Genomic DNA, 115,343 nt, shown 5'->3' on the forward strand with positions numbered 1-115,343 from the left:
CACAAAGTATCAGGTAAATATCAATTACTCGCCACACTAACGTATTTAAAAATAAATTGATATGGCTAGAAAAGTATATTACAGCAAACCTTTAAAATATTTTTGGCATCATCTTTATGGAACTCAAAAAAAACTTACTCCGAGTTTTACAGATGATCAGATATTTGCACTACTTCGTCAAAACATTTTAGCAGCTCCAATTAGAAGCTTCGAAACTCCCGAGTCGAGAGGTTTGATAATATCTGGATTGGAATTATGGAGAGAAGACTCGAGAGGAGAATTATTACATATTTTCTTTTTGGATAAACAATTACGAGAGTTCCTCGAAAATACTCCGTTATCAGATTTAGAAGGGATTAAAAAATTCTTATATGAAAATGGTCAAAGCAATGATGTTATTCATTTGTATTCAAATGAACAAAGCAAGCATGTGGTTTATAGATTTGCACTACATTTACCCTATGAATCGGAAGGATATGCCTTTTCTTTAAACATCGAGAATGATGGTAGTGTCGAGCTGTTCTTTTCACTAGGCGAGAATGGAGGCCGTATGTCGGATAAATTTTACGCAGAAACAAACAAGAAAGTTGATGAAATTTCGATAACCATTTTAAAAATGTTTCGGCTTGCAATTAATACAATTGCCTATATGAATTGCTTCCCAGATTGCGTTACTGATGGAGTACCAAAGAATTTACTTGAAAGAAGTGAAGATAAGTTGGCAAAAAATTTTACATTCCAATTATCTGAAAAGATTAGAGATAGCGAAAATTTACAACTGTCAAAAATACCACATTTTAGGAAAGGGCATTTTAGATTACTCCAGTCAGATTATTTTACTAATAAAAAAGGACAAATCGTTTTTGTAGCTGAGACAATGGTTAAAGGAAAGGCAAAAACAGTAACTATGACAACAGAAACTGATCAATTTAGAAGCAATATTACCCAAAACTAAATCCTTTATAGATAAACGTATTTTTCAACTTCGGATAAATATTAAATCCAAATAATTCCCATTTTTGCTTTTTAAAATTTCACAATAATGATTACAAAAATACAACCAGCAGACTACCCTCGTTTAATTGAAATATGGGAAAGCGCTGTATTGAACACACACGATTTCCTGAAAGAAGAAGATTTTTTATACTACAAAGAGCATATTCCTATGTATTTTGAGCACGTTGAGTTATTAGGATATGAAGAAAACGGAATTTTAGTTGGATTTATGGGAGTTGCCGAAGAAAATCTTGAAATGTTATTTATTCACAATGACTTTCGAAGCAAAGGAGTTGGGAAAAAGCTGATTTTACACGGAATCGAACATTTAAACGTAACCAAAGTAGACGTAAACGAACAAAACACACAAGCAGCCGATTTCTATAAGTATATAGGGTTTCAGGTTTTAGAACGAACAGAACTTGACGGACAAGGAAAAGCCTATCCAATCTTAAAAATGGGATTATAACCTTGCAACGAACATAAACTAAAAAAGCTCCAAAGTCATACGATTTTGGAGCTTTTTAATTGCTGCATAATGCAGATTCAGACTAATATTTTTCATAAAACTCCCAGTCGTCTATCAGCTTCATAACTAAAACATAATTATCTCTATAATAATCATCTACTGCTTTTGGATCTTTAGAATCATTTGCCTCAATCATATAATTACCATAATCCATATAAAAACCATTAGGGTTATTAAATTTGAAACTTATTTTTCTAACCTCTAAGCTGTTATTTTGCGAACAGGCTTTTGAATTGTATAAATTGCCTTTATAAATTCGGAAACAAGAACCTTCTCCCATCGTATTATTAAAGTTTCGTTTTTGATCGTACTCCAAATTATTCCCGCTTTTATCCAATAGTTCGTTTAAAGCTTTAAGATTTTTTGGCTCTTTTTGTATCGCATGCAGGATTAAAACATTAAAATCAGGAAACGAAATCAATACTGTATCTTTAATTACAAGACTGCCTATTTTTTCTTCAGACGGAAAACCTTCTCTTTTTAGCAAATCAATCAATTTATCGGTTACCTTTTCTGTAGTTTCATATAAAACCTTTTGGCTTTTTCGGTTTTCCAGTCCATAGTCAGCCTGATCTTCATTAAGCAGATTATCTAATTCTTTTTTTAAGGGTAGATTCCACTTTGCTTTTGCTGCTTTAGAAATTGAGTCATATTTAACACTAAAGTTTTTCCATTCTACATTTTTTCGCAGACCGTTAAAAATCTTAGCATTAAAATATGGGAGATCAATGCCTTTATAAGCCAATTTTTCACTCCACGAAAAAGCTGCTTTTAAATCTCTTGATAAAACAGCACAGCGTACAGCGTTATGAATATCCCTTGCAAAAAGAACCGGATATTTTTGAGCTAAAATATTGTATTCATCTTTTGCCTTAGCAAACTGTCTGCCCAAGATATAATTTTCGGCACTTTTGGTATAAGTGTAATACGTAATTTCTTTTTTTTCTGCTTCTTCTTTTTTAATATCGGCTATTAATTTATTCGATGTAATTAACGGAACACAATCGTAGTTTTCTCTTTTTATTATTCTATTGCGGTTATTCTTTTCAGAATCATATATCATTGCGCCTATATCAAATATTTCAGAATAACTTGAACCAAAGGCAAGCAGCGTGTTTCGGCTGACTTTACCGCTTATTTTAAATGGCTGCTTATCTGCCATTAAAGTTTTAGAATAAGCGTATTTTTTAAAATAAAATGCAGGAAATGTATCTAGTGCAGTAAACTCATTTGTTTCTTTGTTGTTGAGTTTTACATCTACAGAATCTTTATTTACAATTCTTCCCAAATAACAAATTCTCGATGCATCTGTCTTTTCGCCTAAAAAGATCTCTACATATTTTTTCTCTTTTTTAGTTTTAATAAAAGTATTGCTTCCCCAATCCGCATTTCCACTCACAAAACCCTCAATGTCAATATTATTGTTTTCTGAATTATAAGTACATTTCGTAATTTCAACTTTTAAAAAACACATCGATAGGTTTTCTATAAAATGAAAATTCCTATACGTTTTGCTTCGAAAAGTTACTCCATAATTAATGATTCCTTTATATTTTCTGGCATCTACAAAGCAAGAAGCTGCAATAGAATCTTTTGAAAGACTAAACCAATTGCTTTGATTTTTATCCCAAAAACTATATACTTCATTGAATACCTTGTTTTTATCAAAATCAGTTTGATTATAAGTATTCTTCGATTGCTTCTGCGCGAAAGAGATAGTGATAAAAAGAATATGGATTAAAACAATAAGAAACCTTTTGTAGACTTTTTGCAAAATGATAATTTTAAGTGGTTATAAGATCAATATTAAATCAAAAAAACAGAACATCCAATTAAAAAAGTAAACTTCTGTAATTCTTAAAAAATAAATCTCAATTTACGGGAAACCACATTTTTAGTATTCATTTTTAATGTAATATTGTAAATTTTTACTTGTATATTTAACACAAATTAACTGCAATTTTAATCAGGATTAAGATGGAAATAAAAATAGGCAAAAGACATAAGATACTGGGAGTTTTTTCTCTTATATCGGTTTTATTTTTAATAATTTTTATAACACTAAAATGCTTTGATTTTTCAGGATTACAATTAGAAGAAAAATGGCTTTTTGTTTCAGGAATCCCTATTATTATAGGACTTTTTTTGGGAGGATACATAAAAACCTTTAAAGGTTTAGGCCTTGAAATAGAAGCGTCATTAAATAAAGAGCTGCCAGATAATTTGATTTTATCAATTACCCAAAACACAATTGTAGATACACAAAAAATAGAGAAAAAAGCCATAAATGATCTTGAAAGGTTAACTAAGCAAGAACTGGAAAATATTTCTCGTATTCGCTTTATTTACAATCGTAAGGGCTACGAACCATATGTTGTTGGTGAATATTTCCGACATTTAAAAAAACTAAAATATGTCGAAATAATTGATGCACAATATAAATTTCAGTTTTTAATTCCAATTCATAAATTTAAGAGTAACAATAATATACTGCCAATTGTAATAGAGGATTTTATTGCCCAAATTAATAAAGCAACTCTTAATTCAAGTTTTCCCGGAGCTATCACTTCGTTCGTGAATAAAAGTGAGAGTGTACTGGATGCTTATCGTAAACTAATGAGTGACACACAAAAAATAGAAACTGAAGAAGATACATACCTTCCTGTATTAGATTCAGATCATCGTTTAATTGGTATGTTATCTAAAAATAAAGTCGAAGAATACATCAGTAAAGAAGTACTCAATAATTACGAGAAAAACGGAAGCTAACAGTTGTTTTGTAACAAATTCAAAAACTCCAAAATCAAATGATTTTGGAGTTTTTTTTATGCCTGATTTTCACCTATCAATCATCTTTCATATTGAATTCTATTGTAAATCAATATTTAACATATTTTATTCCATTTTCTTTGTTTTAAGGCTTTATTACTAAATCTAAAATGGTTGCATCTTATAATTTGCAACAATTTTGCAGCTAAAATAGTATGAAGCTGCTTTTTAAATTTCATAGTTTTGATTCTTTCAAAAATTCTCCTCCTTATAAAAGAATATTTTTCAATATCAGCCTCACATTGCCTTATCTGATTTTTAAAGTGATTGAAACATTTTAAAGACATTCCGTTTTCATCAGAAAATCAGACCAATATCATTGAGTTTAATAATTTATCCCGATAACTATGAAAACAAACAAAGTACTCAACAAACCCAACATTGTTAAAGCTTTTGCTTTACTCTGTTTTTTATTTGTAACCGTATTTGGATATTCTCAAAAGAATCCAAATATTATTATTCTGCTTTCAGATGACACCGGATGGGGCGATTTAGGTCCTTATGGAGGAGGGGAAGGCCGCGGAGCAGCAACTCCAAATTTTGACCGAATGGCCAAAGAAGGTATTCAATTCTGGTCTTTTTATGGTCAGCCTAGCTGTACACCGGGAAGAGCTGCCTTAATAACAGGTAGAATACCTAATAGAAGCGGAATGACAACCGTAGCATTTCCTGGAGATGGAGGCGGTTTGCCAAAAGCCGAATGGACATTGGCTTCATTGTTAAAACGTAAAAACTACAACACCTTTTTTGCTGGAAAATGGCACCTTGGCGAAGAAGATTATTCTATGCCAATTGCACAAGGGTTTGATGTAATGAAAAATGTAACGTTATATCACTTAAATGCTTATACATACGCTGATCCATTATGGAATCAGGATATGCCTGCTGATATTAGAGCAACATGGGCAAAAGGAACAAAAGGGGCACTTGATGGCGAGGCAGGAAAACCATATAGAGAAGTTAGAAAAATAGATGGAAAAGTAATTCCGTTTATCGATCAATATACTGAAGAAGAATCTCTTAAATGGCTGAAAGAAAATGCTAAAAAAGACAAGCCGTTTTTTATGGAAATCTCTTTTGCAAAAAACCATCAGCCCAATCTGCCGCATCCTGATTTTGAAGGCAAATCTGCTGGTCAAAATAAATACGCTGATTGTATTGTAGAGTTAGATACAAGAGTAGGACGCATTATGGACGAGGTTCGCAAATTGGGAATTGCAGAAAATACCTTAATTATTTACACTGTAGATAATGGTACCTGGCAGGATGTTTACCCAGATTGCGGTTATACTCCGTTTAGAGGAACAAAAGGAACCGTTCGCGAAGGAGGAAGCCGTATTCCAACTTTGGCTTGGTGGCCTGGAAAAATTAAACCGGGAACTCAAAACCATGATATTTTAGGTACACTTGACTTTATGGCTACATTTGCTGCTTTAACAGGTCAGGAATTACCAACTGTAGACAGAGAAGGAAAACCAACTATTTTTGACAGCTACGACATGTCGCCTGTTTTATTTGGAACCGGAAAATCTAAAAGAAATATGTGGTTTTTCTTTACCGAAGACGAGCTAACACCGGGCGCAATTAGAGTTGGTAAATTTAAAGCTGTCTTTAATTTAAGAGGAGATGGCGGTATGGCAACTGGAGGTTTAGCTGTTGATGCCAATTTAGGATGGAAAGGTGCTAAAAGCTACGTAGCCTTGGCTCCGCAGATATTCGATTTATGGGCAGATCCGCAAGAACGATACGATTTGTTTATGAACAACTTTACCGAAAAGACGTGGTTCCTGCCAACGATTCAAAACATAATTGGTGATTTCGTTAAATCGTATGAAAAATATCCGCCGCATACTGTACAAAGTAACTTGTACCCTGGACCAACAACTATTTCTGACTTTTTAATGTTTAAAAATGTTCAGGAAAAATTAAAAGTTCTTAGCTCTGAAAAAAGAAGCGGAGGCGGTTGATTTTAAATAATTTCAACTTAGAAAATAGTTTATAGTTTTCTAAAATTCATAAAAAAAGCTCCTTAATTTCTTAAGGAGCTTTTTTGTATATTTAATTCTCTATGTTTTTTTCCCCATTTTTCAAGTTCTTCGATTATGGTTTTTAGTTCATATCCAATTTCCGTTAGTTCGTATTCCACTCTTGGCGGTACTTCGGCATATACCTTTCGGATGATGATTTTGTTTTCTTCCAATTTCCGGAGTTGCAGCGTAAGCATTCTTTCTGTTATAGTGGGCATGCATTTTTTTAATTCTCCAAAACGCAGCTTTCCATTAATTAAATAGCAGCAAATAGCCAATGACCATTGACCGCCCATAATATTCGATGCATAAACCTCTAAACATTCATTAGACAAGGCTTGTTTATTAGCAAAATTAGTCGAAGTTTCCTTTATTTTAGACATTACTTACCTTTTTTATAGTACCATACAATTAGCTGCTAACCTACAAAATTTATGCATTCAAATTATCTTTGCACTCTAATAATATAAATTTTTATAGAAGATGAAAACATTAGTAGTTGTAATACATGCCAACATTGAAGAGTCTGTAATTAATAAAAGATGGATTGAAGAACTTAATAAATATCCTGAAAATTTTACAATTCATAATTTACATCAATTATATCCAGATGAAAAAATTGACGTTCTGGCAGAACAAAAATTACTGGAAGAACATGATAAAATCGTTTTTCAGTTTCCTTTTTATTGGTTTAACTCGCCTCCTTTATATAAAAAATGGCTTGATCAGGTTTTAACCTACGGCTGGGCTTACGGAAGCAAAAGCAATTACAAAATGTCAGGAAAGAAGATCGCATTGGCCATTTCAGTCGGAATTGATGAAGAGGATTATACAGCGACGGGGAAATACAAATATACACTTGAAGAATTAACCAGACCTTTTGAAGTTACTTTTAACTACATAAAATCAGATTATCAACCTCTCTTTGCCTATTACGGAATAGAACAAGATTCTTCTGTTGAATGGATCGAGAAAAGTATAACGCCGTATTTAAGCTTTTTAAATTCTCTGTAATAATTATTTTTAGGTAAAACTTAAAATAGTATCTGGAACAAGTTCAAAATTAAATCATTAACTTAGTTTCAATCAATTTTTAAAACTAAAGTTTATGAAAACTAGAATGATATGGGCCAACTTGGTTACGCATGATTTGCAGCGAACAATTCAATTTTATACTGCTTTAGGTTTCAAACAAAACGGAAAAGAAACCGAAGAATTAGTCAGTATTTCTTTTGCAGAAAATAATTTCATCATTAATTTTTTCGTCCCAAAAAGATTCGAATGGGCGCTAAAAGGCGAAATAATAGATACTAAATCTGAAAACGAAATCATCTTTTCGTTATCTGCAGACAGCAGGGAAGAAGTAGACCAATGGCTTGAAAAAGTAAAAGCTGCCGGCGGTACTGTTTTTTCTGAACCAGAAAATTTTGAAGCAGGCTATACCTTTGGATTTTCTGATCCTGACGGGCATAAATTCAATTTTTTATATTGGCCGGGAATGTAATTCTGCGTAATCAATAAAAGCTAAAACCTCCAACTTCTTTGATTTTGGAGGTTTTAGCTTTTATTTGTTTTGTACTATTTTTCTATAATTTTAATAACGTTTTATAACTATAAAAAACGTACATTTATATTATAATTAACTGAATTACAATTTCTTTACAAAATGCAATCTATTTTTTCTAATCAATAATAACCAATTTAATTATGAAAAATATTTTTTTACTCACAGGATTGATTACACTTCTTGCCTTTGGTTTTGTAAATGCTCAGGAGAATTCTTCTTCTTCAAATTGGCCAGATAGAACCGTTTTACCTATCGAACCGTATCAAAAAGTAGGCAAAGTGGCTCCAACAATTAAAGGTTCTGACCCCATTGAATGGCCAAAAGAAATCAGCGCTCCGGAAGGTGCTCCTAATGTTTTACTGATTATGATTGATGATGTTGGTTTTGGCGCCTCTTCTACTTTTGGAGGTCCTATTCCAACCCCAAATTTTGATGCACTTGCTAAAAATGGATTAAAATACAATCGTTTCCATACCACAGCCGTTTGTTCGCCTTCAAGAGCTGCTTTAATTACAGGCCGAAACCACCATACTGCCGCTACAGGTATTATTATGGAATTTTCAACTCCTTATCCTGGATACAACAGTTTAGTACCGCGAAGTGTGGCTACGATTGGAAAAATACTGACTGATAACGGCTACGGAACTTCATGGTTTGGTAAAAATCATAATGTTCCAGACTGGCAGTCGACTCCTGCGGGGCCTTTTAATTTATGGCCAACGGGACTTGGATTTGAATATTTCTATGGTTTTCTTGGTGCCGATGCCCATCAATTTAGACCTGCTTTATTTGAAGGAACTAAACCCGTTGATCCTTATTTTAAAAATGAGAAAGTAGATAACGATTATATTTTAGACCGAGATTTGGCGGACCATGCCATTCACTGGATTCAGACTCAAAAAAATGTATCTCCAAACAAACCTTTCTTTGCGTATTATACACCCGGAACCGCACACGCCCCACATCAGGCGCCTAAAGAATGGATTGCAAAGTTTAAAGGAAAGTTTGATATGGGATTCGATAAACAACGTATTGCAACATACGAAAATCAAAAAAAGTTAGGAATAATTCCACCAGACGCCCTTTTAGCCCCAACGCCTCCGGAATATCAAAAATGGGATAAACTTTCGCCGGGAATGCAAAAAGTAGCCGCACGAGAAATGGAAGTGTATGCCGGAATGCTGGCATATTGCGATAATCAAATTGGAAGAATAATTCAGACAATTAAAGATTTAGGTGAATTAGATAATACCATGATTATTTTTATTATGGGAGATAACGGTGCCAGTGCCGAAGATCCTACAGGACAAGGACTAACGAGCGAAATTGGAATCATGGTAAATGGAGAAGTTGACAGCGAAGAATTTATGCTGAAACATCTGGATGATTTTGGCGGTCCGTGGATGGCAGAACATTATTCTCAAAGCTGGGCTCATGCTATGAATACTCCTTTTCAATGGGATAAAAAAATTGCTTCTCATTTAGGCGGAAGCCGTACCGGAATGGTAATTTCATGGCCGGCAAAAATCAAACAAGTAGGACAAACCCGCAGCCAGTTTGCTCACATAACTGATATTGTACCTACAATTTTGGAAGCAGCCAATATTCCGCAGCCTAAAAAAGTAGATGGTTTTGAGCAGACTCCAATAGCAGGAAAAAGCTTGGTTTATTCTTTTGATAATGCAAATGCGCCGGAAACACATAAAACACAGTATTTTGAAGTTATTGCCAACAGAGCTTTTTATAAAGATGGCTGGATGGCAAGTACAACGCCAAGAAACCTTCCGTGGCAGGGACACCCAATACCATCAGAAGATCCTGTAAAAGATTATAAATGGGAATTGTACGATCTCACAAAAGATTATAGCCAGACCAATGATATTGCAGCAAAAAATCCCGAAAAACTAAAAGAAATGCAAACTGCTTTTATGGAAGAAGCCGAAAAATATAAAGTATTTCCATTTGATGACCGCTATATTGACCGCGTAAATCCTGAAAATCGTCCTAATTTAAACAAAGGACGAACCAAATTTGTTTTCCATCAGGGAGGTTCACGTATTACAGAAGGAATGGCACCTAATATGAAAAACACCTCTTTTACGATAACGGCAGAAGTCGAAGTAAAAGCAGGTCAGGAAGGAATGATTATTACACAAGGTGGTTATTTTGCAGGTTTGGCCTTGATGCTGCAAAAAGGAAAACCAACCTTTGCTTATGCTTTTTCTCATTATCCTAACCATAAATGGAGCATACAATCGCCAACGGCTTTAACGGCAGGTAAACACACTATCGTAGTAAAATTTGATTATGCGGGCGGAGGAGTAGGAAAGGCTGCCAAAGCTACATTGCTTGTTGATGGCAAACAAGCCGCAACCGGTGATATTCCTAAAACGGTTCCAAGCAGATTTTCTGCCGATGAAACTCTGGATGTCGGTGAAGATTTTGGAACTCCTGTAAATCGAACTTATGACGCTCCTTTTACTTTCCAAGGCAAAATTGATAAAGTTACAGTTGATTTAAAATCTTAATTCTTAACAAAAAGCTCCATTATTTCTAATGGAGCTTTTTGTATTTATAATAATGCTGTTCAATTTTATATTAGTAAACAGGTTCCCAAAGCTCAATTTTATTGCCTTCGGTATCCATGATGTGTACAAACTTTCCGTAGCTGTACGTTTCAATATCGTCCAGAATTGTCACGCCGTTTTCTTTTAGTTTTTCTAAAAGGCCTTCAATGTTCTGAACACGGTAATTAATCATGAACTCTTTTTTGGATGGAGAAAAATATTCATCCCCTTTCTTAAAAGGACACCATTGTGTTGATTCTATCTGTTCCGGTTTATCAATATTTCTGGATTCAAAACTTGACGAACCCCAATCGTTGATTTCTAATCCTAAATTTCTGGCATACCAATCTTTCGTTTCCTTCGGATTTTCTAGGAAAAAGAAAACACCTCCAATTCCCGTAACTTTTGGAGTAGTGGTATCGGGTTGATTTTTAGATTCTTCCATGATTTTAGTTTTTAAATTATAAGGTTATAATAGTTCCATTTCTGTTACTAAGTTAAAACTATTTTCATCATAAATTAAAAATTTTCAATCAACAAAGCTTAGAAAAGAAAAATCAGTTTTAAACATTGCGGTTTCATTTTTCTGAGTTTCAAATTGAGCCTCTTTTGCATACACAAACATTTTATTTTCATAATCTTCGATTGCTGCTTCAATGGTTTCAAAATCTCCGTTTATAAGATTTTCAGATAAAATCAAAGCGTCCAGTAATCCAATATTGGCTCCTTGGCCGGCAAACGGAGGCATTAAATGCGCCGCATCGCCAATGAGTGTAATAGGTAAGGGACGACTGCTTTTCCACGGCTGATCGAGCGGAATTTTCTTTGTTGGCAATCCTGCAAAAAAGGAAGTCGCACGGAATAACTGCTGGTAAACTTCGCCCCAATCCGAGAGTTTTTCTGAAAGAAATGCGGCAACACTTTCTGTATTTTTAAAATCTAATTCGATTTTTTCCGGCATTTTAAACATTACATTATAACTTAAAGCATGGTTGTTTTTTGGGTTCGCAACCAATAAGTTACCATTTTCTGCTGTCATTAAAATATTCCCATCGCAAAGCTGATAAAAATCAGGACATTTAATCTCAGGTTCCAAAACTTCTCCCTGAATGATATAGGTTCCAGTAAGTTCAACTTCGGCATTGGTAATATATTTTCTCACTTTAGTCATACCGCCATTGGCTCCAATAACAACATCAGCAGTCTCGGTTTTGTTATCTTTAAAATGCAAAATCCATTTCCCGTTTTGCTGTTCGAGTTGAGTTAATTTACTGTCCCAAATAACAGTGTTGTCTTTTAAACTATTGATTAATAAGGTTCTTAAATCGTTTCGGTTTATTTCGGGATTATCAAATTGTTCTTCTGAAGTAATCTGTTTTGTAACCACAACATTTCCCTGTTTGTCTGCAACCGTTCTTCCCATCGGAATCGCCATTTTATAATAGGTTTCCAGTAATCCTGCTTTTTGCATGGCATCTTGTCCGGAACCTTTATGCAAATCTAACGTACCGCCCCAAATTCTCGCTTTGGAGTCTTTGTCCCTTTCGTAAACGGTTATATCAACTCCGTTTTGCTGTAGTAATCTTGCCATAGTTAAACCAACTGGGCCTGCGCCAATAATGGCTATTTTTTTATTCTGTAGTAACATAATTTGTCTTATTTAATTAGGTTACAAAATTGAAAAAGAAGCGTTGGATGAAATAGTAAAAATCAGCCGTTTTTTGAATTTGATTTTTTAATTGCCACGATATCCATAAAGCGATTATCGGTGTTTTTGCTTAATTCTTTTGGGGTTACGCCAGAATATTTCTTGATTTCTTTAATGAAATGATTCTGGTCTGTGAAGTTTTGTTCCGGGAAAAGATTGCCTTCACTTATCGCTGCAAACGAAGATCCGAAACGAAGAATATTGCAATACGCTTTAAGCGAAATCCCAAATTGTTGATTAAAGTAACGATTGATCTGACGGCTGCTCCAAAACACATTTTCAGAAAGTTCCTTTACAGTAATAGATCCTTTAGAAGCATAAATCAGTTCAAAAAGTTTCTTTTTTCGGTTGTCCATTTCATCTATTAAAATACCTTTTATGATTTGGGTTACTTTGCTGCAAAAATTCTCAAAAGTATTTAAATCGCTTTCTTCAAACTGCCATATTTTATCTGAAATATTTTTTTCTCCATTTAAAACATCTTTAACCGAATCGCCAAATAAATATTCTACAGCAAGCAATTTAAAACCTACTGAAAACATTTTGGCATCGGCAGGAATACTAATCTGACTCGGAACCGTATCTAAACCTCTAATCGATATTTCCCAATGATCTGCGTGCATATTTACCACAGCAAAATCGACCATTCCGTTAGGCAAAATAGTCGACGGAATGTCTTTTCCGGTATTGTTTTCGAGCATCCAAAAGCTGTGCACAAAATGCGAAATCGAAGAATCCGGTAAAGCGGATTGAATATTTAAGTTCATTTTGAATAATAGATTAACCGTTGGATTAATTTAACACATAGTCCCGATGCATCGGGATTGAAGATTTAGAAAAGGCGTTTCACTAAATTAAATGCACATAGTTTATCTATGTGTGGAAACTTGTTTCTTTTGCTATCTTTTTTAGACATAAAAATCTATGTCTCTATGTGTTAAAGTATATTTTTTTTATTTCTGCTAACAGAGTAAGTAATGCAAATTTAATTAAAACTATAATGCTGAATACTTCTTGGGTTTTAAACCAATATGCTGTTCAAAAACCCTCGAAAAATGACTGAGATTTGTAAATCCTAATTGATACCCAACTTCTGAAACTGATAAATGATTTTCTTTTAATAATCGGGCTGCTTCCTGCATTCGCATAAACTGATAATATTCAAAGACACCTTTACCAAAGGTCTGTTTGAATAATTTACGCAGTTTGGGTTCGCTCATCCCGGCTTCTTTGGCCAATGAAGCAATATCCGGCGCTTTGTCTAAATTAGCCTGCAGGTGATATTTAATGGCATAAATCGCTTTAATATCTTTAATATGAATACCGCTTGCAGGCGTCTCTTCGCGTTGCAGCAGCAAAGCAAAAATGTGACACAAGAGTTCTTCGCATTTGAGTTTATTGTAATGGTTTTCTAAGCTCTCAGGAACAGATTGGTACAATATTTCACTCGCAGTTGTAATCATGGCGGGCGAAATGCCCACTTCAAAAGCAAAATTTTCTTTTGCTTCCAGAACCGTAGTCACTATAGGATGTTTTAATTCGCTAAATCGTTCCTGCAGATATTCTCTGGAAGCAGCGATAGTTATGCTTCTAAAAAATGTATTCTGAGGCATCGCCATTACCGAAGATACGGATTGCATACCAATAAAAACATTGGCCTGCTCAGGCAATAACTGCTTTTGGTGCTGTATAGTAGAATCAAAAATACCGCTGAGAAAAAAAATCACATTCTCTTGTCCTTCAGCAAATTCGTTTTTACGTTCCAGAACAATTTCTTCTTTAAGATAATAATTCCGAATCATCATTCTGAGGTCATTTCCCCAATTAAATCCGGTCATAAAGCCTTCTCCCAGTTTTTCGGGAATATCGATAAAACGTCCCCGAACCGAAGCGCCAATAGCATCTGCAAACTTGTGGAGAATTCCAGAACCATCTTTATCTACAACTTCAATTTTCATTTAGGACTATTTTAATATCAAAAATGGATATTTTATCTCTAAAGATACGGATAATTTTGTAATGAAAATTTAAACAAAATAAAAAAGACAGTTATGTTATTAGATAATAAAAAAGTAGCCATTATTGGCGGAGGTCCAGGCGGTTTAACTCTTGCCAGATTATTACAGGAAAAAGGAGTAGATGTAAAAGTGTATGAAAGAGATGAAAACCAAGAAGTTCGCCAACAGGGATCTACGCTTGATTTACATGAAGATACAGGTTTAAAGGCCATGATTACAGCAGGATTGCTGGATGAGTTTAAAAAATTCTATCGTCCAGGAGCCGATAAAATGCGAATTGCGAACAAAAACATGGAGATTGTATACGATGATCATGAAAACAGAGTAGAGGAAAATTTTGGGCACGAACATTTTCGTCCGGAGATTGATCGCGGTCCGTTACGTGATCTATTGATTGCTTCTCTTAAAAAGGAAAATATCGTTTGGAATTCTAAATTTACCGAAATGAAACCGTCAGGAAATGGCTGGGAAATATCTTTTGAAAACGGAACCACCGCTTATGCTGATTTTGTAATTGCGTCAGACGGTGCAAATTCACGTATTAGAAAATATCTTACCAACATTCAGCCTGTATTTTCTGGTGTAACGGCTATAGAATTTAATGTTTATAACGCCGAAAAGAATGCTCCAAATTTGTGGAATCTTGTCAACGACGGGAAACTTTTTGCTCTGGAAGAAGGAAAAACATTCTTTTGCAGCTCTAAAGCCGATGGAACGCTTACGATTTTAATTGGAATAAAAACCGAAAAGAACTGGCTTGAAAATTCAGGAATTGATTTTAAAAATAAAAAATCAGTTGAAGCGTGGTTTAAAAGTGAATTTGCTACGTGGAATGAGGATTGGCAGGAAATTTTAAAAACGGATGAACTTTCTATTATTCCACGCCCAATGTATCATTTCCCGATAGATCAATATTGGAAACCACTTTCAAACCTTACCATGATTGGCGATGCTGCACATCGTATTCCGCCTTACGCAGGAGAAGGGGCAAATCAGGCCTTGGCAGATGCTTTAGATTTTTACGAAACTTTTTGTTTTGGCTCATTTGAAAATACAGAAGATGCCGTAGCAGCTTATGAAAACAAAATGCGAATTCGTATGGAGGAAATAACAAAAGACACTCTAATGATGACGGATGCGATGCATACTGATACTAATTTACAGTTTCTAACAGATTTCTTTAGCAAAGCGATTTCTTAAGTAGTCAGTCTCAGTATTCAGTCTCAGTATTCAGTCTCAGTATTCAGTCTCAGTATTCAGTCTCAGTGTTTAGTTTCAGTGTTTAGTCGCAGTTGGCAGCATTAAAACTGAATACTGTGACTGCGACTGAATACTAAAAAACGGAACACTGCGACTGAGACTGCGACTGTAAACTAAATACTTAATCTCCTCTCAGCTGGTCTGTAATACCAAGATAATACGGTTAAAACTAATAATAAAGTTGGACCAAAATATTCTACGCCAGAATCTCCACTTGCAAAATGAGAAAAAATAGCACCGCTCATAGCAAAAAAGAAACCGGCATAAGTCCATTCTTTCAGCAAAGGAAATTTCGGAATTAAAATGGCGATTACACCTAGGATTTTCCAAACTCCAAGAATGGTTAAAAAATAAAGTGGATAACCTAAATGCGCCATCATTATGGCTTCTTCTTTTACTTTTAATAATTGAACAATTCCGGTTGCAGTCATTCCTAATGCCAGCCAAAGCGTAGCAATCCAATAAATAATTTTGTTTCTTTTACTCATGATGATTTATTTTAGTTGGTTTACGATTTCTTCTAAGCGATTGTGCGCCATATTAATTCCTTGGGCAAAAGGCAGTTTTAACTGCTGATCTCTAAGTTCTACCGATTTATAAATGATTTGAATAGTCAATTTACTGGTATTATCAGTTAGTTTTTCGAAGTTTAAAAACTCTAATTGCGGGGCAAAGTTTGTGTTTTCCATTTCAAAAGTTCTCGTAATTCTTTCATTCGGAACAAAATCATGTACTACGCCATTGGCTCTAAATACTACGTTTCCGTGAGGATCAGTAGTTTCAAACTGCCAGCCGCCGTGTTGTTTGTTTTCTAATTTAAGCACTTTTGTTCCCATCCATTGTTCTACAATTTCAGGTTCGGCGTAAGCCTTAAAAAGTAAATCCAGCGGAAGATCAAATTCTCTTGTAATCAGGATTTCCTGCTGGCCGTTTTCGGCACTAATTTTTGTTTTCTTTTCCATAACTCAGTCATTTTTGGGTTTATAGTTTTTCATGATATCTTCTAATTTATTGAAACGATCGTCCCACATTTTGCGAAAAGGTTCAATAAAATCAGCAACTTCTTTAATTTTCTTAGCATTAATATGGTAATAGATTTCTCTGCCATTTTGCTGCTGTTCCAATAATTCACATTCCGTTAATATCTTAATGTGTTTTGAAATGGTTTGTCTTGATGACTCAAAGTTCTCGGCTATAGTACCTGGTGTCATAGCCTGTATTGCCACTAAGCTTAAAATCGCTCTGCGGGTTGGGTCGGCAATTGCCTGAAAAACATCTCTACGTATTTCCATTGTGCAGTTATTTGACTGCGAATATAATGCAGTTATTTGACTGCGCAATATTTTTTTTGAATTATTTTTATTTTAAATTGAAAATTGCAGTAAAATAAGGGACTGCGATAAGCAGAAAATGAAGGTTAAAATTATTTGAAAATAGTATTTCAATAAAATTCTCTATTAAAATCAAGTTTTTGAATAAAATATGAACCGAGCCTACGGCTCTCAATCCTTAAGGTGATTAACATAAACCGGATTAATCCCGATAACTATCGGGAGGCTTACAATATTGATCGAACCTACGGTTCTATTTTTCGTAAAGAATAATTCCGTAGGAATAATATATTGCATCAACGGATTTTAATCCGGCATTACAATATTGATCAATCCTACGGTTTTATTTTTCGCAAAGAATAATTCCGTAGGAATGTCATAAATATTGTAGCAACGGATTAAAATCCGTTGATGATTTTATACGTGCGAACAAAAAGTTCCGTAGGAACGAAACATATCAATTTCGCTCCATTTTATTCTAAATTTTTATAATTTTAATATTATATTCAAAATAAAAGAGACAAACATGAAAAACGATCGAGTATATAAAATCCTTTTTTCAAGCGTATATCCATTATACATTCAGAAAGCAGAAAAAAAAGGAAGAACTGCAGCAGAAGTAGATACGGTTATTCTGTGGCTGACGGGTTATGATGAAAAGCAATTTAGAGATCAGATTGAAAAGAAGGCTGACCTGGAAACTTTTTTTGCTGAAGCTCCAAATTTAAATCCAAATGCTTCCAAAATTACGGGAATGATCTGCGGATACAGAATAGAAGAAATTGAAGATCCGCTTATGCGAAAAATACGTTATATGGACAAACTGGTTGATGAATTGGCTAAAGGAAAAAAAATGGAAAAGATATTACGCGAATAAAAACAAACCCTCTAAAGAATTTCTGTTAGAGGGTTTTTAAATTTATATTTAATCTAATCCGGCAAATTTAAACGACGGTGTCTGCTTGAAATTCATCGATGATTCGCCTGAATAATTTTCATTATTGGCCAGACTTAGTTTCTTAATTTTTCCTTTTTCACTAAAATCAAGTTTACTGAATTCTACCCAAACCACATTTGGATTAAGTACATTATCAAAATAATAAACTAGATTTTTATGATCTGCAACAGTTCTCCATCTGGTAGAGGATATATTAGGTTCCGTTTCTGAAGAAATTCCAAGCGGTACAGAACAATTTCTAATTACGCCAAAAACACTCGCAAGCGCTGCTCTAATATCATCCGTTTTAGGAATGGCATCGATATAATAGGAAGCTCTTACAAATCGATCAGCGGCGCGATTAGTTCCGGGCAGCATAATTGTTCCCGGAATTCCTTTCCAATAGGCATTAATGGCCAACTGTTCTTCAAAAATAGGGGAGTTGGTCATCGCAACATATTTCCTGTCGTGATGAATAACTAAGTTTCCGTTTATATATTCAAAGATTGCATTATCTCCAGATGCATCAGAAATTGATAAGTGTACTGTTGCAAAAATATTTGTACCAGGGATATGAGAAGAAGTTATGACAAAATCTTTCTTTTCTAATGCCGTTACAGCTTCAGAAACCGTCGAAAAATTATCCAAAACATATTGCAGCCATAACGAAACGGCAAGCCCTTTTGTTTTTCCGTTTTTTTCAAATGGAGGATAGGTAGATTCTACCAGCCAAAGCAAATTACCTGCTAAACCTTTTTCATTCATTCCGTCAGATGAGGCAATATCCCAAGAGCTGGTGATAACGCTTCCGTATTTGGATTTCCATTTAATTGAACTGCTTCCAACTTCTCCAAATCGTTCAATTCCTCTGGGGAAAAGCCACAAATTAGCCGGAATTTCACCTTTCCAGTCCATTGAGCGGGCCGTTAAAATAGTTCCGTTTAAACCTTCATAAACGATTCTGGTACATGAAAAAGTTTTTTCAGTAAACATCAATATACTTATCAAAGCAAATAGTGCGGTTAATCTCTTTTTAAAGTTCATAGTTTTTAAATTAAAAATTGATTCTTATTCATTTAAATAATATTTACTAGAATTAAATTCTAGAAACTGCTAAGGAAATTACAGTTAAAAAAAGCCACTTGATTAAGTGGCTTTTAAATATTTTCAGGTTATATTTTTTTGAGTTTAAGCTTCATTTCTTTCGTGTCTAAAATAAGTTCATCACTTGTAATAGTACTTTCGCATGGGTATGGTGTACCAACTTCATCTTTAATTACTAAACTTTTTCCACCTTTAGTCAATGCATAAGTACCGTTTGTGATCTCGCTCATTAAAAACCCGGTAACATGTCCGTCTTCTGTAAATGTCAGGGTTCCGTCACTTAAAATTACGGCTTTTAAAGAATCTGAGAGAGGCATTTTAGCTTCTACTGAAGTAACTTTCCAAGAGTTTACCAATTTATTTCTACCCTTAGCGCATGAAATCAATAATACTGCAGCCATTGCAATTCCGAAGATAAATAATTTAGATTTTTTCATGATTTTGTGATTAAAAATTAGATAGGAAAAGTTACAAAAAAAAGTATTACTCCTAACATTTTATTAACACAAAAATGAATTAAAACATCTGATTTCTAATATTTTATTAAATTTATGGCTCCAGAAGTTTTATTCCGAGAAATTAATTAAGAGTCAAAGCTCCCAGAATTTCTTCGTACATAAAAGGCCCGCCTGGATATTTTGCGGTATAATCCAGATTCATCCAGACCTGGCCGCGTTCATCGATATGATAATGCAGTTTTTTACCATAGCTTTCTTTTTGAAAAAGTACATTTTTAATGAGATAATTTACTTTTTCAAGATCAATTGAGGAACCAATTAGTATTTCCGGATAGATATGACCTTTGGTATGAATTAAACGCGGTGTACCGCCAATAGAACGAATTGCTGCTGCCATTAATATAGAATGATCGTCGCAGTCTCCTGAGAAATATTCTAATGATTCGCTGGCAGTTGCAATATAATCGCCGTCTTTTGGGTCGTTTACATAATTCCAGCGTCCGTTAATTTCTTTAAAAACTGCAAAACATTGTATAATAGTTCGATAGTCAGAATAGCCTTTTATGCCTTTAAAATGTTTTGATGTTGCCATAATAGCAAAATTTCGCACTTTTGGGTTTTGATATTCTATGGCGTTTAAAATTTTTGATCTATTAGGAAACGGAAGCAGTTTTGCCACAATTATATCCTGCGGATACGGGTTATCAGACATGGTATAAATCATCGAATTATAATCTTCGGAAATCTCACTGAAACCATAATTTCCAATAACCGATCCGTAAAATAAAATCAGTAAATATACCGCGACACATAAAATAATAATGGTTCGCAGGTACATTAACATAAAGAAAATAGCAGCAAAAACAAAAATGAAAATAAAAACACGATCGAGATTGAATGCCCACTCTAAATCGATAAGGTTTTGATGCAGGATGATAAATATCGGGATGGTAATAAAAAGACTCAACACAGAGATAATAATCCTATCCCAAGGCGATTTCACCTGTAATTTGGATTTTAACTGCGGAAGGTCAATTTTGGGAAAATTTATCATAAGAATCAAAAGCAGTTTTTACAGCGCTTTTACCGTTTCAACAAAAGTACTTTTTTTATCAATAATTCCGAGATCAAATAATTGATTTTGAATTTTGATAAATGCTTTTTCAGTTAAACTTTTTTGTGACCATTGTGTCAGTTTAAGCCACTCCTGGATATCTTCAGCTTTTTGATTAAATAACTCGGCCAAAGTCTTGTCAATATCAGGAATCTGCGCAAAATCATGCGTTGTTTTATTGATGATTTCCAATACTTTTTCGACCACTTTTGGATTCTTTTTCAAGAACTCATCGCGAACTGTTATAACAAAAGACGGCCATGGAGTAGGGCAGTCGCCAACACGGCGGAAAATTCCCTGATCTACAAGCGGTTTAGTCATAAAACGTTCCCACATAAAATAATCTGCCGTTCCTTTTGTTAACGCTTCAACAGCGCCATCAATGGTATTTATAATTTCAAACTGCAGGTTGTCGCTGTTCCAGCCTTGTTCATTTGCATTTACATACGCCATTAGCTGCGAACCGGAACCAATTCTAGAAATAGCGGCTTTTTTGTTTTCTAAATCTTTAATAGTCTGAAAATCTGATTTTGCTGCCACGTGAATCCCCCAAATTAAAGGAGACTGTACATAAATCTGAACAATTTTACTTGGATTTCCTGCTACAATATCTTTTACAATTCCTTCGGTTAAAATTACCGCAATATCAGTTTCGCCGTCGCGCAGCATCTGACACATTTTTCCGGTACCTTCGGGAACATTTTTCCATTGTAAATCAATATTTTCCGCTTCAAATTCGCCATTTTCAATGCATAGATGCCATGGCAAATTGAAGTGTTCGGGAACACCTACAATTTTTACAGTTTTCATTCTAGTTGAGTTTAAGTTAAGTTTGGTATGCGTATTCTTAAGTTTGTTTTTTTTAGTTTTTCAATAAATCTGCCCTGTGTTTGTCCGAAAGGCAAGGCTCTGCGTATTCGATCACTTCTTTAGATTCGTATTCGCTGAGAATGCTTCTTACCAATGAATAATCCACGTCTCTTAATACTTCTACTGCAAACAACGTTTCATTTAAACCTTCTGATAAACAGTTTATTGCTTTTAGTTTTTCTCTGATAATTTCCTTATCAAATTCTTTTTCTAAAATGATGACCTGAATAATCGAATTTCCAAAACTTTCGATCGTTTTTCTATAAACGAGACGTTTTTCATCTTCATCATACTCTGCAAAGAAAATATCGTCGGTGGCAATTAGTGGCCCAAAAAATGGGATATTATCTAATTTAAAAAGTCCTTTTTCTAAATCTATGATTTCTGCCCACATTGTTTCTACAACGGTATCTTCTAACAGATCACTATAATATTTAAATAATATTTTTTTATGTGTTTCCTGCATTATTCTATTTCGTTTATTTTGGCTTTTAAAGATGTTTTCAAATTGACTAATTATCTAATTAATTACCAGCCAATTTATTAAGCGTATAAGTAATTAATTCATCAACAGCTTTATACGGATCTTCACTAAAAGTTCCCGAAGCACGGTTGGCAATAATAGCATTTAAAGATAAGGCATTATGTCCTAAAAGCGAAGAAAGCCCATAAATTGCGGCAGTTTCCATTTCTAAATTGGTAATTCGGCTGCCATTATAAGTAAAGTTATCCATTTTACTGTTTAATCCTTCGTCTTGAATATTTAAACGTAAAACACGTCCCTGCGGACCGTAAAACCCTCCGGCTGTTGCAGTTATTCCTTTAAAAATTTTATCAGATTCGATGATTTTTTCCAGTTTCTCTGAACACGGAATTACGTAAGGTCTCCCTTTTCTGCTATCCCAATTCGTGTGATCTATAAAAGCATCTTCCAATGCAGGATTTGAAACTTCATCAATTAAATAGGAGCGGAGCATATTATCTAATCCAAGTCCGAATTTTGACATTACAAAGCTGTCTACAGGAATATCAGCCTGCAAAGATCCCGAAGTTCCAATTCTGATGATATTTAAAGAAGTTAATTTTTCTTTTGGCTTACGCGTTTTTAGATCGATGTTTACCAGCGCATCTAATTCGTTTACTACAATATCAATATTATCAGGACCAATTCCGGTTGACATTACAGAGATTCTTTTGCCTTTGTAAATTCCAGTTTGGGTTTTAAATTCTCTTTTTTGAGTAGAAAATTCTATAGTATCAAAAAACTGAGTGATTTTTTCTACTCTATTCTGGTCTCCAACAAAAATAATATCGTTGGCAATATGTTCTGGAAGTAAGTTTAAGTGATAAACGCTTCCGTCTGGATTAAGTATTAATTCTGAGTTTTGTATCATTTTTTTTTTAAGGTTCTAAGTGACTGAGTGGCTAAGGTTCTGAGGTTTTTTGTAGAGGCGTACAGGAGTGCGTCTTTTTTTGGCCACAGATCTAACGGATTGAACTGATTGTCACAGATTTTTATTTTAAGGTTCTAAGTGGCAAAGTTACAAAGGCATAAAGGTTTTATGTAGAGGCGTACAACAATGCGTCTTTTTTATGCCCACAGCTTTGCGATCTTTGCGTTTTTAATAAAGCTTCCAAATTATGATTCTTAGCGTACTCTGCGGTTAAATAGGTGTAATCTTTAAAGCAATCTAAATTCTAAAATCAGAAATCTAAAATCAGAAATCTAAAATCATTACCCACCTACACGTTTTGTTTTAAATCCTTTTTCTTTTAGGATGGCCATGATTTTGTCGCGATAATCGCCTTGAATAATGATCGAATCATCTTTAAAAGTACCGCCAACGCTTAATTTTGTTTTAATTTCTTTGGCCAGTAATTTAAAGTCTTCATCGCTTCCTTCGTAACCTTCGATTATTGTGGTGGCTTTTCCTTTTCGTTTTTCGAATTTGCAAATCATCGGTTCTTTCTGAATATAAAGAACATGATCCTGCTCCTGAACTTCTTCTGGTTCGTTTGATTCTACGTGATCAGGAAATAAGTTTTTTAATTGATCTTTAAAGTCCATAGTGTTTTTATGCTAATAAAAATTCCAACTATAAAAGTATTTAAAAATTAAATTCCAAACTCCAATAAAGCTTGGAATTTGGAATTTTAATTGTGGAATTTATTTAAGTTTTATTTTTTAATTAAACCTAACTCTACCAAACGTTCGTGTAAAAACTCTCCAGCTGAAATATCTTCAAATTTCTTAGGATTTTCGTCGTCTATACATTTTTCAAGACAATCTAAGCGCATATCGCTTACAGGGTGCATGAAAAACGGAACAGAATAACGAGAAGTTCCCCATAATTCTCTTGGTGGATTTACCACTTGGTGAATCGTTGATTTTAGTTTATTATTAGTATGTCTTGACAACATATCTCCAACATTAATAACCAATTCGTCATCTGCTGCGATAGCGTCAATCCATTCTCCGTCATGGTTTTGAACCTGAAGTCCTTTACCTTGAGCTCCCATTAACAACGTAATCAGGTTAATGTCACCGTGCGCCGCTGCACGAATTGCATTTTCCGGTTCAGAAGTAATTGGTGGATAATGAATTGGTCTTAAAATTGAGTTTCCTTCTTTTGCATATTCATCAAAATAAAACTCATCTAAACCAAGGTGTAAAGCCAAAGCTCTTAAAACATAAATTCCTGTTTTTTCAAGCATTTGATAAGCATCTTTACCCACTTCATTAAAACGAGGTAATTCTTTAACTTCTACGTTTTCAGGATATTCTGAAGCCCATTTAGAATCCTTGTCAACATACTGGCCAAAATGCCAGAATTCCTTTAAATCACCTTCTTTACGTCCTTTAGCATGTTCTTTTCCAAAAGAAACATAACCTCTTTGTCCGCCAATTCCGGGAATTTCATAATTATGCTTAGTTTCTACTGGCAAGGCGAAAAATTTTCTAATTTCACCATACAGTTCGTCTACCAATTTGTCATCTAAGAAATGACCTTTTAGGGCTACGAAGCCAATGTTTTCAAATGCACTGCCGATTTCATTTACAAATTTTTGTTTACGTTTCGGGTCGTCCGAAAGGAAATCACGTAAGTCTACACTAGGAATGTTTTGCATACTTTACATTTTTATTTAAGAAAAAAGGTATTAAACCTTTCCATAACAAAGGTAAATAATATTTTATATTTGAATTTTAAATCTTTTAATAAAATTGAAAAAATACAACTAAAACAATCGAAATTGTTTGATTTTTTTATCTTTGATACAAACTAAACTATCTAACTCAATGATCTTTTACAGACAAAACCTTACAGATGAAAAATTACTAGATTTATATAAAAAAATCCTGAAACCTCGTTTGATCGAAGAAAAAATGCTCATTTTGATTCGACAGGGAAAAGTTTCAAAATGGTTTTCCGGAATTGGACAGGAAGCTATTGCTGTGGGAGTTACAGCTGTTTTAGACGACTCTGAATATGTATTGCCAATGCACCGAAATCTGGGTGTTTTTACGACCCGAAATATTCCGCTCCACCGACTTTTTTCGCAATGGCAGGGAAAAGCAAACGGTTTTACTAAAGGCCGTGACAGAAGTTTTCACTTTGGAACTCAGGAATACAATATTATTGGGATGATTTCGCATTTGGGTCCGCAGCTTGGAATTGCTGACGGAATTGCCTTAGCCAATAAACTACAGAACAATAAAAAAATTACAGCCGTTTTTACCGGAGAAGGAGCAACCAGCGAGGGCGATTTTCACGAAGCCTTAAACATTGCTGCGGTTTGGAAACTTCCGGTTATGTTTGTGATTGAGAACAATGGCTACGGACTTTCTACGCCAACAAATGAGCAGTATTTATGCGAAAATTTAGCCGATAAAGGAATTGGTTACGGCATGGAAAGCTGGATTATTGATGGAAATAATATCTTGGAAGTTTACAACAAATTATCGCAGTTGAAACAAGAAATGATCAAAAACCCGCATCCGGTTTTATTAGAATTTAAAACGTTTAGAATGCGAGGTCACGAAGAGGCGAGCGGCACCAAATATGTGCCACAGGAATTAATGGACGAATGGCAGGCAAAAGATCCGGTTGCAAATTATAGAAAATATCTAACTGAAATTGGAGTTCTGACGGCTGAACTTGACGAGCAGCTTCATACTGAAATTAAGCAGGAAATTGACGAGAATTGGGCTATGGCAAATGCCGAACCTGAAATAGAACCAACTTACAGCGGAGAATTAGATGACGTTTATAAAGACTTTGAATATGAAGAATATACTCATGGAGAAGAAGTAAAAAATATTCGTTTTATAGATGCTATCCGAAATGGTTTAGAACAATCGATGTGGCGCAATAAAAACTTAGTCATTATGGGGCAGGACATTGCTGAATATGGCGGAGCTTTTAAAATTACAGAAGGATTTGTTGATGCTTTTGGGAAAGAACGAGTGCGCAATACGCCAATTTGCGAAAGCGCCGTAGTTTCGGCTGCAATGGGATTATCGATTAACAATTACAAAGCAATTGTAGAAATGCAGTTTGCTGATTTTGTTTCGACTGGTTTTAACCCAATTGTAAATTTATTAGCAAAATCACATTATCGCTGGGGCGAAAAAGCCGATGTAGTAGTTCGTATGCCTTGTGGCGGCGGAACGCAGGCAGGGCCGTTTCATTCGCAGACAAACGAAGCCTGGTTTACTAAAACTCCAGGTTTAAAAGTAGTTTATCCGGCATTTCCGTATGACGCAAAAGGTTTATTGAATACAGCGATTAACGATCCAAATCCGGTTTTGTTTTTTGAACATAAACAATTATACCGAAGCGTTTACCAAGATGTTCCAACAGATTATTATACCATTCCGTTTGGAAAAGCAGCATTGCTAAAAGAAGGAACCGCTGTTACAATCATCGCTTTTGGAGCTCCGGTTCACTGGGCTTTAGAAACTTTAGAAAAACATCCAGAAATCCAAGCTGATTTAATCGACTTAAGAACCCTGCAGCCACTTGATACCGAAACTATTTTTGCTTCGGTAAAAAAGACAGGAAAAGCAATTATTTACCAAGAAGATACCTTGTTTGGCGGTATTGCAAGCGATATTTCGGCTTTAATTATGGAAGAATGTTTCCAATATTTAGATGCTCCTGTAAAACGCGTGGCAAGTTTAGATTCGCCAATTCCGTTTACGAAAGCACTTGAAGATCAATTTTTGCCAAAAGATCGTTTTGAAGAAGTTTTGCTTGAGCTGCTAAGTTATTAAGGCACTGAGATACTAAGATACTGAGGTTCTATGGCACTAAGAAAATGACTAAGCAAAAAAAACTTAGCATCTTAGTGCCTTAGAACCTTAGCGACTTTAAACAACAACCACTAGTCTTTTCCCATCCGGAACTTCGGCGTTCCACATTTTTTCAATATCGATTAAATTGACTTTTTCGATATTTACTTGTAGTTTGTTTTGAGAAGCCAAAAGAAACATTTCAGGAAGAATTTCTGAAAACAATAATTTCACTTCTTCTTTCGTCCAGCTTCCTAAACCAGATCCGGATAATTGAAGATCAACGCTTCGCAGAATTTGAGCTGATAATTGAATAATATCGCCCGACATAGAACCTACAGAAACGTATCTCGTTTTGGGTGTGAAATTTCCGTTTCCTTTTAAAACAGAAAGAATAAGCTCTGCCGAATGTCCCCATAAATAATCCAAAACAATATCGATGGGTGTATTTTGATGGATTTCTTTAAGTTTTGAAACGAAACTTTCATCATCCTGTTTTAAAGAAACAATTTCATCGGCGCCTAATTCTAAAAGACTTTCAAGCGTTTTTTCGTTTCTTCCGGTTACGATTATTTTCTTTGCACCATAATGTTTCGCAATCTGAATGGCCATTTGACCTGTAAAACCAGTTGCCCCATTAATTAAAACCGTTTCTCCGGGTTTTATTCCGGCTCTAAAACGAAGTGCCATCGCAGAACCTGCAACCGCATTTGGCATTGCCGCTGCCGTTGCATCATCGATTCCATCAGGCAATACAACCAATCGGTTTTTCTCAACTAAAGCTTTTTCTGCGATTGTTCCCGAAATTCCTCGGGCATAGACTTTTGTTCCGTTTTCAAGTAAACCAATTCCGTCGCTTCCAATTACAGTTCCGTTTTGATTCTCGTTTTCAGAAGAATAATGTTGGCCGCTTGCAATTCCTTTGTCTAAGTTGGTAATCGCAACGGCTGTAACCGAAATTAAAACTTCGTTTTCATTTGCTGCGATTGGTTCTGGAAATTCTGCGTATTTTGGCAATTCGCCTTTTGTATAAACTACTGCTGCTTTCATAATTATTAAATTTTATGAAGCAAAATTAGACAGCCGTTTAAGGGCAGACGATAACATTTGTTATCAAATGAAACAAAAGCAATTATTAAGTTCTTATTTTTTTTTACCATATAAGTTATATAAGAAATTATGAGCCAAACTTAAATTAACTTATATAACTTACAAGGTGAATTTTAATCATTTTTGTGTGCTAATTTACTTTTGATTCGGCTTAAATGAACTGTGCTTACACCAAGATAAGAAGCAATATAATGCTGCGGAACACGCTGTACAATTTGAGGTTTTTCTTCAATTAAACTAAGATAACGCTGAGCAGGGGAGTCTTTTATGAAAGAAAAAAAGTGTTTCATATAATCGAATGTTCTTTGAAAAAGCATATCGATTAATTTGTCCCGAAGCTCTGGAATTTCTTTAATTTCTTCTATAATTATATCCAGATCTTTTTTATGAATCCACCATAAAACAGAAGGTTCAATTGTTTCGACCACAACCGGACTTGGAAACTTTTTCATGAAACTTTCGATAGAAGCCACGCTTTGATTTTCAAAAAAGAATTGAGAAGTCAAATCTTTTCCGTTATTATTAAACCAAACCCTGATACAGCCTTTTTCGATTATAAAAAGCTTTTTAGAAACTTCGCCTTCTTCTATAAGGACAGTTTTCGACGGGACTTCAATACGGTTAAAATAACTCGTATATTCATTCCACTTTTCATCGGTTATAGGGAATTTATTTCGGAATTGACTGAACATTAATTATCTATTTTTTAGCTCCGTATTTTAATAACAATTTGACTTTTGCTGAATTACCACTCATTTTTGCATACTTTAAGGCTGTCCCTTCATCAATTGCTCTATTCAAATTTGGATTTGCATTATTTTTCAATAAACATTCTAAGACTTCAATTGAACCAAAACTAGAAGCACTCATTAAAGCATTATATCCATTTTCTAAAGATGTATTTGGATCTGCTCCATGATTAATTAATATTTGAATATTTCTTGCATTGCTTTCACTTGCAGCTTGAATCATATAATCATTCAGATTGTTTATTTTGCCCGTTGCTAACAGATTTTCAACTGCAATATCATTATTCATAAACAAAGCAACATCTAATGCATTTAAGGCCCAACGAGTATTTTTACCATTGGCAATAAAATTTACATCTGCATTTTGATTTATTAAAGTAATAAATTCCTTAGTATCATTATCATAAATAGCATGCATTAGTGGAGACCAGTATTCTTTTTCATCATCCCATTTTTCCTTATCATGTATATCACATGAGTTGAGAATAATTAGAAAAAAAATACATAAAATTTTATTCATTAAGTCTTTTAATTTAAAAATTCTACTTCGAATCCGATTCAACCTCAAACAATTGCACCTGACTTTTCAATCGGTCAATTAATAAATTCATCATTCTTTTGTTTAAACTCGATGAATTCTGAATATAGGTTTCATATTCTTCAATTGTAAAAAGCGCCATTACGATGCCTTTAAGGGAATTTCGGAACTTAATATCTTTTTGAATGGAGTTTTCAATAGTCTGTAGTTTTTTCTCTACTGAATAAGAATAAAAATCGGCTTTGTTTTTATTTATGTAGTTCATAAAAACAGCCACAAACAAATCATTCTGAAGCTTCAAAATAGGTCTAATAGTCTGATTTTGAAAGATCTCATCTGATGAAGATTGAGCACTTACGGTTCCTAAAGTTTCGCCTCTGAATTCTCTTAAAAAAGTGTCTCTATCTGCCATGTTTTTTATTTAAATTTAGAAAAAAATCTAATACAAAAACCATTTAACCATTTAAGTTGTATAAGATAATTTAAGATTTACTCTTAACGCACTAAAATTGATTGTATTTTTAATAAAAATTCCTAAGTAACGCAAAAAAAGAATTTTATTTAAATGAACTTATATAACTTACATGGCTAAAAAACACACATTCATGAATTTAAAATCTTTACTATTTCTTGTTTTAGTTTTAATCACCATCCTTTCTTGTAATTCTAAAGAAGAGAAAAATGGTTATAAAGAAGTTTTCTATCAGGCGGTAAACAATAAAGACACGGCTGTTTTAGCTTTAAACATAAGCGATAAACGTTTTTACGGACGTTATGAAATCTCGTATTATAAAACCGGGAAAGATTCCGGAGACGTAAGAGGCGATATAAAAGGAAATACACTGAGAGGCGATTTTCATTTCATTTCGAATGGAGGAAGCTGGAAAAGACTGCCCTTGGCTTTGCTTAAAAAAGAAAACAAACTGATTCTGGGAAATGGAGTAGTGGGAACTTACATGAATCTTCCCTGCTATATTCAGGGAACTTTGAATTACAATGATCCAAAGTTTGTTTTTGAAGAAATTATCAAGTAGTGTTCAGTGTTCAGTCTCAGTATTCAGTTTTTAACTGAGACTGTAAACTGCGACTGAATACTGTACACTGAATACTGAGACTGCGACTGAATACTGAATACTAAAAAATTATCTATCCAAACGTCCAATCTGTGATGGGAGTTCGAATATTTCAAGATCGAAATAGATTACAGAAGCCATAACGTGATCGAAAATATCCGACATTATATATTCATAGTTCGCCCAGCGCTTATCACTCGAAAAAACATAAATTTCCAGCGGAACTCCATGGGCAGTCGATTGCAGCTGACGGCACATAATATGCATGTTTTTATTCAACCCTGGATGATCTAGTAAATACTGCATAATATACTTTCTGAACATTCCTAAATTGGTCATATTACGGCCGTTAAGCAAAAGTGATTTATCGATACCGCGAAGGTCATTGTATTTTTCAATTTCGGCTTGTCGGGTTTCGATATAAGAAGTAATAAGCTGTATTCCTTTCATGTGATTTAAATCATCATTATTAAGAAAACGAATACTGCTGCTTTTAATTAAAACGTGTCTTTTAATACGTCTTCCGTCAGATTTCTGCATGCCTCGCCAGTTCTGAAAAGAATCTGAACTCAAAGCATAGGTTGGAATCGTGGTAATCGTATTATCGAAATTTCGAACTTTTACAGTTGTCAAATTAATTTCGATTACATCACCATCGGCACCAAATTTATCCATAGTAATCCAGTCACCAATACGAACCATGTCGTTTATGGCAACCTGAACACTTGAAACAAATCCTAAAATGGTATCTCTGAAAATCAAGATAATAATAGCCGAAAGTGTTCCTAAAATGGTTAATAATTCGCCTTTTTTGATTCCGAATAAAGTTGAAATAATCATCGCAACTCCAAAAATCCAAAGCACAATCATAATAACCTGAACGAAACTATCGATAGGTTTATCGCTGTATTCCGGTTTTTGTTTTAAGTAATCACGTAAAGCATTAAAAATCGTTCTAATAATCCATAAACTGATTAAAACGATATAAATACCTACGATTTTTCCAAAAAGCGATTCCCAGTACTCATATTTATCTAAAATAATGGGAACAGCTTTGTAAATAAAGAAAAACGGAATTAAATAAGCGGTGTATTTGGTGGTTTTATTGTGAATTAAATAATCATCAAACTTCGTTTTGGTTCGCTGGGCGAAAATGGCCGTAAGCGTCACCAAAACAAATTTTGCAATATAATAAATTCCAAATGCCAGAGCCACCATAATGGCAATATTAAAGACAAGACTGATATAAGACGCAAAGTTGCGGCTCATTCCCCAATCTCTAAAAAGCGGATATAAAAAGTTAAATATTTTATCCAAAAGTTTAAGCATTTGCTTTATTTTCTAAATATTTTTTCTCGATGTAAAAAGTTCCAAACGGAATAAGAGAAGCGATTAGTATAATGGCAAAAGTTTTTAAATCCCAGTTTTGAGATTTTTTCAATAAAAAAGCAAGAATAATATAACCAATAAATAACACTCCGTGTGTCATTCCTAGCGGTCTTAATAAGGTATGGTATAGTTCAGGATTGTTAGTTTTAATAATAAGCATATTGGCAAATAAAACTAAATATGAGATTCCTTCTAAGATAGCGGTAACTTTAAAAATCTTGAGCATGTATATGTTTTTTGAAATTATAGAAGCAAAATTAAGTATTATGGTTGGTTTTTAAGTTATGTCTCAGGAAAGTAATTTACTTTTGTATTCTTAAACTTTGATAATGAGCAAACGCGATTTAAAAAAATATTTAGCTGAATTAACCAAAGAACAGCTCGAAGAACAGCTTATCGAATTGTATGAAAAATTCAGCCCCGTAAAAGTTTATTACGATTTTGTTTTTAACCCAAAAGAAGATAAACTTTTGCAGGAAAGCAAAGTAAAAATCTCTCATGAATACTTCCCTGTAAAGAAACCAAATGCAAGATGGCGTCCAAAAGCCAAAATGCGCAGGTCTGTGGCTCAAAAAATCATCAAACATTTTATAATGTTAGGCGTCGATCCGTTTATTATTGCCGATTTGATGTTTTATAATATCGAAATTGCGCAAACGTATTCGTCAAATAATTTCATAAAGCAGGAATTATTTTACAAAAGTATTTTTAATTCGTTTGAACAAGCAGTAAATTTTGTAATTTCTAACGGAATTTTGACTGAATTTAATGCAAGAGTTCAATCCGTTTATCAAGAAACTTTGCAGCAAAAATGGAAAAACAGGCATGATTTTGAAGCAATTCTGGACAAAATCGACTTATAAAAGCACTTCCTATAAAAAATCTTATTTAAAAAAAACATTTATTTTAGGTTAAAATAGGATGAATAACTGTTTTTTCGGTGTATTTTTGCAAAAATCCAAAAACAAACAATGTCTCAAAACACTTTAGAAATAGAAAGAGAAGAGAAAAAAGAACTTTATGCATACCAAAAAGGCGATATTGACGCCATTTTTGACCGTTTAGACAATGCTCCTCAAAAACATCATTTATTGTATCAGCTGCCAACAGGAGGCGGAAAAACAGTAATTTTCTCAGAAATTGTGCGTCGTTATTTATCTAATAATGACAAAAAAGTGGTTGTTTTAACACACCGTATCGAACTTTGTAAGCAAACATCAAAAATGCTGAAAGGCTTTGGCGTAAGCAACAAAATAATCAACAGTAAGGTGAAAGAATTGCCGGACCAAAATGAGTTTTCTTGTTTTGTGGCAATGGTTGAAACGTTAAAAAACCGTATCAATGACGAGAAACTGCATCTTGACAATATTGGTTTGGTGATTATTGATGAGGCGCATTATAATTCATTTAGAAAATTATTAAACTCGTTCAAAAATGCTTTTATTTTAGGAGTTACGGCAACACCGTTAAGTTCTAATATTAAACTGCCAATGCACCAAAGTTATGATGAACTTATTGTGGGTGATACTATTGGTTCATTGATTGATAAAGGATTCCTGGCCAGAGCAACTACTTATAGCTACGATGTTGGATTAACGTCGTTAAAAGTAGGTATCAATGGAGATTATACGGTAAAATCTTCTGATGATTTGTATACCAATTCTATGATGCAGGAAAAACTGCTTCATGCTTATACAGAACGTTCTTTGGGTAAAAAGACCTTGATTTTCAATAACGGTATTCATACTTCCTTATATGTATATGAAACTTTTAGAGAAGCCGGTTACGATATCAGACACCTTGACAATACAAGCAGTTCTGAAGAACGTAAAGACATTTTACAATGGTTTAAGAAAACTCCGGATGCTATTTTGACTTCGGTTGGAATTTTAACAACTGGATTTGATGAGCCTACTGTAGAAACTATTATTCTAAACAGAGCAACAAAATCACTTACTTTATATTACCAAATGATTGGCCGCGGATCTCGTAAATTACCTGGTAAAGACGAATTTACAGTTATTGATTTAGGAAACAATGCCGCTCGTTTCGGGTTATGGAGCGAACCGGTAAACTGGCAGCACATTTTTAAATCTCCAGAGTTTTATTTGGAGAATCTTAGAGATGATACCGAAATTGAAATGTTCTTTAAATACAGCATGCCGGCAGAGTTAAGAGCAAAATTCAGTAAAACGGCCGATGTTACTTTTGATGTTGATGAAGAACATAAACTGGCGATCAAACAAAATTTACGTTCGAAAATTGTTTTAGATAAATCGCTGGAACAACATGCTGCAATGTGTGTGGATAATACCGAAACGCTTCAGGAAGCAAAAGCGTTATCTAAAGAATTAGACGACGATATCGAATGCCGAATTAAACGTTATGCAAAATGTTTAAGCCAATGCAGTAAAAACTACCGCGAATGGCTTCTTGACGATTACAAGCAAAGATTAACCTTATTAGTAGGTAAAAAATATCGTGAAAAAATCATGAACGAACCGGATTGATAAATTTAGAGGAAAGTCTAAAGTTTTAAAAGTCATAAAGTTCCTTATTAAGGAATCTTAAATAAAGTAAACCATTAAGATGTTTTGATTTATTCCAAATATCTTAATGGTTAAATAATTTTAAAGGGAAATAAATCGCTTACAGATTTTAGCAAAATCTAAAATCTAAAGTCAAAAATCTAAAATTAAATCATGTCTAAACAATTCTCAACATTAGGACTTTCAGCGCCAATTTTAAAAGCTTTGGGCGAATTAAACATCGTTGAACCAACTGAAATTCAACAAAAAACAATTCCGCTTTTATTGTCTGAAAACCACGATGTTGTTGGTTTAGCCAAAACGGGAACAGGAAAAACTGCTGCTTTTGGACTGCCTTTACTGCAATTAATCGATACAGAATCTCCTGTTGTACAAGCCGTTATTTTAGTTCCAACCAGAGAACTTGGCCATCAGATTTTCAGAAATTTAGAAGATTTTTCTAAACACATTCCAAATATTTCGATTGCTGCAACTTGTGGTGGAATTCCAATCAAACCTCAAATTGAACGTCTTACATCACCAACGCATATTATTGTAGCGACTCCGGGACGTTTAATCGACTTGATTCAGAGAAAAGCCGTTGATTTAAAACAAACTCAATATTTGGTTTTAGATGAAGCCGATGAAATGGTTTCTATTCTAAAAGAAAGCCTGGATGAAATCGTTGCCGAACTTCCTAAAAAACACCGCACTTTATTGTTCTCTGCTACTTTACCAGGAACAATAAAACAGCTGATTCAGAATTACTTAAACAAAAATGTAGTTCAGGTAAGCGCCAATATGGAAACAGTTGGAAACCAAGGAATTGATCACGAATATATTGTAGTAGATCCTATTGAAAAGTTAGATGTTTTGATGCATTTTCTAAATTCAAAAGACGGAGAACGCGGAATTATTTTCTGTAAAACCAAAGCTGCGGTTAATAAACTGGCAAAAAATCTGGCTATAAACCGTTTTTCTTCGGGAGCAATTCACGGAAGTTTATCTCAGGGAATTCGTGACAGAATTATGGAGCAATTCCGCGAAGGACACATTAATATTTTGGTTGCCACCGATTTAGCTGCAAGAGGAATTGATGTAAAAGAAATTTCGTATGTAGTAAACTACCATTTACCAGATGCTTATGAAACTTACGTTCACCGAAGCGGAAGAACAGCCAGAGCTGGAGCAAAAGGACTTTCGTTAACTGTTTTACAGGAAGAAGAAGTGGCTGAAATTGCAGATTTTGAAAGAGAATTGGGACTTAAATTTACTAAATTCCAAAAACCTTCAGCATTGAGTATCGAAGAAAATAATACGCTTTTATGGGCCAAACAAATCTTCAAAACAAAACCAAACCATGATATTTCGAACGACTTAAAAACAAAAGTTAAAACCGTTTTTCATCATCTTACAAAAGAAGAATTGATAGAAAAATTGTTAGCTAATTACGTCTTACAAAACAAGATTGAGGTCACAGAAAAACCTGTTAAAAAATTCAAAAAGTAGTAAATATGACAATTGTCATTGCATATTAAAGTTGTATATTTATAAGGAATTATTTTATAATCCTACTTAATAAACAACATATATGAACATAGTCATAATAGGAGGTGGTTTTGCGGGAATTAATCTCGCAAAAGAACTCGTAAACCATCCAGATATACAAGTAACGCTTGTAGACAAAAACAATTATAACTTTTTTCCGCCTCTTATATATCAGGTTGCAACCGCTTTTTTAGAGCCTTCAAGTATTAGTTATCCTTTTAGAAAATTTTTTGCCGGCAAAAAGAACCTGCAGTTTCGTTTAGGCGAATTACTTTCTGTAGTTCCTGCCGAAAATAAAATCATCCTTAATAACGGCGAATTAACATACGATCATCTGGTTTTTGCTACGGGTGCCGAAACTAGTTATTTTGGCATGGAAAACGTAATGAAAAACGCCATTCCGATGAAAACCTTAAATGATGCCATCGAAATGCGAAATGCATTGCTTAAAAACCTTGAAAAAGCTGCCATTACAAAAGATATCCGCAAACGTCGTAAATTATTAACTATCGTTGTTGCCGGAGGAGGACCAACCGGAGTGGAAGTTTCTGGTATGTTTGCCGAAATGAGAAAAAACATTCTTTTAAAAGAATATCCGGAATTAGAAACTTCTGCCAGCAACGTTTATTTAGTCGATGGCGGCGATGCTTTATTGGCTCCAATGAGTAAAGCTTCGCAGCAAGATACACTCGAAGCATTAACAAAACTTGGTGTTGTAGTTAAACTTCATACCCGCGTTACTGATTATGTAGACGATACCGTATATTTTGAAAACGGAGATACCATCAAAACCAAAAATTTAATTTGGGCGGCCGGAGTTTCTGCAAAACTTTTCGACGGAATTCCAAAAGAAAGTTACGGTCGCGGCCGAAGAATGGCAACAGATCAATACAATAAAGTAAATGGTTTAGAAAATATCTATGCAATTGGTGATACTGCCATTACTGCCGGAGATAAAAACTTCCCAGACGGACATCCGCAAGTGGCGCAGGTAGCCATTCAGCAAGGATTAAATTTAGCCAAAAACTTTAAAGCAATGACTCAAAATAAACCGCTAAAGGCATTTGCATACAATGACAAAGGTTCTATGGCAATCATAGGAAAAAATAAAGCCGTGGTTGACTTACCAAGTCCAAAATGGCATTTTAAAGGTTTCTTTGCCTGGGTAATCTGGTTGTTTATCCACTTAATTTCCTTAATCACGTATAGAAACAGATTAAATACATTCTGGAACTGGATGGTAGCCTACTTCGCAAGAGACCAATCTCTGAGAATGATCATCAGACCAGATAAAAAACAACAAATGGAATAACGGGAATTAATTTTGAATCTCTCAAATTCCAAATTCCAATAAAAAGGCCAGAATTTATAAATTCTGGCCTTTGTTTTTATAACAGTTTGTCATGATAAGGTAAAATGAGAAAATCTGTTTTAATCCGTGTTTTTGCAAAGCAAATCCTTGTAATCTGTGTGTTATATTTTTACATCATTTGGTATTTGGAATTTGAGATTTGGAATTTGAGATTTGGAATTTGAGATTTGGAATTTGGAATTTAAAAATTAAATCCTTAGTGCCCAACCACAATATCATCATCTACAGCAACTTCTACTTTATTTTTGATAAATTTCTTTCCGATATTTAAAACTATAAAAGCAATAATGGTCGTAACCGTCATAATAAGAACCATTGGCGCTACAGAATCTTTTACAAAAATTCCAACGGCAAAAGAGGCTAAAGATCCTAAACCTAATTGAATCGCTCCCATTAAAGCCGAAGCACTTCCTGCATTTTTAGCAAATGGAGCCATTGTAAGTCCGGCAGTATTAGGATTAGAAATTCCCAAGCAGCCTAAAAACAAGAACAAAAGCGCTATCGTTTCATACAATCCCAATAAGTTGTTTATTGAAAGTACAAGAAAAACAATGCTGACAACAGACTGCAGAATTAAAGCTCCAAAAATCATCTGTTCACTTGAAAATTTCTTCAATAAAAGCGAGTTTAACTGACTCGAACCAATAAAACTAACCGACATAAAGGCGAAAATCCATCCGTAAGTTTTAGCATCGACATGATAAATATCCATAAAAATGATAGGGGAGGCTGCTACATACGTAAATAATCCCGAAAAAGCGATTGCTCCCGTAAACGCATAAGTATAAAACTGAGCTTCTTTCAATACTTTTAAGAAATTCGAAATAATTGGTTTTGGTTTTAATGATATCGAAGTATCTGGTTTGTAACTATTTGGCAAACCAATTTGAGCTGCGATTAGAATAGCAATTCCCATAAACATTAAGATCAAAAATACCGTGTGCCAGCCATAATCTTCGGTAACATAACCGCCAATTGTAGGCGCCAGCATCGGCGAAAGCCCTAAAACCAACATCAGCAAAGAAAATACTTTTGGAATATCTTTTACAGGAAACAAATCACGAACCATTGCCACAGAAGCTACTGTAGCAGCACAACTTCCGATAGCCTGAACAAAACGTAATAATATAAACTGATCAATATCAGCCACATAAACACATCCTAGAGAAGCTAAAATGTAGACCATTAAACCAATAAATAGTGGTTTTTTGCGTCCAAAACGGTCTAATAACGGTCCGTAGAGTAATTGTCCGGCAGAAATTCCAATAAAATAACTTGATAAACTCATCGAAACTTTAGCCACAGAAGTATTTAAATCTTTGGCAATCCCAGAAAATCCAGGCAAATACATGTCGATTGAAAAAGGACCAAGTGCTGTTAGAGAACCTAAAATAAGGATGAGTTTGATGTATTTTTTTGTTGTCATTTTCTTAAAAAACTGCTTATAATTTCGTGCAAAGATAAATATTTAGTATCTTGTTAGGAGTATTAATTACTTTTTATACAAAAGTGGTTTTTATAACGTTTCGAAAATGTTTTGAAACACTAACTTAAAAATTAAATTTTATGAAAAAATTCACTTTACTATTAGCACTTATTTTCACAACAGTATCATTTGCACAAACTATTTCCTCAAAAAAAGAAGACGTAAGTCCGGCGCAGTATGAATTATTACAAAAAGTTAATCAGTTTTATCCGGATATAACTTTAAACAAAACAATTACCAATTTTTATGCTGATGGAACTATTATCGACTCGCAGCAAGAATTTGATTTATCAACTTCTAAATTTTCGAAGTACAAATTAGGAATTGAGCCTGATAATAAAAAATTGATATTTGAATACGTATCAGACGAAACCGGAAAAGTTTATGGCGATGTTTCTATATTTAAAGGAAATGTTTTAAGAACAACATTCTCGGAGAAAACAAATCAGATTGAAGTTTCGCTTAACGGAAAATCCGTTTATTTGAAAAAAATAAAATAATTTTTCAAATATGAGAAATTTGAAGCATCACATATTATGTGATGCTTTTTTATTTGAATGCGTATAAATCCGTTATTTGAAATTTGAAAATTTTATTTTTCAAATATGAGAAAATTTAACGCTATAAAATGATACAAATTTGAATCACTGTAAATCTCATATTTGAAATAAAATAAATTATTTTTTGAAATACGCGATTTCTCAACAAGAGATAAACCTAAGTAATTGCTATAGATGTGAAGAAAATACAAAAATTGAAGCCTGGCAACCTGTTAATTTAATACAGATACTTTTGACCTATAATTTATATTATGTAAAATAGAAATTATTGAAAAAGATTCTACTAAATCATTCTTTTTCAAATTCTTATATCTTCTTTTCGATGTGCAATAAACAAAACTACTTCAAAATGAATTATTTAGACTTATACTCCTTCTGATTTTCTATATCAAACAGAAATAAACCTTACATTAAAATGTAAAAAAAACATTTTAAAGCCTTGAATTCAGTAAATCTTAACATTTCTTTAAAATAATTAGATTCTCGTCAAGTTGGTTTCATTGTAAGAGTTTATTTTATTATTTTTACATTCGATATTTTAAAATAAATTATCAATTATATGAATACAATTGCTGAGCATATTGCAGATTTTTTAAAAGAATACCCGCCGTTTGATAATTTAACTTTTCAGGAATTATCAGATATTGCTACAAATATTCGTGTTATCAATTTAGAAAAACATGCAGTATTGTTTCAAATTAATGATGTTTTGCACGACAGCTTTTATGTCGTGGCTTCTGGTGTTATTAATTTAACCACAATTGCTGATGCCGAGGAAACTATTATTAATAAGTGTCATGAAGGTGATGTTTTTGGTTTACGCCCGTTTTTTGCCAAAAATAACTATATGATGACAGCAAAAGCGCGTGAAGAAAGTATAGTTTATGCTATTCCTATTGCGGTTTTCAGACCTTTTGTAGCTAATAATTCGGATGTTTTAAACTTTTTACTGGAGAGTTTTGCCATAAATTCAAGACATACAAAAGATAATGTTCGCTCTAACGGAAAATTAGATACTGATAATAATTTTATCGATCAGCAGTCGGAAATTCAATATATACAGTCTCTGGCTTATAATAACTCTCCGTTAACTACTGAATCTCATCATATTGTAAAAGATGTCGCAATTTTAATGACAGAATCTATGGTGGATAATATCGTGGTTTGCGAAAAAAATCATCCTATTGGTATTGTTACCAATGCCGATTTATCGTCTAAAATTGCAACCGGCCGTTATCCTATTACTGAAACGATTGATAAAATCATGTCATCGCCTGTTGTTACTGTAATTGAAAATGTTTCTTTAGCCGAAGCACAGCTTTTGATGCTAAAACACAACGTTTCTCACTTATGCGTAACCAAAGACGGTACAAGTAAATCTGTAGTAAAAGGAATTATTTCTGAGCACGATTTAATTGTAGCTCAAGCCAGTAACCCTGGCGTTTTAATTAAGGAAATTAAACGTTCTCAGCTTCCAAAAGATTTAAAACAAATTCGTGATCGATTATCTGATTTGATTCAGAATTCGATTCAGAAAAACATACCAATTTCTCATGTAAGCAATATTGCAAGCGAAATTAATCTGGCTATTATAAAACGTGCGGTAGAATTGTCTATTTTAGATTTAGGCTCCCCTCCTGCCAGATTTGCCTGGTTGAGCATTGGAAGTCAAGGCCGAAAAGAACAGCTTTTATTAACGGATCAGGACAGTATTTTAATTTTTGAAGATGTTGCTCCGGAAAAATACAGAGAGGTAAAAGATTACTTTTTAAGACTTGCAAAACGTACTACGGCCATTCTGGAAAAAGTGGGTTATGAATATTGTCCAAATGGTCACATGGGAAGCAATATGCTTTGGTGTAAATCATTGAGTGACTGGACAAAACAATACAACAGCTGGATGAATACTCCAGGTGAAAACAGCAATGACCTAAGCAGTATTTTCTTTGATTATGAGATCGTTTTTGGTGAACCAAAAATTGAAGAAGTGATCGAAAATGTTATTTTTAAGAATGCTGTAAACAATACTTTATTCTTTGACTTTTTAGGAAACGATGCTTTAAAGAGAAATTCTCCTTTGAGTTTTTTCAAGAAATTCATTGTTGAAGAAGAAGGTCCGGAAAAAGGAAAATTTGATATTAAAACCCGTGCCTTAATGCCGTTAATTGACAGCGCGCGTTTGTTAATTTTAAGTGCTAATATTAAAGGAATTAAAAACACCTACTTAAGATTCAAACAATTAGCGATTACCGATTCTAAAAACGCCGAAATATATTTAAGTTGTGCCGAAGCTTTCTTAACGCTTTCAAAATTCAGAACTGTTGAAGGTTTAAAGAATGACGATTCGGGGCAATACATCAATTTAAGAGAAATGTCTAAAACAGACAAAGAGAAGTTAAAAAATGCTTTGACCCCGATGAAAGACCTTGAGGAACTTATTAAGAGTAAATTTCAACTGACACAATTCTCATAAAATATGCTAGACTGGCTTAAAAATATCAATAAAGAATATCCGGAATTCTGGAAAGATTACTTAACTAAATTAGAAGCAAAACCCAATAAATTTGTGGTTTTATCAACCGAAACTTCGGGATTGAACCCTAATAAAGATGTGATTTTGTCTCTGGGAGCTTTTTCGGTTATTGACGACAGTATTGTAATTAAGGAAAATTTTGAAGCTGTTTTACTTCAGTATAAATTTTTAGAGGAAAACGGTATTTCTAATGAGTTTATCATCGAAAGTAAAATGACCAAAATGCCGGAAGCTGAGGCTTTGGAAGCTTTTATTAATTTCCTTGGTAATTCGGTTTTAGTGGGACATCATATCAATTTTGATATCGAAATGTTAAACGCCGCTTTAGAAAGATTAGACTGCGGACGATTAAAAAATGAAGCTTTGGATATTGATGTCATGTACCGTAAATTAACAGATATTAATGACAAACAATTCTCTTTAAACGATTTATGCGAAATTTACAAAATTCCAAAAAGCGACAGAAACTCATCTGCAGAAGATGCTTATAAAATTGGACTCTTGTTTTTGAAATTGAAATCGAGATTAGGGATTAAATAAACATAACAATCTACAAAAAAGAACTATACGCGATATTGTCATTCCTCGGAATGACAAACTATGAGCTAATACTTTGTGAAGCTTCGACTTCGCTCAGCCTGACAATAGAAATCTTTACAAAACAAACCATAAAAAAATGCCTCTTAATAATTTAAGAGGCATTTTTTATTTCTATTTATCTTCAATTATGAAATTCTTTCTTTCATAATCTCTTCTACGATTTCCGGATTCAATAAAGTTGATGTATCTCCAAAATTAGAGAAGTCTCCTTCGGCAATTTTACGTAAAATTCTACGCATAATTTTTCCAGAACGTGTTTTTGGTAAACCAGAAACGAATTGAATTTTATCTAATTTTGCGATTGGCCCAATATGGTCTGCGATATATTGATTGATCTCTTTACTTAAGTTCGTTCTATCTCTAACTTCTCCAGTTTCTTTTAAGATTACATAACCGTATAAAGCATTTCCTTTAATATCATGAGGGAATCCAACAATTGCAGATTCAGCTACTGCCGGATGTTCGTTGATTGCATCTTCGATAGGCGCAGTTCCTAGATTGTGTCCAGAAACAATTACAACATCATCTACTCTACCTGTAATTCTGTAATATCCAACTTCATCTCTCAATGCACCGTCACCTGTAAAGTATTTTCCAGGGAAAGCAGAGAAATACGTTTCTTTATAACGATCGTGGTCTCCCCAGATAGTTCTGGCGATTCCAGGCCATGGAAATTTAATACATAAACTGCCCACAACTTGGTTTCCTTCAATCTCATTGCGTTTTTCATCCATTAAAACAGGCTGAATTCCCGGTAATGGTAAAGTTGCATAAGTTGGTTTTGTAGGTGTAACAAAAGCAATAGGCGAAATCATGATTCCTCCCGTTTCTGTCTGCCACCAAGTATCAACCACCGGACATCTTTTATCTCCTACGTGGTCATTAAACCAGTGCCAAGCTTCTTCGTTGATTGGTTCTCCAACAGATCCAATCACTTTTAGAGATTTTAGAGGATATTTTTGAATATAATCTAAACTTTCTTTTGCTAATGAACGTATTGCAGTTGGCGCAGTATAGAATTGTGTAATTTTATGTTTTTCGATGATATCCCAAAAACGACTGAAATCCGGATAAGAAGGAACTCCTTCAAAAATTACAGTTGTACCGCCATTTAATAATGGTCCGTATAGAATATAAGAGTGTCCTGTAATCCATCCAATATCAGCAGTACACCAGAAAATATCGTTTTCTTCGTGGCTGAAAACATTTTTGAATGTATACGCTGTATAAACCATGTATCCAGCTGTTGTATGTACCATTCCTTTTGGTTTTCCTGTTGATCCTGAAGTATATAAAATAAACAAAGGATCTTCGGCGTCCATGATTTCAGCAACGCTGTTATCTAGAGCTGCATCTAATAAAGGCTGTAACCAAATGTCACGTCCTTCTTTCATTGCAACTTCTGTTTTTGTTCTTTTTACAACTAAAACTTTTGTTACAGACGGGCAGGTATCTAAAGCTTCGTCAACGATTCCTTTTAAATCGATTGTTTTGTTTCCTCTGTAACCACCATCAGATGTAATCACCATTTTACATTCGCAGTCGTTAATTCTTGCAGAAACTGCAGAAGCAGAAAATCCGGCAAAAATTACAGAGTGAATGGCTCCAATTCTGGCACAAGCTAGTACAGCAACTGCCAATTCCGGAATCATTGGTAAATAAATACAAACACGGTCTCCTTTGCGAACTCCCTGCTCACGCAGCACATTCGCCATTTTAGAAACTCTTTCGTATAATTCGTTGTAAGTTATATGTAATGCACTTTCAGAAGGATCATTCGGTTCAAAAATAATAGCCGTTTTATCTCCTCTTTTGCTTAAGTGTCTGTCGATACAATTTTTGGTAATGTTAACTTTTGCATCAGTAAACCATTTTACTTCAGCATCGGCCATATTAAAATCAACAACTTTCTCCCACTGTTGATACCAAGTAAAATTTTCTTCGGCAATTTTTCCCCAAAATTTTCTCGGCTCTCTTATTGACTTATTGTAATGTTTAAAATATTGTTCTAAATTTTCAATTTTATAATAACTCATAGTTTTGTGGAATTTTTTTTTATAAATGTATTAAATCTGCTTCTATTCTTAAAATTATTTAATTCATAAATTTTGTCAAAAAAAAACATATAATAAATAAAATATACGTTTTTTTTAAAGTTATTCTAAAAAAACCTGTTTTAAAGAAAAAGGTAAATCACAAAAAAGGCATGACAAACAAATTATCACACCTTTTTATTTAACAAATTTCAATAACAATTAATTTTGTAATTCTGCATTACAATACTTATCTATTTTGAAAATAGCAGCATCTTTATTAATTAAAACAGAAATTTTAACAAGTATACTTTTTTAAACTAAAAAGTACACCCCTTATTTAGGGATCAGCCTCACTTAACCTGCTAACCTCACGAAGTTAAGTGAATGCAATATGCATCTATATCTATTTTTTTAATAAGTGCTTACTAATTCAAAATATTAATTCAAAACATTGATACAGAGCAAATTCCACTTCATTGGAATGCGTGGAAATTCCCAAATTTATTATCCAATTTTTTTCATTGCCGTCATAGACTCTCTTAACCAAGCTCCTACTTCTTCGATAGGATGCTGACGAATTTCTTTGTTTACTGCAATAAGTACAGCATTATCTACACCATTTGAAGTAGAAAACGGTTTTCCGATGATATTAGTATCAACAGTTTTCATAAATTCAGTCAATAATGGTTTACAAGCGTGGTCGAATAAATAACAACCATATTCTGCTGTATCAGAAATTACACGGTTCATTTCGAATAATTTCTTTCTTGCAATAGTGTTTGCAATTAATGGCAATTCGTGTAAAGACTCATAATAAGCTGATTCTTCGATAATTCCAGCTTCAGTCATTGTTTCAAAAGCCAGCTCAACACCCGCCTTTACCATTGCAATCATTAAAACTCCATTGTCAAAATATTCCTGCTCTGAGATTGGAGCTTCTTGCGGTGCTGTTTTTTCGAAGTTAGTTTCTCCTGTTGCAGCTCTCCATTTCAATAAGTTCACATCGTCATTAGCCCAGTCAATCATCATCGTTCTTGAGAATTCTCCAGAAATGATATCGTCTTGGTGTTTTTGGAATAAAGGACGCATAATGTCTTTTAATTCTTCAGCTAATTCGTAAGCTTCAATTTTTGCAGGGTTTGATAAACGGTCCATCATGTTTGTGATACCTCCATGTTTCAAAGCCTCCGTGATAGTTTCCCATCCGTATTGAATTAATTTTGAAGCGTATGCAGGATCAATTCCTTTTTCAACCATTTTATCAAAACATAAAATAGATCCAGTTTGAAGCAATCCACAAAGAATCGTCTGCTCACCCATTAAATCTGATTTTACTTCAGCTACGAAAGATGATTTTAAAACTCCTGCTTTGTGTCCTCCAGTTGCTACAGCATAAGCTTTTGCCTGATCTAAACCAAAACCGTTTGGATCGTTTTCTGGGTGAACTGCGATAAGTGTTGGTACACCAAAACCTCTTTTGTACTCTTCACGAACCTCAGAACCAGGACATTTAGGAGCACACATAATTACAGTAATATCTTTACGAATCTGCATTCCTTCTTCAACAATATTAAAACCGTGAGAATAAGCTAAAGTCGATCCTTGTTTCATTAATGGCATAATAGCAGTAACTACAGCAGTATGTTGTTTGTCTGGAGTAAGATTACAAACTAAATCAGCAGTTGGAATTAATTCTTCATAAGTACCTACTTTAAACCCATTTTCAGTTGCATTTTTATATGAAGCTCTCTTTTCTGCAATTGCATCTGCACGCAATGCATAAGAAATGTCTAAACCTGAATCTCTCATGTTTAAACCTTGATTCAAACCTTGTGCACCACATCCAACAATAACAACTTTTTTTCCTGCTAATGCTGAAATTCCGTCTGCAAATTCTGATTGCTCCATAAATTCGCAAACTCCTAGTTGCTCTAATTGTAATCTAAGTGGTAGTGTGTTGAAATAATTTGCCATTTTGTTTTAAAATATTTAATGAAATGAAATTTAATAATTGATTATATTATAAATAATTACGATTCTAAAAATCGCTTTTAATTGTATTATGATAATGATTCTAATAAAGAGGAAATCTCCATTTTTTGTTTAGAAACCGAAATTCTTCCAGAGCGTACAAACTGCATAATTCCGTATGGTTTGAACTTTTGGTATAATTCTTCAATTTCAGAACGTCTTCCTGATTTTGAAATCACAAAGAAATCTCTTGAAACCGTTACAATCGTAGACTGGCTGTCTTTGATGATATTTTGAATTTGTTTCTCATCAAATAACAAATTTGAAGCAATTTTAAAAAGTGCATTTTCAAGAAAAATTGTTTCTTCATCTGTATGATAAAATGCTTTTATAACTTCAATTTGTTTTTCAATTTGTCCCACGATATTCTGAACCCATTTCTCAGTAGTGTTTACTACAATGATAAATCTTGAAACATTCTCAATTTCTGATTCTGAAACGTTTAAACTTAATATATTAATGTGACGCTTTAAGAATATCCCGGATATTCTATTTAACAAACCCACGTTATTTTCTGAGTATACCGATATGGTAAATGTTTTATCTTCCATGTTGTTTTTAGTTTTATTTGTTTCAGTCCCGATAGCTATCGGGATTGAAACATGAAACTTTTTTTAGCTTAATCTAATTTCTGAAACACAAGCTCCTGTTGGAATCATTGGGAAAACATTATTTTCCTTTTCTACCATGACCTCTAAGAAATAAGAATCTTTTGAAGCCAGCATTTCAGCAACAGCTGCATCTAAATCTTCGCGTTGTGTCACTTTTTTAGATTTAATATGATATCCTTCGGCAATTGCGGTGAAATTTGGATTAATCATTTTGGTAGATGCATATCGATTGTCAAAAAATAATTCCTGCCATTGACGTACCATTCCTAAAAACTCATTGTTTAGAATTACAATTTTTACCGGAACCTGAGTCTGGAAAATAGTACCCAATTCCTGAATCGTCATTTGGAATCCGCCATCACCAATAATAGCGACAACTTCGCGTTCTGGTTTTCCCATTTTGGCTCCAATTGCAGCCGGAAGTGCAAATCCCATTGTACCTAATCCGCCGGAAGTAATATTACTTTTGGTTGAATTAAATTTGGCATAACGACAAGCAAACATTTGATGCTGCCCAACATCTGAAACTATAATAGCATCTCCATTTGAGTGTTTATTGATCATTTCGATGGTTTCACCCATAGAAATTCCTTTGCCATTACTTGGATTAAGTTCTTCATTAATAACAGATTCTATTTCTATTTTATGAAGTTCTCTAAATTCATTAAGCCATGAATCGTGCGATTTTGCCTCAATTAATGGTAATAAAGCTGCCAGAGACTCTTTTACATCACCTAAAACAGCGATTTCAGTTTTAACATTTTTATCAACTTCGGCAGGATCAATTTCAAAGTGAATCACTTTTGCCTGTTTCGCATAAGTGCTTAATTTACCTGTAACACGATCATCAAAACGCATTCCGAAAGCAATTAAAACATCGCATTCGTTTGTTAGTAAATTTGGCGCATAATTTCCGTGCATTCCTAACATCCCAACATTTAACGGATGATCTGTTGGTAAAGCCGAAAGTCCTAAAATAGTCCATGCAGCCGGAATTCCTGATTTTTCAAGTAAAGCTTTAAATTCGGCTTCAGCCTGACCTAAAATGATTCCCTGACCAAAAACAATAAAAGGTTTTTTAGCACTATTAATTAAAGCTGCAGCTTCGGCAACTTTGTCTAGTTTTAATTTTGGAACCGGAACATAACTTCTAATTCCGGTACATTTTTCGTAACTAAAATCGAACTCATCAAACTGAGCGTTTTTAGTAATATCAATTAATACAGGGCCTGGACGTCCAGAACGAGCGATATAAAATGCTTTTGCTATAATTTCAGGAATTTGAGAAGCCTCAGTAACCTGAAAATTCCATTTCGTAACAGGAGTTGAAATTCCGATAATATCGGTTTCCTGAAAGGCATCAGATCCTAATAAATGTCTTCCTACTTGGCCTGTAATACAAACCATTGGAGTTGAGTCGATTTGAGCATCAGCAATTCCGGTAACGAGGTTTGTTGCTCCCGGTCCAGAAGTTGCGATAGCCACACCAACTTTTCCTGTTGCTCTTGCATATCCTTGTGCAGCATGTGTCGCGCCTTGTTCGTGGCGTACTAAAACATGATGCAGCTGATCCTGAAATTTATATAATTCGTCGTAAACAGGCATGATTGCTCCTCCCGGATAACCATAAATTAAGTCTACTCCTTCTTCTAATAAGCATCTAATAACGGCTTCGGCGCCTGATATTCTAATTGTTCCCATTTGGTAATTTTATTGTTTAGAATTCAGAAAATTTTATTCTCAAAATTCATTTTTTTTGTCGATTAATTATCGGTAACACAACCTGTTGAAGCACTGGAAACCGATCTTGCATATTTAAGTAAAACCCCTCTGTCAACTTTTAGCGCTGGTTGAACCCAAGCCGCTTTACGAGCTGCAAATTCTTCGTCAGATATTTTCAGGTCGATTGTATTTTTCACCGCATCGATAGCAATTAAATCTCCATCTTTTACTAGTGCAATACCACCTCCGTCATAAGCCTCTGGTGTTACGTGTCCTACCACGAATCCGTGTGAACCTCCGGAGAATCTGCCGTCTGTAATAAGTGCACAGCTGCTTCCTAATCCTGCACCAATAATAGCAGATGTCGGTTTTAGCATTTCAGGCATTCCCGGACCACCTTTTGGTCCACAACCTCTAATGACGACGACATTACCTGGTTTAATTTTTCCGGCTTGCAGACCAGGAATTACTTCAAATTCCCCTTCAAAAACTACAGCAGGTCCTTCGAAATATTCTCCTTCTTTTCCGCTGATTTTTGCTACAGCACCTTCAGAAGCAAGGTTTCCGTATAAAACCTGAATATTTCCTGTTGGTTTTAATGCTTTTTGAATTTCATGAATTACTTCTTGTCCGTCTTGTAAATCCGGTGTCGAAGCTAAGTTTTCAGCAACTGTTTTTCCTGTTACGGTTAAACAATCTCCGTGAATAAGTCCCACTTTCAATAAATATTTCATTACACCAGGAATACCTCCCACTTCGTGAATATCTTCCATCATGTATTTTCCGCTTGGTTTCATATCAGCAAGAACAGGAGTTCTATCGTTAATAGCTTGAAAATCATCAAGAGTAATGGTAATACCAACAGAGTGTGCCATTGCAATTAAATGCATAACTGCGTTTGTAGAACCTCCTAAAACTGCTACAATTGTAATAGCGTTTTCGAAAGCTTTACGAGTCATAATATCTCTTGGCTTAATATCTTTTTCTAATAAAACTTTAATAGCTTCTCCGGCAGCAATACATTCGTCTCTTTTTTCCTGACTCAAAGCAGGATTAGACGAACTGTAAGGCATACTCATACCTAATGCTTCAATTGCAGAAGACATAGTGTTTGCCGTATACATACCTCCGCAGGCACCAGCTCCAGGACATGCATTTTGAATAACTCCTTTAAAATCTTCCGGAGTAATTTCGCCTTTTACTTTTTTTCCTAAAGCTTCAAAAGCAGAAACGATGTTTAAAGATTCTCCTTTCCATTTTCCTGAGTGAATAGAACCTCCGTAAACCATCATTGAAGGACGGTTTAATCTTCCCATTGCGATTAATGCTCCAGGCATATTTTTATCGCAGCCAGGAATTGCAATAATACTATCGTACCATTGTGCGCCAGCTACAGTTTCGATAGAATCTGCAATTACATCACGAGAAACTAATGAATAACGCATTCCTTCGGTACCGTTAGAAATTCCGTCACTTACGCCAATGGTATTAAAAATAAGTCCGACCAGACCAGCATCCCAAACACCTTTTTTAACATCTTTTGCTAAATCATTTAAGTGCATGTTGCAAGTGTTACCATCGTAACCCATGCTCACAATACCCACCTGTGCTTTTTTCAAATCTTCTTCAGTTAAACCAATACCGTACAACATCGCTTGCGCCGCAGGTTGTGTTTGATCTTGAGTGATGGTTTTGCTGTACTTATTTAATTCCATTATTGTATTATTTTTTTTAATTTTTATTCAAAAAAAAACCTTCCAGTATTTGGAAGGTTTGTAATATAGTTTTTCAATTATATTTATACCATTCCCGATGCAGATGTGTGAATCACATTGACAACAACGACAGAAGTAATAATAATTGAGATTTGCATCTTTTATTTTTTTAGTGTGACAAAAGTATAAAAACTTTAAGAACTAAAAAAATAAAATCTCAACATTTTCAATACTTCTTGTTATTTAATTCATCATTTTAATAAAAAATCTAAACTATTGTCGACTGACCAATGTAAACATTGTCATTATTGAAATATAATAGGTCATCTTTGCTAAAAATGAAATTAGAAACAAACTCCCCTACTTCATTTGTGCCAAATTTTGAATCTGGTTTTAAATCAACCGTAACTACTTTATATTCAATTGCTTTTTCAACTGCTTTGTAAATCACATTTGCTTCTGTAAACAATCCGAAATGCTCTAACAACATCGCTGCTGATAAAATAGAAGCAATTGGATTGGCAATATTTTTTCCTTTTGCCTGAGGATAAGATCCATGAATTGGCTCGAAAAGCGCATTTTTTTCTCCTAAAGATGCCGATGCCAATAAACCAATTGAACCTGTAATTACGCTGGCTTCATCTGATAATATATCTCCAAATAAATTTTCTGTCAAAATCACATCAAATTGTTTTGGGTTTAAAATCAACTGCATTGCCGCGTTGTCTACAAATAAAAAGTCTAAGATCACATCCGGATAGCTTTCGCCTACTTTTTGAACCACTCTTCTCCACAATCTTGAAGTTTCCAAAACATTTGCTTTGTCAACCATAGTCAGCTTTTTGCGTCGGTTTTGTGCCGATTTAAAAGCCAAATGTGCAATTCTGGTGATTTCTTCTTCTGAATATTCACATAAATCCGAAGCATGTGTTCCTTCTTCATTTAATGTTTTTGCTCCAAAATAAGCACCGCCAGTTAGTTCTCTGAAAATAGTAAAATCTGCTCCTTCAATAATTTCTCTCTTTAAAGGAGAAGCTTCAACTAATGATTTATAAGGTTTAATTGGACGAATGTTTGCAAACAAACCCAGTTCTTTGCGAAGTTTCAATAATCCCTGCTCCGGACGAACTTTTGCATTTGGGTTATTATCGTATTTGGGATCTCCAATTGCTCCAAATAAAACAGCATCAGTATTCAAACAAAGATTTAAAGTCTGCTCCGGGAGTGGGCTTCCTGTTTTGTCAATAGCAATCGCACCCATGAGTGCTTCTTCAAAAACAAATTCATGATTATACACCTCACCTATTGCATATAATGCCTTTTTGGCTTGGGAAATTACTTCCGGTCCAATTCCGTCTCCTGGTAATACAGCTATTTTCAAATTCATAACGTCTCGTTCTTTATGTATTTAAATCTTGATTTATCTCTAGTTTCTATTCTCTTTGTTCTATTATCTATTCTCTTTCTTCTATAGTCTATTTAACTAGCTTCTGATTAATTCCCCTTCAATTTTAGAAGCTTCAATGATTTGATGAATATCAGCATCAACGACTTCTTTCTTAATATCTGCGAATTTCAAAAACTCAACATATACAATATCTAATTGTACTTTTGTTAATTCGTAACCTACTTTTTTAGCACGGTAAGCTAATGCAGCTCTTCCGCTTCTTGCTGTTAAAATGATAGAAGATTCGTTTACACCCACATCAAGCGGATCCATGATTTCGTAAGTTGCTCTGTTTTTAATTACACCGTCTTGGTGAATTCCAGAACTGTGTGCAAATGCATTTGCTCCAACAATTGCTTTGTTTGGCTGCACAATCATTCCCATACTTTCAGAAACCAAACGGCTCATTTCGTTCAATTCTCTTGTATTAATGTTGGTATCAAGATTTAAGTATGGATGTTGTTTGAAAATCATTACCACTTCTTCAAGTGCTGTGTTTCCTGCTCTTTCTCCAATACCGTTAATAGTACATTCTATTTGTCTTGCACCATTTATTGCTCCTGCAATTGAGTTTGCAGTTGCCATTCCTAAATCGTTATGACAGTGACATGAAAGGATTACGTTTTCGATTCCTTTTACGTTTTCTTTTAAATATTTAATTTTTGCTCCGTATTCTTCAGGAAGACAATATCCTGTTGTATCAGGAATATTTAATACCGTTGCACCAGATTTAATTACTTCTTCACAAACTTTTGCCAAGAAAGCATTGTCTGTTCTACCAGCATCTTCTGCATAGAACTCAACATCCTCTACATACGATTTTGCATGTGCTACAGCAAATTTTGCTCTTGCAATAATATCTTCCGGAGTTGTTTGTAATTTATGGAGTATATGAGATTGTGAGGTTCCGATTCCAGTATGGATTCTAGGTTTCTTAGCGTGCTTTAAAGCTGCTGCAGCAACATCAATGTCGTTTTTTACGGCTCTTGTAAGTCCGCAGACCGTTGCATTTTCTACAATTTTACAAATCTCAGAGACCGATAAAAAATCGCCTGGACTTGACACAGGAAAACCAGCTTCGATAATATCAACTCCCATTTTGTCTAGTCGTTCTGCGATAACTAATTTTTGTTTAGTATCTAACTTACATCCTGGAACTTGTTCACCGTCGCGTAGTGTGGTGTCAAAAATTTGAACTTTCTCTCTATTCATATTCATTTATTTAATGTAATTTCACATCTTGATAACAAATATATATTGTACTTCTTCAGTACGAAATTCATTTTAATGAAATTATACTGTTCATAACACAATTTATAACGAGTTAAATGTTTAATAACCAATAAGTTATATTATTATTTTTTACAATGGCTAACCATCAAAAAGATTTCTTATTTGTTCTGATTAAATCACTTTCAAAATCTGAAAAAAGGCAGTTTAAAATTTTCGCAAGCCGATTAGAGACGAGTTCGAATACTAAATTCATCGAGTTATTTAATATTTTAGATAAATCTGAAACCTATGATGAAAAGCTTATTCTGAAGAGCGGTATTATAAAAAAAATACAGCTATCTAACTTAAAATCATACTTATACAAACAAATTCTGGTTAGTATTCGCTTGAATATTCCGAGTCAGAATATCCGATACCAATTGCGCGAACAAATAGATTTTGCCGGTATACTATATAATAAAGGTTTGTACAAACAGAGTTTAAAGATTCTGGATAAAACAAAAATGATTGCGCTTGAAAATGATGAAAAATATATGGCGTATGAAATTGTTGAGTTCGAAAAACTAATCGAATCGCAATATATTACCCGAAGTATTCAAGGACGCGCCGATGAACTGGTTATTCAGGCCAAAGAACTAAATTATCGAAATACCATTTCAAGCAAATTATCGAATTTATCGCTGCAGCTTTACGGAATCATGCTGAAAACAGGTTACGTAAAAAACGACGAAGAATATAAATATATAGACGATTATTTTAATAAGCATATTGCAAAACTAGACGAAAGTAAATTTGGTTTTCGTGAGAAATATTGGTTTTACAATGCCAACTTATGGCGTAGTTTCCTTGTTCAGGATTTTTTAGCGAGTTATAAATTTGCCTATAAATGGGTTACCTTATTTTATGATAATCCCAATATGATTTACCAGAATCCTGTTTTCTTTTTAAAAGGAAACCATTATTTTCTGGAATCATTGTATATGCTAAAGTATACCTCTAATTTTAAAAGATACCTTTCGCTTTTAGAAGAAACGATTCAGGATGAAAAATTTCCGGTAAACGATAATATTGCATCACTATCCTTTCTATACGTTTATAACAATAAATTAAACCTGCATATACTGGAAGGTACTTTTCCCGAAAGTGAATATTTAATTCCCGAAATTTTAGATAAATTAAAAATACACAGCGAACATCTTGATGAACATCACGAAATGTTGTTTTTTTATAAGATTGCTTCTATTTATTTTGGAAATGAAAAGTATAACGAATGTATTCTTTATCTGGATAAAATAATCAACAACAAGAACTTAAGCATGCGTGAGGATTTAATGTGCTTTGCAAGGCTTCTATCTCTTATTGCGCATTATGAGCTAGGAAAAGATTATTATTTAGAAAATCATCTGAAAAACACTTATAAGTTTCTTTTGAAAATGAACGACTTACACGAAGTTCAAAAAGAAATTATCAAATTCTTAAGAAACTTAAATAACTTTTATCCAGCCGATATTAAGAAAGAATTTAAAAAGATGCACGCTCGTTTTGTCGAGTTAGAAAAGAATACCTACGAGAAAAGAGCCTTTTTATATCTGGATATTATCTCGTGGCTGGAAAGCAAAATCGAAAACCGAAAAATTGCGGATATTATTAAGGAAAAGGCGAAATTGAATAACCGATAATTTTTTAAAATCCCAATAAAAAAAATCCAAATTCCAAATAGCTTACGAAACAACCTTTGTCAAAGTTTTAAACTTTGACAAAGGTTTACATGCAAAATTACTATGTATCAAACCCGGCAGGTTTTAAAAACCTCTGGGGTTTGTAAACATAAAAAATCCCAAATTCCTCCCAATAGCTATCGGGATGGAATTTGGGATTTTAAATTTTTGGAATTTTAAAAACCTTTATTCTATAATATTAGAAGTCGTTACATAGAAATCTTTATCTACTTCCAGTTTTCTGTCTTCATTTATTGTTTTAACCGATTGCCATTCTGTAGTTGGTTTGAGCCATGTTTCAACGCCGTTTAATTTTACCCTAACCGGCATATCAAATTTAGCAACACAATTTGTCCAATGATACCCAAAAGTACCATTTTTAAACATATATTCAAAAATAGGAATTTGTGTTGTGCTTAAATATTGGGCATAAACTCGGTTAAAATTAATTCCTGACTGCTCATTCATATAATCCTGAATTTGTTTACCCGTAACCGTTTGATGATAAAACGTTTTATTCATACCTCTAAGGATCGATTTCCATTTTGCATCGTCGTTAATAATCTGACGCATCATATGAAGCATGTTTGCTCCTTTCGGGTACATATCACCTGATCCTTCGTTATTTACATCATAATGACCAATAATCGGCGTATCATTTTTAATGTTTTTTCTACATCCAATAACATATTCTGCCGCTGCATCTTTTCCGTAATAATACTCAATAAAAAGACTTTCAGAATAGTTGGTAAAACTTTCGTGAACCCACATATCAGCAATATCTTTATAGGTAATATTGTTAGCGAACCATTCGTGGCCCGATTCGTGAATGATGATAAAATCAAATTTTAATCCCCAGCCTGTTCCACTTAAATCACGCCCTAAATACCCTTGTTTGTATTGGTTTCCGTAGGTTACAGAACTTTGGTGTTCCATTCCTAAATACGGAACTTCTACCAGTTTGTAACTGTCTTCGTAAAACGGATAAGGTCCAAACCAGTTCTCGAAAGCTTTCAGCATTTTTGGAGCATCTTTAAAATGTTCTTTTGCTAAAGCTAAATTATCTCTTAAAACATAATAGTTGCAATCTAAATCGCCTTTTTCTCCTTTAAATTTCTCAGAGAAATTAACATAATCGCCAATATTAATGTTTACACCATAATTATTAATTGGGTTCGAAACATACCAATTAAAGGTTTTCGTTCCGTCTTTTTCTTTTTTAACGCTTTTTAAACGTCCGTTAGAAACATCCGTTAAATCTCCCGGAACATTCACGCTTATCAGCATATTTTCGACCTCGTCATACATGTGGTCTTTGTTTGGCCACCAAACGCTGGCACCTAATCCCTGACAAGAAGAAGCAATAAAATCTTTTCCGTTTTTATCTTTTTTCCAGCTGATACCGCCATCCCACGGAGCATTAACCGCTTCTCTTGGTTTTCCTCCAAACGAAACTACGATTTCTTTTGTATCACCAATTTTTTGATTTTCAATTAAAGTAATGAAGAAAGCATTTCCGTCTCTTTCAAATTTTAATTCCTTTCCGTTTTGCGTTACTTTCGTAATCTGCATAGGCTGCTGCAAATCAATCTGCATTCTTTTGCTTTCAGATAAAACAGTATAACGAACCGTATTAGAACCAGAAATCGTTTTTTCTTTAGGATTCACTTTTATATCCAGATGATAGTATTTTAAATCCCACCAGGCTCTTTCTTTTGTAACGCTCCCGCGTAAAGTATCCTGATGCGTAAAAACGGTTTCTGACTTACTAAGAAGCCCCTGCGCATTGGCAGTAAAACCAACTAAAAAGGCGATAAAAACGCCGCCGAAGTATTTTTTCATTATTTAGAAATTTGTAAAATAAGGTATGAACCAGCTTGTCTACAACAAATGTAAACATTCAAATTAAGTTTTCTAAAATTTTTATGAATTCTCAATTATAAAACAAGACAAACTGCAGTCAAATTTGAAACAATAAATTCTTTTTAAATCAAAATGCAAGTCAGAATCCAGTATTGTTACCTATTTTAGCATTCCAAAATATTTTTCTTTTATATGAAATTATATCAGTCCTTACTTTTAGCTCTTTTATTATATACCTCTATTGGGAATTCACAGACAATTCCGGTTCATAAAATTACAGAGAAACCTATGATAGACGGTGATTTATCCGATTGGAAAACACCTTTTTTAGGTCCCTTTGTGGTTCATAATTCAGGCGGAAAAGCTACTCAAAATACAATGGTTTCACTTTCGTGGAATGACGAAAACTTATATATAGCTTACAAAGTTGTCGATTCTAAAATAGTGGGATCTAATCAGAAAAAGGATTCGCCAATTTTTAATACCGATGATTTAGTAGAAATTTTTATTGATCCGGATGGCGACGGAAAAAACTATCTTGAAATTGGAGTTAACGCATTCTCCAGCAATTATGATATGCTGATAAAATGCATTTCACCCGATTGCGGAGGTTGGAAAACCGCATTAAATTTTGACATTATCGGATTAGAAACGGTAAGCAAAATAACAGCCGATGGTTTTTCTACCGAAATAAAAATCCCTTTTTCAAGTTTGGAAAAGATCGAAAATGGCAATTTTTCTAAACCAAAAATAGGCACAAAATGGAAAGCAAACACTTTTAGAATCGATTACGGTAACACAACCGAATACCTTGCTTTACAAGCTTATAAAAGCAAAAATTTTGGATTTCATCAGCCAAAGGAATTTGCTGTTTTGGAGTTTGTGGAGTAGCGTTTAATCGTTTATCTGGTTAATTGTTTATTTGAAATATCGCTGGCACTTCGTTTACTATAAAATCTCCAATTCTGTTATCAACTAAAAACTTAAAAGCCTGATTATTCTCCGCCATTCTATAAATTTCAAAAACAGATTTATTAGACACAAAATAAACATTCTGCAAAAACCTATCATTTAAATCCCCGTAAATCTTAAAGGTTTCAATAAACATTGATATTCCCTTTTTTAAAACTGTAGGATTAGAAAATTCTTTAGGAAGAAATATATTTATAAAAGCATTATTATCAATGTATATTTCTCCAGTACTGTCATTAATTGGAGCAAAATTACCATTAGCTGTTTTTTCTAAAAACAAAATTAGTCTCTGACCAGCTTTTAATTCTTTAATCCTTGGGTCGCATAACCATTCTTTCCAAATTGAAACCTTAATCTTTGAGCTCGATTTTCCTTTTACAAACTGACTTATAGTAAATTCATATTCATTTTTTGAAACTTTAGAAATGGTTCCGTCAACAATTAAATCTGCTTTTGCGATAACAATTGAATAGGGCAATTCATGTTTTTTGAATCCATAGTTTAAAGTTGGAAGCAAAAATAAAAACAGACACGCAAATAGTTTCATAGACTTATGCTTTTAGCTAAAGTAATACTTTTTTGTCAGACTGAGCGAAGTCAAAGTCCCGCAAAGTGATTCAGCAGACTAGACTCCAACTTCGCTCAGTCTGACAGCATTATATCAAAACAATCTTTAATGCTACTTCTGACGTTTCTTCAAAACATCAACAACATCGTTTAACTCAAAACCTTTTGCCTGTAATAGAATCAGGTAGTGAAAAAGTAAATCGGCGCTTTCGCTGAGGAATAAATCGTCGTTATCATCTTTGGCTTCAATAACCACTTCTACAGCTTCCTCGCCTACTTTTTGGGCAATTTTATTGATTCCCTTCTCAAACAAAGAAGCTACGTAACTCTTTTCAGAATCGGCATTTTCTCTACGGGTTTTGATGGTGTTTTCTAACTGAGAAATAAAACCGTAATTTTCTTTGTTTTCTTCCTGCCAGCAAGTATCGGCTCCGGTGTGGCATGTTGGACCAACAGGTTTTGCCTGAATTAAAAGCGTATCGCCGTCGCAGTCGTTTTTAATACTTACCAAGTTCAAAAAGTTACCACTCTCCTCGCCTTTCGTCCAAAGTCTTTGTTTGGATCGGCTGAAGAAAGTTACTTTTTGAGTTTCTATTGTTTTTTGAAGCGATTCTTCGTTCATATAACCCAGCATTAAAACATTTTTTGTTTCTGAATCCTGAATTATCGCCGGAATCAATCCGTGTGCGCTTTTTATATCGATTTCCATTTTAGATTTTAGATTTTAGATTTTAGATTTTGATTCTCTGAAATCTTATTATTATAGACTTAATCTCTTTGTTCTTGTTTCTTACTTCTTTTAAAGCCTAACTTCAATATCATTCTTTCTCAATTCTTCTTTCAAAGCCTTAATTTCGATTTCTTTAAAGTGAAAAACGCTGGCTGCCAAAGCCGCATCAGCTTTTCCTTTTGTAAAAGAATCTAAAAAATGCTGCATATTTCCAGCACCTCCCGAAGCAATTATCGGAATATTAATCAGCGTAGACAATTTAGCCAAAGCTTCGTTTGCAAAGCCATTTTTAGTTCCGTCATTATCCATCGAAGTAAATAATATTTCTCCGGCACCGCGTTCTGCCACTTCAACCGCCCAATCGAATAAATTTAATTCTGTTGGAACTTTTCCTCCAACCAAATGTACAATCCATTGTCCGTCAATTTGTTTGGCATCAATAGCAACGACAACACACTGGCTTCCGAATTTCTGTGCCAAATCATTGATTAACTGAGGATTTTTTACTGCCGATGAATTAATTGAAACTTTATCGGCTCCGTTATTAAGCAGAATTTCTACATCTTCTACAGATGAAATCCCGCCGCCAACCGTAAACGGAATGTTTATTTTCTCCGCTACACTTCGCACCATATTGACCAACGTTTTACGACGTTCTTCGGTTGCCGAAATATCCAGAAAAACCAATTCGTCTGCTCCTTCCGCCGAGTATATTTCTGCCAGTTCCACAGGATCTCCTGCATCCCTTAAATCAACGAAATTAACCCCTTTTACGGTTCTTCCGTTTTTTATATCCAAACAAGGTATGATTCTTTTTGCTAACATTTTTAATGTTTATTGTTGGTTGTTCATTGTTTTTGGTTCTTCTTCTAACTACAAACCATTAACAAAAAACTATAAACCAATTATATAATTTTCTAACTGTTTTAAAGTAATTCTCCCTTCGTAAATTGCTTTTCCTATAATCGTTCCTTCACAGCCTAATTCCGCTAATTTAGGAAGTTCATCAAAAGTTGAAATTCCGCCGGAAGCAATTAGTTTTACGCCATTTGCTTCGGCTAGAATTTTACCGTAAAGGTCAAAACTTGGACCTTCCAGCATTCCGTCTTTTGCAATATCGGTACAAATAACATATTGAATTCCTTTGGTTTGGTAATCCTGAATAAACGGAATCAAATCTTCATTTGAATCTTCTAACCAACCTGAAATAGAAACTTTTTCATCTTTGGCGTCAGCGCCCAGAATAATTTTATCTGAACCGTATTCTGAAATCCATTTTTCGAAAATCATCCTGTTTTTTACCGCAATGCTGCCACCGGTTATTTGGTTTGCACCACTTTCGAAAGCAATTCGCAAATCGTCATCTGATTTTAAGCCTCCGCCAAAATCAATTTTTAAACCGGTTTGCGTCGCAATTTGTTCCAAAATTTTATAATTGACAATTTTACTTGATTTTGCACCATCTAAGTCGACTAAATGCAGGTATTCAATTCCGTGTGCTTCAAAGGATTTTGCCACTTCAAGCGGATTTTCATTGTAAATTATTTTAGTATCATAATCGCCTTTGGATAAACGAACACATTTCCCTTCAATGATATCTATGGCTGGTATTATTCTCATGTTTTTGATATTTTAGATTTTAGAGTTCAGACTTTAGATTCTCTAAAATTGATATTGATTTTAAAAATTGGAATTTGGATTTTAAGAGATTGGAATTTAAAAAATTTACATTTTTAAGAAATTATCTAAAATCTTTTCTCCAACAACACCGCTTTTTTCCGGATGAAACTGGGTTCCGTAAAAATTATCTTTCTGCAAAGCCGATGCATATTCCAATTCATAATTCGTTACAGCAATACTTTCAGCGCATTTTGGAGCGTAAAAACTATGTACCAAATACATGAATTCATTTTCTGAAATTCCTTTAAACAAATCCGATTTTAAATCGTAAATCTGATTCCAGCCCATTTGCGGTACTTTTACCTGATTTGAAAATTTTACGACATCAACATCAAAAATTCCCAAACCTTTTGTATTTCCCTCTTCAGATGAATTGCACATCAACTGCATTCCAAGGCAAATACCCAGAACAGGCTGTTTCAAATTCGGAATCAAACTGTCTAATCCGCTTTCGCGAAGCTTAAACATAGCCGAACTTGCCTCGCCCACACCAGGAAAAATAACTTTATCTGCTGCGAGAATTTCGGCTGGATTATTACTCAAAACGGCCTTAAAGCCCAATCTTTCAATAGCAAACATAATGCTCTGAATATTTCCTGCTCCGTAATTTATAATTACTATTTTCATTAAAAAAAGCTTTAAGCTTTAAGCCGTACGCTTTAGGCTTATTGCCTATTGCCTATAGCTTATTGCGTTTACAACATTCCTTTCGTCGAAGGCAAAATCATTTTCTCGGTATCTCTTTTTACGGCTACTTTTATGGCTTTTGCGAAAGCTTTAAAAATGGCTTCGATTTTATGATGTTCATTGATGCCTTCTGCTTTGATGTTTAAATTGGCTTTTGCACCGTCAGAAAAGGATTTAAAGAAATGATAAAACATTTCTGTCGGCATTTTACCTACCATTTCGCGTTTAAATTCAGTTTCCCAAACCAGCCAGTTTCTACCTCCAAAATCAATCGCAACCTGCGCTAAACAATCGTCCATTGGCAGACAAAAACCATAACGCTCGATTCCTAATTTATTTCCGAGTGCTTTTGCAAAAACTTCTCCCAAAGCAATTGCAGTATCTTCGATCGTATGATGTTCATCGACTTCTAGATCGCCTTTTACCAGAATTTCCAAATCCATTTGTCCGTGACGCGAAATTTGATCTAACATGTGATCAAAAAAAGCAATTCCGGTTTCAATTTTACTCTTTCCGGTTCCGTCTAAGTTTAAATTGATATAAATATCAGTTTCATTGGTTTTACGAGTAATCGAAGCCGAACGCGCTTCCAGTTTCAAAAACTCATAAATAGTCTTCCAACTCATTGTTTGAAGAATAATGGTTTCGTCTAACTCTTCACGTTTTGATGAGATTTCGCTGCTTCCAATTCCGTCATTATCATTAATGAAAATCGCTTTTGCTCCCAGATTTTTAGCCAGTTCCACATCCGTTAAACGATCTCCTAAAACAAAAGAATTAGCTAAATCATATTCTGGATTATTTAAATATTTAGTCAATAATCCCGTTCTTGGTTTACGTGTCGGTGCATTTTCTTCCGGAAAAGTTCTGTCTATGAAAATCTCATCAAACAAAACACCCTCATTTTCAAAGGCTTTTAAAATGAAATTCTGCGTTGGCCAAAACGTATTTTCCGGAAAGCTATCCGTTCCCAATCCGTCCTGATTCGTAACCATTGCCAATTCGTAATCTAGTTCATTGGCAATTTTCGCCAGATATTGAAAAGCTTTCGGATAAAACTCGAGTTTATCTAAGCTGTCTAATTGATAATTTTCAGGTTCTAAAACAATCGTTCCGTCACGATCGATAAAAAGTACTTTTTTCATATATTTTATTTTTTCTGCCACAGATTGCACAGATTAAAAATGATTTTTTGTTTGTGTTTATTCTTTGCCACGAATTGCACTAATTAACACTAAATTTTTTTTCACGCAGATTTTAAAAAGATTTAAGCAGATGCACGCTTATTATTTTAGATTTAAAAATCAAAACTAAATCTGCTTTAATCTGCAAATCTGCGTGAAAAAATCATTTTAATCTGTGTAATCTGTGGCCTATATCTGCGTATTATATTAATTTCAATTCTTTAATCAAAACAGCGTTTTCTTCTTTTGTTCCAATTGTAAAACGAAGACAATTTTCGCATAACGGCTGCGTAGTTCTGTTACGAATTACAATTCCTTTTTCAATTAACTGATCGTATCTTTTATTAGCATCATCTACTTTTGCTAAGATAAAATTGGCTTCGGTTGGGTACACTTTTTCTACAAAACTTACTTCAAGTAAAACTTTAAGCAATTCTTTCCTCTGCTCAACAATAGAAGCTATTTCCTGTTTAATTTTTTCTGAATCTTTTAAGCGTTCTTTTGCTCTTTGCTGCGTCAATTCGTTTACATTATATGGCGGTTTGATTTTATTTAAAACTGAAATTACAGCCTCAGAACCGTAACAAATTCCCAATCGAATTCCAGCCAGACCATACGCTTTTGAAAGTGTTTGCGTAATGACTAAATTGGGATATTCGTCGATTTCTGTCAGCCAGCTTTCTTTGTCTGAGAAATCAATATAAGCTTCATCAATTACTACTAATCCTTTAAAATTCTGAAGCAGTTTTACCACGCTTTCATCCGAAAAAGAATTTCCGGTTGGATTATTTGGCGAACATAAAAAGATGATTTTTGTGTTGGCATCAACGGCATCTAAAATCTTCTCTACTTGTGGCTGAAAATCATTTGAAAGTAATATCTCTCTGTTTTCGACCGCATTAATATTAGCCAAAACGCTGTACATACCATAAGTGGGTGGCAAAGTGATAATATTATCTGTTTTTGGCTCGCAGAAAGCCCTGAAAATCAAATCTAAAACTTCGTCGCTTCCGTTTCCTAGCAAAATCTGACTTTGTTTTGTATTGTTATTTTTAGCCAAAATCGCTTTAACGGAGTTTTGCTGCGGATCCGGATAACGATTTACGCCATTTTGAAACGGATTTTCATTGGCATCCAAAAAAATCATTTCGGCGGTATCAAAATCTTCAAATTCATCTCTGGCAGACGAATAAGGCTTTAAAGATTTTACATTTTCACGTGTAATTGTATTTATATCGAAAGTATTCATTGTCTTTATTTTTTGAGGAGATGAAAGAATCAAGAAGCAAGAATATAGACTCAATCTAATCCTCCAACTCTTTCATCTTGCTTCTTGCTTCTTTACTTTTTACTCTATATCTATTCTCTATCTTACTCTAAACTCTTCAATCTTAAGGTCACTGCATTTTTATGCGCCTGTAATCCTTCGGCTTCAGCCATAACTTCAATCGCTTTGCCAATATTTTGAATTCCCTCTTTTGAAATTTTTTGAAACGTCATTGATTTCATGAAACTATCCAGATTTACACCGCTGTAATTCTTCGCATAACCATTTGTCGGTAATGTATGATTGGTTCCCGAAGCGTAATCTCCAGCACTTTCGGGAGTATAATTTCCAATAAAAACCGAACCTGCATTTACGATTCCGTTACAATAAAAATCATCATATTGTGAACAAATAATAAAGTGTTCCGGGCCATATTCGTTAATTAAATCCAAGGCAATCTGATCGTTTTCGACATAAATTAATTTCGAATTTTCGATTGCTTTTATGGCAATTGCTTTTCTTGGCAGTACTTCAACCTGTGACTGAATTTCTTTTTCAACTTCGTCGATAAGTCTTTTAGAGGTCGAAACCAAAATAACCTGGCTGTCTGTTCCGTGTTCTGCCTGCGACAACAAATCTGAAGCTACAAAAGCAGGAACCGCTGTATCATCGGCAACAATTAATAATTCTGAAGGGCCGGCCGGCATATCAATCGCAACACCAAACTGAGTCGCTAATTGTTTTGCTACGGTCACAAATTGATTTCCAGGTCCGAAAATTTTGTACACTTTTGGGATTGATTTTGTCCCGAAAGTCATTCCTGCAATTGCCTGAATTCCGCCAACTTTTAAAATTTTCGTTACACCGCATAAATTAGCAGCATATAAAATAGCCGGATTAATTTTTCCGGTTTTATCCGGAGGCGAACACAAAACAATTTCTTTGCAGCCTGCAATTTCAGCAGGAACAGCAAGCATTAAAACAGTTGAAAACAATGGTGCTGTTCCTCCCGGAATGTACAAACCAATTTTTTGAATTGGTCGTTTTTCCTGCCAGCAGTTTACACCTTCGATGGTTTCAACTTCAATTCTTTCTGTTTTTTGAGCGCTGTGAAATTTATAGATATTGTCTTTTGCTAATTGAATCGCTTCTTTTAATTCATTTGGAATCAATGCAATTGCTTCGTTTATTTCTTGTACAGAAACCTCATAGTTATCTAAAGTAATACCATCAAAAATTGAAGTGTATTTTGCTACGGCTTCATCTCCTTTTTTCTGTACTTCTCTAAAGATTTCTTTTACCGTTACCTCAATATCATCAATCGTTTGGGTTGGTCTTTTTAATATTTCTGACCATGTATCTGGTTTTGGGCTGTCTATTTTATTCATTTTTTTTGCTTTAAGCTTTTTTTGCTTTAGGCTATAGGCTGTAGGCATTAGGCTTTATTAACTTTGTCTATATTATCTTTGCAAAAAGCTTAAAGCCTAATGCGGGCAAAGCCCTAAAGTACCATTTTCTCAATTGGACAAACTAAAATTCCTTCGGCTCCGGCTTCTTTTAATTTATCGATTACGTCCCAGAAAGTGTCTTTGTCAATTACCGAGTGAACACTGCTCCAGCCTTCCTGAGCTAATGGCAGAACGGTTAAACTTCTTAAAACCGGAAGAATTTTTCCAACTGCTTCAATTTTGTCATTTGGAATATTCATCAAAATATATTTTGAATTTCTTGCTCTTAGAACAGATTGTATTCTGAATTTTAAAGTATCAATGTGTTTTTGAATTTCTGGAGAAACTTTTGGAGAAACAGCCAGTACTGCTTCACTTTTCAAAATAACTTCAACTTCTTTTAAGTTGTTTTTGAATAAAGTGCTGCCGCTTGAAACGATATCTACAATCGCATCGGCAAGGCCAATATTTGGTGCGATTTCTACAGAACCAGAGATTTGGTGAATATCTACACTTAATCCAAAAGAATTGAAATATTCGTTTACTGTGTTAGGATACGAAGTCGCAATTCTTAATCCCGCTAAGTCTTGTACCGAATTGTACTCGAATGTTTTAGGAACTGCTACAGAAACTTTGCATTTAGAAAAGCCTAATCGCTGTACGACTTCAATTTCTTTTCCTTTTTCTACCAAAAGATTGTCGCCTACAATGGCTAAATCTACTACTCCATCAATTAAATACTGCGGAATATCTGAATTTCGTAAATACAAAACTTCAAGAGGAAAATTAGAAGCTTCGGCTTTTAACTGATCGATTCCGTTGTTGATAGAAATACCGCAGTCTTTTAGAATTTGAATGCTGTCTTCGTTTAAACGACCAGATTTTTGAATTGCAATTTTTAAAGTACTCATTTTTTAGTTGTTTGCTGATTAATAGTTTGAGTACAAAGAATTGGTATAAAAAAACCCGTTTGATGTACTCAAACGGGTTTTAAAATATGATGATTTACACACATACCATTAACACATCGCCTGAGAGCAATAATGAAAATAATGATGATGTAATTGATTTGAAATCATTGTTTGGTTTGTTTTATAATTCTTTGATTCGGTTGCAAATATACTAGTTAATTTCATAAAAAAGCAATTTTTAATATAACTTAACGATAGTTTATTGTTAAAAAAAAGATCAAGCCCCGTTTTTATTGAATTTATTAAATTCACGAAAACGTTTTCATGTTGTCATTAAAAGTTAAGGTAACCGTTGTGCCTACTTCTAATTCGCTTTCAATTTTAAATTTTATATCCAGTAATTCTGTAATTCTTTTCACGATCGACAAGCCTAAACCAACTCCTTTAATTTCTGGATGCTCTGTGTAATTGGATCTGAAAAATGGATTAAGGATCATTTCTAAATCTCCTTTTGCAATTCCGATTCCGTTATCAGAAATTTTACAGATTGTTTTTTCATTTTGTTTTGAAAGCAAAATCGAAACTGTACCTTCATTATTGGTATATTTAATTGCATTAGAAATAATATTCCTCAAAATTGTAATGACCAAAAAATTATCCGATTCAATATCATAATCTGTTTCGGGATTAAATTTAATGTTGATTTTTCTATTGTTTATTTTCTCTGAATTTAGCGTCAGAACATCTAAAATAAGAGCATTTAAATAAACCGATTCCGTTGCTATGTTTTGTTTTTGATTTTCAAAACGAGCCATTATCAAAAGCTGATCTACGAGCGAATTTAAATGGTCTACTTCGTTAATACAATAATTTATTTTCTGTTCGTACTCCTTGCTGTCACGAGGTTTACGAATCAACACTTCAAGTGTTCCTTTAATTACGGTAAGCGGCGTTCTAAGTTCGTGAGAAGCATCTGAGGTAAACTGTTTTTCGCGTTCTATTGCATCTTCAATTCGGTTTAATAAATTGTTTATGGTTTTAGAAAGTGTATATAATTCGTCCCGCGATTTGGGCAAAGGTATTCGTGTTTTTAGATTGTCTTTTGTAATAATTTTTGATGTGTTGATAATAGCATTTATTGGTTTTATGCTTCGTCCTGCAAAGAAACGGGCAATAAAAAACAACAGCACCAAAATAGCCAAAAATGACAGAGACATGATCTCAAATAAATTATTCAAAACCAATGTAGAATCGGCCAGTGACATGGCTACAATGATATAACCAATTTGTTTGTTTTGAACATGAAGCGGCACCTGAATTTGTCTGATGGCGTGGTTTCCCATTTTGGTATCAAATAACTCATAATCTTCGACTGAGTCTTTAAATTCAAGGGTTTCTGTTTTAAGGTTTGGCGCTTTTTCAATAACTTTTTTATTCATATCTAAAAACTCCACAAAAACAGGATTTACATCCACCGTATTGTGTTCGCGCTCGTTCCATTCTTCTGCATCTATCAGGATTACTTTGCCTTTTTCGACTTTAATTTCTGATAAATGATTCTGAATTTCAACATTGATTTTTTCATCAATGTGACTGTAAACGGTATGTTTTACGATAGAATAAATGACTGAAAAAACTACTAAAATCAACAATCCGGTTGTAATAATGTAGTTTAAGGCAATTTTGTTTTTAAAAGATAACTGCATCACTTACAAGTCGTTGGCGATATAACCAATACCGCGGATTGTTTTTATATAATCTTCTTCTATTTTTAGTTTCAGCTTTTTTCTTATTGCGTTCATAAACACGTCTATAACTCCGGTATCATATTCAAAATTAATATCCCAAACGTCTTTTAAAATCTGGTTTCGGGTACAGACTTTTCCTTTATTTTTAATTAAATAAGCCAGAAGCTCGAACTCTCTTTGCGTAAGCGCTACTTCTTCTTCATTTTTGTAAACAATATGTTTAGACAAATCAATTTTAATGGTGCCAAGCAGCAGATTTTCATCTCCATTTTTGTTTCTGAAATGAATTTTAATGCGCTCTACTAATTCCTCAAAACTAAAAGGTTTTTTGATATAATCATTTGCTCCCGCTTTTAAACCTTCTATTGTTTCCTGAACGGTATCTTTTGCTGTTAAAAAAATAATTGGTGTAGTTTGGTCTTTGATTCTTATGGCTTTACACAAATCCAAACCATTAATTTTGGGCAGCATCCAATCTAATAAAATCAAGTCAAATTTTTGGTTTTGTGTTAATTCAAAACCTTTTGAACCATCATTAGCAGTTGTAACCAAATATCCTTCTTCCTGCAGGCCTTGCTGCAAGAACTGAACAATACCTAATTCATCTTCAACTATTAAAATATGCATGTGTTTCTATTTTTAGTTTGTCAAAGATAAATATTTTCAAACTTGGAAATCGCTCAAAACCATCCGAATAAATAAAAACATATCATCTTAAGTAAACATTAAGCAAACGTTAACTAAGGTTAAAGCAGAACTTAATCTGGAATTAATGAATCGGATTTAATTTTGCAAAGTATAAAACATAGGTCCTTAATTTCTAAAACATTGAAGACCCAATTTTATTTAAAATAAAGATATCATGACTTTTTACAAAAAGCTTTCTCCATTTTATAATCTTGCAATTTTCTATTTTACGGTTAGTTTTATATTGAGAATTGTACTGTTTTTTCATCCTATCACACAGAGTTCTTTTACAGTTCTGGAAAGTTTGAAGATTTTCAGCTTAGGATTAATTTCAGATTTTTTTGTTTTTGTAATGGCTGGAGTTTTTCTTTGGCTGTACCTTATTTTTCTATCAGAATCTAAGTATAGTAAGCCCTCAGGTTATATTATTTTAGGTATTTTGATTGTATTATGCCTTTATGTTGCTTCCGGAAAAAGTATTTTTGACGAATACGGAGGCGCTTTACCTCGAATTGTTTTAATATTCTTAGGTTTAAAAACGGCTCTTTTTGCTCTTTTTCTTTTACTTCCAAAATGGAGAACAAAACTTAGATTCTGGCTTTTTAGCTTTGTGATTTTCCTTTACGTTTTATTAATTCTTCAAAACGGATTAAGCGAATATTTCTTTTGGAATGAATTTGGAGTGAAATATAACTTTATCGCAGTTAACTATTTAATTTACACTAACGAAGTGATTGGAAATATCATGCAGTCTTATCCTGTTATTCCTATCTTTTCGGCTTTGTTTCTGGTTAGCGGTATTGTGACTTATTTTATTGTTCAAAAATCGAAGGATTATATTAATGATATTCCGTCTTTTAAAGAAAAAATAAAAATTTCGGCTGCTTACGGTGCTTTGTTTTTGGTTTCGCTTTTTGCGGTTCCAACTTTGGCTAAAACCGAGAATTCTAAAAATTTATTTGTAAACGAATTACAGTCTAACGGTATATACAAGTTCTATCTGGCTTTTCAGAATAACAAATTAGACTACTTTAAGTTCTACAAAACATTGCCAAATCAGGAAGCTTTTACGATTTTGAAAAATCAATTTCCGAATATTTCCGGTGAAAGCACTTCTCAAAAAATTACAAGTGATTCTCTTGAAACCCGAAAAAATGTTGTTTTAATTACTATTGAAAGCCTTAGTGCCGATTTCATGAAAACATACGGAAATCAAGGTAATATCACTCCGTTTTTGGATAGTTTAGCGCAAAAAAGTTTATTGTTTACCAATTTATATGCTGCCGGAAATCGTACTGTTCGCGGACTTGAAGCGGTTACTTTATGTCTGCCTCCAACGGCTGGCGAAAGTGTGGTAAAACGTGAGGATAATAAAAACAAATTTTCAACCGGATCTATCTTTAAACAAAAAGGGTACAATGTAAAATTCATGTATGGCGGTGATGCTTTTTTTGATAATATGCAGGATTTTTATTCTGGAAACGGTTATCAAATTGTAGATAAATCGAGTTTTTCTCCGGAAGAAATCACATTTTCTAACGTTTGGGGTGTCTGCGATGAAGACATGTACAACAAGGCTATCAAAATAATGAATGCGGAAGGCAAAGAAAATAAACCTTTCTTTAATCATATTATGACGGTGAGTAATCACAGGCCGTTTACATATCCGAATAATAAAATTGATATTCCGGGTGATATTAAATCACGTGACGGCGGTGTAAAATATACGGATTATGCGCTGAGAAAATTCTTTGATATGGCTCGTAAACAGCCTTGGTTTAACAATACTGTTTTTGTAATTGTGGCGGATCATTGTGCGTCAAGTGCCGGAAAAACAGAACTTCCACTGGATAAATACAGAATTCCGGCTTTTATTTATATGCCGAATGAGAAACCTGAAAAATGCAATAAATTAATGTCGCAGATTGATCTTATGCCTACTCTTTTTGGATTATTGCATTTTGATTATCACAGTAAGTTTTTTGGACAGGATGTTTTAAAACCTTCTTATAAACCAAGAGCTTTTATTGCAACGTATCAGGATTTAGGTTTGATAAAAGATAATGTTTTAACGGTTTTATCTCCTAAACAAGAGGTTAGACAATTTGCTTTAAAATTAGATCCAAAGGACAGCGTTTCTTCTGATTTTCAAATTGATTACGACCAAACGCCTTTAAAGAAGCAAAAAATGAATCTGGTTAATGAAACGATTTCTTATTATCAGTCTGCTTCGTTTTTATTGAAGGAAAAGAAATATCAGAAATAATGGTTTTAAATTCCAAATTTTAAAAACCAAATTCCAAATTTAAAATTTAAAACGTGGTTAATGGCACGCAGATTGGACAGATTAAACTGATTTGATTGTTATTTCATATAGTCCTGCAATATTTCGCCCCAATTAATCGTAGAGACGCACCGCAGTGCGTCTACACAATCTAAATCTACAATCTAAATCTCCATTTAATATAAAATCAAAAGCCTCAAATTCATCTGAATTTGAGGCTTTTGATTAAAATTTAATTTTCAAATCTGAAAACTAAAAACTGAGACTGAACACTAAAAAATTAGTCGTTTTGATTTTTCATTCCGAATAAATCACCGCTTTGAAATAATTTTAAATCATCTCTTAAAGCTTGATTGTTTCTTTGTGTAACTGCTGGTGAATCTAGATCGCTTAAATCTGGTTTTCCGGCGTTAACCCAAGCAGTATACCAAAAACTTGCTGTAGCAGTAATAGCTTTTCTCATTTGACTTTCGACCATTCCGTTTAAATCCTGGTGTAGTTTTTTAGCATATTCATCAGTAAAAACAGCTGTATTGTATTTGCTTTTCAATACTTTACCATCAGCATCCATTTTAAAAACTTGATTTTCAGGAGTCGAAGTTCTAAGTTTTTTGTCGATATCTAATAACGGTTTTACTAAACTGTGTGTATCATTAATCATATCCCAGGTTGCTTTATGAACATCAGGATAATATTGCGCTTCAGGAACGTTTAGTTTATAATTTTTAGCAAATAACTCAGGAAGTCTGCTTTCCCAAAGAGAGTGAATCCCTTTTTGATCGCTTAATTGCCCGTCGTGATTTGCAGAAGTATGCAAAGGCATGTGTGCATCACCAACATAATGACCTAAGTCTGCAGCAAGAAATAAAATTTCAGCTCTGTTTTTATCTTTAAACGCTTTGGTTAACTTAGCCATCATGTCTTCAATGTACCAAGGCAAAATTCCATTATTGTTTAGGAATTTATCATCGTATTTTTTCTTTGCTTCTTCCATGGTTTTTGGCAGACTGTCAGCAGAACCAAAATTTTCCATATCAAAATAATGTCTTGGATTTTCGTCTTTATAATTTAAGGCATATTTACGAATGTCCGGTACAGAAGCTTCCTGTGTAATAAAATCGATATGATTGTAAAAGAAAACCTGAAGCGATTTAGGCAAAGCCATAACGGCTGCTTTATTAATTCGTTCGTGTCCCACAATTCCCCATGATAAGGTAAAAAAACCAATAATTAATGCGCAGAAAGCGATTAATTTTGGTCTCATTTTGAAATTTTTCATTTTGTTTTTGTATTTGAAATGCAAACTTACCTTATTTACGGATAATTTAAAAGAATACCTGTCAAGATTATCTTAATTTAATTAACAGTAGAAAAATTGGGGTTATTCTATCAATTTTACAACCACAGATTTTATATCTCCTAAGATTAGAAGTAAAATCTGTGGTATAAAAGCATTTAATTACAATTTATTGTACACAACATTAAAATAAGAACTTGTGTTATAAGTCTTTGGACTTCCGCTGACATACGATTGAAATTGTGGTGTAATCATATTCATTGAACCGCCGTCGCCGTTCCAAGCCCAGCCTAAAATGGTCCAGCCTTTGTTTTTGGCATAATCTACAATTCCGGACCAATCAGCACCTGAACCACCGCTGTTTCCGAATTCTCCAATCATGCAAGGTCTTCCAGACGAAGCCAGATCATCAATATCAGAAGTATTTACATATCTTCCTTTTGCCTGATTATAAGCGCCCGGATAAATATGTGCAGATAGAATGATTTTGGTATCGTTAATTTTTGTCTGTCCAGTAGAACAGCCTTTTACAGCACAAGCAGCCATTGCCGTTTCCTGTCCCCAACCCGGAATATCAATAATTATAGTGCCACTGTACACTTTTCTAACTTCGGTTATGGCTGCGTTGTAAGCTGCTGCAAATGCTGACGGCGTAATATTATGGCTTCCCCACTCGTTGGTAAGATTAATGATAAAATTACCTCCTAGAAAACTGTAATTATTTTTCCACCAAGTTGCGGCTGCGTTTAGCTCGGCTGTACTGTCAGAACCTAACACGGTCGATTTATGATAGGAAACTATTACGGTAAATCCGTTTGCTTTTGCTTCAGAAATCCATCTTTTGGCATTTGTTTCCTGACCCGGCTCTACTTCTATTCTAACTGTTTTAATCTTAGTATTTTGTTTCATTAAATTCCATCCCAAATCGCAATTGCCTCCATTATAATAAGAAGGCTGCAGATTTACGCCATTTCCAATATCTCCAAAACTGGAAGGCGTTTTCGAAGTTAAATTCGATTTTGAAACTGCTGTAGTTTCTGCGATTACTGTTTTTGCCGAAGAATTGTTTTGATCTGACTGAGATTGTTCACAGCTAAAAAACAATGAAACACTTAAAGCCAAAAATAAAACATTTGCTGTTTTTAAACTCTGTTTAATAAAATGTGGTTTTTTCATAAGATAGTTATTTATTGTTAATGAAGATTTTAAGGCCTTGAAAAAACTTCCTTGCAAATATTTAGTTTTAAGTAAGATAAAACCGATGCTATTTTATCAAATAATAATACGAATAATTCATTATGAACCATTTAAAATAAAATTACTTCAATAGTATTGTTAAAAATATTCAGTAATAATAATCGCGCCGCAACTCTCTTTTTGAAAAACTTGTACATTAATAAGTAAAAAAGTTCAAGGAAAAGAATGTAAATTTGGCTTTAATAATATGCTATCTTCAAAATGAACTTTACTAAATATTTACTATTTACATTTCTATTTATATCAGTTTGCAATGCACAAGATGTCGTGCTGAAAAATGTAAACGATACTATTTTAAACCCGAAAAGAACCCTGAAAACAGCTGATCCGCTTGATGCTGTAAAAACAATGCAAAAATTGTTTCCGGGTAAACTTTACAACCTTTCAGATCATAATACTTTTATAAGCTGGAATTGTAAATCGTGTAAACCTGCCGCTTTTACAGATGTAAATGGTGTCGAAGGAGATCAGTTATTTCCTTACGAACAAGGCGTTGCAACTAGACTTCTTGCTAATATTGATTATACTGATTCTAAAGGAAATCAGTATAAAATACTGGCATTTAACCATTCTGTTTATGATGAAGATGGTTTACAAACGGGTCGCTTTTCCGGAGGATTACTAGGTATCACTAAATTTGCTAAAAATGGGAATACTTGGGAAATGAGGTCTTTTCAACCCGCTGTAACTGCTTTTGGCGCATTTGCACAATGTCCTAAACCTAAACTTTTACAAATTGGAGAAGACCAGTTTGCTTTTACTTTACTGCATGTAAATGGAGGTGCCGGCGGCGCTTATGAAGGTTACTTATATCTGGTTGCCGGTTTTGATGGAAAATATCAGCCCATAATGGAGGTACCTGCTTATCAGCTGACCAATTCTGCAAGTTTAAAATGGTCAGGCTCTTATACTGTTGTTGAAGATGGAATAAAGAAACATTTTAGAGATATTATTATTAAAACGAAAGGATCATTTGATAAGGCTGGAAAAGCGGAAGATGATTTTGAAGTAAGTCCTCCGGAAGAAATTGCAGCAATGGCGAAAACTAAAAAATCATTTAATTTTGAAATTGAAAGACGTTTTTCATTTAAAGGAAAATTTTATAAAATGATTGATAAACCTATCGTGAAGTTTTCAAACATAAAATAAACTGTTTTATCCGTTGGATGTAATTAATTTAAACACATAGAAATATAGATTTAGTACTTTCAAAAAAGGCGTTTTACTTATTTAAAACAAACATAAAGTAAACTATGTGTTAGAAACTTGTTTCTTTTTTATATCCTTTTATAAACATGCAACCTATGTTTCTATGTGTTAAATTACACTAACAGATTGTTTTAATTAAAGTAAAGTATTGAGACCAAGCCTAAAGCGGCAATAAAGATCCAAAGAAAGATTCCTTGCAATAAAGGCTTCACTCCTACTGATTTTAAAGTATTTACGTTTAATGTTGCTCCAATTAAGAATAAAGTTATGGTTAATCCAATTTTGGCAATATTTACAACATAAGGAGCAAAATCAGATACCTTTGGTACATAAGAGTTTAAGAGCATAGCAAGAATAAACAAACCAATAAAATAAGGAATTTTTATTTTTTTAGACTCGCTTTTAAAAACTACAGCAGTGATAAGAGAAATTGGAATAATCCATAATGCTCTGGCTAATTTTACCGTTGTGGCAACCTGCAAAGCTTCGGCTCCGTATTTGTTTGCTGCTCCAACTACCGAACTTGTATCATGAATGGCGATGGCACACCATAAACCAAAATCTTTTTGAGATAAATCCAGCTGATGTCCAATAAACGGAAAAGCGAATAAAGCAATTGAGTTTAATATAAATATAACTCCCAATGCGATAGAAGTCTGATTTTCATTGGATTTTATAATGGGAGAAATGGCAGCAATAGCGCTTCCGCCGCAAATTGCTGTTCCGCATGATATTAAATGAGATGTTTTTCTCTCGGTTTTAAGCCATTTTCCTAAAAGGAGTCCAAAAACAAGTGTGCTGAAAATAGATAAAATGGTTAAAAGAAATCCTTCTTTTCCTGCTGAAACAGCACTTGAAGCATTCATTCCGAAACCTAAACCAACGACTGAAAACTGCAATAAAAAAGTAATGGCTTTATGATTAAACGTAACGAACGGATTTCCGAAAACATTGACAATTATAACTCCAAGTAATAAAGCAACTGGCGGTGATATGATAGAAAATAGACATAGAAAAACTATGCCGATAAAAATAGCTTGCTGTAAGAAATGACTAATTTCGAAGAGTTGCGACGATGATTGTTGTTTTGTTTTCAAAATATTCTAATAATTTAATACTGCAAAGTTCTGCCGTTTAAATTGAAATCACCAATCGTAAAATACAATCGACTATAACTTTAAGTTATAATAAAAAGACATGTTCTTAATAAACAATTCTGATAGCGGGTCTGATTTTCCTAATAGAGTTATAATATAAAAGTATCTTTCTACAGAAAGGTTTGCGATATCTAAAACAATTAATTCGTTGTTTTTCAATTCTTTATTTACCGCATGAATAGACATAAAGGCAAAACAATCTGAGTTTAACAAATATGATTTTATGCTTTCTGTACTTCCTAACTGCATTTCGATTTGTAAATCGGAAAATTTTAATCCTGCATTTTTAAGGGCAAATTCTATAACTTCAAGTGTTCCTGATCCGCGTTCTCGGGTTATGAATTTCATTGATTTTAAATCGTTTACCGAAATTTCATTTTGCTGAACAAATGGATTTTTACTATTGCAGACTAAAACCAATTCGTCTTTTAAAAACGGAATATACTTTATAGATTGATTTTTGGACTGACCTTCGACAATTCCAATTTCGATTTCTTTATTGATTAAAGCATTTTCGATTTGTTCTGTATTTCCGTTCAGCAAATTGACTTTTATGTCTTTTTCCTTTTGATGAAAACGCGCCAAAACGGGAGAAATGATATATTGAGAAATCGTTGTGCTCGCTCCCAGCCTCAATAATCCCTGACGTTCGCTGATGAAAGAACTCATTTCGAAATCTATTTCTCGATAAATTTCGAAAATTTCTTTTGTATGTTTTAGCAGAATTTCCCCAGCTGGAGTTAAAGCGATTTTAGAACCATTTCGTTCAAAAAGTTTGGTTTTATAGGTTTCCTCAAGTTCCTGAATATGTTTAGAAACCGCAGGCTGGGTAATATACAATTCGGTTGCCGCTTTAGTAAAATTAAGGCGGAGCGCAACAGTGTAGAAAACTTTTAGCCTAAAATCCATGTTATTTGTTTTTTTGTTTGCTTCGCCAATTCGGCTTTTAGCCTCGTGTCAAGTTTCAGGTTTCAGGTTTTATCAGAAAACCTTTGAACGTTTGAACCTTTGCTCCTATGAACCTTTGCAACTACCTAAAGCAACCCATTATACTTTCTCACAAACCATTCTGTTGTCAATAAAGCAGCAATTAAAATCAATAACCAAACCCAGTCGATTATTGGAGTTTTGGTTGAGACATTTTTCTCGATCGATTTGTATTCTTTGTTTTCTAAAAGTGTGTTTATCAAATCGTCAGCTTGATTTTCGAAGAAAGCTTTTCCGTTAGTTTGTAAGGCCAATTGTTTCAATTTTAAAACATCTGGGTTCACAAATTGTTTTTCGATATCGAAATCTAAAATTTCAAAATGACTTGAATAAGAAGTGTTCGAATTTAATTCTTTTACTGTAAAATTATATTTTCCGGCTGTTAATCCTTCTAAGTTTACAGAAAACGAATTATTTCCTTTTAATAAATCGTAGTTTTTAGCCTGCTTGGTTTCGGCATTTGTAACGGTAATGGTTAATCTTGCTTTTTCGTCGAACTCGTAGTTTTTATTGAAGTATTGTGCATTAATGACAATTTCTTCTCCCGAATTATAAAAACTTTCGTGTGTTACAACCAATGATTTTTTTGAAGCCGATGTTGCCAAAAACTGAATTATCTTATCTATAAATACGTCGTATTTTTCAAATGACTGATTGTCGATATGGCTTTGTAAACGCCATTTCCAGCTGTTTTCTCCTAAAAGAAAAGCAGTTCGTTTTCCTTGATTTTCGGCGAAAGCCAATAAAGGAGCATTTGTAGAGACATTTCTAATTTTTGACGAAAGTAAAACAGATACATTTCCGTTTACTGTAATTGTTCCAAATACATTTTGTAATGGCGGGAAATTTTCAAAACCAATATTGTCTATTGCAAACAAATTAAACTGCGGTTGAAATTCAGACAAATAATCTTCGATTTGGCCGCTCATTTTAAAGTTCAAGTTGTTTTGCTGCTGGTTTAGAAAATTAAAATCAGTGCTGTTTCCAGTAATGATAAATGTGTTTCTTCCTGCTGCTTTATTGTTTTCAAAAATTGATTTAAAAGCTGTATTTGGCTGGTATAAAACCAAAACCGAAGCTTCTTGTAACTGACTAATATCATTTGGTTTAACCAAAATTACTTTACGCTGTGCATTAACTTCTATTGCACGTTTTAAAGCAGCGATATCCGGATGATTAATTGAAGAAACAATAGCAATAGTCGATTTTTGATCGATTATTTCTACGGCAAAATTCTTGATATTATTGTAACTGTTTTTTTCTTTTGCTCCTGAAGTAATAGTTGCTTTAAAAATTTGTAATCCTACTTTATCCGCAGGCAAAAGCAAATTTAAAGTGGCCGTTTTTTTAGAAGCCGAAAAGGAAACTTTCTCTTTTGCTACAACTGAATTTCCCTGCGAAATTGTAAAATCGGCTGATGTTGGTTTATCTCCTGCGTATTGCAGAAAAACTTCAACAGGAAATTTATTTTTATGAAAAGCGTATTTGTTTACGTTTAATTGATTGATTTTAAAATCAAGGAAAGTGGTTGTATCTCCCACAACCAAAGGATAAACTTTATTGACAGGATCAAATCGATATACATAATCGTTTCCTGTAGTCTGATTTCCGTCGGTAATAATAACCGTTGGGAAAGTCAGGTTTTTATTGATGCTTTTTAGGTTTTTAGCAACTTCGTCTAAATTGGTTTGTTTTCCTTTGAAATCAAATTTATCTGAAGTTTTAAAATCGGCATCAAACTGATAAGACTGAATTTCAAATTTTTCTTTTAAAGCCGGATTTGAAACTAGTTTTTGATATAACTCAACGGTTTTCTTATCAGATTTTAAAGCCGTAATCGAACTCGAATTATCGACTGCAATTGCCAAAGGCGTTTTGGTAATTTCGAGCGAACTTTTAGAAATTATTGGATTTATAAGTAAAACCAATAACCCAAAGATGGCCAGAAAACGTAAAAAAGCCAAAAACCAAATCAGATTTGATTTGTTTTTGGCTTTATAAAAATATTGAAAGTACGACAAACCACCCGCTATTACTAAAGAAAGCAATAATAATAAAATCGTGTTTGTAGTCATAATTTTTTAGTATTCAGTGTCAGTTTACAGTAATCAGATAAAAAAGTCAATTAATTATGACTATAGTGTTCAGCTTTTATTCTAGACTCAGATAAAAACTGATTACTAAAACCTTTGAACCCTTGTAACTTAGTCCCGATAGCTATCGGGATCAGTACCTTAGGTTAACATTCCTCCACAAACATTAAGAACTTGTCCTGTAATATAAGCGCTCATGTCTGAAGCTAAGAAAAGACAAGCATTCGCTACGTCTTCGGTAGTTCCGCCGCGTTTCAACGGAATTCCTTCTCTCCATCCTTTTACTACATCTTCAGATAATTTTGCAGTCATTTCAGTTTCGATGAAACCTGGCGCGATTGCGTTGCAACGAATATTACGAGATCCTAATTCTAAAGCTACAGATTTTGTAAATCCAATTGCTCCTGCTTTTGAAGCGGCATAGTTAGTCTGACCTGCATTTCCAGAAACTCCAACTACAGAACTAATATTGATTATTGAACCTGCACGCTGCTTTAAGAAAGTTTTTTGAATTGCTTTTGTCATATTAAAAACAGATTTCAAGTTAACATCGATAACCTGATCGAAATCTGCTTCAGACATACGCATAAGTAAATTGTCTTTTGTAATTCCGGCATTGTTGATTAAAATATCTACAGTTCCAAAATCAGCTAAAACAGCATCAACAAAAGTTTGTGCTTCGTTAAAATCGGCTGCATTAGATTGGTATCCTTTAGCTTTAACTCCTAAACTATTTAATTCTGCTTCTAAAGCTTCTGCAGAAGCTGCAGATGAGCTGTATGTAAAAGCTACGTTTGCTCCATGTTTAGCAAAAACTTCAGCAATTCCTTTTCCAATTCCGCGGCTTGCACCGGTAATAATTGCAACTTTTCCTTCTAGTAATTTCATATTAAGGTATTCGTTTTTATTTTTCGAAATACAAATATAGATTATTTGGGCGTTTAATAAAATTTGTAATATAAAAAATGGTCTGGAATCTTACTTTTTATAACAAAAAAAGCAACTCAAAAAGATGAGCTGCTTCCTTTAAAATAAAAATTAAAACTAAAATTATTACAAGTGATTTTGTTTCGTTACAAAAAAGAAAAAAACTAATACAACACCCACAAACAACATTCTATAAATTGATGATTGAAACTTATTTGTATCATTTACTTTATCCTCTTTTCTTTGTTTTATTAGGTTAGCTATCATTAGCGGAATAAATATTGGAAGTGACAGATACAAATAATACCTTGTATAATCAGGATACAATAATGACATCGCTACATATAATGGCCCCCATAAAAAGATAATGAAATTCGTTGGTGTAATAAGTTTTTTCATTTTTTGTTTCTTTTAGTTAAAAAAAAGCAACTCAAAAAATGAGCTGCTTTTTTATATTAATTATTACAATTGGTAAGATGTCATTCTAAAACTGCTTGAAGCACTTGTAAGCGTCCAAATAACGTTACTGAACGTAATTCTAAAACTTTCTTTTTTAATATATAATCCTTTTGGATTTGTTAATTCATTGTCTATATCTTTTAAGAAAGCGTATGCTGCCGGTGCTACAGTCCAACCTGCATCTTTTAAGATAATAGTTTTATTTGCAGCATCTTCAACAGTTGTAACTAAGTGGCTGATAGCCGCTTTTCCTCCATTAAATTGATATTGAATGAAAGTTTGATTAGATGCGTTGTTAAATACTAATTGTACTCTGGCAATAGATTGAGCTGCAGGTAATGTAGCATTTACTTTATTAATTAAAAATCTAAAATAGTCTGAAGTAGATGGAGCTGTATATAAGTTAGCCGCGATATATGCTACAACCATTTGAGGATTTCCTTTTCCGTTTAATAAAATCTTATAATCATCTGTTACAATTGGCGGTGCATTTGTATATTTAACTGTTGCACTCACTCCATTTGTTCCAGTAGCCACAAAAGTATTATTGGTACCATTGTAGACAAAATTTGAAAGCTTTTGACCTTTAACATCTAATGGAAGTTTTGAAAAAGCTCCTGTAGGATTAAATGAAAAAGCAAGATCGTAACTAACATTAACACCTGGTTCTATAGAATATCCTGTACCAAAACGAGCATCTGTATTATAATCGAAATCGTAGCTCTTTGTTGTTGTTCCGTCATTAATTTCTAATAATCTAAACAGCGGACTAAACATATCACCCGTAATGTTGTTTATCATTGGTGTGTTTTTTGGCAAATCTGCCCAGTCTTTTGGCGTCGCTTTTACAAAACGCAGAAAATGTCCGTTTCTATTGGTTCTAAAAATGATATCTCCATTTTTTTGCCCGTAGTAATAAAACTGAAAATCTCCTAAATATCCTTTTGCAAGAAGTCCTGCTGTAGGATAATCTGCGGCGTTAGACAAAAGGTGAATTCTGTTTTCTGTTGTAAAAACCAAACTCACTGTACTTCCTACCTGAATATCATACTGACTTTGATAGATTCCTGTGTCGCTGTCAAAATCTGATGCCATATCCACTTTTCCTGCTGGAAGGAATTTGAATAAATGTGTCCATCCTCCTAACTGTGTACTATCTGTGTAGTAAACAGCTTTCCATCCATCTGCTGATGAAAGAAGTACATCGTTTAGTTCTTTTTGACGACTGCTTAGTCTTTCAGTCGCATTTTGATCAAAATTTGAGTCCACCTCAGGGCTTGAACATGACCCCAACAGCAAGGCTGCGAAAGAGATCATTAAGCACTTATATATATATTTTGCTTTCATAATATTGATTTTTATAAAAATTTAATGTCTTAGTTATTTATTACAGCATCTGTATTTTTCTGAGCTTCATCTCTTAAAGCATAGAAATCTACGTTATAAGCATCTTTATAATATTTAACAACAATTGCCTCTTTTGCTTTAATATTAGCTTTAGCTGTTGCATCTGTAACACCAGCTAATATTGCATCATATTCTGCTTTTGAACTTGTTAAAATTGTAGCTGCAGTTTCGGCAAAATCCTCATAAATGTTTAATCTCGCATAACTTGTTACAAACCCTAATGATCTTGAAGTAGCAATTGGTTCATTATACCATGTTGAAGTATATCCTGATGGTGTAAGTTTCGCCCAAGCCTGCTCGTCAAAAGGTCTAGTCTGGTTTAAAATATGTACATATTCGTGCTGAATAGTATGAATAAACTGTGTTACACTTGCTCTGCTTTTTTTGTTTAGGTTATCAATTTGAAAAAGAGAAACTCTCTGACCTGCTTCTGCAAGACCTAATGTAACTGTACCGTTTGTATTTAAGTTTACACCTCCAACAAGTACAAATTCTCTTGGAGCCACTTTTTTAACAAAATTTACTCCTCCAATAGTCGTATAACTATCGATCCAGATTTTCTTAACTACTTCCATTGCCGGCTGTACTTTTGATACTAAAGGTGGATATAGATATTTATTAAAGTCTACTAAATTTTGGTTCCATTCGTAGTATACAGCAATATTATATGGATCTAAGAAATTAGTCCCAATCCATTTATCTAAATCTGTTTTTACCGGTACTGAAAAATCTAATTGACTTTCTTTTGGCTGATCCTCCTGAGCACAAGATGCAAGAAGTAAAACTCCAGCAATTACAGCTGTTTTATATGTTTTGAATATTTTCATAATACTTTCTAATTAAAAATTTATCTAGGATTTTTTTCAATACCGTTGTCTGAAGCTCTAAGCGGAATTTGTAACGCTCTTCTTTTATCGTCTTTCACTAAAACGTTAGCTCTAGTTACTTTACCAAATTGAAGTGTATTATGCGTTACAACAAGGTTAAAACGCTTAACATCAAACCATCTAGTACCTTCACGAAGAAAATCTTTTCTTCTTGCTTCGGCAATTGCTTTAATATAAGAAGCCTGAACTGGAGTTAATGTATAGAACGGAGTATATTCATTTGGAATTACAGGGTATTTTGTTGTTACCACTGTTTCATTTAATAAATCTGTTGCAGGATTGTATCCAGTAGTTCTTGTTCCTAAAAAGTACCCTAACTCAGTATTCGCTTCTGCCATTCTGTTTTTCATTACTAATGCTTCGATACGATTCAAATACAATTCATCATTACTAAATAATACAGTCGCTGTATAAGGAATACCTGTACCTGATGTTAAGTTCGTAAATTTAAAATACTCATAAAGCTTAGGTGTAAAAACATTTGTACCTCCAAAATACTGGCCATTCGCTCTAATTAAATTAGCTTTACCCCACATGTTTGTCTGAGTTCCTAATAATTCATCTGATTTATTTCCAGGAAGACTGAATCTGTAAGTTGCAACTCTGTTTGCAATTGAATTTGGATAGCTGATCAATAAATTAGTTTCTTGTTCTGCTCTAGAATATTCAATAGCCATTGAAGCAAAAGGTACAGCGTTAAAAGCAGTCCAGTTTCTAATTTTTGTTGGTTTAGAACCAAGTGACTCAGAAAATTGAAGCACTTTATCCCAATCTCCTTTTATTAAATAAAAACGAGCCGCAAAAGCTTTAGAAGCATCAATGTTAAAGTGAAACTTAGGCTCTTTATATTCATTTGTAACATATTTTAAACCTTCGTTGATATCCTGCTCAATTAAATCAAATACTTCTTTAACCGGAATACGTTTGTATTTCGCTAACAATTCTGTTTCTGGTTTTGTGATATAAGGTATACCTAAATCTGTAGCTGCAGTTGCAGGGTTATAACGGTTTGACCATAACTGAACCAGCATAAAATGATTGTAAGCTCTTGCCATTAATGCTTCTCCTTTTTGCGGATTTAAAGACGCCGGAGAACCTAATTTCTCAATAGCTTCTAAAGCTTGGTTTGCTGCAGCAATTGCTTCGTATGATGCTGACCAGAATTGGCTTTCACTATCATTTCCAATCTGCGTCTGCATTTCCCAGTTAAAGCTTTCCTCATTAATAATACTTGTAACAACTTGTGATTCAGTATCAAAAACGTTATCTGACATTACCTCTGCAATTGGAAGATAAGATCTGTTTGGATAAGCCGTAACCAGTAATTCTGATACTTTTTCAGGCGTATCTATTTGTGTTCTGTTATCTGGTATTTCTGAAAGAAAATCATCACAGCTGCTAAGTCCAATCATTAATAATAATGACAGTGTTATTTTTATATTTTTCATAATCAATTTTATTGTTAAAATGAAAGATTTATTGCAAATGTATATTGTGCCGTAATAGGGAAAGCTACCCCTCCTGTGTTACGGAATTCAGGATCTTGTCCGTTTAATTTTTTATCAGAATAAATCAACCATGGGTTAACTGCTGATCCTTTTAAATTGAAAGTACCTAATCCTAATTTTTTCTTGAAATCATTTGGAAACTCCCATGCAAGAGAGATGTTTTTCAATCTTACGAAATCACCGCTTGCAATTCTAACATCAGAAAAATTATAAGTGTTATATGCAATTTGTAAATCGTTAGCACCGTAATTTCTGTTCAATAATTTATCTGCAATAACTGGAACATTTGTGTAATTTTCGTCACCAGGATTAATCCATCTGTTAGCAAAATCTTTTGTGAAAACTGTTTGATCAGTATAAGTATTACTGTACACTGGGTTTAATCTTACTTTGTTTCCTCCAGATCCTACGATAAATACATATAATGTTACGTTTTTGTAAGTAAATGTATTAGCTAAACCAATTGATTTATTAGGCTCTACAGATCCTTCGTATTTCAAATAATTTGTTACATTATTAGTATCTTGGAAGTTAGCATCTGTAATATTGCTTTCAGCACCATCTTGTAATTTAAAAGTTGGTAAACCTTGATTGTTTAACCCTGTAAATTGGTAAGAGTATAAAGAGTTTCTAGGATGTCCTACTGTGTTACCACCATTTGTAGCAATTAAATCAAATACAGCTGGTTTGTTAGCTAATTTTGTAATTTTTTGATCATACACAGAAAAGTTTAATGTAGTAGACCATTTAAAATCTTGAGAAGCAATGTTTTGAGTCGTAATACCTACCTCAAGACCTTTTGTTTCCATATCTGCATTGTTTCCTTGCTTAACCTCTTGTCCACCTACTCCTGATGTAATTACGTAATCTATCAAATCAAATGCTTTACGACGGTAAACATCTGTAGTAAGCTGTACTCTGTTTCTGAACAATCCTAAGTCTAAACCAATATTTGTTTCATATTGTTTTTCCCAAGTTAAATCTTTGTTTTGTAAATCTTCAATACGGATTGCATTTTCTCTATCACCAGTGTTGAAACGGTCTGTGATGTAACTTTTGTAAATAGCCAATGAGTTTGTAGCTGGTCCAGCAGTAGCTGTTAAACCATAAGAAGCTCTAAGCGCTAAAGTATTTACAGATTCTACATCTTTCATAAAACTTTCTTCTTTAACATTCCATTTACCACTCACTGTGTAAGTAGGTAACCATCTAGAAGAACCACTATCTCCTTGTCTGTTAGATCCGTCATAACGTCCTGTGAAAGAAGCTGTATAACGACGATCGTATGTATATCCTACTTTACCGAAGAAACCAACTGTACGCTCTCTTTCTGCTCCAAAGTCATAATAAGAGTTTCCATCATTGATTAATTTTTCAATTAACTTAGGATCAGTAAAAGCGCTAAGACCTTTTCCAAATTGAATACCAGCAGCAGTAAAGTTGTCGTTATTTCTGTCTACAGATCTAAACTCTGTTCCAAAGAATCCTTCAACTTCATGTTTGTCATTAAATGTATTTCTGTAAGTAATACTATTTCTAACATTATATGAAGTCATATCGTTAGTGTATTTTCTTAAGAATCCTCCATTTGGTAATACCGAAATTTTTGGTGCTGTTAAATCGTTTGGATTTTGATATAAAAATACGTTATCTTTTTGAATTTGAGTATTTAAGTTTTCTCCAACACCTGCATTGTAAGCTCCAACAACGTTAGAATCTTCGTAAATTTTGTGCTCTCTTGATGTATTAGCATAACGAGCAGAACCTGTAAAATTATACGTTAAGTTCTTGTTGATTTTATAATCTAAATCACCTTGAAAACGAACGTCTTGTACTTTAATTCCAAGCGTATTATTTTTCAATTCATTAAGAATGTTCATTGGAGCCCAGTTATTTTGATAGTACTCTAAATTACCTTTCTCATCATAAGGTCTCAATGTTCTACTTGTACTTAATACATAGTTGAATGGGTTGATATCAAAATCTCTGGTAATTTTACCAAATACTACGTCATTTTTACTTTCGTAAGTACCAGGAGCTTCCTGATCACGAATAGATCCTAATGTAGATAATGTAATTGTTAATCTGTCGTTGATAAAGAATGTACCTTTAATGTTTGATGACAATTGTTTTACGTTATCAGCCAAAGTCCATCCCGGATCTGTATAGTATCCTAACGAAGCGTAGAATGTATTGTTTTTTCCACCACCAGAAAAACTTAATGAGTGATTTTGAGTAATAGACGGTCTAAATAAAACTTTGAACCAGTCTGTATTTCCTAACTCATATTTTTTCAAGAATTCATTAACATAAGGCTGCTCATTTTTAACACCATATAAACCATTTGACTCTTGGAAAAGGTTAATTTGTTTTGCCAAAATACCATAAACACCGCTAAATCTAGCTGTTAAAGATGAACTTTGATCTAAGTATCCTTTTGTTCTCATTTCCTGAAAAACACTCATAGATTCCTGAGAATTTAAGATATCATATTGTGTATAGCTAGGAACTGTTCTTACTGTATTCTCTACAGAATAATTAACTTTTAATGGAGAATCTCTACGACCTTGTTTAGTTGTAACAACTACAACTCCATTTAACGATCTTGAACCGTAAATAGATGTAGCCGATGCATCTTTAAGAATTTCAATACTTTGAATATCATTAGCATTTAAACCTGCAACAGCAGAACTTAATAATGTAGCTGAGTTTCCAGAAGCTAAATCTGCAAATGAAACGTTGATGATATCTTCCTGAACGATACCGTCAATAACCCATAATGGTTTTGTATCTCCAAAGATTGAAGAAGATCCACGAACTGTAATTTTAGGAGTAGCACCAAAAGACCCTGTAACGTTTTGTACTGTAACCCCTGCCGCTTTACCTTCAATCATACGGCTTACGTCAACCACACCATCAACTTTTAGCTCTGCTCCAGAAATTTTACTGATCGCACCTGTAAAGGTTCTTTTTGATGTTTTTTCGTAACCTGTAGTAACGACAACTTCTTTTAAGTTTTGTCCTAGTTCACTAAGAACAATTGTTGGAGTAACATTAGAGATTCCAATTTCTTTCGTTTCCATACCTACGTAAGAAATTACAAGTCTGTCTGAGTTTGCAGGCATTTCGATAGAGAAATTTCCATCAAAATCTGTTAAAACTGCCACTTTTGTTCCTTTAGCTAAAATAGTAGCACCAGGAAGCGGGCTTCCGCTCTGGTCTGTTACTTTACCTTTAATGATTGGTCCTGCAGTTAATACTTCAAAAAGTGTATCGTGATTATCTGCGCTTGCAAAAGGATCTCCTGCTGCAGTTTTTTGCAAAATAATTTGATTACTTACTTCCGAAAATGTAATATTAAACGGTACCAAAATTCGGCTTAAAATGCTAGAAAGCGTTTCCTGATTTGCTTCTATAGTTACTTTACGACTTAGTTGAGGAAGTCTTGAATTATAAGAAAATTTTACATGAGCCGACTTTTCAATTTTCGACAAAGCACTATCCAGAGTCAAGTTTTCAACTAGAATAGTAACTTTTGTATCTAATTTTTTTTGCCCATTTACATTATTTGCCACAGCGAAGCTTGAAAACACAAGTGCTAAGACAAACTGAAATAGTGTTATTTTCATGATTCTATGGAGTAATCGTTGTTTAACAACTGGTTTTTTCATAATTTTGAATTGTTTTGATTAATACTGATTCGAGTGTATTTTAAGAAACATTAGAATTACTTTTTACAGAAAGCAATTCCATTTTATAAGTGTCGATAATGTTACAGCATTTCGGCACTTTTTTTTGCATTGTACTTTTTTACATAGGCATAGTTTATTTCTGGTTGAGTTTAGTTTTTGGTTAATATTTTAATAAAAAATAATAGAAATCAGCTTCATTTTCTTTTATGAAAATAAGATTATACTTTAAAAAAGGAGTTATTAAAAAATAGAGATGTGCAATTACAGTTACACAAAAAAATTAATTACAGCCTTCTGAAGTGATAATAATTTGGTTTCCGTTCATTTCGAAACTAGTGTTACCGCCAATGCTTTTACAGACTATTTTTAATTTCTCTGTTAGAGGCTGATCACTTAATGATGTTGTTAAATGACAATCACTTAATTTATTTTTTGGATAATCAATATCTACAAGATAAGCCTGTTCGATAGTTTCTAAAATCTGTGATACTGGTATATCGTTAAATTCAAAACTTAGCTGTTCAATATTTCCAACACTTTGAACTAATACAGGATCTTGTGTAATATTTGTGATTTTATTGAATTTCATATCATTCCGTAAAAATCGTAATGCTTGATTGGGCAGTAATACGATTTCTTCATCATTCGATTTAGAACTCAATTCGTTTGATTTCACCTTAACTTTACCGGTACGTACAAGGATTTCTACATCTGGCTGATCAGAATAAGCTTTAACTCTAAAACTAGTCCCAACAACTTTTGTAACGATCTCGTTCGCGTAAACGAAAAAAGGCTTTTTAGGATTTTTACTAATTTCAAAGAAACCTTCGCCGGATAAATACACCTTTCTTTCGTTTCCGGTAAAGATTTTAGGGTAACTCAATTTACTATCAGGCTGTAATAAAACAGAACTGCCGTCTGATAGTGTAATAATTTGCGGTTTATTAGAATTATTGGTTTGTTCAACTAGTCCTTCGCTGTTTTTATCAATAAGTTCTTTGTAGGTTACAATGTTATTCTCGGTTTTAGAATAACTATTGTAATACCAGCTTGCTGCCAAACCAATAACTAATGTGGCTGCAATCGCTGTTAAGAATCTTTTTCTAAATACGTTTAGATTTAGACCTTGAACGGTTTTTTTGTTTTCTTTTTCACGGATTTTTAACCATGTACTTTGTAACGCTCTGTGAATATCAGATTTGGTTAATTCGGTATCAGGAACTTTCATTGCAAGAAGCATTAATCTTGCATCTTCAACTAATTTTGCACGCTGACGGCTTTCTAAAGTCCATTCTTCCCAACCATCTTGATCAACATTAGTCAGTATCCAGGACTGGAATGATTCATCAGATAAAAAATCTTCTATTTCGGTATATTTATTACGTTTTTGCATCTAAAAATAAGGTTACAAAAACATAGAGGACACTTTTCTTATTATATACTCACCAAATTATGATTTTTTTTAAACTTTTTTAACTTTTTTTAAAGAGAGCTTGAAAATACTAAGGTAATTAAGGATAAAGCACCCTTCCATTCTTTGCGCAGGGTAAGTAAACCGCGATGTAACAAGTTACTGGCCGACTGATAATTAACATCTAACATTTCTGCAATTTGTTCTACAGAAAGTGCCTGATGATAACGTAAATACAACGCTTCTTTTTGTCTGGCCGGTAATTCGTTTAATAATTTGTTAAGATGAGTAACTTTTTCTTTTGTAGCATAATCATCATCTAAAAGATCGTTTTCTACAGAAAACTCCAAAAGAAAGGCAATATCATCTGTACTAGCCGTTTTTCTAAAAATATGGTCGCGTTCATACAAGCGCGCAATTCTTTTTCTTACACTAGACAATAGATATGCTTTTACAACAACTGCACTCTGCAAAGAGCTGCGATAAACCCAAACATCAGTAAAGACATCCTGTACACAATCCTGCACTTTTTCGGCAAAAGGAGAAAGCGAGTTTCCATAACTGACTAGATCGCTGTAATGACGTTCAAATAAAAGCGAAAATGATTTCTCATCGCCTAATATTAAATCATTCCAAAGCGTATTGTCGTCAACTAAATTGGCTTGTAAAATTCGGGTCTTCATAATTGCGGGTTATTGCTCTAAAAATAGCAGCATTTCTTAATATAAAGAATACACTATTTTAACATTATCATTTGGTTTTGTTCGATAAATATATAAAAGCAAATATTTAAAACCAATTATTTTACACAAAAGTGATACTATCCTAATAACACAAATTGTCTGTTTCTTTTGATACGACTGGGTTCTTAATGAAATGTTAAAATTATTTTGAATTAGAATATATTCTAAAATTATAGGATTTTACACAATTAATTTTGTTTTTACTTTTTAATAATGGCAGTAACAAAAGGTACTTTATTTGCTTTAATTCTATAAAACTACTTGATGAAAGAATTAAATTTAGGGCGCTGATAAAGCAGTAAAAATAAACATTCATAGCCCTAAATTCACAAAAAAAGCCTTACTAATTCTAGCAAGGCTTTTGATTTATTTTTATTGAAAAATTGCTTTTAGAAAGCTACATTCCATCTTGGTAATTTCGCATTTTCATCTAAAAAGTTTTGCAAAACTTGTCCTTCAACTGCAGTTGGAATTGCTTTTACATCTGCATTAAAAGTTTCGTACCAAACTACTTCAAGAACAGAAATATTCTCTAGTTTCATTTGTGCCGGCCAAGAATATTTTCTTCCTGTTTTTGCAAATTGATGTCCGTTTACGATTTTATCATACAAACCGCCGTTTTTACTTTTAAGAGTTCCATCATTTTGAACTGTTCCTGTAGAACCCACCATGATTAATTCTTTTGCATCTCCGTCAATTTCATAAACTACAAAAATTCCAGCGCTTCCTTCCGGAGCGTTACAAACTTCTTCTAAACTATCATTTACACTAAAAGTAAAACTATTACTTGCTTTAAACTTTTCTAATTCTTTGTACATATTTCTTTTTTTTAGCCTCTAAGATACTGAGGTTCTAAGATGCTAAGTTTTTTCGTTTTATACCTCAGTATTTTAAAATGTAAAAAAGTCTCAACAAAATATTGAGACTTTTTTGGAAATTTTTATTTCAAAAATTGGAGATTATCCAATTACTTCTTTTACTTTTTTACCAATTTCAGCTGGTGAATCAACAACGTGAATTCCGTTGTCTCTCATAATTTGTTTTTTAGCAGCAGCTGTATCATCAGAACCACCAACAATAGCACCTGCGTGACCCATTGTTCTACCAGCAGGAGCAGTTTCTCCAGCGATAAAACCAATAACTGGTTTACGGTTACCATCAGCTTTTACCCATCTTGCAGCATCAGCTTCAAGTTGACCACCAATTTCACCAATCATAATGATTACTTCAGTTTCTGGATCGTTCATTAACAATTCAACAGCTTCTTTAGTTGTAGTTCCAATAATTGGATCTCCACCAATACCAATAGCTGTAGTAATTCCTAAACCTTGTTTTACAACTTGGTCAGCAGCTTCGTAAGTTAAAGTTCCAGATTTAGAAACGATACCAACAGTTCCTTTTTTGAAAACGAAACCTGGCATAATTCCAACTTTAGCTTCTCCCGGAGTAATAACACCTGGACAGTTTGGTCCAATTAATCTAGAATTTCTTTCTTTAACATAATTATTTGCTTTAATCATATCTGCTACAGGAATTCCTTCTGTAATAGCAATAATTACTTTAATTCCGGCATCAGCAGCTTCCATAATTGCATCAGCAGCAAAAGCTGGCGGAACAAAAATGATAGAAGTATCAGCTCCAGCTTGATCTACAGCGTCTTTTACTGTATTAAAAACCGGGCGGTCTAAATGGCTAGTCCCTCCTTTTCCTGGAGTAACACCACCAACAACATTAGTACCGTACTCAATCATTTGAGAAGCGTGGAAAGTACCTTCGCTTCCTGTAAATCCCTGAACAATTATTTTGGAATCTTTATTAACTAAAACACTCATGATATATATTTTATGTAGTTTTTAAATTTGTGTTGCAAAAATAAGGTTTTGTAATGTATTTTGCCTCTTTTATTGTCAAAAAAATATTAAGAAAATTGACTCATTTGATAACCTCTATAAAGTTTATCATCTTTTATTTGCCAAATCGTTGCAAAATGTGCCAATAACATTTCCTCACGCGGATTCTCGATTGTTTTTACATAATGAGAATAACGCACTGAAACTAAGTCGTCTTCGGCAATAATATGACTGATTCTTACTTTAGAACGCACATAAGCTCTGCTGAGTTCATTGGCCATTTCTACTATAGAATCGTGATTCATTTCGATAAATCCTTTACTGCTGTTCCACTCGATGATTACATCCGGATGCAGATAGGTTTTTAGAACTTCGCTGTCAATTAAGGCATCCGACTTATAAAATTTTTGAACAAATTCTTTTATAGACATATTACTTCAATTTAGTTAGAATTTCAGGAATCTTTTTGATATTGGCTAATTGTTTTAACTTTTCTCTTGATTCTTCGATTGGAGTTCCAAAATAAGATTTTCCTCCTTCAACCGATTTAGTAACTCCAGTCTGTCCCATAATAACAGCCTTCGCTCCTATTGTAATACCGCTGGTTGTACCTACTTGTCCCCAAATTGTAACTTCATCTTCAATAACAACACATCCGGCAATACCAGTTTGCGATGCTATTAAACATTTCTTCCCAATAACCGTATCATGCCCTACATGAACCTGATTATCAAGCTTTGTTCCTTCTCCAATTGTTGTGTCGCCTGTAACTCCTTTATCAATAGTACAAAGAGCTCCAATACCCACATTATCTTCAATTACGACTCTTCCGCCAGAAATTAACTGATCGAATCCTTCAGGACGTTTTTTATAATAAAAAGCATCTGCTCCTAAAATAGATCCGGCGTGAATAATAACATTATCACCAATTACGGTATGATCGTAAATGGAAACGTTTGAATGAATCAAACAATTCTTTCCAATTTTTACGTAATTACCAATAAAACTATTAGGCTGAATTACAGTTCCTTCTCCAATATTAGCCGAAGATGAGATCGCAACATTTGCAAATTGAAAAGGTTTGAAATGTTTCGTTAAAGTATTAAAATCTCTGAAGGGATCGTCAGAAATTAAAAGAGCTTTACCTTCCGGGCATTCAACTTTTTTATTAATTAAAACAATAGTTGCTGCAGATTGTAAAGCTTTGTCATAATATTTTGGATGATCTACAAAAACTATATCTCCAGGTTCTACAACATGAATTTCGTTCATGCCTAAAACCTCAAAGTTTTTGTCACCAATAAATTCGCAGTTAAGCAAATTTGCAATTTCTTCTAAAGAGTGAACTTTTGGAAATTTCATATATTTTATTTCGTTTTTAGTCTCAGTTTTCAGTCTCAGTTTTCAATCAACAAACTGAAAAACTGTGACTGAAAACTGAAAACTTATAAAAACTACTCTTTTACACGCTCCATGTAAGAACCTGAAGCTGTATCGATTTTAATTTTATCACCTTCGTTGATGAACAACGGAACGTTTACAGATGCTCCAGTTTCTACTGTTGCATTTTTTGTAGCGTTTGTAGCTGTATTTCCTTTTACTCCCGGCTCAGCGTATGTAACTTCAAGAATTACTGACGATGGCATGTCTACTGATAAAGGCAAATCAGTTTCAGTATTTACCTGAACCATTACACTTGTTCCCTCTTTTAATAATCCCGGAGCATCTAAGATATTTTTATTCAAAGAAATTTGCTCAAAAGATTCTGTGTTCATAAAATGAAACTCATCACCTTCTGCATATAAAAACTGATAATTATGTGTTTCTACACGAATAACGTCGATTTTATGACCTGCCGAAAATGTATTATCTAATACTCTTCCTGAAGTTAAACTTCTTAATTTTGTTCTTACGAAAGCAGGACCTTTTCCAGGTTTTACGTGAAGAAATTCAACGATTTTATAGATATCGTGATTAAATTTAATACACAATCCGTTTCTAATATCTGATGTAGACGCCATTTGTTTTTGTTTTATTTATTGTTGAATCGTTAAATCGTTTAACTGTTTATTCGGTTGAACGATTAAACAAATAAACAATTAAACTTATTTTAATAGTTTCCTGAATAGCCTTTCATAATTCCTCGTGATGAATTTCTAATAAAATCAAGAATTTCATCTCTCTCAGGAGTAGCTTCCATTTCTGCTTCGATTATACTTAAAGCTTGTGTTGTATTGTAATTCTTTTGGTATAAAATTCTGTAAATTTCCTGAATTTCTCTAATTTTTTCAGTACTAAATCCTCTTCTTCTTAATCCAACTGAATTAATTCCAACATAAGACAATGGTTCTTTAGCTGCTTTTGTAAAAGGAGGAACATCTTTTCTTACCAATGATCCGCCAGAAATCATAGCGTGATCTCCAATATGAATAAACTGGTGAATTGCTGCTAAACCACCAATTACAGCATGATTACCAACAACTACGTGACCCGCTAATGCCACTCCGTTTACGATAATAGCATTATTACCAATCTCGCAATCGTGCGCGATGTGCGCATAAGCCATTACTAAACAATTGTTTCCTAAAATTGTTTGTCCTGAAGCAACAGTACCTCTATTTATAGTAACACATTCTCTAATGGTACAATTATCTCCAATGATAGCAAGAGAATCTTCGCCACCAAATTTTAAATCCTGAGGTACAGCAGAAATAACAGCTCCTGGAAAAATATTGCAATTTTTACCAATTCGAGCGCCTTCCATAATGGTCACATTTGAACCAATCCAAGTACCATCACCAATAACAACATTATTGTGAATTGTTGTAAAAGGCTCAATTACAACGTTTTTAGCGATTTTAGCGCCAGGATGAACATATGCTAATGGTTGATTCATCTATGTTTTATATTTTAAATTAAAATAATCTAATTTGAGGGCAACAAACCTAAACAATAAATTTCATTAATTTATTATTGTTTCCTTGCAATTTGCGCCATTAATTCTGCTTCGGTAACTAATTTTCCGTTTGCGTATGCATTTGCCTGCATGTGGCAGATTCCTCTTCTAATAGGAGAAATCAATTCGCATTTGAAAATTAAGGTATCACCCGGCAATACTTTGTGTTTGAATTTAACATTATCAATTTTCATGAAATATGTCAAATAATTTTCAGGATCCGGAACAGTGCTTAAAACTAAAATTCCTCCTGTTTGTGCCATTGCTTCTACAATTAAAACTCCCGGCATAACTGGAGCTTCAGGAAAATGTCCTACGAAGAAATTTTCATTCATTGTAACATTCTTCAAACCAACCACATGACGATCAGACATTTCGATAATTCTATCAATCAACAAAAATGGAGGTCTGTGAGGAAGCATTGCCATGATCTTATGAATATCCATCAATGGCTCTTGGTTTAAATCATAAACAGGAACATGATTTCTTTGTTCTATTTTAATGATTTTTGCCAGTTTTTTAGCAAATTGAGTATTTACAAAGTGCCCTGGTTTATTTGCAATAATTTTTCCTTGAATACGAACTCCAATAAGAGATAAATCTCCAATAACATCAAGCAATTTATGTCTTGCTGCTTCGTTTGGATAATGTAATGTAAGGTTATCTAAAACGCCGTTTGGTTTCACTGAAATTTCATCTTTACCAAAAGCCTTTTTTAAGTTTTCCATTGTAGATTCAGATATTTCTTTATCTACATATACAATGGCATTATTTAAATCACCACCTTTAATCAAGCCATGCTCTAATAATGATTCTAATTCATGCAAAAAGCTAAAAGTTCTAGAGCTAGCAATTTCTTGTTTAAAATCTGAAAGACTTTTAAGTGTAGCATTTTGTGTACCTAAAACTTTTGTACCAAAATCTACCATAGTAGTTACCTGATACTCATCGCTTGGCATAACAAGGATTTCGCTTCCTGTAGCTTCATCAGTAAACGAAATAACTTCTTTTACTACATAAACATTACGGCTTGCGTCTTGTTCTTCGATTCCTGCTTTTTCAATTGCTTCAACAAAATATTTTGACGAACCATCCATAATAGGTAGTTCAGAGGCATTCAATTCAATAATAATATTATCCAAATCGCATCCAACTACTGCAGCTAATACATGCTCTGGAGTTTGTATTTTAACACCTAATTTTTCTAAATTAGTTCCTCTTTGCGTATTAACAACATAATTAGCGTCAGCCTCAATGACTGGCTGACCTTGCAAATCTACTCTTACAAAAGTGAAACCATTATTAATTGGAGCAGGTTTAAAAGTCATTGTAACTTCTTTACCAGTGTGTAGTCCAACTCCTGTTAGTGAAATTTCATTTTTGATGGTCTTCTGTTTAACCATTATTTCCATTTTTTGGGTTTATTATTTGTTTTTTTATTTCTTCAACTTCGGCAACAATCTTAGGAAGATTTTTAAAATGAACGTACGATTTATTAAAATCTGTATATCCAAGTGATGGTGTTCCCTGCAGAATTTCATCATCTTTAATGTTTCTTGCCACTCCAGACTGCGCCTGAAGTCTCACATTATTTCCTATCGTTAAGTGGCCTGCGATACCTACCTGCCCGCCAATCATACAGTTCTCTCCAATTTTGGTAGAACCCGCAACACCGCTTTGTGCAGCAATTACAGTGTTTTTACCAATTTCAACATTATGAGCAATCTGAATTTGATTGTCTAATTTAACTCCTTGTCTAATAATTGTAGATCCCAGAGTGGCTCTGTCAATTGTAGTATTAGCACCAATATCTACATTATCTTCTATAATAACGTTACCAATTTGCGGTACTTTACTATAAACTCCTTCTTCATTTGGTACAAAACCAAAACCGTCTGCACCTATTATCGTTCCTGAATGAATCGTACAATTATTTCCAATTACAGTTTCTGAATAAATTTTCGCGCCGGCAAAAATAAACACATTATCGCCAATAACAACATTATCGCCAATAAAACTGTTTGGATAAATTTTTACATTATTACCTAAAACTACATTCTGTCCTATATAACTAAAGCTTCCTAAATATAGATTTTCTCCATATTTAGTGCCTTCTGTCATAAAAGACTGTGGTTCGATTCCGTTTTTATTCAATTTTACCTGATTGTAAAAATGCAATAGTTTCGAAAAAGAAGCATAAGCATCTTCGACTTTTATTAATGTAGTAGTGATTTCCTGTTCAGGCGTAAAGCTGTCATTAACAATTGTAACTGACGCTTTTGTAGTATATATGTAATTGATATATTTCGGATTAGCCAAAAAAGTGAGAGATCCTTCCTCTCCTTCTTCTATCTTAGAAAGTCGAGAAACTTCGGCATTGGGATTCCCAACAACTTCTCCTTCTAAAATTCCTGCTATTTGTTCTGCTGTAAATTTCATCGCGACAAAAATATAAAAAATAGATTTTAAATGTTAATTTTAGATAAGTTGTTTTGGAAAACAGATATAATATTTTGTCACCAATTTAGATAACGATTTCAAATTCAACTGATCAGAAGCTTCAACAACATCTTCAATTGTTTTATCTTTTTTCAAAATTCGTATCGGTTCGGCTTCTTTACTGTATGCCTGATTCTTAATTTTACCTCTAAAAATAAAATAACCCGCATCTACAGCCGAAATTTGGTGCGCTTCTGCGAATTCTTCTTTTAACGATTGCGATTCTTCCATCGGAATTTTATCTGCACTAAGCTTAATTTTCAATAAATCTCTGTTAATGATCATTTTACTTAATGTAGAAAGAATAAAATCGTTATTTCTCTGCCATGCCTTTAATGCGCTGATAATATCAAAATCGTCTAGTTGAGAAAACAAATCCAGTTTTTGGGCGTCAAAATCCTCAAGTGTAATTTTGTTTTGCATGAAATACATAAGAGGTTCACTGCAAGGTAGCTTTATTCCTTTTAAAGTAAGCTCTTTTGCTCTTTTTAATACTTTCATTAAAATTAATTCGGCCACAAGACTTGTTTTATGCAAATAAGCCTGCCAGTACATTAACCTTCTTGAAAGCAGAAATTTTTCTACAGAATAAATTCCTTTTTCTTCTATAACCAAAACGTCATCCTCTACATTCATCATCTGGATTAGACGCTCAGAATTTACATTTCCTTCGGCAACTCCCGTATAAAAGCTGTCTCTTTTTAAATAATCCATTCTATCCATATCTAATTGACTTGAAATCAATTGCAGCATGAATTTTCTGTGATATTCACCTTTAAAAACCTGAATAGCCAATGTTAATCTGCCATCAAATTCCTCATTCAGCCTATTCATGAATAATAAGGATATGGCTTCGTGATTTACATCTTCAACAATACTTTTTTCCATAGCATGCGAAAACGGTCCGTGACCAATATCATGAAGCAAAATGGCAATTAACAAAGCACATTCTTCATCATTTGAAATGACAACCCCCTTAAAACGAAGTGTTTCTATGGCTTTCTGCATTAAATGCATACATCCTAAAGCATGATGAAAACGCGTATGATTTGCTCCCGGGTAAACCAAATACGATAATCCCATTTGCGAAATACGGCGTAAACGCTGAAAATACGGATGCTGGATTAAGTCGTAAATAAGTTCATTTGGGATAGATATAAACCCGTAAATTGGGTCGTTGAATATTTTTAACTTGTTAATTTGAGTCACTAGCTGGCTATTTTTTTGGTCAACAAATATAAGTAAATAAGTAGAAAACTATTTCAGTTTTTAACTTAAAATGCTGCTATTTAATATAAGTAATTTCTTAAACATTGTTTAGACCGAAAAAATATACGAAAATAAATTTCAGTTCTTCACTCCTAATTTTATACTATTTTTAATACTTTTTAAGTTCTATACTTTTAAATTGCATTAAAAATTAAAACTCTCTTATGGATAAGATCAAAATACTTTGGGTCGATGATGAAATCGATCTTTTAAAGCCACATATATTATTTCTCGAAAAAAAGAATTACGAAGTTACAACCTGCAATAACGGACTTGACGCAATTGCCTTGTTTGAAGAAGACAATTTTGATATTGTTTTTTTAGATGAAAACATGCCGGGAATGAGCGGTTTAGAAACGCTTTCTGAAATGAAAGAAAAAAAATCGGCCATCCCGATGATTATGATTACCAAGAGCGAAGAAGAATATATAATGGAAGAAGCCATTGGTTCTAAAATCGCCGATTATTTGATAAAACCGGTAAATCCGAATCAGATTTTATTGAGTTTGAAGAAAAATCTGGACGACTCGAGATTGATTTCTGAGAAAACAACTTTAGATTATCAGAAAGAATTCCGTAAAATTGCGATGGAATTAGCTATGGTAAACTCTTATGAAGACTGGGTTGAGTTGTACAAAAAGCTTCTTTTTTGGGAATTGAAACTGGAAAATATCAATGACCAGGCTATGATCGAAATTCTGGAATCTCAAAAAGTCGAAGCCAATTCGCAATTTGGTAAATATATTGAAAGAAATTACGAAGACTGGTTTGCTCCAAAAGCAGATAAACCAATTCAATCGCACAATTTATTTAAAGAACTAGTCGTTCCGGAAATTAAAAAGAAAGACAAACCTATTTTGTTTGTTGTAATTGATAATCTTCGATACGATCAATGGAAATCATTTGAAACTGTAGTTTCTAATTATTACAAATTAGAAAAAGAAGTTCCGTATTTCTCTATTCTTCCAACCGCTACACAATATGCCCGAAATGCTATTTTCTCAGGTTTACTGCCTGTAGACATGGAAAAACAATTTCCGCAATATTGGAAAAATGACGTTGAAGACGGCGGAAAAAATCTTTACGAAGCCGAATTTCTTTCGGCACAAATAAAACGTTTAGGTTTAAATATAAAGGAAGATTATTTTAAAATTACCAATTATGCCGGCGGTAAAAAACTAGCAGAAAACTTTAAAGCCTTAAAAGGAAACGACTTAGTAACTGTTGTTTACAATTTTGTTGATATGCTTTCGCACGCTAAAACCGAAATGGAAGTGGTAAAAGAATTAGCGTCCGATGATAAAGCATATCGCTCATTAACATTAAGCTGGTTTAAAAATTCTCCATTATTAGAAATCATTCAGCAGGCACAGCTTTTAGGCTTCAAATTAATTTTAACCACAGACCACGGAACAATTAATGTAAAAAATCCGTCGAAAGTTGTGGGAGATAAAAATACAAGTCTAAATTTGCGTTATAAAACAGGACGTAGTTTAACTTACGAACAAAAAGATGTTTATGTTGTAAAAGAACCTAAAACAATTGGTTTACCTGCCATAAACATGAGTAGTTCGTTTATTTTTGCTAAAAACGATTACTTTTTGGCTTATGTAAACAACTACAATCATTATGTAAGTTATTACAAAAACACCTACCAGCACGGCGGTATTTCGTTAGAAGAAATGATTATTCCGTTTTTGGTATTTAACCCGAAATAAAATTTTCAGTCTCAGTTTTCAGTAAAAAAGTTGCCTCGAATTTCACTAATTAGCACGAATTTATTTTTAAAATATTTTTTAATTAGCGAAATTCGTGGCAAAACATATAAAAAATAGTATAAACCAAAGCCTCAAAGAGAAAAAACCTCTGAACCTTTGCCTCTTTGAACCTTTGTAACTTTAAAAAAAATGAACATCGTTTTTTCATTAGATCAAATTCAAGAAGTTGCCCAGCAGATTTTAGATTCAAATCCTAAAAAAATCATTCTTTTTAACGGAGAAATGGGCGTTGGAAAAACTACTTTAATCAAACAGTTATGCAAAAGTTTAGGCGTAAAAGATGCTACCAGCAGTCCTACTTTTTCTTTGGTTAACGAATATTATACTTCTGACAATCAAATTGTTTATCATTTTGATTTTTACAGATTAAACAAAGAAACCGAAGCACTTGATATGGGTGTAGATGATTATCTATATTCCGGAAATTGGTGCTTTATCGAGTGGTCTGAAAAAATTGCCAGTCTGCTTCCTGAAGACACTTCAACAATAACAATTGAGTTATTAGCAGATGGAAAAAGGGAATTAAAATTAGCTTAACATCGATCCTCACTATTAGCAGAATTTTTGCACTAATTTTAAAACTTTTTACGTAATTTGTACTCTTAATTTTTTGCACAATCCATGTCAATTACTTTAACTCCATTTACAAAACAACAGTTAATTCCTCAAGAAGAAAAACTGGAGGTTGGTCGTTTTAAAAGAGAACTTTTCATAGGGATCCCTAAGGAAACAAGCTACCAGGAACGCCGTATCTGTTTAACTCCTGATGCTGTAAATTCATTAACCTATGAAGGTCATCGCGTTATGATCGAGTCTGGAGCCGGAGAAAGTTCGAGTTATACTGACAAAGAATATGCAGATGCAGGTGCAGAAATTACAAAAGATCCCAAAAGAGTTTTTGGCTGTCCGTTCTTATTAAAAGTAGAACCGCCTACTTTAGCCGAAATCGAAATGATAAATCCCGAAACGGTTATTATTTCTGCCATTCAGTTAAAAACTAAAAAGAAAGCTTACTTTGAAGCTTTGGCACAAAAAAAGATTACAGCTTTAGCTTTCGAATATATTAAGGATGAAGACGGTTCTTATCCTGCAGTGAAATCACTAAGCGAAATTGCCGGAACTGCCTCTATCCTTATTGCTGCCGAATTAATGATTACCACTGAATTTGGAAAAGGACTCTTATTTGGTAATATTACCGGAGTACCCCCTACCGAAGTGGTTATTCTTGGTGCCGGAACAGTTGGAGAATTCGCAGCAAAAACCGCTATTGGACTAGGCGCAAACGTAAAAGTTTTTGATAATTCTATTACTAAATTACGTCGTTTACAAAATAATTTGAACCAAAGAATTTTTACTTCTACCATTCAGCAAAAAGCATTATTAAAAGCTTTAAGACGTTGTGATGTTGCAATTGGCGCCATGCGCGGTAAAGAACGCTGTCCTATTGTGGTTACCGAAACAATGGTAGAACACATGAAAAAAGGAGCCGTAATTGTAGATGTAAGCATCGACACAGGAGGCTGTTTTGAAAGTTCTGAAGTAACAACTCACGAAAAACCGACTTTCATTAAAAATAATGTTTTGCATTATTGCGTACCAAATATCCCTTCTCGTTACTCTAAAACTGCCTCATTATCAATTAGTAACATCTTAACACCTTACCTTCATCAGATAGCCGAAGATGGTGGTATTGAAAGTGCTATTAGATGCAATAAAGGCCTTAAAAACGGGATTTATTTATACCATGGAATACTAACAAATAAAGCTATTGGCGACTGGTTCGACCTGCCAGACAACGATATTAATTTACTTGTATTTTAAAGGAACTTTAATGTACCTTTGCAAAAATTTTATTTCATGAAGTTCGTACACCGTTTTGCATATTATTTAATTGGATTAGTTATGGGATGCTTTTTTGTAGCCCTTGTATTTAGTGGTAAAGACACGCGTTGCAACTATTTTCCAAATGCCAGAGTTTTAAACAATCTAAGAACAAAACCATTTCAATATTCAGATAAAGCAATTCAGACTTTAAACGAAAAATGGATAGATACTGCTGATATCAAAAGTACTTTAACGTACGGCGATGTTGATTTTGATCAAAGTAATGTTCCGTTCAACAAAGGAAAATTATATATCATTGAAGGAAAAACAGCCAAAAATCAAGAGATTATCTTAAAAGTAGTAAACTACGAAAAGAAAGCTGTTTTAGAAGAGATTATTAAAAAGTAAAAACATTTCACATAAAGCTACAAAGACGCAAAGTTTTTCCTTTGCCTCTTTGTAACTCTGAATCTTTGTAATTTAAAAAATTACCACTCAATTTCTTTTAATCCTTTTGATTTCAAAAAATCATTTGTCTGGCTGAAATGTTTGTTTCCAAACCAAAATCCTCTGTTAGCACTTAAAGGTGAAGGATGTCCGGATTTTAAAATATGATGTTTAGATGCATCTATCAATGTTGCTTTCTTTTGAGCGAAACCGCCCCAAAGTAAAAACACAACATTTTCAGACTCAGCAGAAATTTGTTTAATAACAGCATCAGTAAATTTTTCCCACCCTTTACCCTGATGACTTCCTGCCTCAGATTGTCTAACCGTTAAGGTAGCATTTAAAAGAAAAACACCCTGATCTGCCCAGCGTTCTAAATTTCCGGTTTTTGGGATCGGTTTACCTAGATCCGTTTCGATTTCTTTAAAAATATTATATAGAGAAGGAGGAAACGGTATTCCGTCATTTACAGAAAAACACAAACCATTTGCCTGATTAGGACCGTGATAAGGATCTTGTCCAATAATAACCACTTTTACCTGATCGAAATGACAATGATCAAAAGCTGAAAAAATTTGATTTCCTTTTGGGTAACAAACTTTTGTCGCATATTCAGATTTTACAAAATCAATTAATTCGTTGAAATATGGTTTTTCAAATTCTTCGTTCAAAACGGGCTTCCAGGAAGAATGCATTTTTACGTCCATAACTTTTTTTTTGCGAATTTCAGAAATTTTTAAGTAAAATCATACTTTAACAAACAATAAAATAACACTATAACTTTACAGCATTCAATGATACTATTTTTGTATTTTTGCCTGTACTTTCTTAAAGAAATTAAATGATTAGTATTACCGAAAAAACATTACAAGACTTACAATTTCCAACAGTGCTCGAAACTATTTCAGCTGGCTGTAATACAGATATTGGAAAAGAAAAAGCTTTACAAATAACACCATTCAGAGACAAAGAAACATTGATGCAGGCCTTGATGCAGACATCAGAATATGTGTCGTCTTTTCAAAATAACAACGCAATTCCTAATCACGGATTTGATGCTATTTCGCATGAAATTAAGTTTTTAGCAATCGAAGACAGCTTTCTTGAAGTGGGAAGTTTTAGAAAAATAGCAACGCTTTCTTCTACAACAAATGTACTGCTTACATTCTTAAAAAAGTTTGATGATTATTATCCAAACTTAAACGCAAGAGCATCAAGAGTAGAATTGACAAAAGAGATTATTACCCTAATCGATGCGATTGTAGACAAATATGGCGAGATAAAAGACAACGCCTCTCCTGCTCTTTTGAGCATTCGCCAGAATATGAATTTGGTTCGCGGCAAGGTAAACCAAAGTTTTGGTGTGGCGCTTACTCAATATAACGGATTAGGGTATTTGGATGATATTAAAGAAAGCTTTGTTCAAAACCGACGTGTTTTGGCCGTTCTTGCTATGTATCGTCGTAAGGTAAAAGGCTCTATTTTAGGAAGTTCCAAAACCGGAAGCATTGCTTATATTGAACCCGAAGCTACTTTAAAATATTCAAGAGAATTAGCCAATCTTGAGTATGAAGAAAAAGAAGAAATCACGAGAATTTTAAAACAATTGTCAAATGCAATCCGACCATTTTTGTCTTTGTTGATTGAATATCAGGATTTTTTAAGTGATATTGATGTAGTTGCCGGGAAAGCGAAATATGCCAACCGAATCAACGGAATCCTTCCAACCATTACAGAAGAAAGAAGATTATTCTTTAGAGAAGCATATCACCCGATTTTGTATTTGAACAATAAACAAAAAAACGAAGTTACGCATCCGCAGACCATTGAATTAAAACAGGAAAATAGAATTATTGTAATTTCCGGACCAAATGCCGGAGGTAAAACGATTTCCTTAAAAACAGTTGGTTTATTGCAATTGATGTTACAATCTGGTATGCTGATTCCAGTTCATGAACGAAGTGAAACTTTCTTGTTCGACAGAATCTTAACAGATATTGGAGACAATCAATCTATTGAAAATCATTTAAGTACTTATAGTTACCGATTAAAAAACATGAATTATTTCTTGAAGAAATGCAACAAGAAAACGATGTTTTTAATTGATGAATTTGGTACAGGTTCAGATCCTGAATTAGGAGGCGCATTGGCCGAAATTTTCCTGGAAGAATTTTATCACCGTGAAGCATTCGGAATTATTACAACGCATTATTCAAATTTAAAAATTCTGGCCAACGAATTGCCTTTTGCAACAAATGCCAATATGATGTTCGATGAAAAATCTTTAGAACCAATGTACAAATTGGCTTTAGGACAAGCGGGAAGTTCGTTTACATTTGAAGTCGCTCAAAAAAATGGAATTCCGTTTGGATTGATTAATCGTGCAAAAAAGAAAATAGAAGTTGGGAAAGTTCGTTTTGATAAAACTATTGCAACGCTTCAAAAAGAAAGATCGAAACTGGAAAAAACTTCTTTAAATTTAAAAGAAGAAGAAACCCGCGCTCGTGAGGAAAGTAAAAAGATGGAAAACATCAATACCAGAATCCAGCAAAAATTAGAAAGCTATCAGGAGTTATACGACAGCAATCAGAAGATTATATATATAGGACAAAAAATTGATGATATTGCTGAGAAATATTTCAACAATAAAAACAAGAAAGAGCTTATTGGCGAATTTTTGAAAATAGTTGAAATTGAAAATTCAAAACGTAAAAAAGCTACTCCGAAGGAAACTAAAGCGATAACCGAAAAGAAAAAAGAAGTTATTGCCGAAGTACAAGTAAAAGTTGAAGAAATCCGAAAAGAGAAAAAAGAAAAGAAACTCAAACCAGTTATCGAAAAACCGAAGCCAATTTTAAAAGTTGGCGACAGAGTAAGAATGCTCGACGGAAGATCTGTTGGAAGTATCGACTCAATCGAAAAAAACAAGGCAACAGTAAATTACGGGATTTTTACTTCGAAAGTAAGTCTGGAAGAATTGGAATTGGTTGAAGCTGTTAAGAAATAATTTTTTTAGTCGTAGTGGCAGTTTTCAGTCTTTAAAATAGGCAAAAAAAGATCAAAATTAAAATAAAGCGATTTAAAGCACGATCTTTAAAAAGAGAATCAAGAAGATGGAAGTTTTTCAAAAACAGCTAAAAAATGATTTATTGAAGTTGTTTTTGATCTATAAAATTTATTAAATTTCAAACACTGATAATAAAAATAAATAGCAATAAAATTCTTACGTTATATATTTATTTATAGTTTTGTCATTGCGAGGAACGAAGCAACCACACTAGCACAAGCGCTGAGTATAATTACAGAATGGGATTACTTCGTTCCTCATAATGACTTAACAATAGAAAATTATGAAACCTGGTTTTGTTTATATTATAACCAATAAATATCAAACCGTTGTTTATACGGGTGTAACTTCAAATCTTCCACAAAGGATTTTAGAACATAAAAACAAAAAACATCCAAAATCATTCTCAGCTCGTTATAATGTAAATATTTTAGTTTACTATGAACAATTTCAATGGATTGAAGATGCAATAGCAAGAGAAAAACAAATTAAGGCAGGATCAAGAGAAGCAAAAAATAATTTGATTCATTCAATAAATCCAACTTGGAAAGATTTGTTTGAAGAAATTGAAGACATAATGACTGCATAATACCATACAGAAAAACATAGTGAGATTGCTTCGTCCCTCGCAAAGACATACAGGCAGAGCCATTGCGAGGGACGAAGCAACCACACTAAAATAAGCAATTACAAAATATGAAAACCCAAAATGAGATTGCTTCGTCCCTCGCAATGACTGCAACTGATAAAAAAATTATCCTCTTTGATGGAGTCTGCAATTTATGCAACAGTGCAGTTCAATTCATTATAAAACACGACAAAAAAGATGTTTTTAGATTTGTCGCATTGCAGTCAGAATTAGGGATTTCGATATGTAAACATTTAGGAATTAGTTTTTCTAAAATGGATAGTATTATTTTATATAATCCTGAAACGGCTTATTTTTACAAATCGTCGGCAATAATCGAAATCGCTAAAAATTTTGGCGGTTTATGGAAGTTAACCCCAATTTTTAGAATTGTTCCAATTTTCATCAGCGACCGAATCTACGATTATGTTGCCAAAAACAGGTACAATTGGTACGGCAAAAAAGAAAGCTGCATGATTCCAACTCCGGAATTAAAAGAGAAGTTTCTTTGAAAAATTCCAAATAACAAAAAATCCCAAATTCACAACAATTGTAATTTGGGATTTTTATATTTGAAATTGATCCAAAAATTATCTGATCAATTTTCTGTATTTCAATCGTTTTGGAGTTAAATCACCACCAAGACGTTTCTTTTTGTTTTCTTCATAATCAGAGAAACTTCCTTCGAAGAAATATACTTCAGAGTCACCTTCAAAAGCTAAGATGTGAGTACAAATTCTATCTAAGAACCATCTGTCGTGAGAAATAATTACAGCACAACCAGCAAAATTCTCTAAACCTTCTTCAAGAGCTCGAAGTGTATTTACGTCAAGGTCATTCGTAGGCTCATCCAGTAAAAGTACGTTTCCTTCTTCTTTCAATGTCATCGCTAAGTGCAAACGGTTACGTTCTCCACCAGACAACATCGAAACTTTTTTGTTCTGCTCGCCGCCGCCAAAATTGAAACGTGATAAGTAAGCTCTTGAATTAACCTGCTTTCCACCCATCATAATCAATTCCTGACCATCGGCAAAATTTTCCCAAATAGATTTATTTGGATCAATATTAGAGTGCGACTGATCTACATAAGCGATTTTCACTGTTTCACCAACCGAAAATTCACCGCTGTCTGTAGCTTGTTCTCCCATGATCATTTTGAAAATGGTAGATTTACCAGCACCGTTTGGCCCGATAATTCCAACAATACCCGCTTGTGGTAAAGTAAAATTCAAATTATCGTATAATAATTTATCACCAAAAGCTTTGGCAACATTTTTAGCTTCAATAACATTTGTACCTAAACGCGGACCATTCGGAATGTAGATTTCCAAGTTTTCGTCCAATTGTTTTTGGTCTTCATTTAATAATTTGTCGTAATTCTGTAAACGCGCTTTTTGTTTTGTCTGACGACCTTTTGCTCCCTGACGAACCCATTCTAACTCACGCTCTAAAGTTTTTCTACGTTTAGAAGCTACTTTTTCTTCCTGAGCCATACGGTTTGATTTTTGATCTAACCAAGAAGAATAGTTTCCTTTCCACGGAATACCTTCTCCTCTATCTAACTCAAGAATCCAACCTGCTACGTTATCAAGAAAATATCTATCGTGCGTTACCGCAATTACAGTTCCAGAATATTGTGCTAAGTGCTGCTCTAACCAAAGAACTGACTCAGCATCAAGGTGGTTGGTAGGCTCATCCAGAAGTAATACATCTGGTTGCTGTAACAACAAACGACATAAAGCTACACGACGACGCTCACCCCCAGAAAGGTTTTTAATAGGCGTATCACCTTCTGGAGTACGTAAAGCATCCATTGCGATTTCTAATTTTGTATCGATTTCCCAAGCGCCAAGAGCATCAATTTTGTCTTGTAAAGCCGCTTGACGGTCCATCAATTTATCCATTTTATCTGGATCTGAGTAATTTTCTTCAAGACCAAATAAATCATTAATTTGGTTGTATTCTTCCAGAACAGCCATAGTTTCTGCAGCTCCTTCACGAACAATTTCGATTACAGTTTTAGAATCATCCAAAATTGGTTCCTGCTCTAAGTAACCTACTGTATAACCTGGCTGAAAAACAACATCTCCCTGATAGTTTTTATCAACTCCTGCAATAATTTTTAAAAGTGAAGATTTTCCAGAACCATTAAGACCCAAAATACCAATTTTAGCTCCGTAAAAGAAACTTAAATAAATATTTTTAAGTACCGGTTTGTCTGCTCCTTGATAGGTTTTACTCAATTTTTGCATTGAGAAAATTACTTTCTTATCGTCTGACATATTATGTTAATTATTTTTAGTTTATTGTTTATTGTTGAATTACTTAAATTTAAGTCCTTTGAACTCACAGTTTCTTAAATAATTCATCATTGCTCCTATTTTATTTTTTTCTATTTCAGTCATTTCATTTAATTTCAAATGTTGCTCTTCTGAAATCAGTTTTTTGTCAAAAGCTCTGTAAGATTGTGATTTTACTTCTCCAGCTGAACCTTTTGCAATACTCAAGAATTGTATAAATTCTCTATTCCCATTTCTTTCAAAACCTTCAGCAATATTATCCATTATCGACCCTGAACTCCTATCTATTTGATCTTTGAGTGAATAATTTGTTTTTAAAGTTGTTGTCTGGATTAATAACTCAACATATTGACATAATTCTCTAGCTTTTTGCCAAATTTCTAAATCTTCAAATTTATTTATTTTAGCCATAACAACAAACCCTAAACAACAAACTACGAAAACTTAAACCCTGCCTTTTAAAGCATTAAAAACCCAGGCATTAGCAAAAAAACCAACACCGGTCGCCGCAAATCCCCAGCCCGAAACATCTCTGTATCTAAAAGCACCAAGACCTATAAGCAACAATCCCATAAGTACCATTATAAAAGTAGCCCATCCTAAAACGGTATTTTTATTCATTCCCATAATTGTGTAATTATTATTTTTAAGTAGTAATTTTTTTAGAGAGGCAAATATCGTGAATTTTCACGGCTTAATTAAATATTTTATAAAGCATTTCTTTAAGTAAATCTCCTTGCGGTAAAGCATTGGCTCCAACTCCTTTACTTTTAACATCAATATCGCGCAAAGCTCCCACAATCTGACTGACTTTTCGCATTGGATAATTCTTTACAGCCAAATCATATTCTTTTAAAAAATAAGGATTTACGCCAATTGCAGCCGCCACGTTTTTGGGATTTTTATCTTTCAGTCCGTGGTACTTTAAAAGCTGTATAAAAAATCCAAACACTAATCCTGTTGTCATTACAAGAGGGTATTCTTTTGGGTTATGAGCAAAGTTTTCGGCAATTTTATACGCCTTAAGCTGATTACGTTCTCCAATTGCTTTTCGAAGTTCGAATACATTATAATCTTTACTAAAACCTATATTTTCCTCAATATGCTGAGGCGTAATCATCGTTCCTTGAGGCAGAATAATTTGAAGTTTTTCTAATTCATTGTTAATTTTGCTCAAATCTGTTCCCAAAAACTCCACCAGCATAGCATTTGCTTTTGGATCTATCGTGTATTTTTTTCCGGCTAAAACACGTTTAATCCAGTCTCCTACCTGATTTTCGTATAGTTTTTTACTTTCGTAAACTACTCCTTTTTGAGCCAAAAGTTTAGTTACTTTTTTACGTTTATCAAGGGTTTTATATTTATAACAGAAAACCAAAACCGTGGTTTCCATTGGGTTATTCACATACGATTCGATTTTATCAATCGTTCTGGACAAATCCTGCGCTTCTTTTACTATAACAACTTGACGATCAGCCATCATAGGATAACGTTTAGCCGTTGAAACTATATCTTCAACAGAAACATCTCTTCCGTATAAAACAGTTTGGTTGAATCCTTTTTCTTCTTCTGCCAGCACATTTTGTTCGATATATTCAGACAGCTTATCTATATAATAAGGTTCTTCGCCCATTAAAAAATAAATAGGCATTATATTTCCCGCCTTGATATCGTTAACAATTTTTACAACTTCGTCCATTCAATTTAGTTTTCAGTATTCAGTATAAGTTTTACAGTTTAGCCGAAATAAATAATTAAGTAATTTTCAAATTGACTAATTTTCAAATTATATTTGCTTTATGTTAAAGCTTAATTTCCCTACTTATACTTTCCGATTCAAAAATAGCGAAAATAAAGTGTCTATTTTTGATGAAATCAGGAAAAAATTTATCATTCTTACCCCAGAAGAATGGGTTCGTCAGCATGTTGTTCATTATTTAATGAATGAAAAAAAATACCCCAAATCTCTTATCAACGTAGAGAAAGTTTTAACAGTCAACGGATTAAGAAAAAGATACGATGTTGTAGTCTTTAATCCTGATGGCTCTATACATATATTAGTAGAGTGCAAAGCACCTGAAGTTAAAATATCGCAGGCAACTTTTGATCAAATTGCCCGTTATAATATGACAATGCAGGCACGGTTTTTGAATGTGACCAACGGACTAAGCCATTTTTATTGTCAGATGGATTTTGAAAACGAAAAATATGAGTTTTTAAGAAACCTGCCCGACTATAAAGAAAACCATTAAAAATAAATAATTAAGTACTTTTGGATAAAATAGCAGTTGTAATTTTAAATTGGAACGGAGTAAAACTGCTCGAGCAGTTTTTACCCTCTGTTATTCAGTTTTCAGAAGGTGCAGCGATTTATGTTGCCGACAACGATTCTACAGATAATTCTGTTGAATTCGTAAAAGAAAATTTCCCTACCGTTAAGATCGTAAAAAATTCCGGAAATCATGGTTTTGCAAAAGGCTATAATGATGCCTTAAAACATATTGATGCCGAAATTTACGCATTAGTTAATTCTGATATTGAAGTAACCGAAAATTGGCTTAAACCTATTCTTGATACTTTTAATACAGAAAAACAAACGGCTATTATTCAGCCTAAAATTCTTGATTTTAAAAATAAGGAATACTTTGAATATGCCGGAGCCGCCGGCGGTTTTATTGATAAATATGGTTTCCCATACTGCAGAGGCCGAATTTTTGAAACCGTTGAAAAAGACAATGGTCAATACGATGACAATTGCGAATTATTCTGGGCTTCGGGTGCTTGTTTCTTTATTAGAAAAGAAGTTTACGACGAACTAGGCGGATTTGATGAAACCTTTTTTGCACATCAGGAAGAGATCGATTTATGCTGGCGTGCCGCAAACGAAGGGCATATTATAAAATACAATTCACAATCTGTGGTTTATCATGTTGGCGGGGCAACATTGCAGCAGGGAAATCCCAAAAAGACCTTTTTAAACTTTAGAAACTCTTTATTAATGCTGGTTAAAAACCTGCCTAAAAAAGGATTGTTTTTTGTGATTTTCTTCCGTATGGTTTTAGACGGAATTGCGGGTATTCGTTTTCTTACCCAGGGTAAATTGCAACATACTTTTGCCATTTTAAAGGCACACTTTTCTTTTTATTGCATATCTTTAAAGTACCTAAAAGAAAGAAAAGATTTTCAGATACAGCAATACTATACTGTAAAAAGTATCGTTTTCTTGTATTACATAAAGAAATTACGGGTTTTTAAAGAAATCTTTAACAGTAATCAAAATATTAAGAACTAAATTTGTAATCAACGTTTAATTAAATATAATACCTATGAGAAAAATAGTTATCGCACTATCAGTATTAATGGCCCTAACTTCGTGTGTATCGAAAAAGGAATATGCGGCGCTGGAAGCTAAGCAAAAAGAGACACAAGATTTATTAAACTCTTGCACAGTTAAATTAAATTCTTGTTTAGAAGAAAAAGCAGGATTAGCAGCAACAGCTGAAAGCTATAAACAACACAATCAAGACTTAATTAACAGCTCTAAAGATTTAACGGTTTTAACTACAAAAGGTGCTGAAAACCTAGAAAAATCTCTAGAAAGCTTGAAAGAGAAAGATTTAAAAATCTCTAGACTTCAAGATGCCCTTACTAAAAAAGACAGTGTAACTTTAGCTTTAGTTACAAGTTTAAAAGGAGCAGTTGGAATCAACGATCCAGACATCGAAATCAATGTTGAAAAAGGAGTTGTATTTATCTCTATCGCTGATAAATTATTGTTTAAAAGCGGAAGCTACGACGTAAGTGACAAAGCTAAATCTGTTTTAGCGAAAGTTGCTAAAGTTGTAAACGACAAACCAGATTTCGAATGTATGGTTGAAGGTCATACAGATGACGTTCCTTACAAAAGCAACGGATTTATCTTAGACAACTGGGATTTAAGTGTTAAACGTTCTACTTCTATCGTACGTGTTTTAACAAACGATCTTGGTGTTAACCCAGCTAAATTAATTGCTGCTGGTAGAAGCTCTTACGTACCATTAGTAGCTAATGATACTCCAGAGAACAAAGCTCGTAACAGAAGAACTCGTATCGTTGTTATGCCTAAAATTGATCAATTCTACGATATGATCGAGAAAGAAATGAAAAAACAGGCTAAATAATTTGTAGTTACATACTATAATTATACAGAAAAAGCAGGTCAATTGACCTGCTTTTATGTATCCTTAATTTTTTTAATAACCAATTAAATATAAATCAAGAATAGCATTATTTTTAATTAACTAACTAAATTTTAACTATACTAAAGTTAGGTATATTTTTTAAACTTTTATACCATTTCAGTATTTATTTACAAGATGTCAACATTACACTATGTTCTGACGAGACGTACTATTAGTTTGAAATCAAATCTGTTTGTTGATCTATAAATACTTTTTCAATTTATACCATAATTTAAAGGTACCATTTCTCCTATTTTTTCTTCTGCAATTTTTCCTGTAAAAATAATATCTTCAATATTAGAATTGTTTCCATACTTATATATGTAGAAAGTTTTCACATCAAAAATAACCCTTGATTCTTCTCCATTACCAAATAAAATATCATATGAAGCAACAAATTTTTTGTCGCCGTTTTCTTTTCTTTGACTTATCACTTCAACTTTTGTAAAATTACCTTGTTTAGAAACTTTAAAACAATTCTCAGGAATAACGTCGCTGTTATTTTTAGATATAAAAAACTGATCTTGTCCCCAAGTACCATTGGCTAAATTTCTAAAAAAATTAATTTGTGAACCTTTATAAGCTTCTTCCCTTCGTTTTAAAATTAAGTCTGAATTATTGATTTCTTTAAAATGACTGAAACCTGCATAATAACTTTTAATTACATCTCTGGAGTATATGCTTAAACTACCGAATGTAACTTCAAATTTGTGCAAGTCATAGATTATCTGATAACCTAAGTAAGAATTAATAATCACTAATGGTTTATCCGAATAAGCTTGTAAAACATGGTTTTGTTTATCATATTTAAAATGAATATCATCTTCATTTTCAATAGTAATTTTAGCATTATTTCTGGTTTCTCCAATAAAATACTCTCTAAATATTTTTAGTCTTTGCTCCCTAGTAAATATATCTTTTTCATTTCTTACAACTATTTCTTTAAGTGTATTTTTGGCAATTTCCATATATACAACAATATCTTTTTTAAAATCAAGATCTGTAACATATTGATTCTCAAATCCCATATAACTAAACACTAAGATATTCTTTGCATCAGGGTCGTATTCTATAACAAAATTTCCATTTTCATCGGTACTAGTAGAAATTGTAGTTCCATCTAAAAAAACATTTGCTCCGGGCAACGGTACTTTATCATTACTAAACACTTTACCTGCAATCCTTTGACTGAAACAAGATATAGAAAAAAGCAAAACAAGAAAGAAAAACAAATTTTTCATAATTAAACTGTTAATATTTAATACTAATTAACAATATATTATTCAATTTACAGTAAAATCGATGTCTTTATTTACAAAATATCAATATCGCCTTTTCCTTCTCTTACAATAACAGGTTCATGTTCTGAAAGATCAATAATTGTAGAACCTACATTGTCACCATAACCTCCATCAATTACCAAATCGACCAAATTCTGCCATTTCTCGAAAATTAATTCTGGATCCGTAGTATACTCAATTACATCATCTTCGTCGCGAATAGAAGTAGAAACCACCGGATTTCCTAATTGACGAACAATTTCTAATATTATATTATTATCAGGAACACGAATACCAACAGTCGTTTTCTTTTTAAACTCTTTTGGTAAATTATTATTTCCTGGTAAAATAAAAGTATAAGGTCCTGGTAAGGCTCTCTTTAATATTTTAAAAGTCGAAGTATCGATCTGGCGCACATAATCTGATAAATTACTTAAATCGTGACAGATAAAGGAGAAGTTTGCCTTCTCTAATTTTACTCCTTTTATTTTAGCAATTTTCTCTAAAGCTCTTGAATTGGTAATATCACAGCCTAAACCATAAACGGTATCTGTTGGATAAATTACCAAACCACCATTCTGAAGCACTTTTACAACCTTTGCAATTGCAGCTTCACTAGGTTTATCCGGGTATATTTTTATGAACTCAGCCATTTTTTGTTTTTTGTTTCAAGTTTAAAATTGTTTCAGGTTCAAGTTTGTCAGGCTGAGCGGAGTCGAAGCCCTATCTAATTGAAAAGCTCTTCTCCCGAAGCCTCGGGATCGCTCAGAGTGACAATTATTTCAAAACTTAATTTATTTGAAATATTTAATAATCTATCAAACCTTCAAAATAGAAAACATCATTATTTTTAACTTTTGCATTTGAAGGTTTTTCAGAAAAAAACACCTCATTTACGTTAGTAAATAGATAATTGATTTCAGTTACAATATGAGTCCTGAAATTTAATTTATAATATTTACCATTGTGAGTCCACCAAGTTCCTCTTTCATTCCAAACTTTTACTTCACAATCTTTCACTGAGGTAAATACAATAAAATACTTCCCATTTTCTTCTCTATTAATAGTCCAGTATTTTTTACGAATTAGTGTTATACTATCAAAATCAGCTCCCTTCCAATATCCGACTAACTTTTTATCATTATTTGCCTTCAATGTCTCTGATTGTCCAAAAACATGCAAGGAAATCAAAAAGACAAAACCAAATAATAAGACCTTCATACTAGCCCACAACATCTAATTTAGCAAATCTTAACAACAATTTCTTGATTCCGCCTACTTCAAATTTAATTTCGGCTTTTTTATCAGCTCCAACTCCTTCTAAATTAATCACTTCACCTTTTCCGAAACGTTCATGCATCACCACATTTCCAATTGTTAATTTATTATCAAATAAATTGGGCGCGGCACTGTTTGGATTAGTTCCTGCTACAGGTTTTAATTTACGAATATTCAAATCCGGTTTCGGATTATTATCTGTAATATGTTTTGGAGGCGTTCCTCCTACTGGTTTTGCCAATCGAAGTTTCGATTTATCAACATCCCCAAAAATATCA

General features: G+C 33.5%; 106 protein-coding genes (1 of these 106 cut by a window edge). 32 read left to right on the plus strand and 74 right to left on the minus strand.

All coding sequences use genetic code 11. The features are described from left to right. Positions 1-61: 61 nt before the first annotated feature. Together AC1RRQ_RS10170 and AC1RRQ_RS10175 are read left to right on the plus strand one after the other, a co-directional pair. Complete coding sequence (locus AC1RRQ_RS10170; RefSeq protein WP_493022909.1) at positions 62-955, plus strand: hypothetical protein; 894 nt, start codon at positions 62-64, stop codon at positions 953-955. 87 nt (positions 956-1,042) lie between these two features. Continuing rightward, positions 1,043-1,465: a GNAT family N-acetyltransferase gene (locus AC1RRQ_RS10175; protein ID WP_493022910.1), complete on the plus strand. Its 423-nt coding sequence runs from the start codon at positions 1,043-1,045 to the stop codon at positions 1,463-1,465. Positions 1,466-1,547: 82 nt separating this feature from the next. Here AC1RRQ_RS10175 and AC1RRQ_RS10180 read toward each other — a convergent pair whose 3' ends face one another. Beyond that, on the minus strand, positions 1,548-3,299 hold the full coding sequence (locus AC1RRQ_RS10180; protein WP_493022911.1) for a hypothetical protein: 1,752 nt from the start codon (positions 3,297-3,299) through the stop codon (positions 1,548-1,550). A gap of 203 nt (positions 3,300-3,502) precedes the next feature. Here AC1RRQ_RS10180 and AC1RRQ_RS10185 point away from each other — a divergent pair, with 203 nt between their 5' ends. After that, entirely contained in the window at positions 3,503-4,294 is a 792-nt protein-coding gene (locus AC1RRQ_RS10185) for a hypothetical protein (RefSeq protein WP_493022913.1), read from the plus strand. 407 nt (positions 4,295-4,701) lie between these two features. Continuing rightward, entirely contained in the window at positions 4,702-6,321 is a 1,620-nt protein-coding gene (locus tag AC1RRQ_RS10190) for an arylsulfatase (RefSeq protein ID WP_493022914.1), read from the plus strand. A 62-nt stretch (positions 6,322-6,383) separates the two neighbouring features. On the opposite strand, the gene AC1RRQ_RS10195 is transcribed toward AC1RRQ_RS10190, so the two are convergent. Continuing rightward, positions 6,384-6,764 (minus strand): winged helix-turn-helix transcriptional regulator, encoded by a 381-nt coding sequence (locus tag AC1RRQ_RS10195; RefSeq protein ID WP_493022915.1) that lies wholly within the window; start codon positions 6,762-6,764, stop codon positions 6,384-6,386. A gap of 100 nt (positions 6,765-6,864) precedes the next feature. Between AC1RRQ_RS10195 and AC1RRQ_RS10200 the strand changes: the two genes are divergently transcribed. The 3 genes from AC1RRQ_RS10200 to AC1RRQ_RS10210 all read left to right on the plus strand — a co-directional run bounded on the left by AC1RRQ_RS10200 (position 6,865) and on the right by AC1RRQ_RS10210 (position 10,476). After that, positions 6,865-7,395, plus strand: a complete 531-nt coding sequence (locus tag AC1RRQ_RS10200; RefSeq protein ID WP_493022916.1) for an NAD(P)H-dependent oxidoreductase — start codon at positions 6,865-6,867, stop codon at positions 7,393-7,395. A 94-nt stretch (positions 7,396-7,489) separates the two neighbouring features. Further along, complete coding sequence (locus AC1RRQ_RS10205; protein WP_493022917.1) at positions 7,490-7,885, plus strand: VOC family protein; 396 nt, start codon at positions 7,490-7,492, stop codon at positions 7,883-7,885. Between the two features lie 203 nt (positions 7,886-8,088). After that, positions 8,089-10,476, plus strand: a complete 2,388-nt coding sequence (locus AC1RRQ_RS10210; RefSeq protein WP_493022918.1) for an arylsulfatase — start codon at positions 8,089-8,091, stop codon at positions 10,474-10,476. Between the two features lie 70 nt (positions 10,477-10,546). Here the strand turns inward: AC1RRQ_RS10210 and AC1RRQ_RS10215 are convergent, their stop codons facing one another. From AC1RRQ_RS10215 to AC1RRQ_RS10230, 4 genes are all read right to left on the minus strand, one after another. After that, entirely contained in the window at positions 10,547-10,960 is a 414-nt protein-coding gene (locus AC1RRQ_RS10215; protein ID WP_493022919.1) for a VOC family protein, read from the minus strand. 84 nt (positions 10,961-11,044) lie between these two features. Further along, positions 11,045-12,163, minus strand: coding sequence for an FAD-dependent oxidoreductase (locus AC1RRQ_RS10220; RefSeq protein ID WP_493022920.1), 1,119 nt, complete (start codon positions 12,161-12,163; stop codon positions 11,045-11,047). 62 nt (positions 12,164-12,225) lie between these two features. Then, the gene (locus tag AC1RRQ_RS10225; RefSeq protein ID WP_493022921.1) at positions 12,226-12,990 is read right to left on the minus strand and encodes a DUF6597 domain-containing transcriptional factor; all 765 of its coding nucleotides are present in this window, start codon (positions 12,988-12,990) and stop codon (positions 12,226-12,228) included. Between the two features lie 228 nt (positions 12,991-13,218). Continuing rightward, positions 13,219-14,181: a helix-turn-helix transcriptional regulator gene (locus tag AC1RRQ_RS10230; RefSeq protein ID WP_493022922.1), complete on the minus strand. Its 963-nt coding sequence runs from the start codon at positions 14,179-14,181 to the stop codon at positions 13,219-13,221. Between the two features lie 93 nt (positions 14,182-14,274). On the opposite strand from AC1RRQ_RS10230, the gene AC1RRQ_RS10235 reads away from it, so the two are divergent. Next, positions 14,275-15,441, plus strand: coding sequence for an FAD-dependent oxidoreductase (locus AC1RRQ_RS10235; protein ID WP_493022923.1), 1,167 nt, complete (start codon positions 14,275-14,277; stop codon positions 15,439-15,441). Between the two features lie 173 nt (positions 15,442-15,614). Here the strand turns inward: AC1RRQ_RS10235 and AC1RRQ_RS10240 are convergent, their stop codons facing one another. The 3 genes from AC1RRQ_RS10240 to AC1RRQ_RS10250 are packed head-to-tail and all read right to left on the minus strand — an operon-like array spanning position 15,615 to position 16,793. Further along, positions 15,615-15,989 (minus strand): DoxX family protein, encoded by a 375-nt coding sequence (locus AC1RRQ_RS10240; protein WP_493022924.1) that lies wholly within the window; start codon positions 15,987-15,989, stop codon positions 15,615-15,617. 6 nt (positions 15,990-15,995) lie between these two features. Continuing rightward, on the minus strand, positions 15,996-16,463 hold the full coding sequence (locus tag AC1RRQ_RS10245) for an SRPBCC family protein (protein WP_493022925.1): 468 nt from the start codon (positions 16,461-16,463) through the stop codon (positions 15,996-15,998). 3 nt (positions 16,464-16,466) lie between these two features. Beyond that, positions 16,467-16,793 carry an ArsR/SmtB family transcription factor gene (locus AC1RRQ_RS10250; RefSeq protein WP_493022926.1) on the minus strand — a complete coding sequence of 109 codons (327 nt, stop codon included), beginning with the start codon at positions 16,791-16,793 and terminating at the stop codon, positions 16,467-16,469. 565 nt (positions 16,794-17,358) lie between these two features. Between AC1RRQ_RS10250 and AC1RRQ_RS10255 the strand changes: the two genes are divergently transcribed. Then, positions 17,359-17,709, plus strand: a complete 351-nt coding sequence (locus tag AC1RRQ_RS10255) for a DUF2200 domain-containing protein (protein WP_493022927.1) — start codon at positions 17,359-17,361, stop codon at positions 17,707-17,709. A gap of 48 nt (positions 17,710-17,757) precedes the next feature. Here the strand turns inward: AC1RRQ_RS10255 and AC1RRQ_RS10260 are convergent, their stop codons facing one another. From AC1RRQ_RS10260 to AC1RRQ_RS10295, 8 genes are all read right to left on the minus strand, one after another. Next, on the minus strand, positions 17,758-18,813 hold the full coding sequence (locus AC1RRQ_RS10260; protein ID WP_493022928.1) for a linear amide C-N hydrolase: 1,056 nt from the start codon (positions 18,811-18,813) through the stop codon (positions 17,758-17,760). Positions 18,814-18,941: 128 nt separating this feature from the next. Next, complete coding sequence (locus tag AC1RRQ_RS10265) at positions 18,942-19,310, minus strand: hypothetical protein (RefSeq protein WP_493022929.1); 369 nt, start codon at positions 19,308-19,310, stop codon at positions 18,942-18,944. A gap of 142 nt (positions 19,311-19,452) precedes the next feature. After that, a complete protein-coding gene (locus tag AC1RRQ_RS10270; RefSeq protein WP_493022930.1) occupies positions 19,453-20,385 on the minus strand; it encodes a transglutaminase-like domain-containing protein in 933 nt (310 codons plus the stop codon). Positions 20,386-20,403: 18 nt separating this feature from the next. After that, positions 20,404-21,255 (minus strand): substrate-binding domain-containing protein, encoded by an 852-nt coding sequence (locus AC1RRQ_RS10275; RefSeq protein ID WP_493022931.1) that lies wholly within the window; start codon positions 21,253-21,255, stop codon positions 20,404-20,406. Positions 21,256-21,307: 52 nt separating this feature from the next. Continuing rightward, positions 21,308-21,781: a DUF4265 domain-containing protein gene (locus AC1RRQ_RS10280; protein ID WP_493022932.1), complete on the minus strand. Its 474-nt coding sequence runs from the start codon at positions 21,779-21,781 to the stop codon at positions 21,308-21,310. A 58-nt stretch (positions 21,782-21,839) separates the two neighbouring features. Beyond that, positions 21,840-22,709 (minus strand): nucleoside phosphorylase, encoded by an 870-nt coding sequence (locus AC1RRQ_RS10285; protein ID WP_493022933.1) that lies wholly within the window; start codon positions 22,707-22,709, stop codon positions 21,840-21,842. A 341-nt stretch (positions 22,710-23,050) separates the two neighbouring features. Then, positions 23,051-23,383 carry a translation initiation factor gene (locus AC1RRQ_RS10290; protein WP_493022934.1) on the minus strand — a complete coding sequence of 111 codons (333 nt, stop codon included), beginning with the start codon at positions 23,381-23,383 and terminating at the stop codon, positions 23,051-23,053. Between the two features lie 110 nt (positions 23,384-23,493). Beyond that, positions 23,494-24,444 carry an isopenicillin N synthase family dioxygenase gene (locus AC1RRQ_RS10295; RefSeq protein ID WP_493022935.1) on the minus strand — a complete coding sequence of 317 codons (951 nt, stop codon included), beginning with the start codon at positions 24,442-24,444 and terminating at the stop codon, positions 23,494-23,496. A gap of 169 nt (positions 24,445-24,613) precedes the next feature. Here AC1RRQ_RS10295 and AC1RRQ_RS10300 point away from each other — a divergent pair, with 169 nt between their 5' ends. Then, positions 24,614-26,590 (plus strand): alpha-ketoacid dehydrogenase subunit alpha/beta, encoded by a 1,977-nt coding sequence (locus AC1RRQ_RS10300; protein WP_493022936.1) that lies wholly within the window; start codon positions 24,614-24,616, stop codon positions 26,588-26,590. 96 nt (positions 26,591-26,686) lie between these two features. On the opposite strand, the gene AC1RRQ_RS10305 is transcribed toward AC1RRQ_RS10300, so the two are convergent. From AC1RRQ_RS10305 to AC1RRQ_RS10320, 4 genes are all read right to left on the minus strand, one after another. Further along, on the minus strand, positions 26,687-27,658 hold the full coding sequence (locus AC1RRQ_RS10305; RefSeq protein ID WP_493022937.1) for a quinone oxidoreductase family protein: 972 nt from the start codon (positions 27,656-27,658) through the stop codon (positions 26,687-26,689). A gap of 173 nt (positions 27,659-27,831) precedes the next feature. Continuing rightward, on the minus strand, positions 27,832-28,410 hold the full coding sequence (locus tag AC1RRQ_RS10310) for a Crp/Fnr family transcriptional regulator (RefSeq protein ID WP_493022938.1): 579 nt from the start codon (positions 28,408-28,410) through the stop codon (positions 27,832-27,834). A gap of 7 nt (positions 28,411-28,417) precedes the next feature. Then, a complete protein-coding gene (locus AC1RRQ_RS10315; RefSeq protein ID WP_493022939.1) occupies positions 28,418-28,987 on the minus strand; it encodes an ankyrin repeat domain-containing protein in 570 nt (189 codons plus the stop codon). 22 nt (positions 28,988-29,009) lie between these two features. Beyond that, entirely contained in the window at positions 29,010-29,417 is a 408-nt protein-coding gene (locus tag AC1RRQ_RS10320) for a glyoxalase (RefSeq protein WP_493022940.1), read from the minus strand. 193 nt (positions 29,418-29,610) lie between these two features. Here AC1RRQ_RS10320 and AC1RRQ_RS10325 point away from each other — a divergent pair, with 193 nt between their 5' ends. Further along, the gene (locus AC1RRQ_RS10325; RefSeq protein WP_493022941.1) at positions 29,611-30,039 is read left to right on the plus strand and encodes a hypothetical protein; all 429 of its coding nucleotides are present in this window, start codon (positions 29,611-29,613) and stop codon (positions 30,037-30,039) included. 108 nt (positions 30,040-30,147) lie between these two features. Here the strand turns inward: AC1RRQ_RS10325 and AC1RRQ_RS10330 are convergent, their stop codons facing one another. Beyond that, the gene (locus tag AC1RRQ_RS10330; RefSeq protein ID WP_493022943.1) at positions 30,148-31,407 is read right to left on the minus strand and encodes a mechanosensitive ion channel family protein; all 1,260 of its coding nucleotides are present in this window, start codon (positions 31,405-31,407) and stop codon (positions 30,148-30,150) included. Continuing rightward, entirely contained in the window at positions 31,400-31,693 is a 294-nt protein-coding gene (locus AC1RRQ_RS10335; protein ID WP_493022944.1) for a DUF3817 domain-containing protein, read from the minus strand. Before AC1RRQ_RS10335 ends, AC1RRQ_RS10330 begins: the two co-directional genes overlap by 8 nt. 103 nt (positions 31,694-31,796) lie before the next feature. On the opposite strand from AC1RRQ_RS10335, the gene AC1RRQ_RS10340 reads away from it, so the two are divergent. From AC1RRQ_RS10340 to AC1RRQ_RS10355, 4 genes are all read left to right on the plus strand, one after another. After that, a complete protein-coding gene (locus tag AC1RRQ_RS10340) occupies positions 31,797-32,330 on the plus strand; it encodes a DUF6155 family protein (RefSeq protein ID WP_493022945.1) in 534 nt (177 codons plus the stop codon). A 108-nt stretch (positions 32,331-32,438) separates the two neighbouring features. Further along, positions 32,439-33,977, plus strand: a complete 1,539-nt coding sequence (locus tag AC1RRQ_RS10345; RefSeq protein WP_493022946.1) for a DEAD/DEAH box helicase — start codon at positions 32,439-32,441, stop codon at positions 33,975-33,977. 192 nt (positions 33,978-34,169) lie between these two features. Further along, positions 34,170-35,504, plus strand: a complete 1,335-nt coding sequence (locus tag AC1RRQ_RS10350; protein ID WP_493022947.1) for a DEAD/DEAH box helicase — start codon at positions 34,170-34,172, stop codon at positions 35,502-35,504. 82 nt (positions 35,505-35,586) lie between these two features. After that, a complete protein-coding gene (locus AC1RRQ_RS10355) occupies positions 35,587-36,855 on the plus strand; it encodes an NAD(P)/FAD-dependent oxidoreductase (RefSeq protein ID WP_493022948.1) in 1,269 nt (422 codons plus the stop codon). A 256-nt stretch (positions 36,856-37,111) separates the two neighbouring features. Here AC1RRQ_RS10355 and AC1RRQ_RS10360 read toward each other — a convergent pair whose 3' ends face one another. After that, positions 37,112-38,341, minus strand: a complete 1,230-nt coding sequence (locus AC1RRQ_RS10360; protein ID WP_493022949.1) for a multidrug effflux MFS transporter — start codon at positions 38,339-38,341, stop codon at positions 37,112-37,114. Between the two features lie 140 nt (positions 38,342-38,481). Here AC1RRQ_RS10360 and AC1RRQ_RS10365 point away from each other — a divergent pair, with 140 nt between their 5' ends. From AC1RRQ_RS10365 to AC1RRQ_RS10375, 3 genes are all read left to right on the plus strand, one after another. Beyond that, positions 38,482-38,901: a hypothetical protein gene (locus AC1RRQ_RS10365; protein WP_493022950.1), complete on the plus strand. Its 420-nt coding sequence runs from the start codon at positions 38,482-38,484 to the stop codon at positions 38,899-38,901. A gap of 619 nt (positions 38,902-39,520) precedes the next feature. Next, positions 39,521-41,434, plus strand: coding sequence for a DUF294 nucleotidyltransferase-like domain-containing protein (locus AC1RRQ_RS10370; protein ID WP_493022951.1), 1,914 nt, complete (start codon positions 39,521-39,523; stop codon positions 41,432-41,434). 3 nt (positions 41,435-41,437) lie between these two features. Further along, complete coding sequence (locus tag AC1RRQ_RS10375) at positions 41,438-42,034, plus strand: 3'-5' exonuclease (protein ID WP_493022952.1); 597 nt, start codon at positions 41,438-41,440, stop codon at positions 42,032-42,034. A gap of 185 nt (positions 42,035-42,219) precedes the next feature. On the opposite strand, the gene acs is transcribed toward AC1RRQ_RS10375, so the two are convergent. The 7 genes from acs to AC1RRQ_RS10410 all read right to left on the minus strand — a co-directional run bounded on the left by acs (position 42,220) and on the right by AC1RRQ_RS10410 (position 52,868). Further along, positions 42,220-44,130 (minus strand): acetate--CoA ligase, encoded by a 1,911-nt coding sequence (gene acs, locus AC1RRQ_RS10380; RefSeq protein WP_493022953.1) that lies wholly within the window; start codon positions 44,128-44,130, stop codon positions 42,220-42,222. A 504-nt stretch (positions 44,131-44,634) separates the two neighbouring features. Beyond that, entirely contained in the window at positions 44,635-46,104 is a 1,470-nt protein-coding gene (ilvC, locus tag AC1RRQ_RS10385; RefSeq protein ID WP_493022954.1) for a ketol-acid reductoisomerase, read from the minus strand. Between the two features lie 86 nt (positions 46,105-46,190). Beyond that, positions 46,191-46,712, minus strand: a complete 522-nt coding sequence (gene ilvN / locus AC1RRQ_RS10390; RefSeq protein WP_493022955.1) for an acetolactate synthase small subunit — start codon at positions 46,710-46,712, stop codon at positions 46,191-46,193. Between the two features lie 63 nt (positions 46,713-46,775). Beyond that, positions 46,776-48,473, minus strand: coding sequence for a biosynthetic-type acetolactate synthase large subunit (gene ilvB, locus AC1RRQ_RS10395; RefSeq protein WP_493022956.1), 1,698 nt, complete (start codon positions 48,471-48,473; stop codon positions 46,776-46,778). Between the two features lie 62 nt (positions 48,474-48,535). After that, positions 48,536-50,209 carry a dihydroxy-acid dehydratase gene (ilvD, locus tag AC1RRQ_RS10400; RefSeq protein WP_012024922.1) on the minus strand — a complete coding sequence of 558 codons (1,674 nt, stop codon included), beginning with the start codon at positions 50,207-50,209 and terminating at the stop codon, positions 48,536-48,538. 268 nt (positions 50,210-50,477) lie between these two features. Next, positions 50,478-51,596 carry a 3-isopropylmalate dehydrogenase gene (gene leuB / locus AC1RRQ_RS10405; protein ID WP_493022957.1) on the minus strand — a complete coding sequence of 373 codons (1,119 nt, stop codon included), beginning with the start codon at positions 51,594-51,596 and terminating at the stop codon, positions 50,478-50,480. Positions 51,597-51,692: 96 nt separating this feature from the next. Beyond that, positions 51,693-52,868, minus strand: a complete 1,176-nt coding sequence (locus AC1RRQ_RS10410) for a 2-isopropylmalate synthase (RefSeq protein ID WP_493022958.1) — start codon at positions 52,866-52,868, stop codon at positions 51,693-51,695. A gap of 155 nt (positions 52,869-53,023) precedes the next feature. Here AC1RRQ_RS10410 and AC1RRQ_RS10415 point away from each other — a divergent pair, with 155 nt between their 5' ends. Beyond that, a complete protein-coding gene (locus AC1RRQ_RS10415) occupies positions 53,024-54,568 on the plus strand; it encodes a hypothetical protein (protein WP_493022959.1) in 1,545 nt (514 codons plus the stop codon). A 225-nt stretch (positions 54,569-54,793) separates the two neighbouring features. Here AC1RRQ_RS10415 and AC1RRQ_RS10420 read toward each other — a convergent pair whose 3' ends face one another. Beyond that, on the minus strand, positions 54,794-56,449 hold the full coding sequence (locus AC1RRQ_RS10420; protein ID WP_493022960.1) for a M1 family metallopeptidase: 1,656 nt from the start codon (positions 56,447-56,449) through the stop codon (positions 54,794-54,796). Between the two features lie 213 nt (positions 56,450-56,662). On the opposite strand from AC1RRQ_RS10420, the gene AC1RRQ_RS10425 reads away from it, so the two are divergent. Then, positions 56,663-57,361, plus strand: a complete 699-nt coding sequence (locus tag AC1RRQ_RS10425; protein ID WP_493022961.1) for a carbohydrate-binding family 9-like protein — start codon at positions 56,663-56,665, stop codon at positions 57,359-57,361. Positions 57,362-57,380: 19 nt separating this feature from the next. On the opposite strand, the gene AC1RRQ_RS10430 is transcribed toward AC1RRQ_RS10425, so the two are convergent. The 11 genes from AC1RRQ_RS10430 to AC1RRQ_RS10480 all read right to left on the minus strand — a co-directional run bounded on the left by AC1RRQ_RS10430 (position 57,381) and on the right by AC1RRQ_RS10480 (position 68,291). Next, complete coding sequence (locus AC1RRQ_RS10430) at positions 57,381-57,989, minus strand: hypothetical protein (protein ID WP_493022962.1); 609 nt, start codon at positions 57,987-57,989, stop codon at positions 57,381-57,383. Positions 57,990-58,121: 132 nt separating this feature from the next. Continuing rightward, a complete protein-coding gene (gene hisIE / locus AC1RRQ_RS10435; RefSeq protein ID WP_493022963.1) occupies positions 58,122-58,718 on the minus strand; it encodes a bifunctional phosphoribosyl-AMP cyclohydrolase/phosphoribosyl-ATP diphosphatase HisIE in 597 nt (198 codons plus the stop codon). A 90-nt stretch (positions 58,719-58,808) separates the two neighbouring features. Next, complete coding sequence (gene hisF / locus AC1RRQ_RS10440) at positions 58,809-59,564, minus strand: imidazole glycerol phosphate synthase subunit HisF (protein WP_493022964.1); 756 nt, start codon at positions 59,562-59,564, stop codon at positions 58,809-58,811. A 69-nt stretch (positions 59,565-59,633) separates the two neighbouring features. Next, on the minus strand, positions 59,634-60,359 hold the full coding sequence (hisA, locus tag AC1RRQ_RS10445) for a 1-(5-phosphoribosyl)-5-[(5-phosphoribosylamino)methylideneamino]imidazole-4-carboxamide isomerase (RefSeq protein ID WP_493022965.1): 726 nt from the start codon (positions 60,357-60,359) through the stop codon (positions 59,634-59,636). A gap of 105 nt (positions 60,360-60,464) precedes the next feature. After that, positions 60,465-61,046, minus strand: a complete 582-nt coding sequence (gene hisH, locus AC1RRQ_RS10450) for an imidazole glycerol phosphate synthase subunit HisH (RefSeq protein WP_493022966.1) — start codon at positions 61,044-61,046, stop codon at positions 60,465-60,467. A gap of 68 nt (positions 61,047-61,114) precedes the next feature. Next, on the minus strand, positions 61,115-62,251 hold the full coding sequence (hisB, locus tag AC1RRQ_RS10455) for a bifunctional histidinol-phosphatase/imidazoleglycerol-phosphate dehydratase HisB (RefSeq protein WP_493022967.1): 1,137 nt from the start codon (positions 62,249-62,251) through the stop codon (positions 61,115-61,117). A gap of 241 nt (positions 62,252-62,492) precedes the next feature. Next, positions 62,493-63,539 carry a histidinol-phosphate transaminase gene (gene hisC, locus AC1RRQ_RS10460; protein ID WP_493022968.1) on the minus strand — a complete coding sequence of 349 codons (1,047 nt, stop codon included), beginning with the start codon at positions 63,537-63,539 and terminating at the stop codon, positions 62,493-62,495. Between the two features lie 122 nt (positions 63,540-63,661). Then, positions 63,662-64,945, minus strand: a complete 1,284-nt coding sequence (hisD, locus tag AC1RRQ_RS10465) for a histidinol dehydrogenase (RefSeq protein WP_493022969.1) — start codon at positions 64,943-64,945, stop codon at positions 63,662-63,664. A 113-nt stretch (positions 64,946-65,058) separates the two neighbouring features. Then, entirely contained in the window at positions 65,059-65,916 is an 858-nt protein-coding gene (gene hisG / locus AC1RRQ_RS10470) for an ATP phosphoribosyltransferase (RefSeq protein ID WP_493022970.1), read from the minus strand. Between the two features lie 308 nt (positions 65,917-66,224). Next, complete coding sequence (locus AC1RRQ_RS10475) at positions 66,225-67,625, minus strand: sensor histidine kinase (protein ID WP_493022971.1); 1,401 nt, start codon at positions 67,623-67,625, stop codon at positions 66,225-66,227. Next, positions 67,626-68,291, minus strand: coding sequence for a response regulator transcription factor (locus AC1RRQ_RS10480; protein ID WP_493022972.1), 666 nt, complete (start codon positions 68,289-68,291; stop codon positions 67,626-67,628). Between the two features lie 235 nt (positions 68,292-68,526). Here AC1RRQ_RS10480 and AC1RRQ_RS10485 point away from each other — a divergent pair, with 235 nt between their 5' ends. Continuing rightward, positions 68,527-70,617, plus strand: a complete 2,091-nt coding sequence (locus tag AC1RRQ_RS10485; RefSeq protein WP_493022973.1) for an LTA synthase family protein — start codon at positions 68,527-68,529, stop codon at positions 70,615-70,617. Between the two features lie 298 nt (positions 70,618-70,915). Here the strand turns inward: AC1RRQ_RS10485 and AC1RRQ_RS10490 are convergent, their stop codons facing one another. Beyond that, positions 70,916-71,914: a zinc dependent phospholipase C family protein gene (locus AC1RRQ_RS10490; RefSeq protein WP_493022974.1), complete on the minus strand. Its 999-nt coding sequence runs from the start codon at positions 71,912-71,914 to the stop codon at positions 70,916-70,918. 180 nt (positions 71,915-72,094) lie between these two features. Further along, positions 72,095-73,108 (minus strand): glycoside hydrolase family protein, encoded by a 1,014-nt coding sequence (locus AC1RRQ_RS10495; RefSeq protein ID WP_493022975.1) that lies wholly within the window; start codon positions 73,106-73,108, stop codon positions 72,095-72,097. Between the two features lie 282 nt (positions 73,109-73,390). On the opposite strand from AC1RRQ_RS10495, the gene AC1RRQ_RS10500 reads away from it, so the two are divergent. Continuing rightward, positions 73,391-74,338, plus strand: a complete 948-nt coding sequence (locus AC1RRQ_RS10500) for a hypothetical protein (protein WP_493022976.1) — start codon at positions 73,391-73,393, stop codon at positions 74,336-74,338. Between the two features lie 191 nt (positions 74,339-74,529). On the opposite strand, the gene AC1RRQ_RS10505 is transcribed toward AC1RRQ_RS10500, so the two are convergent. The 20 genes from AC1RRQ_RS10505 to AC1RRQ_RS10600 form a co-directional block, all read right to left on the minus strand. Next, positions 74,530-75,495, minus strand: a complete 966-nt coding sequence (locus AC1RRQ_RS10505) for a YeiH family protein (protein WP_493022977.1) — start codon at positions 75,493-75,495, stop codon at positions 74,530-74,532. A gap of 72 nt (positions 75,496-75,567) precedes the next feature. Next, entirely contained in the window at positions 75,568-76,464 is an 897-nt protein-coding gene (locus tag AC1RRQ_RS10510) for a LysR family transcriptional regulator (RefSeq protein WP_493022978.1), read from the minus strand. Positions 76,465-76,589: 125 nt separating this feature from the next. Further along, the gene (locus tag AC1RRQ_RS10515) at positions 76,590-78,617 is read right to left on the minus strand and encodes a hypothetical protein (RefSeq protein ID WP_493022980.1); all 2,028 of its coding nucleotides are present in this window, start codon (positions 78,615-78,617) and stop codon (positions 76,590-76,592) included. A 159-nt stretch (positions 78,618-78,776) separates the two neighbouring features. Further along, positions 78,777-79,523 (minus strand): 3-oxoacyl-[acyl-carrier-protein] reductase, encoded by a 747-nt coding sequence (gene fabG / locus AC1RRQ_RS10520; RefSeq protein WP_071637930.1) that lies wholly within the window; start codon positions 79,521-79,523, stop codon positions 78,777-78,779. Between the two features lie 165 nt (positions 79,524-79,688). Then, the gene (locus AC1RRQ_RS10525) at positions 79,689-79,961 is read right to left on the minus strand and encodes a hypothetical protein (RefSeq protein WP_493022981.1); all 273 of its coding nucleotides are present in this window, start codon (positions 79,959-79,961) and stop codon (positions 79,689-79,691) included. A gap of 63 nt (positions 79,962-80,024) precedes the next feature. Further along, positions 80,025-81,368, minus strand: a complete 1,344-nt coding sequence (locus AC1RRQ_RS10530) for a DUF4302 domain-containing protein (protein ID WP_493022982.1) — start codon at positions 81,366-81,368, stop codon at positions 80,025-80,027. 29 nt (positions 81,369-81,397) lie between these two features. After that, positions 81,398-82,255 carry a zinc-binding metallopeptidase gene (locus AC1RRQ_RS10535; RefSeq protein ID WP_493022983.1) on the minus strand — a complete coding sequence of 286 codons (858 nt, stop codon included), beginning with the start codon at positions 82,253-82,255 and terminating at the stop codon, positions 81,398-81,400. Between the two features lie 20 nt (positions 82,256-82,275). Continuing rightward, entirely contained in the window at positions 82,276-83,763 is a 1,488-nt protein-coding gene (locus tag AC1RRQ_RS10540) for a RagB/SusD family nutrient uptake outer membrane protein (RefSeq protein WP_493022984.1), read from the minus strand. A gap of 14 nt (positions 83,764-83,777) precedes the next feature. After that, a complete protein-coding gene (locus AC1RRQ_RS10545; RefSeq protein ID WP_493022985.1) occupies positions 83,778-87,494 on the minus strand; it encodes a SusC/RagA family TonB-linked outer membrane protein in 3,717 nt (1,238 codons plus the stop codon). A gap of 301 nt (positions 87,495-87,795) precedes the next feature. Then, positions 87,796-88,908 (minus strand): FecR family protein, encoded by a 1,113-nt coding sequence (locus AC1RRQ_RS10550; protein ID WP_493022986.1) that lies wholly within the window; start codon positions 88,906-88,908, stop codon positions 87,796-87,798. A gap of 89 nt (positions 88,909-88,997) precedes the next feature. Further along, on the minus strand, positions 88,998-89,609 hold the full coding sequence (locus AC1RRQ_RS10555; RefSeq protein WP_493022987.1) for an RNA polymerase sigma factor: 612 nt from the start codon (positions 89,607-89,609) through the stop codon (positions 88,998-89,000). A gap of 449 nt (positions 89,610-90,058) precedes the next feature. Continuing rightward, complete coding sequence (locus tag AC1RRQ_RS10560) at positions 90,059-90,487, minus strand: hypothetical protein (protein WP_493022988.1); 429 nt, start codon at positions 90,485-90,487, stop codon at positions 90,059-90,061. 141 nt (positions 90,488-90,628) lie between these two features. Beyond that, a complete protein-coding gene (gene sucD, locus AC1RRQ_RS10565) occupies positions 90,629-91,501 on the minus strand; it encodes a succinate--CoA ligase subunit alpha (RefSeq protein ID WP_493022989.1) in 873 nt (290 codons plus the stop codon). An 86-nt stretch (positions 91,502-91,587) separates the two neighbouring features. After that, positions 91,588-91,950 carry a nuclear transport factor 2 family protein gene (locus tag AC1RRQ_RS10570; RefSeq protein ID WP_493022990.1) on the minus strand — a complete coding sequence of 121 codons (363 nt, stop codon included), beginning with the start codon at positions 91,948-91,950 and terminating at the stop codon, positions 91,588-91,590. A 1-nt stretch (position 91,951) separates the two neighbouring features. Continuing rightward, positions 91,952-92,881: a UDP-3-O-(3-hydroxymyristoyl)glucosamine N-acyltransferase gene (locus AC1RRQ_RS10575; RefSeq protein WP_493022992.1), complete on the minus strand. Its 930-nt coding sequence runs from the start codon at positions 92,879-92,881 to the stop codon at positions 91,952-91,954. Positions 92,882-92,973: 92 nt separating this feature from the next. Further along, complete coding sequence (efp, locus tag AC1RRQ_RS10580) at positions 92,974-93,540, minus strand: elongation factor P (RefSeq protein ID WP_493022993.1); 567 nt, start codon at positions 93,538-93,540, stop codon at positions 92,974-92,976. An 89-nt stretch (positions 93,541-93,629) separates the two neighbouring features. Continuing rightward, positions 93,630-94,415: an acyl-ACP--UDP-N-acetylglucosamine O-acyltransferase gene (gene lpxA / locus AC1RRQ_RS10585; RefSeq protein ID WP_493022994.1), complete on the minus strand. Its 786-nt coding sequence runs from the start codon at positions 94,413-94,415 to the stop codon at positions 93,630-93,632. A 74-nt stretch (positions 94,416-94,489) separates the two neighbouring features. Then, on the minus strand, positions 94,490-95,878 hold the full coding sequence (locus AC1RRQ_RS10590; RefSeq protein WP_253784533.1) for a bifunctional UDP-3-O-[3-hydroxymyristoyl] N-acetylglucosamine deacetylase/3-hydroxyacyl-ACP dehydratase: 1,389 nt from the start codon (positions 95,876-95,878) through the stop codon (positions 94,490-94,492). Then, the gene (gene lpxD / locus AC1RRQ_RS10595) at positions 95,871-96,914 is read right to left on the minus strand and encodes a UDP-3-O-(3-hydroxymyristoyl)glucosamine N-acyltransferase (RefSeq protein WP_493022995.1); all 1,044 of its coding nucleotides are present in this window, start codon (positions 96,912-96,914) and stop codon (positions 95,871-95,873) included. The genes AC1RRQ_RS10590 and lpxD overlap by 8 nt, the downstream gene beginning before the upstream one ends. A 39-nt stretch (positions 96,915-96,953) precedes the next feature. Further along, the gene (locus AC1RRQ_RS10600) at positions 96,954-98,183 is read right to left on the minus strand and encodes an HD domain-containing protein (RefSeq protein ID WP_493022996.1); all 1,230 of its coding nucleotides are present in this window, start codon (positions 98,181-98,183) and stop codon (positions 96,954-96,956) included. 224 nt (positions 98,184-98,407) lie between these two features. Between AC1RRQ_RS10600 and porX the strand changes: the two genes are divergently transcribed. The 4 genes from porX (at position 98,408) to AC1RRQ_RS10620 (ending at position 102,253) form a co-directional block, all read left to right on the plus strand. Continuing rightward, the gene (porX, locus tag AC1RRQ_RS10605) at positions 98,408-99,961 is read left to right on the plus strand and encodes a T9SS response regulator signal transducer PorX (protein WP_493022997.1); all 1,554 of its coding nucleotides are present in this window, start codon (positions 98,408-98,410) and stop codon (positions 99,959-99,961) included. A gap of 189 nt (positions 99,962-100,150) precedes the next feature. Then, entirely contained in the window at positions 100,151-100,558 is a 408-nt protein-coding gene (tsaE, locus tag AC1RRQ_RS10610) for a tRNA (adenosine(37)-N6)-threonylcarbamoyltransferase complex ATPase subunit type 1 TsaE (RefSeq protein WP_493022998.1), read from the plus strand. Between the two features lie 84 nt (positions 100,559-100,642). Next, the gene (locus AC1RRQ_RS10615; protein ID WP_493022999.1) at positions 100,643-101,842 is read left to right on the plus strand and encodes an alanine dehydrogenase; all 1,200 of its coding nucleotides are present in this window, start codon (positions 100,643-100,645) and stop codon (positions 101,840-101,842) included. 36 nt (positions 101,843-101,878) lie between these two features. Beyond that, positions 101,879-102,253 (plus strand): DUF4258 domain-containing protein, encoded by a 375-nt coding sequence (locus AC1RRQ_RS10620; protein ID WP_071637912.1) that lies wholly within the window; start codon positions 101,879-101,881, stop codon positions 102,251-102,253. Between the two features lie 80 nt (positions 102,254-102,333). Here the strand turns inward: AC1RRQ_RS10620 and AC1RRQ_RS10625 are convergent, their stop codons facing one another. After that, the gene (locus tag AC1RRQ_RS10625; RefSeq protein ID WP_493023000.1) at positions 102,334-102,999 is read right to left on the minus strand and encodes a uracil-DNA glycosylase; all 666 of its coding nucleotides are present in this window, start codon (positions 102,997-102,999) and stop codon (positions 102,334-102,336) included. A gap of 134 nt (positions 103,000-103,133) precedes the next feature. Here AC1RRQ_RS10625 and AC1RRQ_RS10630 point away from each other — a divergent pair, with 134 nt between their 5' ends. From AC1RRQ_RS10630 to AC1RRQ_RS10640, 3 genes are all read left to right on the plus strand, one after another. Beyond that, positions 103,134-105,299, plus strand: coding sequence for an endonuclease MutS2 (locus AC1RRQ_RS10630; RefSeq protein WP_493023001.1), 2,166 nt, complete (start codon positions 103,134-103,136; stop codon positions 105,297-105,299). A 343-nt stretch (positions 105,300-105,642) separates the two neighbouring features. Beyond that, on the plus strand, positions 105,643-105,948 hold the full coding sequence (locus AC1RRQ_RS10635; protein ID WP_493023002.1) for a GIY-YIG nuclease family protein: 306 nt from the start codon (positions 105,643-105,645) through the stop codon (positions 105,946-105,948). A 107-nt stretch (positions 105,949-106,055) separates the two neighbouring features. After that, positions 106,056-106,499, plus strand: a complete 444-nt coding sequence (locus AC1RRQ_RS10640) for a thiol-disulfide oxidoreductase DCC family protein (protein ID WP_493023003.1) — start codon at positions 106,056-106,058, stop codon at positions 106,497-106,499. A 78-nt stretch (positions 106,500-106,577) separates the two neighbouring features. Here the strand turns inward: AC1RRQ_RS10640 and ettA are convergent, their stop codons facing one another. The 4 genes from ettA to holA all read right to left on the minus strand — a co-directional run bounded on the left by ettA (position 106,578) and on the right by holA (position 109,986). Then, positions 106,578-108,269, minus strand: a complete 1,692-nt coding sequence (ettA, locus tag AC1RRQ_RS10645) for an energy-dependent translational throttle protein EttA (RefSeq protein ID WP_057119783.1) — start codon at positions 108,267-108,269, stop codon at positions 106,578-106,580. A gap of 39 nt (positions 108,270-108,308) precedes the next feature. Continuing rightward, positions 108,309-108,698, minus strand: coding sequence for a four helix bundle protein (locus AC1RRQ_RS10650; RefSeq protein WP_057118041.1), 390 nt, complete (start codon positions 108,696-108,698; stop codon positions 108,309-108,311). Positions 108,699-108,731: 33 nt separating this feature from the next. Continuing rightward, positions 108,732-108,914, minus strand: coding sequence for a CAL67264 family membrane protein (locus AC1RRQ_RS10655; protein WP_253784558.1), 183 nt, complete (start codon positions 108,912-108,914; stop codon positions 108,732-108,734). 67 nt (positions 108,915-108,981) lie between these two features. After that, positions 108,982-109,986, minus strand: coding sequence for a DNA polymerase III subunit delta (gene holA, locus AC1RRQ_RS10660; protein ID WP_493023004.1), 1,005 nt, complete (start codon positions 109,984-109,986; stop codon positions 108,982-108,984). Between the two features lie 100 nt (positions 109,987-110,086). Here holA and AC1RRQ_RS10665 point away from each other — a divergent pair, with 100 nt between their 5' ends. The 3 genes from AC1RRQ_RS10665 to AC1RRQ_RS10675 are packed head-to-tail and all read left to right on the plus strand — an operon-like array spanning position 110,087 to position 112,447. Then, the gene (locus AC1RRQ_RS10665; protein ID WP_493023005.1) at positions 110,087-110,539 is read left to right on the plus strand and encodes a type I restriction enzyme HsdR N-terminal domain-containing protein; all 453 of its coding nucleotides are present in this window, start codon (positions 110,087-110,089) and stop codon (positions 110,537-110,539) included. Positions 110,540-110,559: 20 nt separating this feature from the next. Then, positions 110,560-111,579 carry a glycosyltransferase gene (locus tag AC1RRQ_RS10670; RefSeq protein ID WP_493023006.1) on the plus strand — a complete coding sequence of 340 codons (1,020 nt, stop codon included), beginning with the start codon at positions 110,560-110,562 and terminating at the stop codon, positions 111,577-111,579. Between the two features lie 34 nt (positions 111,580-111,613). Further along, the gene (locus tag AC1RRQ_RS10675) at positions 111,614-112,447 is read left to right on the plus strand and encodes an OmpA/MotB family protein (RefSeq protein ID WP_493023007.1); all 834 of its coding nucleotides are present in this window, start codon (positions 111,614-111,616) and stop codon (positions 112,445-112,447) included. Positions 112,448-112,722: 275 nt separating this feature from the next. Here the strand turns inward: AC1RRQ_RS10675 and AC1RRQ_RS10680 are convergent, their stop codons facing one another. The 4 genes from AC1RRQ_RS10680 to AC1RRQ_RS10695 all read right to left on the minus strand — a co-directional run. Continuing rightward, entirely contained in the window at positions 112,723-113,748 is a 1,026-nt protein-coding gene (locus tag AC1RRQ_RS10680) for a carboxypeptidase-like regulatory domain-containing protein (protein WP_493023008.1), read from the minus strand. A gap of 71 nt (positions 113,749-113,819) precedes the next feature. After that, positions 113,820-114,440, minus strand: coding sequence for an L-threonylcarbamoyladenylate synthase (locus tag AC1RRQ_RS10685; protein WP_127340013.1), 621 nt, complete (start codon positions 114,438-114,440; stop codon positions 113,820-113,822). A 154-nt stretch (positions 114,441-114,594) separates the two neighbouring features. Then, positions 114,595-115,008 (minus strand): hypothetical protein, encoded by a 414-nt coding sequence (locus AC1RRQ_RS10690; RefSeq protein ID WP_493023009.1) that lies wholly within the window; start codon positions 115,006-115,008, stop codon positions 114,595-114,597. Position 115,009: 1 nt separating this feature from the next. Next, positions 115,010-115,343: the end of an ATP-dependent helicase gene (locus tag AC1RRQ_RS10695; protein WP_493023010.1), read on the minus strand. It continues 2,003 nt past the right edge of the window; only the last 334 of its 2,337 coding nucleotides appear in the window; the start codon falls outside the window, past its right edge; its stop codon occupies positions 115,010-115,012.

The organism is Flavobacterium sp. GW821-FHT12A05, assembly GCF_058807735.1.

Excerpts from the sequence above, each read along its gene's own strand:
- AC1RRQ_RS10170 (WP_493022909.1), top strand. The coding sequence starts at position 62 with ATGGCTAGAAAAGTATATTACAGCAAACCTTTAAAATATTTTTGGCAT.
- AC1RRQ_RS10175 (WP_493022910.1), top strand. The coding sequence starts at position 1,043 with ATGATTACAAAAATACAACCAGCAGACTACCCTCGTTTAATTGAAATA.
- AC1RRQ_RS10185 (WP_493022913.1), top strand. The coding sequence starts at position 3,503 with ATGGAAATAAAAATAGGCAAAAGACATAAGATACTGGGAGTTTTTTCT.
- AC1RRQ_RS10190 (WP_493022914.1), top strand. The coding sequence starts at position 4,702 with ATGAAAACAAACAAAGTACTCAACAAACCCAACATTGTTAAAGCTTTT.
- AC1RRQ_RS10195 (WP_493022915.1), bottom strand. The coding sequence starts at position 6,764 with ATGTCTAAAATAAAGGAAACTTCGACTAATTTTGCTAATAAACAAGCC.
- AC1RRQ_RS10200 (WP_493022916.1), top strand. The coding sequence starts at position 6,865 with ATGAAAACATTAGTAGTTGTAATACATGCCAACATTGAAGAGTCTGTA.
- AC1RRQ_RS10205 (WP_493022917.1), top strand. The coding sequence starts at position 7,490 with ATGAAAACTAGAATGATATGGGCCAACTTGGTTACGCATGATTTGCAG.
- AC1RRQ_RS10210 (WP_493022918.1), top strand. The coding sequence starts at position 8,089 with ATGAAAAATATTTTTTTACTCACAGGATTGATTACACTTCTTGCCTTT.
- AC1RRQ_RS10215 (WP_493022919.1), bottom strand. The coding sequence starts at position 10,960 with ATGGAAGAATCTAAAAATCAACCCGATACCACTACTCCAAAAGTTACG.
- AC1RRQ_RS10220 (WP_493022920.1), bottom strand. The coding sequence starts at position 12,163 with ATGTTACTACAGAATAAAAAAATAGCCATTATTGGCGCAGGCCCAGTT.
- AC1RRQ_RS10225 (WP_493022921.1), bottom strand. The coding sequence starts at position 12,990 with ATGAACTTAAATATTCAATCCGCTTTACCGGATTCTTCGATTTCGCAT.
- AC1RRQ_RS10230 (WP_493022922.1), bottom strand. The coding sequence starts at position 14,181 with ATGAAAATTGAAGTTGTAGATAAAGATGGTTCTGGAATTCTCCACAAG.
- AC1RRQ_RS10235 (WP_493022923.1), top strand. The coding sequence starts at position 14,275 with ATGTTATTAGATAATAAAAAAGTAGCCATTATTGGCGGAGGTCCAGGC.
- AC1RRQ_RS10240 (WP_493022924.1), bottom strand. The coding sequence starts at position 15,989 with ATGAGTAAAAGAAACAAAATTATTTATTGGATTGCTACGCTTTGGCTG.
- AC1RRQ_RS10245 (WP_493022925.1), bottom strand. The coding sequence starts at position 16,463 with ATGGAAAAGAAAACAAAAATTAGTGCCGAAAACGGCCAGCAGGAAATC.
- AC1RRQ_RS10250 (WP_493022926.1), bottom strand. The coding sequence starts at position 16,793 with ATGGAAATACGTAGAGATGTTTTTCAGGCAATTGCCGACCCAACCCGC.
- AC1RRQ_RS10255 (WP_493022927.1), top strand. The coding sequence starts at position 17,359 with ATGAAAAACGATCGAGTATATAAAATCCTTTTTTCAAGCGTATATCCA.
- AC1RRQ_RS10260 (WP_493022928.1), bottom strand. The coding sequence starts at position 18,813 with ATGAACTTTAAAAAGAGATTAACCGCACTATTTGCTTTGATAAGTATA.
- AC1RRQ_RS10265 (WP_493022929.1), bottom strand. The coding sequence starts at position 19,310 with ATGAAAAAATCTAAATTATTTATCTTCGGAATTGCAATGGCTGCAGTA.
- AC1RRQ_RS10270 (WP_493022930.1), bottom strand. The coding sequence starts at position 20,385 with ATGATAAATTTTCCCAAAATTGACCTTCCGCAGTTAAAATCCAAATTA.
- AC1RRQ_RS10275 (WP_493022931.1), bottom strand. The coding sequence starts at position 21,255 with ATGAAAACTGTAAAAATTGTAGGTGTTCCCGAACACTTCAATTTGCCA.
- AC1RRQ_RS10280 (WP_493022932.1), bottom strand. The coding sequence starts at position 21,781 with ATGCAGGAAACACATAAAAAAATATTATTTAAATATTATAGTGATCTG.
- AC1RRQ_RS10285 (WP_493022933.1), bottom strand. The coding sequence starts at position 22,709 with ATGATACAAAACTCAGAATTAATACTTAATCCAGACGGAAGCGTTTAT.
- AC1RRQ_RS10290 (WP_493022934.1), bottom strand. The coding sequence starts at position 23,383 with ATGGACTTTAAAGATCAATTAAAAAACTTATTTCCTGATCACGTAGAA.
- AC1RRQ_RS10295 (WP_493022935.1), bottom strand. The coding sequence starts at position 24,444 with ATGCAAAACATTCCTAGTGTAGACTTACGTGATTTCCTTTCGGACGAC.
- AC1RRQ_RS10300 (WP_493022936.1), top strand. The coding sequence starts at position 24,614 with ATGATCTTTTACAGACAAAACCTTACAGATGAAAAATTACTAGATTTA.
- AC1RRQ_RS10305 (WP_493022937.1), bottom strand. The coding sequence starts at position 27,658 with ATGAAAGCAGCAGTAGTTTATACAAAAGGCGAATTGCCAAAATACGCA.
- AC1RRQ_RS10310 (WP_493022938.1), bottom strand. The coding sequence starts at position 28,410 with ATGTTCAGTCAATTCCGAAATAAATTCCCTATAACCGATGAAAAGTGG.
- AC1RRQ_RS10315 (WP_493022939.1), bottom strand. The coding sequence starts at position 28,987 with ATGAATAAAATTTTATGTATTTTTTTTCTAATTATTCTCAACTCATGT.
- AC1RRQ_RS10320 (WP_493022940.1), bottom strand. The coding sequence starts at position 29,417 with ATGGCAGATAGAGACACTTTTTTAAGAGAATTCAGAGGCGAAACTTTA.
- AC1RRQ_RS10325 (WP_493022941.1), top strand. The coding sequence starts at position 29,611 with ATGAATTTAAAATCTTTACTATTTCTTGTTTTAGTTTTAATCACCATC.
- AC1RRQ_RS10330 (WP_493022943.1), bottom strand. The coding sequence starts at position 31,407 with ATGCTTAAACTTTTGGATAAAATATTTAACTTTTTATATCCGCTTTTT.
- AC1RRQ_RS10335 (WP_493022944.1), bottom strand. The coding sequence starts at position 31,693 with ATGCTCAAGATTTTTAAAGTTACCGCTATCTTAGAAGGAATCTCATAT.
- AC1RRQ_RS10340 (WP_493022945.1), top strand. The coding sequence starts at position 31,797 with ATGAGCAAACGCGATTTAAAAAAATATTTAGCTGAATTAACCAAAGAA.
- AC1RRQ_RS10345 (WP_493022946.1), top strand. The coding sequence starts at position 32,439 with ATGTCTCAAAACACTTTAGAAATAGAAAGAGAAGAGAAAAAAGAACTT.
- AC1RRQ_RS10350 (WP_493022947.1), top strand. The coding sequence starts at position 34,170 with ATGTCTAAACAATTCTCAACATTAGGACTTTCAGCGCCAATTTTAAAA.
- AC1RRQ_RS10355 (WP_493022948.1), top strand. The coding sequence starts at position 35,587 with ATGAACATAGTCATAATAGGAGGTGGTTTTGCGGGAATTAATCTCGCA.
- AC1RRQ_RS10360 (WP_493022949.1), bottom strand. The coding sequence starts at position 38,341 with ATGACAACAAAAAAATACATCAAACTCATCCTTATTTTAGGTTCTCTA.
- AC1RRQ_RS10365 (WP_493022950.1), top strand. The coding sequence starts at position 38,482 with ATGAAAAAATTCACTTTACTATTAGCACTTATTTTCACAACAGTATCA.
- AC1RRQ_RS10370 (WP_493022951.1), top strand. The coding sequence starts at position 39,521 with ATGAATACAATTGCTGAGCATATTGCAGATTTTTTAAAAGAATACCCG.
- AC1RRQ_RS10375 (WP_493022952.1), top strand. The coding sequence starts at position 41,438 with ATGCTAGACTGGCTTAAAAATATCAATAAAGAATATCCGGAATTCTGG.
- acs (WP_493022953.1), bottom strand. The coding sequence starts at position 44,130 with ATGAGTTATTATAAAATTGAAAATTTAGAACAATATTTTAAACATTAC.
- ilvC (WP_493022954.1), bottom strand. The coding sequence starts at position 46,104 with ATGGCAAATTATTTCAACACACTACCACTTAGATTACAATTAGAGCAA.
- ilvN (WP_493022955.1), bottom strand. The coding sequence starts at position 46,712 with ATGGAAGATAAAACATTTACCATATCGGTATACTCAGAAAATAACGTG.
- ilvB (WP_493022956.1), bottom strand. The coding sequence starts at position 48,473 with ATGGGAACAATTAGAATATCAGGCGCCGAAGCCGTTATTAGATGCTTA.
- ilvD (WP_012024922.1), bottom strand. The coding sequence starts at position 50,209 with ATGGAATTAAATAAGTACAGCAAAACCATCACTCAAGATCAAACACAA.
- leuB (WP_493022957.1), bottom strand. The coding sequence starts at position 51,596 with ATGAATTTGAAAATAGCTGTATTACCAGGAGACGGAATTGGACCGGAA.
- AC1RRQ_RS10410 (WP_493022958.1), bottom strand. The coding sequence starts at position 52,868 with ATGAATAGAGAGAAAGTTCAAATTTTTGACACCACACTACGCGACGGT.
- AC1RRQ_RS10415 (WP_493022959.1), top strand. The coding sequence starts at position 53,024 with ATGGCTAACCATCAAAAAGATTTCTTATTTGTTCTGATTAAATCACTT.
- AC1RRQ_RS10420 (WP_493022960.1), bottom strand. The coding sequence starts at position 56,449 with ATGAAAAAATACTTCGGCGGCGTTTTTATCGCCTTTTTAGTTGGTTTT.
- AC1RRQ_RS10425 (WP_493022961.1), top strand. The coding sequence starts at position 56,663 with ATGAAATTATATCAGTCCTTACTTTTAGCTCTTTTATTATATACCTCT.
- AC1RRQ_RS10430 (WP_493022962.1), bottom strand. The coding sequence starts at position 57,989 with ATGAAACTATTTGCGTGTCTGTTTTTATTTTTGCTTCCAACTTTAAAC.
- hisIE (WP_493022963.1), bottom strand. The coding sequence starts at position 58,718 with ATGGAAATCGATATAAAAAGCGCACACGGATTGATTCCGGCGATAATT.
- hisF (WP_493022964.1), bottom strand. The coding sequence starts at position 59,564 with ATGTTAGCAAAAAGAATCATACCTTGTTTGGATATAAAAAACGGAAGA.
- hisA (WP_493022965.1), bottom strand. The coding sequence starts at position 60,359 with ATGAGAATAATACCAGCCATAGATATCATTGAAGGGAAATGTGTTCGT.
- hisH (WP_493022966.1), bottom strand. The coding sequence starts at position 61,046 with ATGAAAATAGTAATTATAAATTACGGAGCAGGAAATATTCAGAGCATT.
- hisB (WP_493022967.1), bottom strand. The coding sequence starts at position 62,251 with ATGAAAAAAGTACTTTTTATCGATCGTGACGGAACGATTGTTTTAGAA.
- hisC (WP_493022968.1), bottom strand. The coding sequence starts at position 63,539 with ATGAATACTTTCGATATAAATACAATTACACGTGAAAATGTAAAATCT.
- hisD (WP_493022969.1), bottom strand. The coding sequence starts at position 64,945 with ATGAATAAAATAGACAGCCCAAAACCAGATACATGGTCAGAAATATTA.
- hisG (WP_493022970.1), bottom strand. The coding sequence starts at position 65,916 with ATGAGTACTTTAAAAATTGCAATTCAAAAATCTGGTCGTTTAAACGAA.
- AC1RRQ_RS10480 (WP_493022972.1), bottom strand. The coding sequence starts at position 68,291 with ATGCATATTTTAATAGTTGAAGATGAATTAGGTATTGTTCAGTTCTTG.
- AC1RRQ_RS10485 (WP_493022973.1), top strand. The coding sequence starts at position 68,527 with ATGACTTTTTACAAAAAGCTTTCTCCATTTTATAATCTTGCAATTTTC.
- AC1RRQ_RS10490 (WP_493022974.1), bottom strand. The coding sequence starts at position 71,914 with ATGAAAAATTTCAAAATGAGACCAAAATTAATCGCTTTCTGCGCATTA.
- AC1RRQ_RS10495 (WP_493022975.1), bottom strand. The coding sequence starts at position 73,108 with ATGAAAAAACCACATTTTATTAAACAGAGTTTAAAAACAGCAAATGTT.
- AC1RRQ_RS10500 (WP_493022976.1), top strand. The coding sequence starts at position 73,391 with ATGAACTTTACTAAATATTTACTATTTACATTTCTATTTATATCAGTT.
- AC1RRQ_RS10510 (WP_493022978.1), bottom strand. The coding sequence starts at position 76,464 with ATGGATTTTAGGCTAAAAGTTTTCTACACTGTTGCGCTCCGCCTTAAT.
- AC1RRQ_RS10515 (WP_493022980.1), bottom strand. The coding sequence starts at position 78,617 with ATGACTACAAACACGATTTTATTATTATTGCTTTCTTTAGTAATAGCG.
- fabG (WP_071637930.1), bottom strand. The coding sequence starts at position 79,523 with ATGAAATTACTAGAAGGAAAAGTTGCAATTATTACCGGTGCAAGCCGC.
- AC1RRQ_RS10525 (WP_493022981.1), bottom strand. The coding sequence starts at position 79,961 with ATGAAAAAACTTATTACACCAACGAATTTCATTATCTTTTTATGGGGG.
- AC1RRQ_RS10530 (WP_493022982.1), bottom strand. The coding sequence starts at position 81,368 with ATGAAAGCAAAATATATATATAAGTGCTTAATGATCTCTTTCGCAGCC.
- AC1RRQ_RS10535 (WP_493022983.1), bottom strand. The coding sequence starts at position 82,255 with ATGAAAATATTCAAAACATATAAAACAGCTGTAATTGCTGGAGTTTTA.
- AC1RRQ_RS10540 (WP_493022984.1), bottom strand. The coding sequence starts at position 83,763 with ATGAAAAATATAAAAATAACACTGTCATTATTATTAATGATTGGACTT.
- AC1RRQ_RS10545 (WP_493022985.1), bottom strand. The coding sequence starts at position 87,494 with ATGAAAAAACCAGTTGTTAAACAACGATTACTCCATAGAATCATGAAA.
- AC1RRQ_RS10550 (WP_493022986.1), bottom strand. The coding sequence starts at position 88,908 with ATGCAAAAACGTAATAAATATACCGAAATAGAAGATTTTTTATCTGAT.
- AC1RRQ_RS10555 (WP_493022987.1), bottom strand. The coding sequence starts at position 89,609 with ATGAAGACCCGAATTTTACAAGCCAATTTAGTTGACGACAATACGCTT.
- AC1RRQ_RS10560 (WP_493022988.1), bottom strand. The coding sequence starts at position 90,487 with ATGTACAAAGAATTAGAAAAGTTTAAAGCAAGTAATAGTTTTACTTTT.
- sucD (WP_493022989.1), bottom strand. The coding sequence starts at position 91,501 with ATGAGTGTTTTAGTTAATAAAGATTCCAAAATAATTGTTCAGGGATTT.
- AC1RRQ_RS10570 (WP_493022990.1), bottom strand. The coding sequence starts at position 91,950 with ATGTCTATAAAAGAATTTGTTCAAAAATTTTATAAGTCGGATGCCTTA.
- AC1RRQ_RS10575 (WP_493022992.1), bottom strand. The coding sequence starts at position 92,881 with ATGAAATTTCCAAAAGTTCACTCTTTAGAAGAAATTGCAAATTTGCTT.
- efp (WP_493022993.1), bottom strand. The coding sequence starts at position 93,540 with ATGGCGTCTACATCAGATATTAGAAACGGATTGTGTATTAAATTTAAT.
- lpxA (WP_493022994.1), bottom strand. The coding sequence starts at position 94,415 with ATGAATCAACCATTAGCATATGTTCATCCTGGCGCTAAAATCGCTAAA.
- AC1RRQ_RS10590 (WP_253784533.1), bottom strand. The coding sequence starts at position 95,878 with ATGGTTAAACAGAAGACCATCAAAAATGAAATTTCACTAACAGGAGTT.
- lpxD (WP_493022995.1), bottom strand. The coding sequence starts at position 96,914 with ATGAAATTTACAGCAGAACAAATAGCAGGAATTTTAGAAGGAGAAGTT.
- porX (WP_493022997.1), top strand. The coding sequence starts at position 98,408 with ATGGATAAGATCAAAATACTTTGGGTCGATGATGAAATCGATCTTTTA.
- tsaE (WP_493022998.1), top strand. The coding sequence starts at position 100,151 with ATGAACATCGTTTTTTCATTAGATCAAATTCAAGAAGTTGCCCAGCAG.
- AC1RRQ_RS10615 (WP_493022999.1), top strand. The coding sequence starts at position 100,643 with ATGTCAATTACTTTAACTCCATTTACAAAACAACAGTTAATTCCTCAA.
- AC1RRQ_RS10620 (WP_071637912.1), top strand. The coding sequence starts at position 101,879 with ATGAAGTTCGTACACCGTTTTGCATATTATTTAATTGGATTAGTTATG.
- AC1RRQ_RS10625 (WP_493023000.1), bottom strand. The coding sequence starts at position 102,999 with ATGGACGTAAAAATGCATTCTTCCTGGAAGCCCGTTTTGAACGAAGAA.
- AC1RRQ_RS10630 (WP_493023001.1), top strand. The coding sequence starts at position 103,134 with ATGATTAGTATTACCGAAAAAACATTACAAGACTTACAATTTCCAACA.
- AC1RRQ_RS10635 (WP_493023002.1), top strand. The coding sequence starts at position 105,643 with ATGAAACCTGGTTTTGTTTATATTATAACCAATAAATATCAAACCGTT.
- AC1RRQ_RS10640 (WP_493023003.1), top strand. The coding sequence starts at position 106,056 with ATGAAAACCCAAAATGAGATTGCTTCGTCCCTCGCAATGACTGCAACT.
- ettA (WP_057119783.1), bottom strand. The coding sequence starts at position 108,269 with ATGTCAGACGATAAGAAAGTAATTTTCTCAATGCAAAAATTGAGTAAA.
- AC1RRQ_RS10650 (WP_057118041.1), bottom strand. The coding sequence starts at position 108,698 with ATGGCTAAAATAAATAAATTTGAAGATTTAGAAATTTGGCAAAAAGCT.
- AC1RRQ_RS10655 (WP_253784558.1), bottom strand. The coding sequence starts at position 108,914 with ATGGGAATGAATAAAAATACCGTTTTAGGATGGGCTACTTTTATAATG.
- holA (WP_493023004.1), bottom strand. The coding sequence starts at position 109,986 with ATGGACGAAGTTGTAAAAATTGTTAACGATATCAAGGCGGGAAATATA.
- AC1RRQ_RS10665 (WP_493023005.1), top strand. The coding sequence starts at position 110,087 with ATGTTAAAGCTTAATTTCCCTACTTATACTTTCCGATTCAAAAATAGC.
- AC1RRQ_RS10675 (WP_493023007.1), top strand. The coding sequence starts at position 111,614 with ATGAGAAAAATAGTTATCGCACTATCAGTATTAATGGCCCTAACTTCG.
- AC1RRQ_RS10680 (WP_493023008.1), bottom strand. The coding sequence starts at position 113,748 with ATGAAAAATTTGTTTTTCTTTCTTGTTTTGCTTTTTTCTATATCTTGT.
- AC1RRQ_RS10685 (WP_127340013.1), bottom strand. The coding sequence starts at position 114,440 with ATGGCTGAGTTCATAAAAATATACCCGGATAAACCTAGTGAAGCTGCA.
- AC1RRQ_RS10690 (WP_493023009.1), bottom strand. The coding sequence starts at position 115,008 with ATGAAGGTCTTATTATTTGGTTTTGTCTTTTTGATTTCCTTGCATGTT.